Here is an 89,107-nt window from a genome sequence, read left to right as displayed (position 1 = left end):
TTCCCACCACATCGAGATGCGAAAGCTCCATGCCGCCGCCGAAACCATTGCCCGCATCGGGAACGCCATGGCGCGCATGCGGCTGATGATCGGCCGGCGTTTCATCGGCAATCTGGTGATCAGCCGCGTCGGCGGCGGCATGGAGCTTTCGCATCTCGATGTGGTGGGAACGGTCAGGCGCCTGCAGGCGAACCAGGAGGCCACCGTCGGGGCGATCGCCGAGGAGCTTCGGGTCGATCCGTCGCGATCGAGCCGGATCGTCGCCGATCTCGTGCGCCGGGGATTGCTGAAGCGGGAGGTTTCACAGGAGGACGCGCGGCGGGCCATCATCGTCATCACGCCGGTCGGCCACGACCTGCTGAAGAAGGCTGACGAGGTGAAGCGGGACACGATCCGCGATATCGTCGCGGATTGGCCGGCCGAAGATGTCGAACGCTTCGCCGAACTCTACGATCGCTTCATCTGCGGATTCGACCGGCGCCGGCAGCAATTCGAGATGGAATCGCAGGTCAGGACGGACGGCGAAGAATAACGACGCGCGAATAAAGGCCATCCAAGGCTATCGCGGAACCGTTGCGACCGGCCTCATCCGTTCAAAGACGAAGCCGGTCGGCGTCGCGCGGATTGAACCCCATCCGCCGGCATCGGTCCGCCCCAGGGAACACCGGCAGGCTCGGCGCGCGGTCCAACGACTGCGTCAGGCAGTCGCCGAAGGGGTCTTCATCGCATTGTAGATCTTGCGACCGAGAATGGCCGAGATCGGCAGCGCGACGACGCACCCGGCGGCAAACGCCCCGGCGATCTGCCAAGCCTCCATCATGCGCATGGCAAGGACGGCCGTTACGGCCGCGCCGCCCAGGGCGCTGGCAACCAGGATATAAAGAACTGCGGAAAGACGAAGCATGAAGCCCTCCATCGATTTACTTTCTGACCTGAAGACTAGACCTTGCCAAAGCTCCGGCATTGATCTGGCGCAAACTGTTCCGGCCAGGCGACAGGCGGATGATTTGTCGCAGCCGTGCTTGCCGTACCCGGCGCTTTCGGCCAAGCTCCGGCCGTCCCGGATGGGCAGGGAACCGTTTCGTGCCCCTTGGGCCGGTCGTCAACGGGGAGCGATGATGCTGAACAGGCGGATGATCCTTCAAGGGCTGGCAAGCCTGCCGGCCCTGCGGCTGGGTTTTTCCGCCGGTCAAGCGCGTGCCCAGCCACTGCCGATCGCCGCCGAACTGCGCGGGGCGCTGGATGCCGCGCAGGCCGGTATCGTGCCGGGGGCCGCCGACAACCAGAGCCGCAAGCTGCAGGCGCTGCTTGATGCCGCCGCCGCCAGCGGACAGCCGGTGTTCCTGCCGGCCGGCGCCTATGAGGTCTCCAACCTCGACCTGCCGGACGGCACGAAACTGTTCGGCGTCCCGGGCGCCACCCGCCTCACCTATACCGGCGACGGCCATCTGATCACCGCGCGGGACGCCCGCCATGTGGCGCTCTCCGGCATCACGCTCGACGGCGCCAATCGCTGGCTCGCCGACTATGCCGATGCGCTGGTTTCGTTTCGCGCCGTCGACGAGGTGCTGGTCAGCGACTGCGAGATCGTCGGCAGCCGCAAGCACGGCCTGCAACTGGAGCGGTCCGGCGGGAAGGTCAAAGGCTGCCGCATCACCGGCGCCGCCGATGCCGGACTGCTGGCAATCGAGACGAAGGCGCTCTCGATCCAGGACAATGACGTCACCGACTGCGGCAATGGCGGCATCCTGGTGCATCGCTGGATCAAGGGCGAGGACGGCGCCATGGTGAGCGGCAACCGCATCGCCCGGATCGGCGCGCGGGCCGGCGGCACCGGGCAGCACGGCAATGGGATCAACCTCTTTCGCGCCGACAATGTGCTGATTTCGGACAATCAGATTTCCGATTGCGCCTTTTCGGCGATCCGCGCCAATTCGGCGTCCAATGTCACCATCGCCACCAATCAGTGCCTGCGCTCGGGCGAGACGGCGATCTATGCGGAATTTTCCTTCGAGGGTGCGCTGATCGCCGACAATCTGGTCGACGGCGCGGCCAACGGCATTCTCGTCGTCAATCTCGACGAGGGCGGCCGCCTGTCGAGCGTCACCGGCAATATCGTGCGCAACCTGAAGCCCGACGGACCCTACAGCCATGACGGCGCCGGCTTCGGTTTCGGCATCGCGGTGGAGGCAGATAGCGTGGTGAGCGGCAATGTCATCGAGAAGGCACCGAAATGGGGGCTGATGCTCGGCTGGGGGCCTTTTCTGCGCAATGTCGTGGCGAGCGCCAACATCATCCGCGATTGCCCGGTCGGCATCGCCGTCTCGGTGGTCGAGGGGGCGGGCACGACACTGATTTCAGGCAATGTGATCGGCGGGGCGCCCGACGGCGCGATCCTCGGCTATCGCTGGAACGACAAGGCGACCGACGAACTGATCGACGGCGCCGCAGGCCACCCTCACCTGACGGTCGAGGGCAACCGGCGAGGCTGAGGCGACCGCCGGGGCGATTGCCTCTCGGGCGCGGCCACCGGATTGGTGGTTGCATCGCTATTTTAGGTTTTCCGTAACAAGTATTTAAGGCCTGCGTGCTTTCATTGACGATACACGGGAACCGCGCACAACGATGCTGACACAACTGCAGAACAAGATTCTCGAAATGATCGCCACCGGCCAATCGCTGGGCGAGACCGTCGATCTGTTGTGCCGCACAGTCGAGCAGACCGTACCCGACATCGTCTGCTCTGTCCTGGTCATCGATGCGCAGAAGCGGCTGCGGCACCTCTCCGGACCCTCGCTTCCCAAGGCCTATGCAGCGGCGCTGGACGGCACGGCCATCGGTCCCGGCGTCGGTTCGTGCGGCACCGCCGCCTTTACCGGAAGCCCGGTGACCGTCACCGATATCGCCACCCACCCGTTCTGGGCCGATTTCAAGCACTATGCGCTTCCGCTCGGGCTCGCCGCCTGCTGGTCGACGCCGATCATCGGTTCGGGCAAGGTGCTCGGCACCTTCGCTTTCTATTTCCGCACGCCGCGCGGCCCCTCCGAGTTCGAGCAGAAGATCGTCGATGCCTGCGTCCACCTCTGCGCCATCGCCATCGAGCGCGACCAGCGCGTCACCGAACGGCAAAGGCTGGCGGAGACCGACGCACTGACGCAATTGCCCAATCGCGGCCGGTTCAACGACGTGATTGCCGCGCAGGACAAGGCCGGCGCGCCTTGGGGCGTGCTGCTCGGCGATGTCGACAATCTGAAGCTGGTCAACGACACTTTCGGCCACCGGGCCGGCGACGACCTGATCTGCACCGTGGCGGCCAGGATCGCCTCCATCGGCGAGCCGGGCATGAGCTTTCGCCTCGGCGGCGACGAATTCGCCATCATCGTGACCGGCGAGGCGAGCAGGGATCTCTCTGCCATCGCCGCGCGCGTGCTGGACGCGGTCCGGCGCCCCTGCACATGCTTCGACCATGTGATCTATCCGTCGGTCACCCTCGGCGGCGCCGTGGCCATGGCCGGCGACAGCGCCGAGCAGGTGCGCCAGAACGCCGATTATGCGCTCTACCACGCCAAGGAACGGGCACGCGGAAACTACATCGAATACGTGCCGGGGCTGGGCACCGCGATCGTCAAGCGGTTCCGCGCCATCCAGGACGTCACGGAAGCGCTGCGCGAGAACCGTATCGAAGCCTATTACCAGCCGATCGTCGAGCTTGCGACCGGCCGGGTCGCCAATCTCGAGGCGCTTTGCCGGATGAAGACGCGAAGCGGCGAAATCCTGTCGGCGGCGCATTTCCACGAGGCGACCAAGGACGTCAACATCGCCTTCGAACTGACGCGGCGAATGCTCGGCAATGTCGCGGCCGACACGCGGCGCTGGATGGATGCGGGGATCGATTTCGGCCGGGTCAGCGTCAACCTGTCGGCGGCTGACTTCTACCGACCGGGCCTTGCCGAAAGGGTGGCGAGCCAATTCAACGAAGCGGGCATCCCCTTGCGGAAGGTTACCCTGGAGGTAACCGAAAGCGTTTATCTCGACCAGCGCGACCAGATCGTCGCCGGGCAGATCCGCGAACTGCGGGCGGCCGGCATGAGCGTCGCGCTCGACGATTTCGGCACCGGTTATGCCTCGCTCACCCATCTGCTCACCGTCCCGGTCGACATCGTCAAGATTGACAAGTGCTTCGTCCAGCGCATGGTCAATGACCAGCGCGGCGCCGTCATCATCAAGGGGCTGATCGACATTGCGCGGGGCCTTGGCATCGGCGTCGTTGCCGAAGGCGTCGAGACCGCGGAACAGGCCGAGACGCTGTACTGGCTGGGCTGTACCTATGCCCAAGGCTATCTCTACGCGCGGGCGATCGACTGTACGGCCATTTCGACGCTGCTCAAGGAGGGCCGCGTCATCGGTACGCCGCTTGGCGAAAACGAAGCCCCGCTCAGCGCCGCCGGCTGAGACGGCACTTTCCTCGGCGCTTTCGACCATCAGCGAAATTCATGGCCGGATCAGCGATCCGCGGCTTCTCATCGCCATGTTCGACCGATAGCCTTCCGGCAAATCAATCGGAGGGTTCCTTTCATGCTGAAGATCTATGGCGTCTACAAGTCGCGGGCGACGCGCACGCTCTGGCTTGCCGGCGAGCTCGGGCTGACGTTCGAGCACGTGCCGATCCTCCAGGCCTACAAGCTCGCCGACCCGATGGCGCCGGGTGTGAGGACCAATACCCGCTCGCCGGAATTCCTCGCCATCAATCCGATGGGGGCGATCCCGGCGATCGACGACGACGGTCTGCGGCTCTACGAGAGCATGGCGATCAACCTCTATCTCGCCAAGAAGCATGGCGGGCCGCTGGCGCCCAGGGACCTTGCCGAGGACGCGATGATCACCCAGTGGTCGTTCTTCGCGGTGTCGGAGATGGAAGCCAATGCGCTGAAGATCTCCATGGCTAATGCGCAGGGTCGGCTTGCCACCGAGGCGGGACAGGCGGAGGCGGACGTCGCTTCGCGCCTCCTGAAGCGGCCGTTCGGCGTGCTGGAACAGCATTTCGCCGGAAACGACTATGCCGTCGGCGGACGCTTCACCGTGGCCGATCTCAACCTCGCCGAAGTGGTGCGCTATGTTGAGCCCTATGCGCCGGCGCTCGAGCCCTTTCCCCATCTTTCGGCCTGGCTGAAACGCTGCCATGAGCGCCCCGCCTTCAAGGCGATGTGGCAGGCGCGTCTCGATGAGCAGGAGTGAGAAGGGCGCTGGGCGGGTTTGCCAGCTTGCGCCCCGCCCAGCGGCGGTCAGCAACCGCCTCAGCGCAGCTGCGTCATCCGGTAGCCGCCCTTGCGGATATGCAGGTGATAATAGGTGCCGGGCGATTGCGAGGTGATGAGGGTCTGGTAGATGGCCTCGGGCACGCCGAGGATCTCGTAGACGCCGCCCTTGCGCAGCTCAACCTCGAGCCGCAAGGCGTTCGGATCATAATCCACCGCCGCGATCTCACGCGACGAAAGCGTCATCCTGCTCATACACGCACCTCGTGCACATCCCGGCCGGGCCTGGCGCCCATCGTCGCTGCGGTCGATGGCATTGATTGTGCATCGCAACATGCAATTGTCAATTGCGAAGCGGCGCCGGGGCGCCCTTGCCGGGGTGTGCCGGCTTGCGCGCCGTGCGGATCGCGCTAGTCTGGACAGACAAGAAAATCGAGGAGACCCCATGCGACCCTTCCATCTGGCCTTTCCCATCACTGACATCGAGGCGACGCGGCGTTTCTACGGCACGGTGCTCGGCTGCCGCATCGGCCGCGAAAGCCCCGGCAAATGGATCGACTTCGACCTGTTCGGTCACCAGATGTCGGCGCATCTGAGAGCGGAAATGCCCAAGGACACGGCAAGCGGCGCGGTCGACGGCGATACGGTGCCGATTCCGCATTTCGGCGTGATCCTCGCCATGGAGGATTTCCTGGCGCTGGTCAAACGGCTGGACGCCGACCCGGACACGCGCTGGGGTCTGAAGCCCAAGCTGCGCTTCGAGGGACAGGCCGGCGAACAGCGCACCATGTTCATCTTCGACCCCTCCGGCAATGCGCTGGAGTTCAAGGCCTTCAACGACGACGCGGCGATCTTTGCCGTGTGAGGCCTTCCGCCGGGGCCGCCGCAGCGCGGTTCGGATGCCGGAATGGGCGCCTCTCCCCCTGACGCGGAGGGGCGCACCCGATGGGTCGTCATCACGAGCGGGCCGGTTCAGGCGCAGCCGGGCACGTCCTCCAGCCGGTACCAGACCGGAATGCCGCGCTCGGTGGCGATGCGCACGTCGTTGTCGGCACCCTTCGAGGCCCCGGGCAGGCGCAGCACGCCTTCGCACAATTGCAGGAGGCGGCCCGCCACCGGGTGGAAAATCTCCTCGTAGAGGTCGTCGCCGATCGTCTTTCCGCCGGCCGCATGCCAGACCGGCAGCGCCACCCATTCGCCGATCATTGGCACGTGCCCCGCCTTGAACAGCGCGTACGACGGCGCTTCCAGCCGTTTCAGGTTCTCCGCCATCTTCACCGGATCGTCGCCGGTGCCGGAGCGATAGGGGCCGGCAATCAGTATCAGCATGTCTTGTCTCCCATGGTTTCTTCCGCCTGCCTCCTGCAGGCTTGCCGACATTTGCGTGTTTATGCTGGCATGTCGAATCTATTCGTGCATTATCGTGAATCATTGGGACCATTCGTGCAGGAACGTGCAATGCTCGGCAGCCAGCGTAGAACCCACATCCTCGAAACGCTGCGGCGGGAGGGCCAGGCGCTCGCCGGCGCGCTTGCGCGCGAACTCGACGTATCCGAGGACACGATCCGCCGCGACATGCGCGACATGGCGGCCCAGGGGCTGCTCAAACGGGTGCATGGCGGGGCGCTGCCGGTCGCGCCAGACCTGCCGGACCTCGGTCTCCGGCGTGGCGTTGCCCATGCGGAGAAGGCGGCGCTCGGCGCCAGGGCGGCGGCCCTTATCCGTCCGGGCCAGATGGTGTTCCTCGACGGCGGCACGACGACGGCCGAGATCGTGCGACATTTGCGGCGCGACTCGGCGCTTACCGTTGCCACCCATTCACCGACCATCGCCGCCGAACTCGAGCATCACCCGCTGGTCGAGGTCATCCTGATCGGCGGCCGGCTCTACCGCCATTCCATGGTTTCGGTCGGGGCCGCGGCCATGCAGGCGATCGACGCCATCCGGCCCGACATCTTCTTCCTCGGCGTCACCGCCGCACATCCGCGCCACGGGCTGTCGACCGGCGATTTCGAGGAGGCGACGATCAAGCGGCACATTCTGTCCGCCAGCGTCGAGACCTATGTGGCGGTGACGGCGGCCAAGCTCGACGCCGTCTCCCCCTGCCGCATCGCGCCGCTCGATGCGATCACCGGGCTGATCGTGCCGGCCGGGATCGCGGCGGAGAGATTGGTAGCCTATCGCGAGGCGGGGGTGGCGGTGATCGAGGGATGATCAGCGACCGGCGTCACGGGGCGGCTCCGCTCGCAGCATATCGCGATGGCGGAAGCCCGACGAAGCGGGTGAAGGCGGTGCTGAAGGCACTGGCCGAACGATAGCCGACCCGTTCGGCGATTTCCTGAATGCCTATATTGCCCTTCATGAGGAGGTTTCTCGCCAGCGCCATCCGCCAGGAAATCAGGTATTCCATAGGCGCCACGCCCATCGCACGGCGGAAGCGCTTGAAGAATGCGGACCGGGAGAGTGCGGCTTCTCCCGCCAGTTGCTCCATCGTCCATTCACGGGTCGGATGTTCGTGCAGCAGGCGGATGACGGGCGCGAGGCGTTCGTCGCCGAGACCGCGCAGGATGCCGTAGCGGACGGTCTCACCCGAGGTAGAGCGCAGGGTCTCCAGCAACAGCACTTCCAGCAACCGGGCGAGGATTATCTCTCGCGCCGGCCTTTCGTTACGGGCTTCATCGGTCACGAGCCCGACGAGGGCCGACAGCCTTTCGTCTCCGCGGACATGAAAGAACCTCGGCAGCAGGGACAGTAGCAGTTCCGCATCCGGCGATCCGAAGGAGAAATGGCCGACCAGCAGCCGCGCATTGGCGGGCGCATCGGGATCGCCATGCCTGATCTCACCCGGAAGCCGGGTGACCGTGCGCGGATCGAGCGTCTCGTCCAGCGTCTCTCCGCTCCCCGACATGGTGAAGTTGCACATGCCGGGAACGAGCACGAAATCACCCGCGCGCAGCTCTACCGGGGCCTCGGCTTCCACCGCAAGGCGGGACGCGCCCTCGAGCATCACACAATAGAACGGGTTCCCCGGCCCGTCGCGGATAACGCTCCAGACACCGCCTCCGCTGACCGCTTTGGATAAGCCCGCGCTCGGCTGCAGCAATGTGACCATCTCGGCAAGCGGATCGCTCAAACGACACTCCTGATAATGCTTTATGGATCATGCATTATGTATCGCATCATCAGAACGATCTACCCTTCTTTCATCCGAAATCAATTAAGGAAAAGAAGCATGAAGACCGTTCTCATTACCGGCGCCTCCTCCGGGTTCGGACTGGAGACTGCGAAACTCTTCCTCGACAGGGGCTGGAGGGTCGTGGCGACGATGCGCACGCCGCGCGCGGATATTCTGCCCGTCTCGGAAAATCTCGACATCCTGGCTCTCGACGTGACGGACGTCGACAGCATCCGCAAGGCAGTCAAGGCAGCCGGTCCGATCGACGTTCTGGTAAATAATGCCGGCATAGGCTGGATGAATGCTGTCGAGGGAACGCCGATGGACATCGTGCGCGATCTCTTCGAAACGAACAGCTTGGGCACCATCGCGATGACGCAGGCGGTCCTGCCGCAGTTCCGGGAGCGCAGGCAAGGGGTCGTCATCAACGTGACGTCGAGCGTGACGCTGATGCCCCTGCCGCTGCTGTCGGTCTACACGGCGAGCAAGGCCGCCGTGAATGCCTTCACAGAGGCTGCTGCGCTGGAACTCGGGCCCTTCGACGTGCGCATGAAGATCGTCCTGCCCGGCCGCGCGCCGGCAACCAGCTTCGGCGACACGGCGCGATCAAGGATCCAGCAACACGGCGGTTTCCCAGAGGCCTATGCGTCGGTGGTCCAGTCCGTGTTCGCCGGATGGGAAGGACAGATGGAAACGGAAATCACCCAAGCGGACGATGTGGCCGAGGCCATCTGGTGCGCCGCGACCGATCCCGGCTCGCCGATGCGCATCCCGGCGGGCGCCGATGCGGTTGCCCTTGCGGGATAACTGCGAGTGGCTCCGACGAGAAAACGGCGAACCGTCCTGGATGCAGGGCCGTCCGAGCTTGCCCGAAAAAATCCCGGGTAAAATGCCGACAGATTGCTGAAAGGCAGCCCCTCATCCGGCTGCCGCCACCTTCTCCCCGTAAACGGGGAGAAGGGACATGCGGCACCGCCTGTCGATCATCCCCTCTCCCCGTTCACGGGGAGAGGGTTAGGGTGAGGGGCAATCGGAGAAGGCCACCGGCCAAGGCCGACAGACAAAACCTCACCCAAACATCACATCCGTCACCCGCACATCCCCCACATGCAGGCCGATCCAGTTGCGCATGGAGTGGTTGGCCATGGCCATCAGCGCGGCGTGCTCGGGCGTTTCCTTGTCGAAATGGCGGGCCAGCAGGGCGGCGATCATGCTCTCGGCGGCGCGAGTGGTGCCGTCCTCGCATTTGACGGCAAAGGACAGGCCCTTTTCCGGCAGGAGCGCACAGAATACGCCTTCGGCGCCGGTCTTGGCGAAGATTTTGCCGGGCGCCACCTGCATCAGCCGGGTGCAGAAGCGCTTCGTGCCGGCGACGTAGAAGGGCTCGGCCATGCAGGCCGCGATCAGGCGCTTTGACGCCGCCGCCCGGACCGGCTCCAGCCCCTTGCCGGTCGCCATCTTGCCAAAACCGCGGGCAAGCGAAACGAGCGGCACGGCATAGGTCGGGATCGAGCAGCCGTCGGTGCCGCAATTGTCGCGGCCAAGCGGCGTGCCCGTCAGGCTTTCCATGATGCCGCGGATTTCCGCCTGCAGCGGATGGTCGTAGCCGGCATAGCCGCGCGGATCCTCGCCCGAATGGCAGCAGGCGCAGACGAAGCCGGAATGCTTGCCCGAGCAGTTGTTGTGAAGCGCGGTCGGCTTTTCCAGCGTGCGGGCCTGGTGGATCAGCACCGGCTGTTCGAACGACCAGTGGGCGCCGCATTCGAGCACGCTTTCATCGCGCCCGGCGGCCTTCAGCATCGAGGCGGCGAGTGCCACATGCTCGTCCTCGCCGGAATGCGAGGAGCAGGCGAGCGCCAGTTCCTTCATCCCGAAACCATAGGCGTCGGCCGCGCCGCTTTCGACGAGCGGCAGGGCCTGCATCGCCTTGCAGGCCGAGCGGGGAAAGGTCACCGCATCGACATCGCCGGCGGAAAAGACGATGGCGCCGTCGCCATCGGTGACGACGGCCAGGCCGCGATGGCGGCTCTCGACAAGTTTACCGCGGGTGACTTCAACGGTGATCGGATTGTTCATGGCTCGCCTCAAAAATTCCGGATTGTCTCCGGCTCATAGCGCAAACAGACGCCCGATGCACGAGGTCCGCGATTGAAAACCATGCTGCGCCTGCTCACCATGCTGGCCCTTGTCTTTGTCCTGCCGACCCTGGTGTCGGCGGGGCTGTGGGCGGCCAAGGACCGGCCGGCGCGATGGAACGAGGCGGACTGGGGATCGGCCGGCATCCTGCCGAAGGCGGAGGAGACCCGGCAAGCCGCGATCCATGTCTTTTCGGCCATGACGGGCGGCATGAAGGGTTCGGTCGCCAGCCATGCCTGGATCGTCACCAAGCAGAAGAACGGCCAGTATCAGCGCTATGACAAGGTTGGCTGGGGCGCGCCGATCCGTCGCAATCATCGGCCGCCGGACGGCTACTGGTATTCCAATCCGCCGCGCCTCGTCACCTCGGTGAAAGGCCTCGAGGCCGAGCGGCCGATCCCGAAGGTGGAGGCGGCGATCGCCAGCTATCCGCATGGCGAGCCCGGCGGCTACCGGATCTATCCGGGGCCGAACTCGAATACGTTTGTCGCCCATGTGCTGCGTTCCGTGCCGGAACTGGGGGCGGTTCTGCCGCCGGATGCGGTCGGCCGCGACTATTTGCCGAACGGGGCCTTCTATGCGCTCGACAGCGACGGCCGCGACCTTCATTTGAGCCTCGGCGGGCTGGCCGGGCTTTCGCTCGGGGCCCGCAGCGGGCTCGAGGTCAATCTTCTCGGGCTGGTGGCGGGGCTGGATTTCCAGCAGCCAGCGCTCAAGCTGCCGGGATTTGGCGCGATCAGCTGGCCCGATTGAGCGGGTTCGAGTGAGACCGTTGCCATGAGGTTGCGGGCGCGGATCTTGCGCGATCTCGTCCGGGAAACATGCTTCAAGTGTCTGGCCACAAAAAAAGGGCCGCGCGAGGCGGCCCTTCCATGAGTTTGGTCCCATTCCGGACCCGGATCACGCGGCGCGATCCGTAGCAAGGCGAGGTCAGGCCGAGGGCTGCCCCGTCGAGACCATCGTCTTCGCCAAGCCCGTCATGCAAACCGAAATCTCATTAGACATTCGATCACCTCCCTTTCGTTCGTTAACACTGAACAGAAGATGGGCGTCGAGGCCCAAGGTTTCAAGGGGCGTCGATCAGGAGGCTTCGCCGGAGAAGGGCGTGGTGCGCGGCGGCAGCGGCTCGACATCGATATGCTCGGGCGCCAGACCCGCCCTCGCCCGCGCGGCCATGGCCTCGAAGCCGCGCTCCAGATGGCGGCAGAAGCGTTCGTTGTCGAACAGCGGCGCCGTGAAGCGGGCCGCGTCGAGGCGCGACCTGAGGGCGGTGAGCGCGTAAGGGTCGCGGGCCAGCATCACCGCCTTGTCGACAAGATCCCGGTCGGTCTCGGCAATCAGCTCCGGCAGGCCGATCGCCGTCAGGAGGCTTGCGGATACCCGGCTGGCGAAGGTCCTGCCCCTTGTCGCGAGCACCGGCAGGCCGGCCCACAGCATGTCGGAGGTGGTCGTGTGGCCATTCCACGGCCGGGTGTCGAGCGCGAGGTCGGCGAGCGGGAGGCGACTGACATGCTCGGCATACGGCCGGTTCTCGGCAAAGATCAGGCGTGCCGGATCGACGCCGCGGGCCTGCAGGGCGGCGGTGAAATTGCGCCGCGCCTCGGGCGAGCGGCAGAGGATCCATAAAAGCGAGTCCGGCACGGCGGACAAAACCGCGACCCAGAGCGACAGCGTGGACGGCGTGATCTTGTAGCTGGCGTTGAACGAGGCGAAGACGAAGGCGTCCTCAGGCAGGCCGACGTCGCCGCGTTCCATCGGCCGCGGCCGCGGGCGGGTGCGCCAGTTGTTGGCCTGGTAGGTCTCCGGCAGGCGGCAGAGCTTTTCGGCGTAGAAAGGTTTGGCACTGTCGGGTGTTATGATCGGATCGGTGATCGCATAGTCGAGCTCGACGCCGGTGACGGAGCCGGGGAAGCCTAGATAAGTGACCTTGACCGGCGCGTCGGAGAGATTGACGATGCCGAGACGGGCGCCCATCGTGTGGCCCTTGAGGTCGACCAGGATGTCGGTCCGGTGCTCGGAGATCAGGGCGGCCGCCGCCTCGTCGGACAGATGGCCGACCGGAACGATCCGGGCGCGCAGGTGTTCCGGCCAGGCGGCCTGCTGGGCTGCGGAATGGCGCTCGGTATAGCAGAACAGTGTGACGTCGAAGCGCTCGAGGTCGTGGGCGGCCATGGCCTCGAGGAACAGCGTCATCGTCGCATGGCCGTGGAAATCATTGGACAGGTAGCCGATGCGGATCTTTTCGCCCGGGGCGGAGAAGGCCCGGCGGGTGCGGCCGGTCGCCGACCGCAGGGTCGCGGCATAACTCGATGCTTCCTGGCTCGGGCGGGCATTGAGCGCCTCGTCGTCGCACCAGAGGATGCGGCCGAGCGCCGGCTCGCGCGCCATCAGGCCGGCGGCAAAGGGCGCGTCCGGCTCGCGCATCAGCGCCTCGTGGCGCTCGATGGTGGGGAAATCGAGAACCTCGCGGGCGACCGCGAATTTCGAGACGTTGAGGAACAGGTCGTCGGGGCGGGTCAAGAGCGCCCGGTCGAGTTCGGCATAGAGCGCGTCGAAGCGGCTCATCAGCCGGTGATGATTGACGATCAGCGCCATGTGCCGGTCATTGTCGCGATCGAGCCGTTCCAGCATCGGATCCATGTCGCCCCAGCGGCCGCGGGTGAAGAAGGCGCTGGCGACGGTGAAGGCCAACTCGGGGTCTGCGGGGTTGAGCTTCACGGCCCGGACGCCGACGGCGAGCATGAGATCGGTCAGACCGGCCGCCTGGGCAAGCGTCACGGCAAGCTTCAGATAGCCGGCGGCGGCCTTGTCGTCGGCCTTGTCCGCCGCGCGGGCAAAGGCCTCGGCGGCGGCCGTGCGGTTGCCGGACTTGAACTGGATATTGCCGATCAGCGCCAGGAGGCCGGGATGGTTCGCGCCGCCTTCGGCCATGGCCTTCTCGGCGAACTTCAGCGCCGCCGGCAGCCGCCCGGCCTGATATTCCTTGAGCGCCTGCTCGAAGCTCTTCTTCATGGCCTTCGCCTCCATCCGTCGCCGGCAGGCTTACGGACCGACGGTTGCACGAAACTGGCGCTCAGGGATGTGGGGTGGGCGCCGCTGCGTTTGGGGCTTGCCCCCTCATCCGCCTGCCGGCACCTTCTCCCCGTGAACGGGGAGAAGGGACGAGTGGCGCCGCCGTGGCCGTCCCCTCTCCCCGCCTGCGGGGAGAGGGTCAGGGTGAGGGGCAGAAAAATGCCAAACTGGCAGCAAGCACCACGAAGCGCCACCCACGCAGCGTTGACCGCTTGGCGGCATAGGTTCGCGCCGCTGGCGCGCTCCTCTGGCGTTCAAATCACGTCGCGCAGCGCACGGTCGACAAAATCGTCCGGGTCGCTGGTGAAGTCCTTGTAGAGCTTGAAATGCCGCGTATCGCGCAGGTCGATGTCCGCAATGCCGGCGCGGGTAATCTCCAGCAGCCGGGCACCGGGGACCGCCATCAGGATGGGTGAATGCGTCGCCATGATGACTTGCGCATTGGCCGATCCCTGGATCTCATGGAGAAGGCGCAGCAGTTCCAGCTGGCGCTTCGGGGAAAGCGCGCTTTCAGGTTCGTCGAGAAAGTAAATTCCCTGCTTGCTCATGCGCTCTTCAAAAAAACGCACGAAACCTTCGCCATGGCTAAAGGACAAGAAGTCGGGCGGCGCAGCATTGGCGTCGCGGGCCGCTTCGTCGAGAAAGCGCGCCACAGAGAAGAAGGATTCCGCACGAAAGAACCAGCCCGCCGTGACCTTCGGCAACCAGGCGGCACGCAGCGCGCTGGCCAGCAGGGCTCCGCTGCGGTCCAGCGCACGGGAGTGGTCAACCGGCCTGTAGCCCTTGCCGCCCCCGGCCTCGTCATAGCCGCACAACGCAGCCACGGCCTCGATGAGGGTGGATTTTCCAGTGCCGTTCTCACCCACGATGATGGTCACCGGTGTCGCGAAATCGACGGCAAAATCCTGGTCGAGCCAGGGCAGGTCGAACGGATATTGTTCGCCCAACCGAGCATCCTCCCGCACCCAAAGGCGCTTCAGATACGGGGCTGGCAGGCTTGTCGATTTCGCTTTTCGTATTGCAGACATCGGCACCGGGTTACCAGTTGAAACTTTATGACCACAGCAATGCGACCTCCAACGGAAGACGTACAAGCTCCGTTATCTGGAAGCCGTCCGAAAACGCCCCCCGCCCTCACCCCAGCCTGAGCACGATCTTGCCGATATGCTGCGAGCTTTCCATCAGCCGGTGGGCCTCGACGACCTCGTCGAAGGGCAGGACGGTGTGGATGACGGGGGCGACGGTGCCGGCTTCCAGCAGCGGCCAGACCTCGGCGACGAGTTCGTCGCGGATGCCGCGTTTCTCCTCGGCGGTGCGAGGGCGCATGGTGGAGCCGGTGACGGTCAGGCGTTTGACCATGATCGGGCTGAGGTCGACCTTGTCAGCCACCGAGCCGCCGAGGAAGGCGATGATCGACAGGCAGCCGTCCTTGGCGAGACAGGAGAGGTTCTTCTGGAAATAGGCGGCGCCGATCATGTCGAGCACGGTATCGACGCCACGCCGATCCGTCTCGGCCTTGATCACTTCGACGAAATCCTCGGTCCTGTAGTTGATCGCCCGCTTGGCGCCGAGATCGGTGCAGGCCTTGCATTTCTCGTCGGAGCCGGCGGTGGCGAAGACCTCCGCACCGAAGGCTTTCGCCAGCTGGATCGCGGTGGTGCCGATGCCCGACGTGCCGCCGTGGATCAGCACGGTCTCGCCTTCGGTCAAGCCCGCCATCTGGAAGAGGTTGGCCCAGACGGTGAAGAAGGTTTCCGGCAGGGCCGCGGCCTTCACGGCGTCAAAACCCTTCGGCCAGGGCAGCGCCTGGCCGGCGGGCACCGCACAGTATTCGGCATAGCCGCCGCCATTGGCGAGCGCGCAGACCGCGTCGCCGACTGCAAATTCCGTGACACCCTCGCCCAGCGCCACCACCTCCCCGGCCACTTCGAGGCCGAGCACGGGGCTTGCGTCCTTCGGCGCGGGATAGGTGCCCTGGCGCTGGGCGACATCGGGGCGATTGACGCCGGCGGCTTCGACCCGCACTAGGATATCGCCCGACCTTGGCGAGGGCAGCGGGCCGGTGGCGAAGGTCATGACATCGGCCTCGCCGAAGGACGGCAGGTCGACGTAGCGCATGGATGCAGGAAGCGGCATGGCGGATGTCCTCTCACTCGGCGCGGATGTCCCGACATAAGCCATGGGTCACGATCTGGAAAGGAGGCTCATTGACGCGGAGGCTTCTGTCCTGCCCGCCCTTGCGCTATCGCCGGCCGCCCGTAGCGAGCGGTCCGGCGGTTCTCAGCGACCCAGGTAGACGTCGATCACCAGGCCGCTTTCGCTGCTCTTCGCCTTTTTCTTCAACTCGGCGATCTCGGCCGAGACACGGTTGACGTCGTCGATCACCAGCCCCTGCGGCAGTTCGAGCACGCCGATCGAGCAGCGCATCAGCGGGAATTCGCGGTCGCGGCCATGGCGGTCCTGGCCATGGATGCGGCCGGTGCTGCGGTCCTCTTCGGAATAGAGTTCGATCACGTCGTCGTGGAAGTCGGAAAGAAGCCGGTCGAGGATCTCGGTCAGTTCCTCGCGGCTCCAGTCGCGCAGGCCGATGAAGAAATCGTCGCCGCCGACATGGCCGAGGAAATCGCCCTCGGCGAAGAAATAGCGACGCAGCAGGGCGGCAAACAGCGAGATGGCATGGTCGCCGCTCTGGAAACCGTAATGGTCGTTGAACGGCTTGAAGTGGTCGAAGTCGCAATAGCAGAAGAACCGGCTGTCATCGCCGTCGCGGGCGAAATCCTGCATGAGGTCGCGGATCGCGCGATTGCCGGGAAGCCCGGTCAAAGGATTCTGGTCCTGCGCGGTCTTCAACTGCTTCTCGTTGATGATGCGGATCAGCGAGGCGGCCGAGACCACGCCGGCATAGCGCATGTTCTCGGTGAGGATGACGCAGTCGGAACCGTCCATATTCGCGAAGATCGACATCAGCCGCTCGGCATCGGCATCGAGGCCGACGATCGGGGCGCGCTCGACGAAATGCGAGATCGAGCGTTCGTAGATCTTGTTCTTCAACAGGTCGCGGCCGAAGGGCTGGTAGATGAATTCCTTGAGGTGGAACTCGTTGATGATGCCGCGCGGTTCGCCATTGGCATTGAGCACCGGGAAGAAGGACTGGCGCGGATTGCGGCGGAACAGATCGAAGACGCTGTCGATTCCCTCGTGCTCGAAGACCGTCGGCATATGCTCGATCTGCCGGCGAATGAGGATCTCGTCGAGCGACTGCGTCGAGCGGCGTACCTTGCCGATCTCCTGCAGGTGCGGGAATGACGGCTTCAACTCGTTCATCAGCGTGGTCGGACGGGCGATGAACCAGCCCTGTACCAGATCGACGCCGAATTCGCGGCAGGCGATGAACTCGGCTTCCGTCTCTATACCCTCGGCGATCACCCGCACACCGAGCACGTGGCAGAAGTTGACGATGTTCTTGACCAGATGGCGCTTGCGCGGATTGCCGTCGAGGCCGGCGATGAAGTGGCGGTCGATCTTCACATAGTCGACCGGAAAGTCGCACAAGAGCTTCATCTCACCATGGCCGACACCGAAATCGTCGATTGCCAGCTTGAAGCCGGATTTCCGTAGCCGCGCCACGAGGCCGGCAAATTCCGGCACGCTGGTATTGTCGAAGCGTTCGGAGAGCTCGAAGCATACCGAGGATGGCGGTATATTGGCCAGGCGCAGGTGTTGCAGCACACTGTCGAGCAGTTCGTCGCCATGGGCGATCAACCGGACGTCGAGATTGAGAAAGAGCGTGGTGTCGGAGAAATGCGGCAGCGTGGCGAACTTGGCGAGCGCCCGGCTCGCCACCATCTGCTCGATCGATACCAACTGGCCCGAGGCCGCCGCCTGGTCGAGCAGGTCGAGGGGGCTGTCGAAGCCGATCCGGTCGTGGCCGCGCATCAGGCTCTCATAGCCGAACACGGCACCCGTGCCGACCTCGACGATCGGCTGCAGCGCGTTTTCGACGACCAGCTTGGCAAGGGTCAGCAACTGGTCATTGGCAAAGCGGCGCAAGATGCCCGTCTCCAACGCGGCGCCAGTAACCATTGTCTTTCTCCAAAATCCATTTGTTGTTATGGCCGCAAGGCTTGCTTGGAAATCGTCAAGAAAACCTTTCCGCAATGTGAAGGTTCGATGAAGGTTTCATGACCGGCGAGCCGCACAGAACCGACGGACTGCCGTCGACAGGCCGGCCCAAGGGTTGCGCTCGCGCAGCAACGGATGCGGCAAAGGCTGGCGGATCAACCGGCTTGGGTGCCATCGAGCAGGCGACAGCCGAGCGCGGCGATGGCGATCTTGTCCCGGCGATATTTGTCGTCGAGCTCCGCCAGCGCCGCGGGATCGTCGAGCACGACCTTGGGATTGGGTTCCTCGAACGGGAACTTTCTCATCAGCGTACCCATGCTGGCCAGTTCCGTCCGGGTCAGGATGTCCTGCAAGGCCTCCATCACCTGCCAGCCCTTGGCGGTCAGCGAACGATTGATGGCAAGGTTTCCCGGCGGAACGAAGAGTTCGACCGGGACGCCGGGCGCCAGAACATCGAGTACCGCGCCCGGAGCATCGCGATAGTGCTCGTAGGTCCAGACCGTCAGCCGGTCGGCGCCCACCACGTTTGCAACATCGGCCACGACCTCGGCCCAGCCACGCGCGCCCCCTAGGAAATCCGCCGTCACGCTTTCGAGCGGAGGCACACGCCGGCCCTGGATGACCAGATGAAGGTACATCGAGACGATGAATTCCGGGTAGTTGCGGATGCAGAGGAAATAGTGGGCGTCGTTCGGCCCGGCCGCGCGTTTGACCGCGGAGACCATGCGCACGGCATGGGGATAGAGCCTGTGTTTGGCCGCGATCGGTGCCAGGCCGCCCAGAAGGTTCTCATCCGAGATCACCACCAGGGACGAACCCGACAAAGGGACAAGCTGTTCGCGAAACCTGTTTTCGATCGTCGGCGAAAGCAGCCTGATGAAGGCAGGGTATCTGTTTTCAATCCGGTTGAGAAAGGCCGAATAGCGCTTTCGAAACTCCGGCATGGGGATATAGGCCATGCCGGCATCGGCGAACTTCGCCTCGTTCTTGCGCAAGTGAAACTGAAGTGACGTGCTGCCCGTCTTGTGGGCGCCAAGATGGATATGCAGCTTCATAAGACACCTTCAGCCTTCACCGATGCCGACCGGCTTTGGCGAAAGCGGTCCCGACGCTTCTAGCATGTTTGCCGACGCGGCCTCAACTCGAGAGGGCCCGTCCGCCGCGCGAGAAGGAAGTTTCGGCAGTGGGGCACTGAGCGATCAGCCAAGGGACGACGCGTTGAAAAGCCGTCCGTTGCGCCAAGGCACAGGCTCACCGGACCACGCATTCGGTCTCGCCTGCGGCCGGGATCAAGGCCTCGGATCAGACGAACATCATCAGGACGACATAGCCGACCGTGATCATGATCAGTCCGACGATCAACATCGGCAAAAGGGAGCTGCCGCCGTCGATCGTCTCGGCCGCCAGCGTCTTCGGAGTGTCTTTCTCGGGGGTCTCGGCCATGGTTGTTCTCCTTTTGTCAGGGCAGGTTTTTTGGGGCGGCCGGCGTGGTGTCTCCCACTGCCGAAACGGTCTCGGCCTTCCGGCGATAGGGCCTGCGCGGCCGTGGCGGCGCATCGGGCAGAAAGGCGGCGAAGGCGGCGGGCTCCAGAGCGATGTCGGCGAGCGTGTAGCGGTCCAGCGCCGACAGGAAAGCCCCGATCGCATCGCCCAGCATGCCCGAAAGCCTGCATGTGCGGGTCAGGACACACTGGTTGCCGGTGGCGAAACATTCGACGACGGCAAAATCCGGTTCGGTCAGCCGGACGACGTCGCCGATGCGGATCGTCTCGGCGGGCCGGGCGAGCAGCAGCCCTCCCGACCGGCCGCGCAGCGCCTTGAGGAAGCCGCCGCGTGTCAGCGTGCTGGCGACCTTGTTGAGATGGGTCTTCGATACACCGAAGGCGCGCGAGGCCGCTTCGATGGTAAACGACGTCTCGCTGCTCGATGCGGCGAACATCAGCATGCGCAGGGCATAGTCGGAAAAGCTCGTCAGGCGCATGGCAGGGCTCCGCGCTCCGTCGTCACGTCTGCACCACAACCTGCCGCGATCACAGTGCGTCCTCGCCGATCGGCTGGATGTGTATCGCGTTCTCGCCGCGGTGAAAGGCGATCGCCAGGCGGAAGCTGTGGGCGATGCGAAGCGCACGGTTGATGAACAATTGCGCGACCTCGGGCGGACAAAGCCGCCGCACGGTGGCGCGAAACAGGGTGAGCCAGCGGCGGAAATGGCGCTCGTCGAGACCCTCTATCGCCAGATGCGGCGGCAGCGGCCGGCCGTCATAGCGCGATGTGCGCAGAAGGGTTGCTGACCAGAAGTCGCACATCTTGTCGAGATGCGCCGGCCATTCGTCGGCGGCGATCTCCGCCGCGAAGACGGGTCCGAGCAGGTCGTCGCGGCGGATCTCGTCATAAAAGCCATGGACCACGGCGCGAACCATTTGCTCGTCCAGCATGTCCGGCAAGGGAATGCCGTCTATGAGGATGGTCCTGTCGATACGGCTTTCTTCGATCACGCCTGCCGGTTCCTTGTCTCTCACCATGGGATCAAACCTGGTCGTTAAAACATAGAGTGTCAATCTATCTTTTATTTCGTACGTCCAACCCATCGCGGGGCTGCCGCTGTCGGCGATCAGGAGGTGTCGCAAACGGAACGGAATCTGGCCTCGCTAAAAGGGGACTCTGGTCCTCTGCCCGCTTATATGCTTGGCTCAGCGAAGAATTGCCGGATCATTGCCAGACTGGGGTCGAACATGCGCGCACAGCCGAAAGCCAGCCATTTCATCGACGGTGAATATGTCGAGGATACCGAAGGTGCCGTCATCGAGAGCCTTTATCCGGCGACAGGCGAGGTGATCGCCAAGCTGCATGCGGCGACGCCGTCAATTGTCGAGAAGGCCATCGCTTCGGCCAAACGGGCACAGAAGGAATGGTCGAAGTTTAGCCCGATGGCCCGCGGCCGGATCCTCAAGCGCGCCGCGGAGATCATGCGGGAGCGTAACCGCGCGCTTTCGGAACTTGAAACGCTCGACACCGGCAAGCCGATCCAGGAGACGATCGTCGCCGACCCGACCTCGGGCGCCGACGCCTTCGAATTCTTCGGCGGCATCGCGCCGACCGCGCTCAACGGCAGCCAGATTCCTCTGGGTGGCGACTGGGCCTATACCAAGCGCGTGCCGCTCGGCGTCGTGGTCGGCATCGGTGCGTGGAACTATCCGCAGCAGATCGCCTGCTGGAAGGGCGCGCCGGCCCTTGCCGCCGGCAATGCCATGGTATTCAAGCCGTCGGAAGTCACCCCACTCGGGGCGCTGAAGATCGCCGAGATCCTGATCGAGGCGGGGCTGCCCAAGGGCGTGTTCAACGTCATCCAGGGCGACCGCGACTCCGGGCCGCTGCTGGTTTCCCATCCCGACGTCGCCAAGGTCTCGCTGACCGGCTCGGTGCCGACGGGGCGCAAGGTGGCCGGCGGCGCCGCCGCGCAATTGAAGCATGTCACCATGGAACTCGGTGGCAAGTCGCCCCTGATCATCTTCGACGACGCCGATGTCGAAAGCGCGATCTCCGGCGCCATGCTCGCCAATTTCTATTCCACCGGCCAGGTCTGCTCGAACGGCACGCGCGTCTTCGTGCACAAGGGCATCAAGAACAAGTTCCTCGCTCGGCTGAAAGAGCGCACCGAGGCGATCCTGATCGGCGACCCGCAGGACGAGGCAACCCAGATGGGACCGCTCGTCTCCTGGGCACAGCGCGAGAAGGTTCTCGGCTACATCGCCAAGGGCAAGGCCGAGGGCGCCACCCTCGTCACTGGCGGCGGCATTCCCAACAATGTCTCGGGCGAGGGTTACTTTGTCCAGCCGACGGTGTTTGCCGACGTGACGGACGACATGACCATCGCCCGCGAAGAAATCTTCGGCCCGGTGATGTGCGTGCTCGACTTCGACGACGAGGCGGACGTGATCGCGCGGGCGAACGCCAGTGAATTCGGCCTGGCCGGCGGCGTGTTCACCGCCGACATCACCCGCGCCCACCGCGTGGTCGACGAACTGGAAGCCGGGACGCTGTGGATCAACACCTACAATCTCTGCCCGGTCGAAATCCCCTTCGGCGGCTCGAAGCAATCCGGCTTCGGACGGGAAAATTCGGCGGCGGCGCTGGAGCACTATACCGAGCTGAAAACGGTCTATGTCGGCATGGGCAAGTGCGAGGCGCCGTATTGATTTCCCTCTTCTCCCCCTCGGGGAGAAGAGGTCCGAAGGGCAGATGAGGGGGCCGCTTGCGAGGCTTCGCCTCCCCCTCATCCGGCTGCCGCCACCTTCTCCCCGCTGGGGAGAAGAGGGACGACGACCGGCGCCGTATTGAGATCCTTCTCCCCCTCGGTGGGGGAGAAAGCAAAATCAACAGTTTAGCGCAGCTAAATGTTAGATTTTGCAAGTGAGGGGGTACCTCTCACCTGCGACTTCTAGCACTTAGCTGAAGCTGAGATGCTGAAATCGCTTCCTCTCCCACAAGGGGAGAGGCGGCGCAGGGGGCTAGGACATGCAGCAGGCAGACTACATCATCATCGGCTCCGGCTCCGCCGGATCGGCCATGGCCTATCGCCTGTCGGAGGACGGCAAGCACACGGTGCTGGTGCTGGAATATGGCGGATCGGATGTCGGGCCGTTCATCCAGATGCCGGCGGCGCTGGCCTGGCCGATGAGCATGAAGCGCTACAACTGGGGTTACCTCTCCGAGCCCGAGCCGAACCTCAACAACCGGCGCATCACCGCGCCGCGTGGCAAGGTGATCGGCGGATCGTCGTCGATCAACGGGCTCGTTTATGTGCGGGGACATGCCGAGGACTACAACCGCTGGGAAGAGCTCGGCGCGCGCGGCTGGGCCTATGCGGACGTTCTCCCTTATTTCAAGCGGATGGAGACCTCGAGCGGCGGCGAAGCCGGATGGCGCGGCACCGACGGGCCTCTGCATGTGCGGCGCGGGCCGGTCAACAATCCCCTCTTCCATGCCTTCATCAAGGCCGGCGAACAGGCCGGCTTCGAACTGACCGAGGACTATAACGGCTCCAAGCAGGAGGGCTTCGGCCTGATGGAGCAGACGATCTACAAGGGGCAGCGCTGGTCGGCGGCGAATGCCTATCTGAAACCCGCGCTGAAGCGGCCGAACGTCTCGCTCACCCGCTGCTTTGCCCGCCGCGTCATCATCGAAAACGGCCGCGCCGTCGGCGTGGAGATCGAGCGCAATGGCAAGGTCGAGGTGGTGCGCGCCAATCGCGAGGTGATCGTCTCGGCCTCGTCGTTCAATTCGCCGAAACTGCTGATGCTGTCGGGCATCGGGCCGGCGGCGCATCTGAAGGAGATGGGGATCGAGGTCGTCGCCGACCGTCCCGGCGTCGGCGCCAATCTGCAGGACCACATGGAATTCTATTTCCAGCAGGTCTCGACCAAACCGGTGTCGCTCTATTCCTGGCTGCCGTGGTTCTGGCAGGGGGTGGCGGGCGCGCAATGGCTGCTGTCCAAGGGCGGGCTCGGCGCCTCCAACCAGTTCGAGGCCTGCGCCTTCCTGCGCTCCGCGCCGGGCCTCAAGCAGCCGGACATCCAGTATCACTTCCTGCCGGTCGCCATCTCCTATGACGGCAAGGCGGCGGCCAAGAGCCACGGATTCCAGGTGCATGTCGGCTACAACCTGTCGAAGTCGCGCGGCAGCGTGACTTTGCGCTCGCCCGACCCGATGGCCGATCCGGTGATCCGCTTCAACTATATGAGCCATCCGGAAGATTGGGAGAAGTTCCGCCACTGCGTGCGGCTGACCCGCGAGATCTTTGGCCAGCAGGCCTTCGATACGTTCCGTGGTCCGGAAATCCAGCCGGGCGAGCATGTGCGAACGGACGAGCAGATCGACGCCTTCCTGCGCGAACATCTGGAAAGCGCCTACCACCCCTGCGGCACGAACAAGATGGGTCGCGCCGACGACCCCATGGCCGTGGTCGACCCGGAATGCCGGGTGATCGGGGTCGAGGGGCTCAGGGTGGCCGACAGCTCGATCTTCCCGCACGTGACCTACGGCAACCTCAATGGCCCGTCGATCATGACGGGCGAGAAGGCCGCCGACCATATCCTCGGCAAACAGCCCTTGCCCCGCTCCAACCAGGAGCCTTGGGTCAATCCGCGTTGGGAGACCAGCGACCGGTAAGGATCAGTGGTAGTCATCCTCGCGCTGGTGGCGGACCGCGAGGATGGTGACCGTCTCGGCATCCTCGATTTCATAGAGAACAACGTAACCAGAATTTCCGAAAGGAACCAGCAACTCGCGGGTCATGATCGTCTCGTCATCGACCACGACTTTTCGTCCGATGAACGGAAAATCCTCCAATACCGAAAGCGCCTTGGAAACGGCATCGTAGGCCCTATCCGCCAGACGCGGGTCCGTTTCGGTCAAATGGTCGTAATACCGCTCGATGTCGATGAAGAAAGGTTCGGCGAACAGGAGCTTGCGGCTCATCCGGCTTTCGCGGCTTTCGCCTTCGCCTTCTCAAGCTTCTCTCGCATCATCCCGAGGACATCTTCCTTCGTGTAATAGATGCCCGTCTTCTTTCCATGCTCCCGGGCCGCCAGTCCCCTGGCGATAAATTCGGCCTGGGTCTTGCGGGAATGGATTTGCGCCTTCACGGCATTCTCAACGAAGGCGGAAAGGCTTTCGCCCTCCTCGAGCACGCTTTCGGCGGCGGCCCGCAATTCGGGATCGACGCGGAGAGAGGGAAGCGTTGCGGTCTTCATGGAAACCTCCTGCGTTGCAAATGCGATGCATCGTACCGCCGCGTATGGACGTGGTCAACTTCGCCGCGGACGTTGCTTTGAAACCGACCCAGACTCCTCCATCTGGCGTGCCAATCAGCGTCGGTTCCGTCGCCTCAGAGCTGATAGGGCATTCGCATTCCCGGATTATCAGGCGGAAAGTCCTTGCTGTTGCGCGTGATCAGGATCGCCCCGCGACTGTCGGCGCTCGCCCAGATGATCGCATCTGGCAATTTGATGCGGTGCGTGCGTCGCAGTTTGACCGCCCTCTCCGCCACCGCCTCGTCAAGCTGGATCACCTCGAAACCCGACAGAAACGACCTTGTCGCCTCGGCGAGCAGCGCCGGCGCGTCGACCATGACTTCCATCCAGGTGACGATGCTGATCGCCCTCTCCTCATAGAGGCCGAGCTCTTCCTTCGCCTGCGGGATGCCGTTCAGATAGTCGACCAGGATATTGGTATCGAACAGCGCCGCTACCATTCTTCCCGCAGTGCCTTCTGGTAGGCCAAGCCATCGACACCCGCCTCGCCCCAAAGGCCGAAGGCCGCCTGCTCCTCCGGCCGCTGCTTCTTGGCCAAGAGATCGCCGACCGCTTCGCGGATCAGGGAGGCGCGGGACACGCGTTGGCGCCGCGCGATCCGGTCCAGCGCGGTCAGGGCCTTCTCATCGATGTCCACGAGCGTACGCATGGCGAAACGTCCTGTCTGATATCACACCATGATATACACCCGATGCGACACGATTTAAAGCCCGCCGCCCGCCGTCACGGGAATCGAATCCGCACCTTCACTGCCCGAACAGCTTCCACCGTGTCGGGCGAAAGCGGATGTCGGCGCCGACGGCGACGGGGGCGTCGAGGGGCACTTCGATCTCGAGATGGTAGGGCTCGTGGCCGTTGTTGGCGACGTCGATTTCGGCGATGCGCGTACCCGCGAGGCGGCGGCAGGCGGTGACCTTGCCGTAGAGCGAGTGGCTGTCGGTGGTGACGACGACGTCCTGCGGGCGGAAAAACAGCTCGCCCGGCCCCTCGCCGTTCTCGGTAGTACCGATCGGCTCGCCCTGGAACAGCACCGTCTTGTCGCGGACCGTCACGGGCACATGCGAGGACTCGCCGATGAAGGAGAAGACGAAGGGCGAATTGGGCGTGTCGTAGACATCGTCGGCGGTACCGACCTGTTCGACCTTGCCCTGGCTCATGACGACGACACGGTCGGCAAGCTCGAGCGCCTCTTCCTGGTCGTGGGTGACGAAGAAGGTGGTGTGGCCGGTGCGGTCGTGGAATTCCTTCAACCAGCGGCGCAGTTCCTTGCGCACCTTGGCATCGAGCGCGCCGAAGGGCTCGTCGAGCAGCAGCACGGTCGGCTCGATAGCCATGGCCCGGGCGAGCGCCACGCGCTGGCGCTGGCCGCCCGAGAGCTGCGCCGGATAGCGCTTCTCGAGGCCCGACAGATGCACCATGTCGAGCAGGTCGGAGACACGTTTGCGGATTTCATGGGCGGGCGGGCGGTTGGCCTTGGGGCGCACTTTCAGGCCGAAAGCAATGTTTTCGGCAACCGTCATGTGGCGGAACAGCGCATAGTGCTGGAAGACGAAACCGATATGCCGTTCCTGCACGCTCTTTTCCGAGGCATCCTCCTCGCCGAAGAAGATCTTGCCGGCGGTCGGCTGTTCGAGACCGGCGATCAGGCGCAAAAGCGTCGTCTTGCCGGAGCCCGAGGGGCCGAGCAGCGCGATCAGTTCGCCGGAGCGGATATCAAGCGACAGGTCGTAGAGTGCCGGAAACTGGCCGAACTCCTTGCGGATATTGGTGATCGTGACATCCATCGGAGGACCTTTCAGTGTTTGCGGCTGCCGGCGATCGCGTGGCCGTAGCGAAGTTCCAGAACGGTCTTCAGCGCCAGCGTCACGAGGGCAAGGAGAGCAAGGAGCGTCGAGACGGCAAAGGCCGCGACGAAGTTGTATTCGTTGTAGAGGACCTCGACATGCAGCGGCATGGTTTCGGTGAGCCCCCGCACATGGCCGGACACCACCGAGACGGCGCCGAACTCGCCCATGGCGCGGGCGTTGCAGAGCAGGACGCCATAGAGCAGGCCCCATTTGATGTTGGGCAGCGTCACGTACCAGAAGGTCTGCCAGCCGCTGGCGCCGAGCGACAGCGCCGCCTCCTCGTCGCCGGTCCCCTGCTCCTGCATCAGCGGGATCAGTTCGCGCGCAACGAAGGGGAAGGTGACGAAGACGGTGGCGAGCACGATGCCCGGCACGGCAAACAGGATCTCGATGCCGTAGCTCTTGAGGAACGGCCCAAGCACGCTCTGCGAGCCGAACAGCAGCACATAGACCAGACCGGAGATGACCGGCGAGATCGAGAACGGCAGGTCGATCAGGGTGATCAGGAAGGTCTTGCCCTTGAATTCAAACTTGGCGATCGCCCAGGCGGCGGCCACGCCGAAGACCAGGTTGAGCGGCACGGCGATCGCCGCGACCGTCAGGGTCAACTGGATCGCCGAGAGCGTATCCGGATCGCCGAGTGCCTCGAAGAATGCGGGAACGCCCTCGCGGAAGGCTTCGATGAAGACCAGGACGAGCGGCAGCAGCAGGACAAACGCCATGAAGGCGAGCGCCACTGCCATCAGCGACAGCCGCGCGAGCGGGCTTTCGGTCGAGGCGTCGCGGAAACGGGGCTTGGCCATGGAGGCGGATTTAGCGGACATTGGCGTATCTCCTCCGGCTCCACATCTGCAGAAGGTTGATGAACAGCAGCATGGCGAACGAGATCAGCAGCATGATGCAGGCGATCGCGGTGGCGCCGGCATAGTTGAACTCTTCCAGCCGGATGACGATCAGCAGCGGCGCGATCTCCGAGACGTAAGGGATGTTGCCGGCGATGAAGATGACCGAGCCGTATTCGCCGACGCCGCGGGCAAAGGCGAGCGCGAAGCCAGTGAGAATGGCGGGCGTCAGCGCCGGAAGGACGACCATGCGCAGCGTCTGGAACCGGGTGGCGCCGAGCGTGGCCGAGGCCTCCTCGACCTCGCGGTCGAGCTCTTCCATCACCGGCTGGACCGTGCGCACGACAAAGGGCAGGCCGACGAAGACGAGCGCCACGACAATGCCGACCGGGGTAAAGGCGATCTTGATGCCGAGCGGCGCAAGCAGCGAGCCGACCCAACCGTTCGGCGCATAGAGGGCGGCGAGCGAGATGCCGGCGACGGCGGTCGGCAGGGCGAAGGGCAGATCGACCACGGCATCGAGCAGGCGGCGCCCAGGAAAGTCGTAGCGCACCAGCACCCAGGCGACGATGACACCGAACACGGCATTGATGGCGCCGGCTGCCAGCGCCGAGCCGAAGCTTACCTTCAGGGCAAGCATGGTGCGCTCGTCGGCGGCGATGGCAAAGAACTCCGCCCAGCCAAGCGAGGCGGAGCGCCAGACCAGACCCACCAGCGGGATGAGGATGATCACCGTCAGGTAGAAGATCGTGTAGCCGAGCGTCAGACCGAAGCCCGGCAGGATGCTCGGCTGGCGCCAGTTCTTCATCATCTGTCCCGTCGTCATTGCCTTGGGCCCACCCGCATAATGCCTTGAATACCGCCTGCCACAAGCCCCGGACTATCACTGAGGTCGGGGGCTTCATCGACCGATCGACGATCGATTACCGAGCCGGCCTGTAGATCTGGTCGAAAATGCCGCCATCGGCGAAGTGGGCGGGCTGCACCTTGGCCCAGCCGCCGAAAATCGGATCGTCGATCGTGACGAGATCAACCTTAGCGAATTTGGCCAGGTCTTCCGCCGCCACCAGTTCGGGTCTGGACGGACGGTAGAAGTGCTTCACCGCGATCTTCTGGCCTTCCTCGGAATAGAGATATTGCAGATAGGCCTCGGCGACCTTGCGGGTTCCCTTGGCATCGACATTGCCGTCGACCACGGCAACCGGCGGTTCGGCGAGGATCGACTGCGGCGGGGCGACGATCTCGACGGCGCTGTCGCCGAACTGCTCCAGCGCAAGATAGGCTTCATTCTCCCAAGACAGCAGCAAGTCGCCGATCTGGCGCTGGGCAAAGGTCGTCAAGGCGCCCCGTGCACCGGTATCGAGCACGGGCGCGCGCTTGAACAGTTCGGCGATGTACTCGCGGATTTTGGCCTCATCGCCACCATATTGCTTGTGGGCCCAGGCCCAGGCGGCCAGATAATTCCACCGGGCACCGCCGGAGGTTTTCGGGTTGGGGGTGACGATCTGCACGTCGCCCTTCACCAGGTCGCCCCAATCGTGGATGCCCTTGGGGTTGCCCTTGCGCACCAGGAAGACGATGGTCGAGGTAAAGGGCGAAGAGTTGTTATCCAGACGGCCGCGCCAGTCCCTGGCGATCTTTCCGGTCTTTTCAGCAATGGCGTCGATGTCGCCTTCGAGCGCCAGGGTCACTACGTCGGCGTCGAGGCCGTCGATCACGGAACGGGCCTGCTTGCCGGAACCGCCGTGGGACTGACGGATGGCCACGTCCTCGCCGGTCTCGGCCTGCCAGTGCTTGGCGAAGGCTGCATTGTACTCCTTGTAGAGTTCCCGGGTGGGGTCATAGGAGACATTCAACAGGCGGGTGTCGGCATGAGCCGAGACGACGAGACCTGTGGACAGCGACAGCCCGACAAGGAACCTGCCCAACTGTTTCGTGAAGCTGTTCATCGCAACCTGTCCTTTCCCCGTTTCCTCACGTTAAGACTACCGGTGAGGTCGTGTTAGTCAACGCGAGCGGAAAAATAGCAAAACAGTACCCTGAGCCGCAGGGCGAGGGAAAATGCGGGGCGGTGCCCGGCGCAAGAATGCAGGTAATTTCGTTCGCCAAACCGCGATGTCACAGAAAAGTCACGTTTGCGAAAACCACCGCCCACAGGTGCCGGAGCGAAACATTTCCGCTCCCGGCGGCAGATCTACACCGTTTCCTCGACGGCAATCCGAGCCGGATGCCCGTTGAGAGCATCGGCGATCGTCGTGGAGAACAGCACGGCGCGGGTCTCGTCGGCGACACGGGCAAAGACATGGCGGACCTCGCACTCGCTTTCGCCATTGCAGTCCTCGCAGCGGCGATAGGCCGTGAGCGACAGGCAGGGCAGCGGCGCGATCGGCCCGTCGATCAGCCGCAGCACTTCACCATAGGTGATCTCGGCTGCTTGCCTCAGCAAAAGATAGCCGCCCTGCTTGCCGCGGCGGCTGGTGACCAGGCCGTTGCGCTTCAGGTCCAGCAGGATCTGCTCGAGGAACTTCTTCGGGATGTTCTGCCGGTCGGCAATGTCGGAAATCTGCAAGGGCTCGCCGGCCTCGGCGCGCGCCAGGGCCGAAAGCGCTCGCAAGGCGTATTTGGCTTTTTGCGAAATCATCGAAGAACCGATTGCTGGCCGATGCGGTCGCCCGACCGCCTGTTTCGCAGCGTTTAGCCCAATTCGCATGGAAAAACAAACCGGCGCCGGCACGCCTGGCGACAGACGAGGAAGCGGGCGCCGCGGCGGCTTTTCTTCCGAAAGCGCCAGTGAGAGAGATATTTGCTCGCCCCTCCGGTTGTTTGGGAATGGCTGTTTCTCGTCCTGCCGGGATTTTGTTGCGATACTTTCACACAGCTCAGCTAGCAGGATCGACACATGACCTCCCAAGACCATGAGATGCGTGCGCAACGGCTCGATGCCGAACTGGCCGGCCTCGACCTTCCCGGTCGGCTGGCCCTCATCGCCGCGTTCGGCGGCCGCGCCGTGTTCACCACCAGCCTCGGCATCGAGGACCAGGTGATCACCGCCGCGATCGGCCTGGCGCGGCTGCCGGTCGAGATCTCGACGCTGGAAACCGGCCGGCTGTTCAAGGAAACCGCGGATCTGATCGGCGAAACCGAAGAGCGCTTCGACATTTCGATCAAGCGCTTCCATCCCGAACAGGACGACATCGACGCCTATGCGGCAAAATATGGCCTGAACGGCTTCTATGAGAGCGTCGAGGCGCGCCATGCCTGCTGTCACGTGCGCAAGCTGGTGCCGCTCGCCAAGGCGCTTTCGGGCGCCACGATCTGGATCACCGGCCTTCGGCGCGGCCAGTCGGGTAACCGTGCAGCCACCCCCTTTGCCGAATACGACGCCGAGCGCGATCTCATCAAGGTGAACCCGCTGGCCGACTGGTCGCTCGAAGACATCAATGCCTATGTCGAGACCGAGGCGGTGCCCACCAATCCCCTGCACAGGAAAGGCTATCCCTCGATCGGCTGCGAGCCGTGCACAAGGGCCATCAAGCCCGGCGAGCCAGAGCGCGCCGGCCGCTGGTGGTGGGAGAATGACGAGAAACGCGAATGCGGCCTGCACGTGCCGGAAGCGGCAGCGACGCTGCTGGAACCCACGCCGGCCTGATTTTAGCGGCCTTTGCCCCTCACCCTGACCCTCTCCCCGTGAACGGGGAGAGGGGACGGAGACGGCGCAGCAAGTCCCTTCTCCCCGCCTGCGGGGAGAAGGTGGCGGCAGCCGGATGAGGGGAAAGGCCCAAGACTTACAGTCGGATGTGATTCCGATCCAAGGACAAGAGACAATGCATCATTCGGAATTCGATCCCCATTCCAAGGACCAGCCGGCCAAGCCGCCGCTCGATCCGCACCTGAAGGCGCTGGAGAACGAGGCGATCCACATCTTCCGCGAGGTGGCCGCCGAGTTCGAGAAGCCGGTCATGCTCTATTCGATCGGCAAGGATTCGTCCGTGCTGCTGCACCTGGCGCGCAAGGCGTTCTATCCCGGCCGGGTGCCCTTCCCGCTCCTGCACGTGAACACCGGCTGGAAGTTCGCCGAGATGATCGCCTTTCGCGACGAGATCGTCGAACGCTACGATCTCGACCTGATCGAGCACATCAACCCGCGCGGTGCTGCCGAAGGCGTCACCCCGTTCAGCCATGGCTCGGCGCTCTATACCGACATCATGAAAACGGAAGGCCTGCGCCAGGCGCTCGACGCCGGCCAGTTCGACGCCGCCTTCGGCGGTGCGCGCCGCGACGAGGAAGCGAGCCGCGCCAAGGAGCGCATCTACTCCTTCCGCACGCCCGACCATCGCTGGGACCCGCGCAACCAGCGGCCCGAGCTGTGGAACATCTATAACGGCCAGATCCGCCGCGGCGAGAGCGTGCGCGCCTTTCCGCTGTCCAACTGGACCGAGGTCGACATCTGGCGCTACATCCAGGCCGAGGACATTCCGCTCGTGCCGCTCTACTTCGCCAAGAAGCGGCCTTACGTGGAGCGCGACGGCATGATGATCCTCGCCGAGGATCCGCGCCTCGAACTGCTGCCCGGAGAGGTCAAGCAGGAAGGCATGATCCGCTTCCGCACGCTCGGCTGTTTCCCGCTTACCGGCGCCATCCGCAGCCACGCGACGACGCTGGAGGAGGTGATCGCCGAGCTGGAAATCGCCACCGTCTCCGAGCGCCAGGGCCGGGCCATCGACCGCGACCAGTCGGGATCGATGGAGAAGAAGAAACGCGAAGGATATTTCTGAGATGACCGCCGCCATTACCGCCCTCGCCGCCGAGCTTCCGGACGTCCTTCCGGCCTTCGTGACCCGCGATTCACGTCCGCTGCGGCTCATCACCTGCGGCTCGGTGGACGACGGCAAGTCGACGCTGATCGGACGCCTGCTGTGGGACACCAAAGCGGTCAAGGAAGACCAGGCCGCGACGCTGCACCGCGATTCGGGCAAGCAGAACGATCTCGGCCTGCCCGACTTCGCGCTGCTGCTCGACGGCCTTCAGGCCGAGCGCGAACAGGGCATCACCATCGACGTCGCCTATCGCTATTTCGCCTCGGACAAGCGCTCCTTCATCGTCGCAGACACGCCCGGCCACGAGCAGTATACCCGCAACATGGCGACCGGCGCCTCGACCGCCGATCTCGCCATCCTGCTGGTCGATGCGCGTACCGGCCTTTTGGAGCAGACCCGCCGTCACGCGACCATCGCCTCGCTGATGGGCATCAAGCAGTTCGTGCTGGCGGTCAACAAGTTCGACCTCGTCGGCTACGACCGCGCTGTCTTCGACCGGATTGCCCATGATTTCAAGGAACTGGCGTTGACGCTCGGCGTGCGCCAGGTCACCGCCATTCCGATGTCGGCGCTGAAGGGCGAGAACGTCGTCTATTCCGGCGCGGCCGTCATGCCGTGGTATGACGGCCAGACGCTGGTCGAGGCGCTGGAACTCGCCACGCTGCGGTCTGCCCAGACCACGGGCTTCCGCCTGCCGGTGCAGCGCGTCTGCCGCCCGGGCGAGAGCTTCCGCGGCTATCAGGGCACGGTCGCCGGCGGCGCGGTGAAGCCGGGCGACGGCGTGGTGATCCTGCCGTCCGGCCAGATCGCCAATGTCAAGCAGATCGTCACCTTCGACCTGGTGCGCAATGCCGCGGTCGCCGGCGACGCCATCACGCTGGTGCTCGACCGGCAGGTCGACGTGTCGCGCGGCGACATGATCGTCTCGCTCGACAGCCAGCCGCAGTCGGGCCTGTCCTTCGATGCGCATCTGGTCGCGCTGCAGCCGGACGGCATCCAGCCGGGCAAGCGCTACTGGCTGAAGTCCGGCTCGCGCCGCCAGCGCGTGCAGGTCAATCCGGTCTCCCAGCTCGACCTCAAGTCGGGCAAGTGGAACCCGGCCGAGGCGCTCGCCATGAACGCCATCGGCAAGGTGCACCTCGCCTTCGACGAAGCGGCGATCTTCGATCCTTACGAGCAGAACCGCTCGACCGGCGCCTTCATCCTGATCGATCCGGACACCAACAATACGGTGGCCGGCGGCATGATCACCGCCAAACGGGCCGATCTGGGCGGGCTCAACGCCAATGACGGCCGGGTGATCCTGTCGCTGCCGGCCGATCTCGCCGAACAGATCATGGCGACCGAACTGCTCGCCAGCCGTCGCGACGAGGTCGAAACCCGCCGCGTCACCAACGCCGCCGCCCGCGACCTCATCGACGGCATCGACGGCTGAAACGAGGTTCTCCCCGGACGCCAGGCGTCCCACATGCCCGCTCCCTCACCCGGAGCGGGCTTTTTTCGTCGTTGCGGGAGTGGAATCAGGCCTTGCCGTCGCGACGGACCGGAGCGCCGCGGGCGATGTTCAGTTCCTCGCGGATGACCCGGTCGTCGCCATCAAGAACGGCGCGCCAGATGCGATTACCGATGCGCAGGCTCAATCGGCTGGTGCCGGCATCCTCGCCCTCACCCTTCTCGACAGTGCTTTTCACCAGCCCCTGCTCCTGCTGGCGGCGAAAATCCTGGGGTGCCAGGCCGAAGCGCTGGGCAAGCTCGGCCGGATCGAGGATGAAGTCGCCATTGCCGTCGCGTTCGATCCGCATCCGCTTCTCCTTCGCGTTCATCCGTTTCAACCGACAGCGAGCATCGGCCTATTGAGCGCAGGTTTCAAGTCCTGCCCCTCCTCGAGGGCCAGGGCACGTGATACGGCGGAGAGCAGATCGGTTTGCGAGATCAGCCCTTCGATCCGTTCGTCCTCGTCGATGATGACCACGGCATGGGCCTTACCGTCGGTCAGAAGCGGCAGGAGCGCCAATGCCGGATCATGCGGCAAGGCGGTTGCAGCCCGCGAGATATTCGCTCCGATCGCACCGTCGGCGCCGATCAGCTCGCGAAGACCGACGGTACCAAGCAGCCGGCCTTCGGCATCGGTGACCGGCAGCGTGCGGATATTGTGCCGCAACAGAAGCGCCCGCACCGTCTCCGGCGTATCGTTCTCACTGACCCGGATGACGTCGCGCGACATGATGTCGGAGCAGGACAGAGGGCCATGCCGGCGGATGGTGGCCTGCAGTTCCACCTGCATCAGCAATTGCTTGAGATCGCCGCGGTCGATGTCGAAGGTTTCGTGCATGGCCGCAAGGGCGGCCTCGATATCGGCCTCGCTGAAGCCTGCGCGCAGTTGCGGGGGAAGGTCGCGCGTCTGATGGAGATTGGCGGCATCGGGCGGGGCAAGGTGCGGATAGGCGCGGCGCGACAGCTTGTGCGCGACGATGCCGAGCGTAACCAGGATGGCCGAGTTGAGGCCGACCGGGACGATGGGAAAGAGCAGCCCCCAGTCGGCGATCGCCTGCCCGCCGAGCACGGTCATCATGGCGACCGCCCCGCCCGGCGGATGAAGGCAGCGTGTGAGCGACATGGCGGCGATCGCCAGCGAGACGGCAAGGCCGATGGCAAGGGCCGGCTCATGGACGAAATGGGCGACGACCAGGCCGGAAAGCGCCGAAAGAGAATTGCCGCCGATGATCGACCAGGGCTGGGCGAGCGGGCTGGCGGGGACGACGAAAAGAAGGACGGCGGACGCGCCGATCGGTGCGACGATCAACGGCAGATGCGGATCGGGACCGAGCAGCAGGCCGCAGAGAAAGCCGGTCAGGGCCGTCGCGACCAGCGCGCCGAGGCAACCGATCAGCCGTTCGGTGAGCGTCGCGCCGGCAAGGATCGGGTTGAACAATTGCCTGAGGGCAGCCTTTGCCGAACGGCGGGCGGGATCGCTGGTGGTCATCGAAATGCTTTGTCCCGGAATTCTGGCAGCGTTGGCAGGAAACAGGTCTCCCCCTTATTGGCCAGATCGGCTTCTTGTTAAAGGTAGGAAGTTGCGCAATTGCGGCTTGCACCGGAATGTTTCTTCAGGCGCGTCCGCTCCTGCCGATCACCGTGCCGGGCGCGGAGCGCCCTCGCCGGCAGCCGCTCTCCATGGCCCTCTTCATTCCTGGGATATGAGCGATCCAGCCCTCAGAGGCGGTGCGAAGAGGACGACAATTTGCCAATCTGGAAAAGACACGGGCCTTGAAACGAAAAAAGCCCGCAATCGCGGGCTTTTCTAGCTGGTCGGAGTGGAGTGATTCGAACACTCGACCCCCACGTCCCGAACGTGGTGCGCTACCAGACTGCGCTACACTCCGTGCCAGCGGCGCCTCTATAGACCAGCGTTTTTTCTTGCACAAGCGGTGATTTGAAGATTTCCTGCGGAAGACGAAAATTTCGTGACGGATGCCGGCGCGTCCTCTCCGCCCAGGACGGCGGGAACACCTGAAAATGTGGCGGAACGTGGCCCCTTGGCATCATTGGCGAAAAATACGCGGTACAGCCAGAAGAGGCGATTTTCATCCACCCGGATTGCGGCTAAAGCCGGCATTGCGAAACGGCGCCGATGGGCGGAGAATCAGGGGCTCCGGGCGGCCGTCTTCGCCGACATGAGCTCAAGGGACAGAGAAATGAATTTCCGCGTGATCACCATGGCCGGCCTTGCGCTGGCGCTTGCCGCTTGCACCACTACGGGTGTCGCCACGAACCCGATCGAAGCGCGCTGGAACGGCCAGCAGGCCGGCGCCTTCTTCGCCAAGTTCGGCCCGCCGATTACCGATGTCGAGACCGGTGGCACGACGCTCTACACCTGGCGCGGCGGTTACAAGACCCGCGCCGTGCCGGCCGTCTACGAGGATCTCGGCAATGGCAAGAAGGGCAAGCTCCTGAAGCCGGCGCGCTCCGAATATCTGCGCTGCGAAGTGCAGCTGACGGTGTCGCCCGACTACGTGATCCGCGGTGTGCGCACCGTCGTCGACAAGCGCACGGACGGCAAGAGCTATTGCGAGGAATTCCTCGCCGGCGAATGATCGATCGCCGCCAGTCGTTCGTGACAGACAAAAGCGCCCGCGGATGATTCCCGGGCGCTTTTTTCGTCGTCGTCGCTGCCTGCGGGGTGACGTCAGAGCAGCAGGTCGAGGAAGCGCTCGGTGCCGGAATTGGCGATCTGCAGCGCCTGGATGCCGAGCTGTTCCTGGGTCTGCAGCGCCTTCAGCCGCGTCGCTTCGGCGTTGAGGTCGGCATCGACCATCTTGCCGACGCCGGTTTCGATCGAATCCTGCAGGTCCTTAGTGAATTCCGACTGCAGCTCGATGCGCGTGCTGATCGCGCCGAGCGATGTCGCCACCTCGATGGTGCGTTCCGCCATGGCATCGACGACGCTGATCATTTCCTCGATCTCGGCGTCGGTCGTCGCGTCCGAAAGGGCGATCTCGTCATAGGCGCCGCCGTTCTCGCCGTTGAACAGCACCCAGGTCTTGGAGGTGCCGAGTTCGGTGGCGAAACCCGAGCCGGTCAGGATGCCGCTGTCGCCCGACAGGTCGTCGACGAGGAAGTTGACGTCGGTCGTGCCGGCCGTCCCGGCAATCTCGTAAGTTATGCTCGTCACCGTCACACCGCCATCCGCATCACGCCGGAAGGAGCCGACGAGCTCGCGATCGACGTCGTCGGCGAGGTCGGTGCGCTTCAGCCAGTTCTGTTCGGAAAAGCTCGACGCACTGGCGATGGTCTTCAGCTGATCCTTCAGCTGGTCGAGATCGGTGTTGACCTTGTCCCGGTCCACCCCCGGCTCGCGCGCCAGAACCAGCAGTTTCTTGATTTCGACCAGCGTGTCGGTGGCGGCGGAAAAGCCGTTATTGGCGCTGTCGACAATGCCGCTCGCCAAACCGAGCGCATCCTCGACGGCTGACAGCATCTTGTTGTCGGAGCGCATGGTCGTGGCGATCGACCAGTAGGCGGCATTGTCTGCCGCCGTGGCAACCCGCTGACCGGAGGACATCCGGCCCATGGTGGCGTCGCGATCGCCCGTCGTCGACCGGAGAACGTCGAGCGCAAGAATAGCGCCGTTATTCGTGTTAAAACTCAGCATACAACACCTACGCAATACCGTTCGTCCGAAGAGGGCGTCGTGGATGACGCCCTCTCGAAAGAAACTCAGAACAAACACGCCTCACGAACGCACTACCGACTGGAAGCCATGTGTTTATACATGCGTTAGGGTTAACGCATGCCTTACGCGCTCCGGTATTTATGGTTAATATTCAGTGTATTACACGAGGTTAGCCAAAACCTCCAACAAAGGCGGGATGGTCGGTGGACGCGGCCGGGCAGGAATCAGGCGCGCCTATGCGCGCCCTCTTGACTTCGTTCCCTCTTTGTTCCATCCGATACCCATGGCCGTCAGCATCGACACCCTTGGAAAGGCAACCCGCCACAACATGCTCGTGGTGGCAACCTGCCGGCATTGCGAGCGCCAGGCGCGCTTCCTGGCGAGCGATCTCGCCGGCTTCTACGGCCATGGGCGCGACCCGCGCACCCTGCCCTTCCGCTGCAAGGCCTGCGACCGGCGCGACTGCCGGGTGACGCTGATGGACTGGCCGTTCGACCGCACACCGGAGACCATCGTCTGGCGGCCGGTGAAGGTGCGAGGATAAATGGCGGGACGGCCGGGCGGGTATCCTGGTTGCCACAGTGATGCGCAATTGTCTCTTCGTAATCCATAATAGAATTGCCCTATCATCAGATTCCGTCATCAGTCTTTCTATTTGATGAATATTCGAACTGTACTCCACTACCGATTGCGAAACACCGCCATGACGATATGATGACTTCGCAGTCATTCGTCATTCAAGAGGGGAAGCGCGATGGCGACCGTCAGTTATTTCTTTCCGGGTGGAATCTATCCGTTCGGCCTGGATTACAATCCTTCGTTTGACGATCTTCTGGGCGATGGAGGCAATGCGACGCAGGTCGGAAGCGTGACTGCGACCTCCGTCCGATACAGGCTCGATAACGGCCTCTATGTCAGGCTTGTCGGGACAGGCTTCACCGCCGTCGGCGGCGAGCTTGGCGAGACGGGCACCATTACCAGCCTGCAGATTCTCGACACCAACGGAACGACCGTCCTGCGGACGATGAGCCTGAGCCTGGCGACCGCACTGTTCCTCGATGGCTACGACGCTTTCGACGGATACAGGTTGGGCCAGTGGCTGCTGCGCGGGAACGACACCCTGAACGGGTCATCCGGCTCCGACGACATGTACGGCTACGGGGGCAATGACACCATCAACGGCGGCGGCGGCGACGACTATATCGACGGCGGGGCGGGGCGAGACGTATTGAACGGCGGCGCCGGTTTCGACCAGTTGAGCTTTTCGCGCGCTTATCAGGATCCCAACGCCGTGCGCGGCATCGTCCTCAACGCAGCGGCCGGGACTGTCACCGACGCCTATGGCAACGCCGAAACCTTCACCAGTTTCGAGTCCTTCCGCGGCACCCAGTTCGCCGACACGATGACCGGGTCCGCCGCCAACGAGCAATTCATGGGGCTGGGTGGCCGTGACCGGATCAACGGCGGCGGCGGGTTCGACGAGGTTCGCTTCCATCGTGACGTCAATCACGGCGGGCGGGCTGGCGTCACCGTCGATTTGACCGCCGGCACGGCGATCGACGGTTTCGGGCGGACCGACACGCTGATCAGCATCGAAGCGGTGCGCGGCACCCAATATGTCGACCGCCTGACGGGCAGCGCCGTGGCAAACCGACTTCGCGGCGAAGGCGGTAATGACATTCTCGACGGCCGGGCCGGCAACGACGAGTTGAACGGCGGGACGGGAAACGATCGGCTTCTGGGCGGGACCGGCAATGACACGCTGATCGGCGGCACCGGCCGAGATGTCTTCGTCTTCAATTCGGCGCCGAACGCCACGACCAATGTCGATACGATCATCGATTTCAACGTGGCCGACGACACGATCTGGCTGGAAAACGCGATCTTCACGGCACTCACCGCAACCGGAGCGCTTGCCTCGACAGCCTTCGTCGCCAATGCGAGCGGGCTGGCGGCGGATGCCAGCGACCGGCTGATCTACGAAACGGACACTGGCATGCTGTATTACGACAGCAATGGCAATGCCGCCGGCGGGCGCGTCCTGATCGCCGATCTCAACGCGGGGCTCGCGCTCACCTCCCTCGACTTCTCGGTGATTTGAGCGACACCCCTACCTGTACGCGAGACCACGGCCCGACAGGCCGTGGCCGGCCCATCGGTCCTGCGCGGTTCCGCCTGCGAGCGCCGGCGCGTCTTGCTTTGCCTGCGGGTGCGGGGCAGACCTTGGGATCGGCGCCCTACTCGCCCGAGATCGACTTCCTTCCGCGGATCCGCACGGCCAGACCAAAGCCGATCCTGCTGACGAACATCGTCAGGACGAAGGCAATCGGCCAGGCCATGGCAAACTGCCGAGGCCAGACATGGAGCCATTCGGCGGTAGGGCCCAAGGCGATCAACGACATGATCCCGGACATGGAGAAAGCCATCATGAAGGTCATAAAGATCTGGGCAAGCAGCAGGGTTTTCTTGTCGAGCATAAGGGTCTCACTGTCTAAGGGTCGAGCGTGACAGGAGCCAAAACCCGTCACGGCACCACCCTGGATTAGGATTGGTGCCGTGGGTTCGCGAGATGCGACTTTATCCCGCAAGGCGGGGACCGGAATAACCAAACCGGCCTCGAATTTTTTCGGCAAGCGCCTGAATAAAGCAGGTGGCCACGAAGTCAAGTTCGGCCTGCGGCACTCGCTTTCTGCACTTGTCCAATCGGCAAGCGCATGGAAAACTGAGCCGACCTCAAGGAAGGACAAGCATGAAGCACATCACCGGCGCCGGCCTCGTCTTCAGGGCTCTCTTCCTTGCCGCTCTCGCCTCGCCCGCCATGGCGGCGCTTTCCGGCTTTTACGACAGCGCGGAAAAGATCACGACGATCCTCTCCAGCAGCCTGGTGGCGGATGCCGTCGGCCAGGCGCCGGTCGGGTCGATTGCCAACACCGGCACGCGCGGGGACGGAGCCAGCGAATGGCAGGTCCGCACCCAGGAGTGCGATCTCACGGTCTATCTGATCCCGATCTTGCCCGAGGGACCGGGCAAGACGACCTATAGGCTGGATATTCCCGGCCGCTGTCAATAGTCAGGGGGCAGCCGATCACCCGTAACGCAGGTGGAACGGCCGTTCAGCGTCGCGACCTTTGCCTTCTCACTAAACCTATGCATCGAAGGCGACGCCCGCACGCAGCATCAACGGTCCGGTTTGCTCGGCACGTGCCCCGAAATTTGAGCATCCGCGAAAAACGAAAACAACGACAAGGAATTCCCATAATATGGTCACCCCTTTGTCTCTCGGTTCTTTGGCAACATGGCTTGAATGCCCATGTCCCCGGCAATATAAGGTGCGGAGTTGATTGCTGCGCCAAGGACACCCATGACGGGGAAGATCGTACTCCATCTGGGAGCCCACAAGACCGCCACCACGGCGATACAAGAGTATTGCACTTTGGAAGCGAACACGCTCCGAGCGGACGGAATAGTCTACGTTGGACATACGACTAAACCATTTTCCACCTACAGAACGCTGAGGGATTTGACGGCTGAGGCGCGAGGGGAAGGCCGATTTGATTCCCGCGAAGCCCGTTGTAAACTAGTCATTGAGAATACACGTAAGATATTCTCTCGAGGGGATATCCGGTCTCTTCTTATTCCCTGGGAGATATTTCTGGGTGAGCCATATGACGAGACCAAGGGAATTCTGTATCCAGGCGCGCGAGCATCATTAAGTGCGCTTGCAGAATTCCTCAACGACTTACCCACATTGATTGTTTTTACCATCCGGGACCAGTGGGACTTTCTGAACTCCTGGTATTTGCAACTCCACAAGCTCGGCCATGTTCCCGATCCAGATCATTTCCGAAATTGGGCTGCAACTGCCGATCTTTCCTGGCGTCCCATAGTGGACACCATGAGGCAGCACTTTGGCGCCGCCAATGTCATGGTTTTACAGTATGGATCAACCGCCGAAACACATAAGGAGTTTTTTCGAGCACTGTTCAGCGCGTATGGATACACGGGCAGAATTGATCCCCTATCGATACCACGGCGCAACGAATCCTGGCCAAAGGAAGCACTGGAGATAGCTCGTCATGTCATGCCTCTGCTCCCCAACGACAGAGAGCGCTATCTTCTGCGTCTCAAATTGGATGATGTGTTCTCCGGCCTCGCCGGGCGTCCGGTCAAGGTACTTGATGATGAGATGCGGCTCAAATTTTCAGAGAAATACGCGAATGAAAACGCTCTGCTGACAGCGCGCCCCTGATGGACGGCACTTGCGCCATTTGACAAGCAAGCATAGCGAACCGTATATATTTGCTGCACGGCACAATCCTGTGACCGCGTCATGACAGACGGCTTTGACAGCGCGATGCAACTGACACGGTTTTCCGACTATGGCCTGCGGCTGATGATGATGGCAGCCGCCAATGGCGAGCGGCGCATCACGATCGAAGAAACGGCCCGAGCCTTCGACATTTCACGCGCCCATCTGATGAAGGTGGCACAGCTGCTGGTGCGCGAGGGCTTTCTCAAGGCGGCGCGCGGGCGCGGCGGCGGTCTCACCCTGGCGCGGCCCGCCGAAAGCATCACCATCGGCGCCGTCGTGCGGGCCACGGAAAGCGATTTCGCCATCGTCGAATGCATGGGATCCGGCAACCAGTGCCGCATCACGCCGGCTTGCCGGCTGCGCGGCGTGCTGGGCGAGGCCCTCGGCGCCTTCCTCAAGGTCCTCGATCGCCATACGCTTGCCGAACTGGTCCTCAGGCCCGAGGATTTCGGCTTCGCCAGGGCGGCATAAGATCTTCAACCTGCCGGCACTGCCTTTGCCGGGACCGGTCGGCGTCGCAGATGGCTGGCGCCGATCCAGATAGAGCCGTATCCCGGCCTATTGCCTGACGGCCTGCAGGCAGGCGATCATCTCGCCGGCGCAAGCCTGGGCCCTTAACCGCCCGTCCTCTTCCTTTTCCCGCTCGGCGAGATCGAGATAACAGTCGAGCAACAGCTCGCACAGCGGCACCAGCTTTGCGTCCGCCCCTTCCGGTACGGCATCCAGCACTGCCGACCTGCCGAAGGGTCTCGCCACGGCCGCCGCACTTCGAGCCTGCGCCGCCTCGGCCAGGGCGCGAAACCGCTCGGCCTCCTTGCCCGCAGCCCGGAGCGCCCGCGCCTCGAGATGATCCGACAGGCGAAGCTCGAGGGCGGCGATTTCGCCGCGTACCGGGCTTGCGCCGGAACGGCGCAGATCGTGGAAAGCTCGCCGCCGCTCACGCCGCAAGGTGGCGACATGGCCGAGCTCCTCGCGGGCCATGCGGTCGGCCGCCTGGCGGATCTCCTCGGACGGCGCATGGGCCGAGACATAGCTCCAGAAGACGAAGGCGCGTTCCTCGTTGCGCACCGCCATGGAAAAGGCGCGGTAGGAATTGAGGAGTTCAGGGGCGACGAAGGCTGCGCCCTCATCGTCGAACATCGGCTCCTGCAGGGCGACCGGCGGCGGGACGGCGACGGTCGATTGCTCGATCCAGCGGTCGACAGCCCCGAGATGGCCCTCCTCCTCCGCCACCAGCCTCTCGAAGACGGCAGCCAGATCGGGGCGGTTCTCGTGTCGCATGCGCTCGGCAAGCGCCACATAGCCGGCGATTGCCTCCTGCTCCATCGCTCTTGCGAGCGCCAGGAGCTCGTCCATCGTCTCGACTGCCCAAGGCTCGTCTCTGCTGTCCCTCATGGCACTCCCCCGGATCGGTCTCAAGGCCTCACTCGGCCTCTGTCATTATGCCGAAAAGATACCTTTTGTATATTTGATTTGAATCAACGAGTTTTTGCATTAGGCTGAATAAACACAGCGTTACCGCACGGGCACCCCGAAGAAAAAGACGAGGCCGATGACAAAGAGCGCGACACTTCAGCACCGTATTCCTTCGCTCCCGGCCTGGCTCGCAATCCTCGTGATCGCCTTCATTGCCGCCCTTTCCTACGCCTCTTCCGGCCATGCCGCCGGCCAGCTCGCCACCTATCTGGAGAAGGTCGAGCCCTCTGAACTGTTCGACGGCGCCGACCGATTCGGCGAGTTGAGCGGCGACCCGCCGATCGCGCCGGTCATGCGCGGCGACGAACTGCTCGGCTATGCCTATCTCAATTCCGACTTCTCCAGTTCGATCGGCTATTCCGGCAAGCCGATCCATATCGTCGTCGGCATCGATCCCAAGGGCGTGATTCGCGGCTTCAAGCTGGTCGACCACAAGGAGCCGATCGTGCTGATCGGCATTCCGGAGGAAAAGGTCGTCGCCTCGATGAACGCGCTCATCGACAAGGACATGGGCCGCGTCGCCTCGGGCGCCGAGCGCCCGCCGCAGGTCGACATCGTCAGCGGCGCAACCGTCACCGTGCTGGTCATGGGCGACAGCGTGTCGCGCGCCGCCGTCCAGCTGATCCGCAGCAATCGCCTGGGCGTGGACCTGGCGACGGGCGTTGCCGCCGCGACCGAGACCCGCAAGCTCGACCTGTCGAAGACCGAAACCAGCGACTGGCAGACGCTTCTGGGCGACGGCTCGGTGCGCAGCCTGCGCATGACGGTCGGCGAAGTGTCCGAGGCCTTCCGGCAGGCCGGCCAGACGATTGCCGCCGACAAGCCGGAGACCAAGACGCCGGGCGACCGCTTCATCGATCTCTACCTCGCCCCGGTCAGCGTGCCGACCATCGGCCGGACCCTGCTCGGCGACGCCGCCTATGACCGGCTGGCATCGCGGCTGAAGCCGGGACAGACGGCCCTTCTGGTTGCCGGCGACGGCGCCTATTCGTTCAAGGGCTCGGGCTATGTGCGCGGCGGGATCTTCGACCGCATCGAACTCTTGCAGAACGGCCAGGGCGTGCGTTTCCGCGACCGGGACCATACCCGCCTGCCGGCGCTCGCCGCCGACGGCGCGCCGCGCCTGCGCGAGATCGCGCTCTTTGTCGTGCCCGCCGAATTCGCCTTCGACGTCACCCAGCCGTTCGAATTGCAGATGCTGGTGCAGCGCAATGCCCAGGGACGCGACAAGTCCATTCTGCCCTATAACCTGTCCTACATCCTGCCCGACAAATATGTGACGATCGAGCAGATCCCTGCCGCGGCGCAATCGCCGACCCCTGCGGTACCGGCTGCTCCGGCAACAGGCACCGGCAGCGACCAGTTGACCGACCAGCAGATCGCCGACGGCCAGCCGCTGTGGATGCGCATGTGGGACATGAACCGCATCAATATCGGCATCACCATCGCCGCGCTGCTGGTGCTGACCGCCATCTTCTTCTTCCAGGACTGGCTGGTGAAGCGTCCGGTGCTGTTTGCCTGGGTGCGCCGCGGCTATCTGCTGTTCACGCTCGTCTGGCTCGGCTGGTATGCCAATGCGCAGTTGTCGGTGGTCAATGTGCTGACCTTCGTCAACTCGCTGATCACCGGCTTCAACTGGGAATTCTTCCTGTCGGCGCCGCTGATCTTCATTCTCTGGGCCGCGGTCGCCGCCGGCCTCCTGTTCTGGGGGCGCGGGCCGTTCTGCGGCTGGCTCTGCCCATTCGGCGCGCTTCAGGAACTGACGAACAATCTGGCGCAATGGCTGAAGGTGCCGCAGGTTCGCCTGCCCTGGGGCCTTCACGAACGCCTCTGGCCGATCAAATACATGATCTTCCTCGGCCTGTTCGGACTGTCCCTCTATTCGCTGGCGCTCGCCGAAATGTTCTCCGAGGTCGAGCCGTTCAAGACCGCGATCGTTCTGAAGTTCGCCCGCGAATGGCCCTTCGTCATCTTCGCGCTGACCATGCTGTCGGCCGGCCTGTTCATCGAGCGCTTCTATTGCCGCTATCTGTGCCCGCTCGGTGCGGCGCTCGCCATCCCCGGTCGCATCCGCATGTTCGAATGGCTGAAGCGCTATCCGGAATGCGGCTCGCCGTGCCAGCGCTGCGCCAAGGAATGTCCCGTCCAGTCGATCCATCCGGAGGGGCAGATCAATGTCAACGAGTGCATCTACTGCATGCACTGCCAGGAACTCTATCATGACGACCACCGCTGTCCGCACATGATCCAGGTGCGGCTGAAGCGGGAAAAATTCATGGCCCTTTCGACGCCGGCCACGCGGGGAGACATCCCGCCGAAGGTCGCCGTCACCCACAATGGCGCACCGATCGGCAAAGCCGACGGCGCGTCCGAACAGCCTGCGTGATCAACCAGCCAAGGAGAGGCAATCATGTCAAACGAAGAAAACCAGATGCGCTTGAACCGGCGCCAGATGCTGGGATCCACGGCTTTCGTGGCCGCAGCCGGCGCGGCGACCGTCGGTGGCGCCATCAGCCTCACCGGTGGTTCGGCAACGCCGGCCCTGGCCCAAGGGGCCGATGGCCACAGCTATGAGGTCAAGCCGGGCGAACTCGACGAATACTACACCTTCTTCTCGAGCGGCCAGAGCGGCGAGGTCCGTGTCGTCGGCCTGCCGTCGATGCGCGAACTCATGCGCATTCCGGTCTTCAACCGCTGCAGCGCCACCGGTTGGGGCCTGACCAATGAAAGCCGCAAGGTCCTGATGGAGGGCATGCTGCCGGAAGACCGCGAATTCATGGCGGACCAAGGCGGTATCTTCCTGAACGGCGACCTGCACCATCCGCATCCGTCCCAGACGGACGGGACCTATGACGGCCGCTATCTCTATGCCAACGACAAGGCCAATACGCGTGTTTGCCGTATCCGCCTCGACGTCATGAAGTGCGACAAGATTGTCCAGCTGCCGAACCAGCACACGGTCCATGGCCTGCGCGTGCAGAAGTACCCGAAGACCGGTTATGTCTTCTGCAACGGCGAAGACCGCGTGCCGATCCCGAACGACGGAAAGATCCTCGACGATCACAAGCAGTATCACGCCATCTTCACCGCGGTGGACGGCGAAACGATGAAGGTCGCCTGGCAGGTCATGGTCGACGGCAACCTCGACAACGTCGACGCCGACTACCAGGGCAAATATTGCTTCGCCACCTGCTACAACTCCGAAGAGGGCGTCAATCTCGCCGAGATGATGGGTAATGAGCAGGACTGGATCGTCGTCTTCAATCTCAAGCGGATCGAAGAAGGCGTTGCCAAGGGCGACTTCAAGGAAATGAACGGCGTTCCCGTCATCGACGGTCGCAAGGGCTCGCCCTACACCCGCTACATCCCCGTGGCCAACAGCCCGCACGGCATCAACACCGCGCCGGACGGCATCCACGTCGTGGCCAATGGCAAGCTGTCGCCGACCGTCACCGTCTTCGACGTGCGCAAGTTCGACGACCTGTTCGAAGACAAGATCCAGCCGCGCGACTGCGTCGTCGCCGAGCCGGAACTGGGCCTTGGTCCGCTCCACACCGCCTATGACGGCAAGGGCAATGCCTATACCACGCTGTTCATCGACAGCCAGGTGTGCAAGTGGAACATCGAGGACGCCAAGAAGGCCTATGCCGGCGAGAAGGTCGATCCGATCCGCCAGAAGCTCGACGTCCATTACCAGCCGGGCCACAACCACACCTCCATGGGCCAGACCAAGGAAGCCGATGGCAAATGGCTGATCTCGCTCAACAAGTTCTCCAAGGACCGCTACCTGAACGTCGGCCCGCTGAAGCCGGAGAACGACCAGTTGATCGACATTTCCGGCGATGAGATGGTCATCGTTCATGACGGCCCGTCGTTTGCCGAGCCGCATGACGCGACCATCGTCCATGCCTCGAAGATCAACCCGGTCAACGTGTGGAACCGTGAGGACCCCTTCTTCGCCGATGCGGTGGCACAGGCCAAGGCCGACGGCGTCGACCTGATGGCCGACAGCACCGTCATCCGCGACGGCAACAAGGTGCGCGTCTACATGACTTCGGTCGCTCCGGCCTTCGGCCTCGAAAGCTTCCAGGTCAAGCAGGGCGACGAGGTCACGGTCTATGTCACCAACATCGACGAAGTCGAAGACCTGACCCATGGCTTCGCCATCATCAACTACGGCATCAACATGGAAGTACCCCCGCAGGCCACGGCCTCGGTGACCTTCAAGGCGAACAAGCCGGGCGTCTGGTGGTACTACTGCTCGTGGTTCTGCCATGCCATGCACATGGAAATGAAGGGCCGCATGTTCGTCGAACCGAAGGCGGCATGATGATCCTTCGTCCCATGACGAAAAGACTTGGAATGGCGGCCATCCTGGCCGCCATCCCAGCCATGGCAGCGGCGGCGGAACGCATCGTTTCGCCGGCCGGCCCGGCATTGCAGGAAGTTGTCGCCCAGGCGGCGCCAGGCGATGTGCTGACCCTCGAGCCGGGCGAATATGCCGGGCCGATCACGATCGACAAGCCGCTGGTGCTTGCGGGCAAGCCCGGCGCCACCGTCATCGGCAACGGCAAGGGCAGCGTCGTGACGATCGCCTCGCCCGGCGTCACCGTGCGCGGCCTTTCCGTTACCGGGTCCGGACGAGACCTGACTTTCCGCGATTCCGGCATCTATGCCGCGAAGGAAGCGACCGGCGCGATCATCGAGGACAACACCGTCACCGACAACATGTTCGGCATCTATCTCTACGGCGCGGTCGATTCCATCGCTCGCAACAACCGGGTCGTCGGGCTGAAGTCCGGCCGCATGAGCGAAGCCGGCAGCGGCGTCACCATCTGGAACGCCCCCGGCGCCAAGGTGATCGGCAACGACATCCGCTTCGGCCGTGACGGGATCGCCACCACGGCCAGCAAGAACAATGTCTTCAGCGGCAACCGTTTCACCGACCTGCGCTTCGCCATCCATTACATGTACACGAATGACAGCGAGATCAGCGACAATGTCTCGATCGGCAATTCGGTCGGCTATGCCATCATGTTTTCCAACCGGCTGAAGATCACCGGCAACATTTCCGACGGCGACCGCGACCATGGGCTCCTGGTCAATTCGGCCAACGGCTCGGAGATCCGCGACAATGTGGTGATCGGCCGGCTGCAGCCGATCGATCGTTGGCTGTCGGCCGGGCAACAGACCGGCGAGCACGGCGTTCCCACCTCCGATGGCACAGACACGGCCGTCGTCGGCGATCAGCGTCTCGGGCCGGAAAAATGCGTCTTCCTCTACAATGCCAACCGCAACCGGTTCATGGATAACAGCTTCCAGAACTGCTCGATCGGCATCCATTTCACCGCGGGTTCCGAGGGCAACCGCATGAGCGGCAACGCCTTCGTCAACAACCGCAACCAGGTCAAATATGTCGGAACGCGCTATCTCGACTGGTCGGATGAGGGCCGTGGCAATTACTGGAGCGACAATCCCGCCTTCGATCTCGACGGCGACGGCATTGCCGACAATCCCTATCGACCGAACGATCTGATCGACCAGGTGCTGTGGACCTCGCCGCAGGCAAAGATCCTGATGTCGAGCCCGGCCGTGCAGGTCATTCGCTGGGCGCAGGCCCAGTTCCCCGCTCTCCTGCCCGGCGGCGTGGTCGACAACCATCCATTGATGGCGCCTATCGCGCCGAAGAAAGCACTTCAATGACGGCGACTGTGAGTACCGCCGGCGTTTCCAAACGCTATGGCGCAGTTCAGGCGGTGAAGGACGTGAGCTTCACGCTCAATGCCGGAGAGACCATTGCGCTCGTCGGCCATAACGGCGCGGGAAAGACGACGCTGATCAAGCTGATGCTCGGCCTGATCCGTCCGACCACCGGGACCATCAGCGTGCTCGGCGAAGACCCGGCGCGCGGCGATTTCCATGTTCGCCAGCGGCTGGGCTACCTGCCGGAAAGCGTGTCCTTCCATATGGCGCTGACCGGGCGCGAGACGCTTTCCTTCTATGCCCGCCTCAAGCGCGTGACGCTTTCTTCCGCCGACGCCCTGTTCGAGCGCGTCGGCCTGGCGCAGGAAGCGGCCGACCGCCCGGTGCGCACCTATTCCAAGGGCATGCGCCAGCGCCTCGGGCTGGCGCAGGCGCTGCTCGGCGAGCCGCGCGTCCTTCTGCTCGACGAGCCGACCAGCGGTCTCGACCCGGCGCTGCGCCGCAATTTCTACGATCTGATCACCGATCTGCGCGCCGCCGGCGCAACCGTGCTGTTGTCATCGCATGCCCTGACCGAACTCGAGGACCGGGCCGATCGTGTCATCATCGTCGATCGCGGCATCAAGATCGCCGACGGCACGCTCGACGAATTGCGCGGCATTGCCCGCCTGCCGACCCGCATCGGCGTTCGCTTGGCGGACACGGGGGCCACCCCCGGATGGACCCGCGGCGGCACCGAGTGGAAAGGCAGCGCAAGCGGCCTGTTCGAGGCCAATGTGGCGCCCGAGGACAAGATCGCCCTGCTGCATGAGATGACGGCCGACCCTTCCCGGCTCGCGGCGCTTTCGGTTGCCGAACCGACGCTCGACGAGCTCTATGCGCATTTCCTCAAAGGGCAGTCGCCGACATGACGAATATCCTCATCATCGCCCGCAAGGAGATCCAGGAAGGCCTGCGCAATCGCTGGGTGCTCGCGACCACTCTGCTGCTTGCGGCGCTGGCGCTGACCTTGTCCTTCCTCGGCAGCGCGCCGACCGGCAATGTCGGCGTCAATCGCCTCGACGTGGTGATCGTCAGCCTGTCAAGCCTGACCATCTTCCTCGTGCCGCTGATTGCGCTGCTTCTGTCGCACGACGCGATCGTCGGCGAGACCGAGCGCGGCACCATGCTGCTGCTCTTGAGCTATCCGATCGGCCGCAGCGAGGTGATCTTCGGCAAGTTCCTCGGTCATCTGGCCATTCTCGCCTTTGCGACAGCAATCGGCTACGGCGCGGCCGCCGGCGCCCTGACCGTCACAGGAAGCGAGATCGCGGCCGACAGCTGGCGTGCCTTCCTTTCCATGGTCGCCTCCTCCGTCCTGCTCGGCGCGGTCTTCCTGGCCATCGGCTATCTGACGAGCACGCTGGTCGGAGAGCGCAGCACGGCAGGCGGCATTGCCATCGGCATCTGGCTGTTCTTTGTGCTAATATACGACATGGCGCTGCTCGGCGGGCTGGTCGCGGCCAAGGGCCAGGCCGTGCCGGCTTTGGCGCTCGACCTTCTGCTGCTCGCCAATCCGACGGATGTCTACCGCCTGCTCAATCTCGGCTCGGGCAATGCCGGCGCACTGTCGGGCATGGGGGGGATCGCCGCCCATAGCGGTCTCACCGCCCCGGTTCTGGTCGCAGCGCTGACGCTGTGGACGATCGTTCCTCTCGGCTGGGCCACCGTCATTTTCTCAAGGAGGGAAGTATGAGACTTTCCATCGCCATCGGCGCACTCGCCGCCTCGCTCCTGCTTTCCGCCTGCAACGGCAAGGAGGAAGCCGCCATGCCGCCCCCGTTTGCCCTCACCGAAGAGGCCATGGGGCGTTACTGCGGCATGAACGTGCTCGAACATGCAGGCCCCAAGGGGCAGATCATCCTTGAGCAGATCCCCGAGGCCATCTGGTTTTCCTCGGCCCGCGACACGATCGCCTTCACCATGCTGCCGGAGGAGCCGCGCGACATTGCCGCGATCTACGTCTCCGACATGAGCAAGGCCACGAGCTGGGACGAGCCCGGCGCGGAGAACTGGATCGACGCCAGGAAGGCCTTTTTCGTCATCGAAAGCGCGCAGCGCGGCGGCATGGGCACCGAGGAGGCCGTTCCCTTTTCCAGCGAGGCCGACGCCAAGGCCTTTGCCGAAAAGCACGGCGGCCGCCTGGTCTCGTTCGACGCCATGCCCAAGGACTACATCCTCGGCTCGGGCAGCGAAGCTCCGACCGACGGCTCCGCCTTCGACCCCGAGGCCACCAGCGAAAACGCGGAAGGACACGATCATGGCTGAACCGATTACGCGCCGCCGGGCGATGACCATCATGGCCGCCGCCGCCGGCCTGCCGCTCATTCCCTTTGCCGGGGCGGCATTGGCCGCAGTCGAACCCGTCGTCTGGAGGGGCCAGGCGCTCGGCGCGCCGGCCACCTTGATCCTCAATCATCCCGACCGGGCCCAAGCCGAAAGGCTGGTCGCCCGGGTCGTCTCCGAGGTCGACAGGCTTGAATCGGTGTTCAGCCTCTATCGGAAGAACTCCGCTCTGACCGAGCTCAACCTCAAGGGCGCGCTCGCCGCACCTCCGGGCGAACTCGTCGCCCTGCTCGCGACCTGTCACGAGGCTTGGAAGACCAGCGGAGGCGCCTTCGATCCGAGCGTGCAGCCGCTCTGGTCGCTCTATGCCCGCCACTTCTCTACGCCCGGATCGGATCCGGCCGGACCATCGCGGCAGCAGTTGGACGAGACGCTGCCGCTGGTTGATTTTGCCGGCGTACGCTTCAACAGCGACCGTATCGCCCTTCCCCGCCCCGGAATGGCGTTGACGCTGAACGGGATCGCCCAGGGCTATATCACCGACCGGGTGGTCGCTCTTCTGCGGGGCGAAGGCATTACCAGCAGCCTGGTCAGCATGGGCGAAAGCCGGGCGATCGGGGCGAAGGCCGACGGCAGTCCCTGGCGCATCGGCCTTGGCGAAACCGAGGACGAAGCGACACCCGACACCGTCGCGGCAATCATCGACCGCGCGGTTGCAACCTCGAGCGCCTCGGGCTTTCATTTCGACACGGCGGCCCGCTTCGGCCATATCCTCGACCCGCGGCTCGGGAGCACCGCGCCGAAATACCGGCGCATGACGGTGATCGCCCCGGATGCGACCACGGCGGACGCCTATTCCACCGCCTTCAGCCTTCTCGAGCCGGACGCCATCCGCGCCATCCTCGACGTCGAGCGGGAAATCTCGGTCGAACTCGCCATGGTGTCCGGAGACCGCCTGCGCCTCGGCCGCCCGGTCGATATTCGCTGACCGCACCGCGCGGCAGGGTGCGAAGCGCGTTCTGCCGGGCCGTCGGTTCCAACCGTCGGCAAGCCGTTCGGAATGCGTGGGAGAGAACCGCTGCCGGCGACAACGGTTACCGTGCGGATACCCGATACTGAAGGGAACCATAAGTTCTGAGATTACTTTAGGTGATCGCTTGGCTAGACCGGACGTGCAACGCAACTCCTGTGAGTTGACGGCCACGAAAGGAAGTCAGATGAAAACCACCCTCATGGCGGGCATGGTCCTGCTTTACGCGACGAGCGCGCTTGCCGGCGAGCTTCACCCCTATCACGGCGCCGCCGACATCGCGCCACCCATGGCACGCAACGATGCCTATGATGCCGTCCATGCCGAGGGCCTCGGGCCACTCGTCGACGCAAAGAAAGGCTACCGGATCGAGGATCTGGGCGGCGGCGCCTACATGGTCACCGAAGGTATCTACCAGATGATGATCCTGCGCACGGGCACCGGCCTGGTCGTCGTCGATGCGCCGCCGACGATCGGCGACAGGATAATGGCTGCGGCGAACGAGATCGCACCCGGCCAGCCGATTACCCACCTCGTCTACAGCCACGCGCATGTCGATCATATCGGCCATGCGGGAGCCCTGCTTGCGGCGAATCCAGGACTGACGATCGTCGCGCATGGCGAAACAGGCGATATCCTTCAGCGCGCCAACGACAAGAACCGACCGCTTCCGACCGAGGTCTTCGACGGAACAGACAAGCCGTTCTCTCTCGAAGTCGGCGGCGAGACCCTGCGGCTCAACTATTCCGGACCGAACCACGAACCGGGCAATATCGAGATCTGGCACGAGAAGAGCCGCACGCTCATGCTGGTCGACGTCATCTTCCCGGGCTGGATGATGTGGCGCCGCATGGCGATCGCCCACGACATTCCCGGCGTCTTCGATCTCGTCGGCGGCATCAACGCGAAATACGACTATACGCGCCTGATCGCCGGACATGTCGGGCGGACGGGCACGCGCGCGGACGTCGAACAGCAGCTGGCCTTCATGACCGACCTGCACGCCGCCGCCGCGACGGCGCTGGGTTCGACCACGCCGGGCGAAGGCATGCGGGCGCAGGACAAGACCAACCCCTGGGCGGTCTTCGACAATTACATCGACCGGGTGACGGTGACCTGCGTCGCGTCGCTTGCGCCGAAATGGCGCGACAAGCTCTCGGCCTTCGACGTCTTCATCTACGACCAGTGCATGGCGATGGAGCAGAGCATTCGCGTCGACGGGCCGAGCCTTTGATGCCGACCTAAACGGCGGCGGGCAGTCCCACCTCGCTGGGGCTGTCTTCGACCTCCACGGTTTCCGAGGGCGGCGCAGTGCCGCCCTTCTGCTTTGCCTTCAGGCGATAGCCGACATCGACGATCGCACGGATGGCAGGCAGGAACTCCTGTCCATGCTCCGTCAGCTTGTATTCGACCGAGGGCGGCGAGGTCGGCATGACAGTGCGACTGATGACGCCGCGCTCCTCCAGTTCCCGCAGCCGCTGCGTGATGACCTTGCCCGAGACGAGGGGAATGTCGGCGCGCAGCTCGGAGAAGCGGCGCGGCCCCGACGAGAGATACCAGAGGATGTTGGGAGTCCAGGCGCCGCCGAGAACGGCCATGCATTCGGACAGCGGACACAAGGGCGTCGGCGTGCGGTTCTTTCGACGTTTCAGCGGCATGGGCGTCCGTTCCGTGGGTGGTGGTGGTTACCGCAGGGATACCGTATTCAGTCAGGAACCTCAAGTTCCCAGATTACCTATGGTGACTTTTAAGCTAGACGGGACCTGCAACAGCAAACAGGGAGTTCCCATGAAACTTTACTTCAAGCCCGGCGCCTGCTCCATGGCCTCGCACATCGTGCTGAACGAGATCGGCGACGAGTTCTCGATCGAAGCAGTCGACACCGAGACGAAGCGCACCGCATCGGGCGCCGACTACCTGAAGATCAACGCGAAGGGCAAGGTTCCGGCACTTCAGAGCGACGGCGAGATCCTGACGGAGGGGCCGGCGATCCTGCAATACGTTGCCGACCGCAAGGGGCGGCGGGATCTGGCGCCCGAGGCCGGCACCTTCGCGCGCGCACGCCTGGCGGAAATGCTCAACTTCACCGGCACCGAACTGCATGTCGCTTTCGGGCCGCTGTTCAATCCCGCCGCCGATGAGGGCAGCAAGGCGGCCGCACGCCACGCCGTCGCGGCCAAATTCGACTGGCTGGAGCAGCGCCTTTCCGACGGTCGCCGGTTCCTGATCGGCGACGGTTTCACCATTGCCGATGCCTATGCCTTCGTCGTCACCAACTGGGCCAACTTCACCGGCATCGACCTCAACCACTGGCCGCACCTTTCGGCCTTCATGGACAGGGTCGCCACGCGTCCTGCCGTCCAGAAGACGCTGCGCGCAGAGGGGCTCGTATAAAGATGAGCGATCGCCGTTCCCTGGAGGCGGTGGCATCGGTGGTGGAGACCTATTTCGAAGGTCTCCACCATTCGGATACCGATCGCCTTCGTCGGGTCTTTCACCCGCTTGCCCAGTATGTGACCGTGTCGGACGGGACTTTGCTCCACCGCGACATGAACACCTATTTCGACGTCGTCGACCATCGTCCCTCCCCCGCCTCGCGTGGAGAGAGCCGCACGGACGAGATCGTCTCGATCGAGTTCGCCGGGCCGGCGACGGCGCGGGTCAATCTGCGTTGTTCCATCGCCTCGCGGCACTTCATCGATTTCCTGTCGCTGATCTACATCGAGGATCGCTGGCAGATCATCTCGAAGGTCTTTCACTTTTCCGAGGAGGTTCACTAATGCCTTACGTCAACCTGAAAATTACCCGTGAAGGCGCGACGGCGGCGCAGAAGGCGGAACTGATCGCCGGCGTGACCGACCTTCTGGTGCGGGTCCTCAACAAATCGCCGGCCACCACCTTCGTCGTCATCGACGAGGTCGAGACCGAAGACTGGGGCGTCGGCGGCTTGCCGGTGCTCGACTATCGCGCGCGGCTGGCCGGCCCCACGACAGGCTGAACGGATCCAGCGAACCGATCCGACCGCTCTGGGCCCGGGTTCCGCAGTCGTGCGGGACCCGGGTCAATTGCATTCCGGCCAGCCACGATCGAAATCCGGAGAACGGACGGAAGCCCGGTCGGACAGGATAAACCGCCCCGGCGGGACACGATCGCCCACTGAAGCGATGAACACCGCTCGGCTCGGCGAATTGACGGTTCTTGTCGAGTTGAACCGTAACGCGCGTGGTCGGCAGACGCACGCAAATTGGTGCTGCGGAACTTTTCGGCACCTCCTTGGTTCTCCGATGAGCCCTTCGGCGGCGATGACGAGTCGAAAATCGCCGCCCGGAAATCTTCGATGATCAGACTGAGCAAATCGAACTGTCGGTCTGTGGTCGACAAGGAAGTGAAGGAGTGAGCCATGCATCACATGTCCCCGGAAATGAAGGAATGTATCGACAACTGCCTGTCCTGCTACAGTGAATGTCTCTCGATGGCGATGGGGCACTGCCTCGAAATGGGTGGCAAACACACGGAGCCGAAGCACTTCACGCTCATGATGGCTTGCGCCGAAATTTGCCGGACCTCTGCCCATTTCATGCTGATCGGCACCGAGCATCACAAGCACACCTGTCGAGAATGTGCGGAGATATGCCGCGAGTGCGCTAGAGACTGCGAACGCGTCGGCGACATGCAGAGCTGTGTAGAAGCCTGCCGTCGGTGTGCGGAGAGCTGCGAGCGCATGGCAGCCTAGCAAGAAGCCGGAGAAGGTTCATGACCTTCTCCGGCTTGCCGCCCTTTCAAGGAGATCGAAACCTCAGTGCGAACCGTGCTCGCCTTGTCTTGACGTGTCCGGCTCGCATGAGTGCGGTCTTGAAGCGATCCGTCCCGTCTGCCCCCCAAGCGGACGGGCTTTGCTATTGCGCTATTGCGCGAGAACCAGGTGATCTGCGCCGACACTCAGATACTCGCTCGCCACCGGCCGATAACCCACGGGGCGGATCGGGGTCTTGCGCTCGATCTGGGCGGCTGAGGCGCGCTCGCGGCGGCGGCTCGGATCGGCGACCGGAACCGCATCGAGCAGCTGGCGCGTGTAATCATGCCGTGGCCGCTGCAGGACATCGTCCGTCGCGCCGATCTCGACGATCCGGCCCTGGTCGAGCACGGCCACGCGGTGGCTCATTTTCTCGATCACGGCAATATCATGCGAGATGAAGAGATAGGCGATCCCGTCCTCGCGCTGCAGTTCCTGCATCAGGTCGATGACTTCCGCCTGGACCGAGACGTCGAGCGCCGACACCGCCTCGTCCGCGACGATGATCCGCGGCTTCGACGACAGCGCGCGTGCGATGCAGATCCGCTGGCGCTGGCCGCCGGAGAACTGGTGGGGAAAGCGATCGATGCTGGCGGCCGGCAACCGTACCCGGGCCAGCAGTTCCACCGCCATGTCGCGCCGTTCACGCGCGTTGAGGTCGGTGTGAATGATGAGCGGTTCGGTTACCAGCTCCGCCACGGACATGCGCGGATTGAGGCTGGCATAGGGGTCCTGGAAGATCATCTGGAGGTCCCGCCGCATCGGCCGCATGTGGCGACGCGAAAGCGGCATGAGGTCCTTGCCGGCGAAGAGGATGCTGCCCCTTTCCGGCTCTACGAGCTTGAGAACCGAACGGCCGATGGTCGACTTGCCGGAGCCCGATTCGCCGACCAGGCCGAGCGTCTCGCCGGCGCGCAGGGTGAAGCTGACATCCTCGACGGCATGGACCCGTGCAACGAGCCGTTTCAGCATGCCTTTATGAATCGGAAACCGGGTAACGAGATTGTTGACCTCGAGCACGGTTTCGGCGGCCCGGCCCTCTTCATTCCGGCGCGCCTCCTCGCCCGTCGTGGAGCGTGGCGCGGCATAGACGGGGGCGCCGGAGCCGAGCTTCGGCACGGCATTGAGCAACTGGCGGGTATAGTCGGCGCGCGGCTGGCGAAACAGCATGCCGGTGTCGGCCGTCTCGATCATTCTGCCTTGGCGCATGACGACGACCCGGTCGGCGATCTCCGCGACAACTCCCATGTCATGGGTGATGAAGACGACCGCCGTGCCGCTGCTCTGCTGCAATTCGCGGATGAGATCGAGAATGCCGGCCTGGATGGTGACGTCGAGCGCCGTCGTCGGCTCGTCGGCGATCAGCAACCGTGGCGAACAGGCCAGCGCCATGGCGATCATCACCCGCTGGCGCATGCCGCCCGAAAGCTCGTGCGGATATTGCGACAGACGGCGGCCGGGGTCGGAGAGGCGGACGCGGTCGAGAAGATCGCGTGCCTCGCGCAGCGCCTGGCTCGGCGACAGCTGCTTGTGATGGATCAAGGTCTCGCAGATCTGGTCGCCGATGGTCAGCACCGGATTGAGCGAGGTCATCGGCTCCTGGAAGATCATCGAGATGGAATTGCCGCGGATGCGCTGCAACTGCGCTTCGCTGCTTTCGGCGAGATCGACGACGCTCGCATCATCGAGCCGGAAGGCGATACGGCCCTTGTCGAGCCGCCCGCCCTCCCGCTCGATGAGGCGCAGGATGGAAAGGGCCGTGACCGACTTGCCGGAACCGGATTCCCCGACGATCGCCAGCGTCTCGCCGGCAAAGAGATCGAAGGAGAGATCCTGAACCGCAGCCAGCGGCGTGTGGGCCGGACCGAACGAGACCGACAGGTTCTCGACCGAGAGCAGCGGGGTTCTGGCATTGTCGGTCATCGTCATACCTATTCGGCCGCTTGCTGGAGATGGCGAAGCCGGATCTCCGGGTGCTCGTGGAACGGCGGCAGCGGTTCAATCCAGCGGCGTGCCGTCTCTTCGGCATCGAGCGAGACCCGCATGGAATCCTTGCCGAACACGGTCCAGTCAATCCGCTCGGAAAGCTCGAGCAGGGCATAGGAACCGGCGGGCTCGGGATGGGTGGTGAAGGTCTCGGTCAGCGATTGCAGGGTGAAATGCGGCTGGCCATTGACCATGGTGAGCGTGTTCCAGTGCACGTGGCCGGCAAAGCAGGCGACCGGCACGCGGGCTCCGGCGAGAATGGCGCGCACCCGCTCGGCGGCCCCCGGATAGGTCGAGGCGTCCGGATTGCGCTGGAAATAGTAATTGCCGGCCTGGGAATGACCCGAGACTGGAACGTGGCTGAAGATCGCCAGTGGACGCGTCGCGTTGCGCACCACGCCGGCCAGCCAGAGCAGGTCGGCCTCCGGCAGGATGAAACCGCCCGGCCTGTGGATCTTCGCGTCGGCCCGCCAGATCACCAGCGTCCAGTCGCCCATGTCGACCGTCGTGCTGGAGAGATCCTGGCCGAGGATGGCGGCGTTTTCGTCGACGCTCAGATAGTCGCGGTCGTGATTGCCGCAGATGTGGAAGCGCGGAACGTTCATGCGAGAAAAGATCGCGGCGACATCCTGCTCCAATTGCTTGTCCGTCTGCTTGTCGCAATCGGAGATGCGGTCGCCCATGTCGATGACGGCGTCCGGCCTGGTCGCCTCGACGAAACGGGAGAATTCCTCGAGCAGGGTGAGCGCCGAGGAACCTTTCTTGGTGAAGTTGTCCTTGCCGTGATGGATGTCGGTGACGATGCAGAGGCGTGTCGTGGCCATGGGAGTTCCGCTTGTGAATGGGAGTGGAACCGGGCGGCGAAGGGGCCGCCCGGCAGTATCAGAGCTTAGTTGGAAGCGACCGAGATCGAGCCGGCGCGGAAGTCGAGCACGTAAGGGATGTGGCCCGGCTTCGGAGCCCACTGGATGCCCTTCTGCATCGCCCAGGATTCGTAGGGCTGATAGAGGACGAGCATCGGCGGATCCTGCTTGATGCGATCCATCAGCTCGGCATAGGCGGCCTTGCGGTCCTCGACCTTTTCGGAGAAGCGGAACTTCTCCCAGGTCTTGGCATAGGCTTCGTCGGTCTTGAAGCGGCCTTCGCCTTCCGACGGGCCTTCCGGTGCCCACATCACGCCGAACGAGCCGAAGGGGTCGGCGAAGTACATCGGGTTCGACCAGTTGCGCACCATCATGGTCGGATCGCCGCCCGTCCACTTGTCGTCGACATTGATGCTGGTCTTGATGCCGATCGCGTTCCACATCTCGGCGATCGCCTGCATGGCGAGCATGCCGTTGGTGTAATAGACGGCCGAAGTATCCATGCGGATCTCCTCGCCCTTGTAGGAGGATTCGGCCAGCAGCTTCTTGGCCTTTTCCAGGTCGTATTCGAAGGTCTTCAGCTCCGGCATGTAGAGTTCGCCGAACTGCTTGTAAGTGTGGGTCGAGGGGACCACGGCCTTGCCGAGCCACAGCGCCTCGTTCAGCGTTTCGCGGTCGACCGCGTAGCTGATCGCCTGGCGGAACTTCGGATCCTTCATCACGTCGTTCTGGGTGTTGAAGATCAGGATGTGGAACAGCGGCGTGACGTCGCTGGCAACCTTCAGATTGCTATCGGCCTCGATCGTCGAAAGCTGGTCCGGCGGCACGTTGGTGATGAGGTCGACTTCCTTGTTCTTCAGCGCCGTGATGCGGCTCGCCATTTCCGGAACGTATGAGACGGTCACCTTCTCGAAGGGCGCCTTGTCGCCCCAGAACGCGTCATGGCGCTCCCAGACGAGCTTTTCGCCGGGCACGAACTGCGCGATCTTGTAGGGGCCGGTGCCGACCGGGGCGAGCGAGAAGGCTTCGAAGTCGGCATCCTCGGCGACGTTCGGATCGCCGGTGAGCGCCTTGGTGTATTTCTCCGGAATGACCATCAGCTGCTGCATGTTGATCAGCGTTTCCCAGAGCGGCTCGGGGCGCTTGGCGACGATGCGGATCGTGTGGTCGTCGACCTTCTCGGCACGGTCGAAATTACCCAGACGGTCCTTGGCGCGCACGATATAGGGTTTGAAGGTCGGCTTGAGCATACGGTTCAGCGAGAAGATGACGTCGTCGGCTGTCATCGGGTCGCCGTTCTGGAAGACCACGCCCTCGCGCAGCTTCAACTCCATCACGGTCGGCTCGACGAGCTTCCATTCGGTTGCGAGGCCCGGACGGAACGCCGTCTCGGCGGTCTCCGAATCCTTGTCGATCAGGACGTCGAAGCTGTTGTAGTAGAACTGCGAACCGACGTTGGAGTGGTCGCGGCCCGGATCGAGATAGGGCGGCATGTTGGCCGAGCCGACCTTCAGCTCGGCGGAAAGGGCACTGCCGCTCATGAGCGCAAAAAGCGTCGAAGCGATGATCATCGTGGTCTTCATGGTGGTCTCCGTTGCAGGGCTTGAAAGATCCGGACGGTTTGTCAGGCCGCCGGCAATGAGGTTCGCGGCGGGACGCCGCACTTCGTCTTGGCGCTCAGCGGTCCCGCAGGCGCACGTCCATACGATCGCGCAGCCGGTCTCCGAGCATTTGCACGACGAAGGTAATCAACAGGATCAGCAGGGCTGGCGCCGCGACGATCCAGGGGGCGGTGTGCATGTAATCCCGGCCGATGCCGACCATGGAACCGAGCGTCGCAGTCGGCGGCCTGAGGCCCAGCCCGAGGAAGGAAAGGCTGGATTCCAGCAGCACGATGTTCGAGAAGTTGAGCGTGAACATCACGACAAGCGGAGAAACCACGTTGGGCACGATGTGCCGGAAGGCGATCCTGAGCGGCGAAGCACCGGCCGCACGCGAAGCCTCGATGAAGGGCATTTCGCGAAGCTTCAGCACCTCGCCGCGGATGATGCGGGCATACTGCTCCCAATAGGCGATCCCCAGCACGACGATGAGCACCTGCATGTCGCTGCCGAAGACGGCCACGGCCAGGAGGGCGACAAGGGTGAAGGGAACGGCGATCTGGATATCGACAAGCGCCATGACCAGGGCATCCGCGCGTCCGCCCGCAGCGCCAGCCAGAAGGCCGAGCGTCCCGCCGATCAGCATTCCGATGATCGCGCCGGAAAGGGCGATCGACAGCGTCATCTGCAAACCGTAGAGGCAGCGCGACAGCACGTCTCGGCCGAGTTCGTCGGTCCCGAAGATATGGCCGACCTTAGCGCCGGCAAAACCGACGGGCGGCTTCAACCGCGAAAGCAGGCTCTGTGCATTGGGTTCGAACGGCGAAATGAGCGGCGCGGCGAGAGCCGCAAACACCAGCAAGGCGCCCAGAACCAGAACCAGCCGCATCGGCCAGTCCAGTCCGGCCCAGACGCGCCGCATCGTGGCCGGCCACCGCAGGCGAGCAAAGAGCGGGTTGCGGGACGTTTCGGGCAAGGAATCAATCGTGGTATCGGACATTTTCGCCACCCTTTCTCAAGCGTTCCTTCCGAGGCGGACCCTCGGATCGGCAAGGCCGTAGGCAAGATCGACCAGGAGGTTGATGACGATGACGGCGAGCGCGACGGCAAGCACGCCAAACTGCAGGACCGGGTAGTCCCGGCGAATGGCCGCGGAGACCAGAAGCTCGCCAATGCCGCGCCAGGAGAAGACCGTTTCGATGACGACGCTGCCGGCAGCAGCAAGGCCGGCGATCTGCAGGCCCAGCACCGAGAGGATGGTGATGTTGGCGTTGCGCAGCGCATGCTTGAAGATGACGACCCGCTCCGGCAGCCCCTTCGCCCGCGCCGTGCGCAGGTATTCCTGGCTAAGCACATCCAGCATGGCATTGCGCGTGAAGCGCGTCATCCCGGCGATATAGAAGGTCGAAAGCGCCGTGACCGGCATGACGAAATGCAGCCAGGTGGAATTGCCGGTCGACGGAAGCCAACCCAGCCAGAAGGAGAAGATCAGCAGCAGCAGGATGGCGAGAACGAAATTGGGAATGGCATAGCCGAAGAAGGCACCCCCCATGATAGCATTGCCGATCCACGAATTGCGATAGATCGCGGCGGCAATGCCCGCCGGCACGGACACCACGAGCGTCAGCAGCACCGCGCCGATCAGAAGCTGCAGCGAGGGCCAGACCCGCTCGGCAAAGATGACGGCCACCGGACGCCGCTCGATCAGCGACAGGCCGAAATTGCCGTCCATCAACGAAGCGATGTAGCGGACGAACTGCTCGCCGTAAGAGCCGTCCAGCCCGTAATACTCGACGAGCAACTGGCGGTCCTTCGCACCGAGACCCTCGCCGCCCAGGAAGTCGATCGCATTGCCGGAAAACCGGGTGGCGAAAAACACCGCCGTGACGATGACCGCGACGGTCAGGCACGTACGCAACACTCTGCTGATGACGAATTCGAACATTCGCTCCACCTCGTAACTTGTCTAGACTGTATGGACATGTTCTGTTACAGCGATGTTGCCGACACATGATTTTTTTGTGACGCGGCTTGAGCCGGCTGGAAGCACCGGACAAAGAGGGAATAGGGCGCGCACAACGCCTCAATTTCGGTCAGGCAAGGGTCAGCGAATGGACATTTCGAACAACCCAATGTGGCGCGACCGGGAACTGCCGGTCTGGCGGCAAATCGAGGCGGACCTGGAGGTGGACATCCAGACCGGCGTGTTCGGCGCCGGCGAAAGGCTGCCGAGCGAGCATGAACTGACAGCCAAATACGGCGTCAACCGGCATACCGTGCGCCAGGCACTCGCCAGCCTGGCACAGAAGGGCATCGTCAAGGCGCACCAGGGCAAGGGTGTCTTCGTTGCCGACGAACCGTTCGAATACCGACTCGATCGCAACGCCAAATGGAGCGAGGTGGAAAAACGCTTCGACGGCGGCTCCGGCGGACGGCTTCTCGACAGCTACGAGCAGCCCGCCAGCCAGGCGATCGCGCGCGCGCTTCAACTTGAGGTCGGCACGCCGCTGATCGTGACGGAAACCCTGCGCACGGTCGGTCCCGGTATCGCCACCTATGGCTATCACATGTTTGAAAAGCAAAGGTTCGACGGAATAGCCGCGGCCTTCGAGGAAACCTCAAGCTTCACCCAGGCTCTGGCCACCTTCGGCGTCGATTCCTTCTTCCGCGCGTCGACCTGGATCGACTGCCGCATGCCGCGGCCGCGCGAAGCGGCAGCGCTTGCCGTATCCATTTCGCTGCCAGTCATGATCATGACCTATGTCGACACCGACGGCGCCGGGACACCGATCCTCTATGGCCACGGGGTTTTTCCGAAACGCATGATGAGGATCAGGATCGACACCTGACCGTGTAAATCCGCTTCCATCCCAAAGCCGCGGAGAAATTTAGACTTCGTCGATGAAGGCTCGCGCCGAGACGCTGGAGCAGCCAAAACGCAACGACCGGGCATTGGCATCTATTGGCGAGGTTTCTCCAGCCACGAAGTTTGCTATGAGGTTCGATACTCTATTGCGTGGCTGCAAGTTTTGACACCAGTACTCTTGCATGCTGTCACGTAAATACGAACCGGAAGGCTGTTACGGTTAGATTTACCTAATAAAATCTATCTACTTGATATACTGGACGAAATTTAGATGGCTGGGGCGCCAGGATTCGAACCTGGGAATGCCGGTACCAAAAACCGGTGCCTTACCGCTTGGCGACGCCCCAACGTGCGCGGCGGCGAAGAAGCCGCTTGCGGATGGGCGTCTGATTAGCAAAGGCCGGCCCGAGCGGCAATGACCTTTTGACGCTTTTTTTGGAGGCGCAACGCGGTCGAATGTTTCGGCCGTCACAGAAGGCCCTGTCTGGCACGCACGCAGGCCGGACCGATCCTTTTTGCACGGAACGAATGGCGCCGTCGGGGGTTTTGCCTTGCATCCACCGCTCAACGCAACCAGGCACAAGGAGTTTTTCATGCCCTCCATCAATTCCGCACGTATCCTCATTCTCGCCACCGACGGCTATGAGCGCTCGGAACTGCGCTTTCCCCTCGACAAGCTAAAGGCCCATGGCGCCAAGGTCGAAATCGCTTCGCTCAAGAAGGAGCCGATCAAGAGCTGGGACGAAAAGAACTGGGGCGACACGGCCAATGTCGACCACCTTGTCGGCGATGTAGCGGTCGATGACTACGATGCGCTGGTCATCCCCGGTGGCCAGATCAATCCGGATATCCTGCGCGCCGACAAGGGCGCCGTGGACCTGGTGAAGAGCTTCGTCCAGTCCGGCAAACCGGTCGCCGCGATCTGCCACGGTCCGTGGTTGCTGGTCGAGGCCGGCGCGCTCAAGGGCCGCAAGGCGACGTCCTATGCCTCGATCAAGACCGACCTGATGAATGCCGGCGCAGCCTGGCGCGACGAGGCGGTGGTGACTGACCAGGGCATCATCACCTCGCGTAACCCGAACGACCTCGATGTGTTCGTCGCCAAGATCGTCGAGGAGGTCGAGGAAGGCCGTCACGACCGCCGCGCGGCTTAAGGCGCGCATTCACGGGCGCAATGTCCGTCATCCCGGCTTGCGCACGCCGTCCAAGGACGGACGTCCCCTCTCCCGGCCCCGGCCGGGAGAGGGTTTTCACGTCAGGCGTATATTTGCCTCCCACTCGCCTCGCCGTCCCACGGTCGCTTCGCGAACCTCCTGATTATACCCGAGGGGGGGAACGGGAGGTTTCGCATGGCCCTTTACGGCAACCCTCCTGCGGTGCGATAGCTGAGGCCCAGTCTCGCATCGCCAAAAGGAGCTTTTCCATGCCCGGATATTCCGCCCGTCCGCCCGCCATTCCCACGCTGCTGGTCGATGACGCCGTGGTGCGGGTGACGCGCTGGGATTTCGAGCCGGGGGCTGCAACCGGTCATCACGTCCACGGCATGGGCTATGTCGTCGTCACCATGACCGAATGCGAATTCCTGATCGAGGACGCGACCGGCGAACATCGGTTGAAACGGCCGGTCGGCGAGGTTTATCGCCGCGACGCGGGGGTCGAGCATAACGTGATCAACGGCGGCAAGAAGCCGATGTCCTTCATCGAGATCGAATATAAATGAGCGCGCCGCGCGATCAGGCCGAGGCGCCGGAATTCGACCTTGCGTTCCAGCCTCTCCATGGGCAGGCGGTGCCGGTGGCCGAGCATGTCCAGCGCATCACGGTCAACAATCCCGGCCCGTTTACCTTCCACGGCACCAACAGCTATATCGTCGGCGACAAATCCGTCTGCGTGATCGATCCGGGTCCGGAAGACGAGGCCCATTTCGCCGCGCTGATGGCGGCACTGGCCGGCCGGGACGTGACGCATATCGCCGTCAGCCATACCCACAAGGACCATTCGCCGCTGGCCCGCCGACTGAAGGCCGAAACCGGGGCGATCATCGTCGCCGAAGGCCCCTATCGCCCGGCGCGGCGGCTGCACGAGGGCGAGGCCAATCCCTTTGCCGAAAGCTCCGACCTCGACTTCGTTCCCGATATCACCCTTGAAGATGGCGACGTGATCGAGGGCGACGGCTGGCGGCTGTCCGCCATTCTCACCCCCGGACACACGGCCAATCACGCAGCGTTTGCCCTCGACGACCGTGGCATCGTCTTTTCCGCCGATCATGTCATGGCCTGGGCAACCTCGATCGTCGCCCCGCCGGACGGCGCGATGGGCGACTATATGGCCTCGCTTGAGCGGCTTCTCGAGCGCGACGACCGGATCTATTTCCCCGGGCATGGCGGGCCGGTAAAGGAGCCGGCGGCCTTCCTGCGCGGGCTTCGCACCCATCGGCGCATGCGCGAGCGCGCCGTGCTGGAGCGCATCCGGGCCGGCGACCGGCTGATCGCCGACATGGTCAAGGTGATTTATGCCAGCACCGACCCGCGCCTGCATGGCGCGGCAGCGCTCTCAGTGCTGGCCCATCTGGAGGACCTGGTCGAAAAGGGCGAAGTGGCGACCGACGGGCCGGCGCGGCTTTCAGGCGTCTACCGGCTCGGCTGAAAGCGCGAAACGGGGTCAGTCACCGGCAATGCCGAGCAGTTCCGCGTCGAGCGCGTGCAGGAAATGTTCGGCGATCTCGGTGCCGATACCAAGATCGTGCGGGCCATAGCGGCTGGCGACGCGCAGGTCGACCAGGGTCGTCTCCACCTCCTCGCGCAAGCGGATGACCACGTCGAACGGCAGGCCGAGCGCGAAGGTGCGGGTCGCGGCCTGCAGCCGCACCGTGCCGATCGGTTCGGGCGGCAGGGCTGTTGCGGCAGGCTCCGGTTCGGGACGCGGCAGAGGGACCGGAACGCCCTGCGGAGGGGCATTGGGATCGACGGCCGGAACGGATGCGCTCGCCGGCGGAGCGGGCGAAAGCGGCTGGAACTCGGGCACCGCATATTCCTGCCCTCGCTCGGCGATGACGAGAAGACCGTTGGCATCGGCCACCTTGCGCACCGCTTCGTAGACGCGGTCGAGCGCGCCTTCGTAGCGTCGACCGGTAAAGCCCGGATAGGCCCGTGCCTGCAGGTCGCGGCTCTCCCGCGTGACCGGCGGCCGCTCCAGCCATTGCTGCCGGGCTGTGGGTTCCCGCAGCCATTGCGGCGGATCGACGAGATCGCTCGAGACGTCGTAGATCGGCGGGCGATCGAGATAGCGCCAGGCCGCCCAGCCGGTCAGCCCGAGCGGCAACGTGGCATAGAACAGCGCCCAGCCCGCGGCCACTCCGCCGAGCGCTCCGACCTGCCAGAGCCGGCCAAGGCCGATCAGGGCAAAGGGCACGGCGAGCGCCGCCGGCACGGCGGCAAGCGCCGCCAGCGCGACGAAATCCGGGGTGGTGAGCGGCCCGAAGCGGTGGGCGAGGATGACGATCGCCAGCACCGCGGCGCCAAAGACCCCGAGCCGCCAGGCGAGGTAGGCCGAGCGCGAGACGGGTCTGTCGTAGCGGATGGTCATCGGGGGCGACACCGGATCAGGCGGAGGGACGAGCGAAGCAGTCCGACAATGTTTATCGTCTGGCCGCAGGGGCGACAAGCGGGCGGCCGGCTGTTGTCACGGTCCTGCCGATGGAGCCGGCCATGTACCGCTTACTGACGCACGGAGCAAAGTTCCGGCGTCGCCCGGCGGCGGCAAGACTACGGCTTGGGCGGCGTGGACTGGGCGGGGCCCGGTTCTGGCGATGTTGGGGGCGTCGCAGGAGCCACGGACGCCTGCGGCTCAGCCGCCCCTTCCAGATCCAGAACCTCGCCGTTCAGCGTCGGGGCCGAGCCGTCCTCGGGGATCTGCAGCTCGATCGCACCGCCGTCCGGCTGCGACGGATCGGGCAGCGGCGGTGCTTTGAGCGGCATGGGTACGTAGAGCGATACCAGGACGATGACGCCGATGACGACCAACCAACTGCCGACGATGCGGGCCGGGATCTTGAGCCACGGGCCGCGGAAATGGCGCAGCATGAGGGCCGGCGCGAGAACCAGCCAGAGCGCGCTCAGGACCGTACCGAAGGCGAAGTCAATGAGCCCTACACCGATGTCGTCAAGGCCGACGAACAGCGAGAAGGAAAAGGCGACGACGCCGGCGGCGAGCATGACGGCCCATTGCCGCCAGCGTCCCGTCAGCCAGAGCGCGGCGCCGGTCGAGATGACCGCTGTCGGTGCGACCAGGTAGAGCACCTCGCCAAGCGGCGATGAACGGATCACGCCGAAGATCGGGTCGAAGAAGGCCAGCATGACGACCAGTACGCCGAGGAAGACGCCGACGACGGCGAGGAAATCGCGGCGGGTCTCGGCCATGGCCGCGCCGAGCGCCAGACCCAGCATGGCGAGCGCCAGGTCGTAGACCGAGAAGGTGAACAGCGCGCCGAGTTCGAGGAAACCGTAATCGTGCGGGATCCCTTGCGACAAAAGCAGGCCGATCACGCCGGCATTGAGCAGCCATAGCGAGCGGCGAAACGACGGGTTGGCGAAGATCGCAGCGAAATCCGGCCGGTTGCCGGCGTCGGCCGGGCTTGCGGCCGAGGCGGCGGACTGGGCGGAGGCGGCAGCCGCACCGGCCGCGGACTTTCCGCTCGCACTGGCGGCGCCCCTGGTCTTGACCTTGACTTCAGCCTGTCCCTTCGGCGCGGGCGTGGCCGCCTCCGGGCGGGAACGCTGGCTGTTCGCGGTGCTGCCGTCGGCCCTTACCCTTGCCTTCGAACGGGATCTCTGGCTCTGGCGGCGCTTGCTCATCGGTCGTCCCGTCTTTCTGCTGTCTCGATTGAAAGGCTAGGCCTCGGCTATTCCACAAACGGCTTGCTTTGTCATCCGCCGTGACGAGAATCGCCGGCAGACAGGCCGGCAGACAGGCAAGTGCGGGAATGGCCGACATGATGCGGATCTTGATGTTGAACGCCGTCACGCGGCGCGAGCGAAAGGACGCCACCAGTTTCGTCTTCGACACCGTCAATCGCCTCGGCGGCTGGATCGACGACGTGCAGATGTATTCCAACCTGATGAACACGATCCGCCTGACGCTTGCCGCCAGCGCCTACCCTGCCCTCATTGCCGCGCTGCGCGAAGGCGACATTGCGGTCGACGAGCCCGGTGAGGACCCCGGCGGAGCGGACCCGGCGACTGAACGCATGGCCACCTTGCAGATCACCTTCATCCACGACGAGCCGGACATGAAGCGCGACGTGCCGGCGGTGCCCGGTTAGGGATCAACCTTCGCGGCACTGCCGATCGCCGCCTGTGCCGCCGACAACCTGGCGATCGGCACGCGGAAGGGCGAGCAGGACACGTAGTCCAGATTGGCGCTTTCGCAGAAGTGGATCGAGGCCGGGTCGCCGCCGTGTTCGCCGCAAATGCCGAGCTTCATGTCGGGCCGGGTCTTGCGGCCGCGCTCCGCGGCGATGCGGATCAGTTCGCCCACCCCGTCGAAATCGAGCGAGATGAACGGATCGTGCTCGATGATGCCCTTGCGCTGATAAGTCGGAATGAAGGCCGAGGCATCGTCGCGCGAAATGCCGAAGGTTGTCTGGGTCAGGTCGTTGGTGCCGAAGGAGAAGAATTCGGCGGCCTCGGCGATGACATGGGCGCGAAGGGCCGCGCGCGGCAACTCGATCATCGTGCCGACGAGATAGGAGATTTCCAGTCCCGCCTCGGTCATGACGTCCTTCGCCACCTTGTCGATCAGCGCCTTGACGTAGTCGAGCTCGGCTTTCAGGCCGACCAGCGGCACCATGATTTCCGGCACGACGGCCGCGCCCGTCTCGCGGGCAGCGGCGATTGCGGCCTCGAAGATGGCGCGGGCCTGCATTTCGGCGATTTCCGGATAGGAGATCGCCAGACGGCAGCCGCGATGGCCGAGCATGGGGTTGAACTCGTGCAGGGCGTCGACCCGCTGGCTGAGCAGGTGCGGGTCCATGCCCATGGCGCTCGCCACTTCGGCGATCTCTTCCTCGGTCTTCGGCAGGAATTCGTGCAGCGGCGGATCGAGCAGGCGGATGGTCACCGGCAGGCCGTGCATGATGGCGAAGAGTTCGGTGAAGTCGGAGCGCTGCATCGGCAAAAGCTTGCCGAGCGCGGCGCGGCGACCTTCCTCGTTCTCGGCGAGGATCATCTCGCGCATGACCTGGATGCGATCGCCCTCGAAGAACATGTGCTCGGTGCGGCAAAGGCCGATGCCCTCGGCACCGAAGGATCGCGCGGCGCGCGCGTCGACCGGCGTGTCGGCATTGGTGCGCACGGTCATGCGGCGCGCCTTGTCGGCCCATTCCATCAACTGGGCGAAATCACCGGACAATTCCGGCTGGAGCATGGCCACTTCGCCCTTCAGCACCTGTCCGGTCGAGCCGTCGATGGTGATGACGTCACCCTTCCTGAGCGTGATCCCGACGCCGATCAGCAATTCGTTTCGCAAGTCGACACGCATGGTGCCGGCACCGGCGACGCAAGGAATGCCCATGCCGCGCGCGACGACGGCGGCGTGGCTGGTCATGCCGCCGCGGGTGGTCAGGATGCCCTGGGCCGCGTGCATGCCGTGAATGTCCTCCGGGCTGGTTTCGACCCGGACGAGAATGACCTTGCGGCCCTCCTCCTCGGCGATCACCGCCTCTTCGGCGGTAAAGACGATGGCGCCCGTGGCCGCCCCCGGTGAGGCCGGCAGGCCGGAGCCGATGACATGACGCTCGACCTTGGGATCGATGGTCGGATGCAGCAACTGGTCGAGAGAGGACGGCTCGATGCGCAGCACGGCCTCCTCTTCGGTGATCAGCCCTTCGGCCACCATGTCGACGGCGATCTTCATCGCCGCCTTGGTGGTGCGCTTGCCGGAACGGGCCTGGAGCATCCACAGCTTGCCGCGCTCGATGGTGAATTCGAGGTCCTGCATGTCGCGATAGTGCGCTTCCAGCCGGTCGCAGATGCGGCCGAACTCGGCGAATGCCTCGGGCATGACCTTTTCAAGCGACGGCTTGTCGGAGCCACTGTCGATGCGGGCAGCCTCGGTGATCGACTGCGGCGTGCGGATGCCGGCGACGACATCCTCGCCCTGGGCGTTCACCAGGAATTCTCCGTAGAGGGCCTTCTCCCCGGTCGAGGGATTGCGGGTGAAGGCGACGCCGGTGGCGGACGACGAGCCGAGATTGCCGAAAACCATGGCCTGAACCGTGACGGCCGTGCCCCATTCGGCGGGAATGGCGTGGAGATGGCGATAGGTGACGGCGCGCGGATTCATCCAGCTGGCAAACACCGCGCCGATCGCGCCCCAGAGCTGGACATGGGGGTCCTGCGGGAAGGGTTGCCCAAGCGATTCCTCGATCACTTCCTTGTAGAGAGCGGTGACATGCTGCCATTCGACGGCGGAAAGGTCGGTGTCGAGTTCGTGGCCGAAACGGGTCTTCTCGTCCTCGAGGATTTCCTCGAAAGCCTCATGGTCGATACCCATGACGACGTCGCCATACATCTGGATGAAGCGGCGGTAGCTGTCCCAGGCGAAACGGGCATCGCCGGCATTGCGGCCGAGCGCCTCCACCGTCTGGTCGTTGAGGCCGAGATTGAGGACGGTGTCCATCATGCCGGGCATGGAGGTGCGGGCGCCGGAGCGGACAGACAAGAGCAGCGGCAGCGTGGTATCGCCGAAGCCCCGGCCCGTGACGGCCTCCATGCCCTTGATGCCTTCCAGCACCTGGGCCTTGAGATCATCCGGCAGGCTTCTGCCGTTCTTGTAGTAGAAGGCGCAGGCGTCGGTAACGATGGTCAGGCCCGGGGGAACCGGCAGGCCGAGGCTGGCCATTTCGGCGAGATTGGCGCCCTTGCCACCCAGATGGTCCCGGTCGGCAGCACTTCCCTCGGCCGTTCCGTTGCCGAAGGTATAAACCCATTTCCTCATGCCTCATCTCCACCCGAACAGGCCATTTGTCGACGGTTTACAGCATATGTGACGGAATGAAAACGCCGAGCACGCATGATTATGTTGCATTGCATCATAATTGCGGCAGAGAGTTAATACGGAAAGCGTCGGGCGTCGTCTGCCGCCGCTCAGTCCGCGGCAAGCACGTCCAGTTCGGCCGGCTTCGGCTCGCCGAGCACGATGGTTCCGAGCCTCACGTCAGCGATCCGCAGCACCGCCCGCTTGCCGTCCGCGGAATAGAGCACGCGGAGCGCACTGGCTGCGCAATTTCCCGGTTGGCAGGCGGCGAACAGCTGCATCGACTTGCCCTCGATCTCCACCCGTTTCGAGGCGAGCGCCACGTAGCGGTCACGGCTCACCATGTTGCGCACCCAGGCCGGCAGGCCGGGCTTGCCGCGGATCAGGCCGACCAGCGACTGGCGATGCGGCTCGGAGCCGGCGATGACGGCGGGGAGGAAATTGCCCGACAGGGAGGGTTCGGCAGCGGTCGCGGTCGCGGTCGCGACGGGCGGGACGGCGAGCGCCGTAAATAGCGCAAGCAGGAAAACCGGTGACGACGCCCTCTGCTGTCTTCCTGTCCTCATCGCGCTCGATCCTCCCTTGACGAATCAGACGCCAAGGCGCCCTCCCCATCCTTTCGCGATGTCGGCGCGATGGGAAGAGCCATTGCCCAGGGCGAAATCGTGGTCGGGCGCAGTCGACAGGGGCCGTGCGGGATCGCGGGCCGCGGTCAGACGATCGAACTGTCGACGATGACCATCGGACGGCTCAGCGAGCAACGCTCGACGCGGGCGTCGACGCGGTAGACGTCGCGCAGCATGTCGCGGGTGATGACCTCTTCCGAGGGGCCGCTGGCGACCAGCCTGCCCTCGGCGATCACCAGCGTGCGTTCGCAATAGCGCAGGGCGTGGTTCAGATCATGAAGCGCGATCACCACTGCCATGCCCGTGCGCTTTGCCAGCGCCGACATATAGGTCAGAACCTCGATCTGGCGGTAGAGGTCGAGCGCCGAGGTCGGCTCGTCCATCAGCAGGATTTCCGGCTTGCGGATCAGCGCTTGGGCGATCGCCACCAGCTGGCGCTGGCCGCCGGAGAGTTCGCCGAGGTTGCGGAAGGCCCAGGGGGTGATCTTCAGCGAGGCGAGCACCCGGTCGATGTCGGCCAGCTCATGGTCCTCGACCTGCCAGCCGGAGCCCTGCTTGGCCGCCATCAGCACGGATTCGTAGACCGACAGCACGGCGTTGCAGGCGGTGTCCTGCGGCATGTAGGAAATGCCGGCATCGCCCTTTTCGCCCTCGACCACGACGACGGTTCCCGTCCCCTTGGCAAGACCTGCGATGCGTTTCAGGAAGCTCGACTTGCCGGCCGCGTTCGGACCGATGACGGCCGTCAGCCCGCCCGGAGAGGGGATTTCGGCGCTGATGCCGGAGACGATCTCGGAGCGTCCGTAGCGGACGGAGAGATCCTGCATCATCAAGCCTACCATGCGCGCCTCCGCTGGGTGAAAATGAGGACGAAGAAGAAGGGCACGCCGACCAGCGCGGTGATGACCCCGATCGGCAGGATCGCGCCCGGGATGATCGACTTGCTGACCACCGAGGTGGCGGAAAGCAGCAGCGCGCCGCAGACCACTGAGGCCGGCAGAAAGAAACGCTGGTCCTCGCCGACCAGCATGCGGGCGATATGCGGCCCGACCAGGCCGATGAAACCGATGGTGCCGACGAAGGAGACGGGGATGGCGGCGAGCAGCGCGACGACCATCAGCGTGGTGAGCCGCAGCCTTTTGACATTGACGCCGAGGCTTGCTGCCTTTTCGTCACCCATCCTCAGTGCCGTCAGTTGCCAGGCGTTGCGGGCAAAGAGCGGCACCGCGATGACCAACATGGCGCCGGTGACGGCCACCTTGACCCAGGTCGCCTTGGTCAGGCTGCCCATGGTCCAGAAGACGACGGCGGCGAGCGCCTGTTCGGAGGCGAGATATTCGAGCAGCGACAGCGCCGCGTTGAAGGTGAAGACCAGGGCGATGCCGAGCAGCACGATGGTCTCGACCGTCACGCCGCGCAGCGTCGAGGCGAAATGGATGAAGAGGGCTGCCAGCATCGCCATGATGAAGGCGTTGATCGGCACCATCAGGTGGACGGCGATCGGCACCAGCGAGACGCCGGCGACAAGACCAAGGGCGGCCCCGAAGCTGGCGGCGGCCGAAATGCCGAGCGTGAACGGGCTCGCCAGCGGATTGGCGAGGATGGTCTGCATCTGCGCGCCGGCGAGCGACAACGAGGCGCCGACGGTGACCGCCATCAGGGCGATCGGCATGCGGATGTCCCAGATCACCACCTGCCGCTGGATGTCGACGCTGTCCCGGGAAAAGAGCGTCTTCAGCACTTCGGCGATGGTGTAGTTCGCCGGCCCGACCGCCATGTCGGCGGCGACCGACAGGAACAGAAGACAGCACAGGAAAACGATCAGCAGTATGCGCCTGAAGGACAGGGCGCGGTAGTGACCGCGCCCTTCCTTGATCGTGACGGTTTCGACAGCCGCGGCCATATCAGTTTCCGGCGTTCAGCGAGACCCAGTAACCGGGCCGATAATCGACGGGCAGGAAGCGCTCGTGCAGGCTGCGGAAGGTCTGGTCGGGATCGAGATCCTTGAACAGGTCCGGATGCAGCCACTTGGCGATCTGCTGCACGGCGACGAACTGGTAGGGGTTGTTGTAGAACTGGTGCCAGATGGCATGGACATTGCCGTCCTTGACCGCCTTGATGCCCGTAAAGGCCGGGCGCTCCATCAGCTTGGCGAGCTTTTCGGCGCTCTTGGCGGCATCCGCACCCGGGCCGACCCCGACCCATGCACCGCCGGGGACATAAAGCTCCCAGTTGGCGCCGGTGATGATGACCTGATCCGGATTGGAGGCGATGATCTGCTCGGGATTGACCGTGCCGAAGGTGCCGGGGATGAAGTCCGAGGCCATGTTCGTGCCGCCGGCGAGCGCGACCATCTGGCCGAAGTTCTCGTTGCCGAAGGACATGCAGCAATCATCGGAATAACCGCCGGCGCGTTCCATGAAGACGCTCGGGCGCTTGAGATCGGCGACCTTGGCGAGCACGTCCGTGACCCTGGCGATCTCGGCGGCGCGGAAGGCGATGAACTCCTCGGCCCGATCCTGCTTGCCGAACAGTTCGCCCATCAGGCGCATGGACGGCTCGGTGTTGAGCATCGGCTTTTCGCGGAAGTCGACATAGACCAGCGGAATGCCGACCTTGCCGAGCTTTTCGATGTAGCCGGCCTCCTCGGTGGCCGTCTTGGCGTCGATGTTCATGATGATGACGTCGGGCTTCAGCGCCACGGCCTGCTCGATGTCGAAGGTCCCGTCCTTCATGCCGCCGAAGGTCGGCAGCTTTTCCATTTCCGGGAATTTCTCCAGATAGGCATTGTAGCCGTCGAGGTCGGCCTTCTTGAAATCGTCGCGCCAGCCGACGACACGGCTGAAGGGCGCTTCCGTATCGAGGGCGGCGACGAAATACATCTGCCGGCCTTCGCCAAGGATCACATGCTCGACCGGCACCGCCACCTCGACCTCACGGCCGGTGATGTCGGTCACCTTGACCTTGTCCCGGGCGTAAACGCTGCCGGAAAAAAGCACGGCAAGACCCAGGGCGGCTGACGCCACCTTATGGAAGATATTCATATTTTTCTCTCCAGCACCTGAATTGGTGCTGGAATATGTTTCATGATCTTTACAGTCAAGATTTATCTTTTATAACGCTTCCAAACTCGAGACGTGTCGGAGCTGAGAGAATGAACCTGGCGAGCAATTACAGCCTGAAAGACGAGATCAAGGCCTATTGGTCGGAGCGTGCGGCGACCTTCGACGAGCAGCCGGGTCACGAGATCTTTTCCGAGGGCGAGCGCGCCGCCTGGCAGGCGCTGTTCATCCGGCATCTCGGGCGCGGCGAAGGACGGCGGGCGGTCGACCTTGCCTGCGGCACGGCGGTGATTTCCCACCTGCTTGACGACATCGGCTTCCGGGTCACCGGCATCGACTGGGCCGAGCCCATGCTGGAGCGGGCAAGGCGCAAGGCCGCTGCCCGCAAGCGGTCGATCGAGTTTCTGCTCGGCGATGCGGAAGTGACGATGGAGCCGGACAATTCCGCCGACGTGGTGACCAATCGCCACCTGGTGTGGACGCTGGTCGATCCGGCCGCCGCCTTTCGCGAGTGGCACCGTATCCTGAAGCCCGGCGGCAAGCTGCTGATCGTCGACGGCGATTTCGTCAATCCGGGCCCGTTGTCGCGGCTGTTCTCCAGGCTCTCCGGGCTTGCCCAGAAGATCAGCCTGATGGCGCCGGACAGGCGGCATGGTCCCGGCGCGCTGGGCGAAACCCATCGCAGCATCCTGTCGCGCGTCTATTTCTCCAACGGTGCGCGGGCGGACCAAGTCGTGCGCCTGCTGACCGAAGCCGGCTTCACCGACATCCGCGTCGATTTCGACCTCAAGGCCATTCACCGCCAGCAGCGCAAGAACTTCACGCTGCTCAAAGGGCTGGAGCGGGCAACGCAGCACCGCTATGCGATCTCGGCGGTCAAGCCGGTCTGACAAGGCGCAGCCGGCGGCCGACCTCAGGGGCCCATGCCGGCCAAAGAAGGTGGAAATCGGAAATCTCCGATTTCCCTAATTTATTCATAGTTCATAGTTCCGGCCCATAATGACCATCGAAATTGCTTGAACGATGGGAACCAGCAGCCGGTGAATAGAGAGCAGATCGCGGATAAACTGGCCACGCTCCGCGAGGAATCGGCGGCCCTCATTGCCGTCTACGACCCGGAAGACCGTCTGCGTTACGCCAATGCCGCATTCCGCAAAGCCTACTTTGTCGAACCCGACGAAACGCCCCTCTGGCCGGACCTGATGCGCCGCAACTGGCAGATGGGCCGCGGCGCCATCATCGCCCATCCCGACATGGATGCCTGGCTCGCCTCTGCCATCTCGCGCCGGGGCAAGGTGCCGCGCCGCTCGTTTGAAAGCGATCTCGTCGACGGGCGCTGGCTGTGGATCGTCGAGACCGTACAGCCGGACGGCTGGATGCTGTTCATCGCCACGGACATCACCGAATTGCGGCGCGACGAACGCGAACTGCGGCAGTTGCGCGACTTCGCCACGCGCGCCTCCCAGACCGACGAACTTACCGACATTTCCAATCGCCGCCATATGTGGTCGCTGCTGGAGAATCTGCTGGGCGGCATGCATCCTTCGGCCAAGCGACAGGGCTGCGTTTGCCTGTTCGACCTCGACCTCTTCAAGCAGATCAATGATCGCTTCGGCCACCAGGCCGGCGACACGGTACTGGTCGACTTCGCCCGCACGGTTCAGGGCAGCATCCGGCTGCGGGACGGATTTGGCCGCATCGGTGGCGAGGAATTCATGCTGCTCATGCCCGACACATCGATCCTCCATGCAAAGAAGATCGTCGACCGGATCTTTGCCGCGGTCCACGAGCGCCGGCCGCTGCCGAACGCCAAGGATTTTGCCTATACCTTCTCCGCGGGCCTCGCCGAGATCAAGGCCGAGGACACGCCCCAGGCCGTCTATTCACGCGCAGACCAGGCGCTCTACCAGGCCAAGCATGAAGGCCGCGACCGCCTGATGCTGGCGGCGTAAAACCCCGCTCACAGGCAAGACCGAGGACGGGTACGGTCGATCTAGACCACGTCACGCTCGCGCAGCGCTTCCGCCGTCTCCAGGTCAACCGACACCAGTTGGCTGACCCCCTGCTCGGCCATGGTGACGCCGAACAGGCGGTTCATGCGGGCCATGGTGATCGGGTTGTGGGTGATGATGACGAAGCGCGTCTCGGTCGAGGCGGCCATTTCGTCCATCAGGTTGCAATAGCGCTCGACATTGTGGTCGTCGAGCGGCGCGTCCACTTCGTCCAGCACGCAGATCGGCGCGGGGTTGGTGAGGAAGACCGCGAAGATCAGCGCCATGGCCGTCAAGGCCTGCTCGCCGCCGGAAAGTAGCGTCATGGTCTGCGGCTTCTTACCCGGCGGGCGGGCGAGGATCTCAAGACCGGCTTCGAGCGGGTCGTCGCTCTCGATCAGCTGCAACTCGGCAGTGCCGCCGTTGAACAGATGGGTGAACAGCCGCTGGAACTGGGCGTTGACCACGTCGAAGGCGGCGATCAGGCGCTCGCGGCCCTCGCGGTTGAGGCTCTGGATCGCGCCGCGCAGCTTCTTGATCGCATCGATGATGTCGTCGCGCTCCTTGATGAGGGCGGCGAGCCGTTCCGACAGCTCCTTCTGTTCCTCGTCGGCCCTGAGGTTCACGGCGCCGAGGCGCTCGCGCTCGATGCGCAGACGGTCGAGATCACGTTCGACTTCGCGCAGGTCGGAGATCTCGGACGGATCCTTGAGCCCCGTCAGGCGGAAGGCCTCGTGCGGTGGAACGGCGAGCGTGTCGTGGATGCGGGTTTCGGCCTCCTTGCGCCAATCGCGGGCGGAAACGAGCCGTTCCTCGGCACGGCCGCGCTTCTCGCGGCTTTCGGCGAGTTCGGCCAGCGCTGCGGCGGCCTTCTGGTCTGCATCGCGCTGGCGCGTCTCGGCCTCGACGAGCCGGTCGGCGGCGGCGCGGCGTGCGGCTTCGGCCTTTTCCAGCTCGTTCATCAGGGCGCGGCGCTTTTCCTCGACCTCGTCGGGCGCCATTTCCAGCCCGATCATCTCGTCCTCGGCCTCGGCGACACGGTCGCGCAGCGTGGCGATATGCTCCTCGGCGTTTCGCGCCCGCGCCTGCCAGGTGGAGCGCTCCTGGCGGATGGCGAGGATGCGGCGGCGGCGGCTTTCGTCCTCGCGGGCCAGACCCTCGAAACGGGCCCGCGCCTCGGCAAGGCGGCCGCGATCGGTCGCCACTTCGGCCTCGGCCTCGCGCAGCCGGACGTCGAGGGCCGACAGGTCCGGCGTCTCCTCGATCTCGATGCGGGCGTTTTCTTCCTGTTCGAGCGCTTCCTCGATCTGGGCCTTGAGGCCGTTCACCGCCTCCTCGATGACGACGCAGCGGCGGATCAGATCACCCGAGGCGCGCTCGGCCTGGGTCAGCGCCTCGCGCGCTTCGGCAAGGTGGCGGATCGACAGGCGCTGCCTGTCGCGCGCCTCGGCCAGACGAGACTCCTCGCTGCGGATCGCGTCGACCGCCTCGGCCAGACGCTCCTCGGCCTCGTTCAGTGAATACTGCGCCTCTTCGGCCTCCGTCTCGATCTCGGTCAGGCGGTTCTTCTGGGCCAGCCGAAGAGCGGCCGCGCTCGGGGCTTCTGAGCCGGCGACATGGCCGTCCCAGCGATAGACGGCGCCTTCGCGGGTGACGAGGCGCTGGCCGGGGCGAAGTTCGGGCATCAGGCGAAGCGCCGTCGCCTCGTCGGCGATGCCGATCTGGCGCAGGCGGCGGGTCAGCGCCGGCGGCGCACGCACATGATCCACCAAAGAGGCAATGCCCGCCGGCAGGGCCGGATCGCCGGTACCGTCGCCGTTCAGCATCCAGTGGGCCGGCGCGGCCGCATCGAGCGGGCTGTCGAGGTCGTCGCCAAGCGCTGCACCGAGCGCCGTCTCGTAGCCGCGGGTGACGGTCAGTTCTTCCGCCACGGGGGTGAAATCGCCCGACACGGCCGAGGCCAGCATGCGCGAAATCGTGCGTGCCTCGGTTTCGAGCGCATTGAGTTTGGATCGGGCGGCCTCAAGCGGGGCGCGCGTCAGGCTCTCGGCGCGGCGGGTCTCGGCCAGGCGATCTTCGATCTCGGCGGTTGCGGCCTCGCTGTCGGCCAGCGCCTGTTCGGCGGCCTCGACCATCTCGCGCTTCTCGTCCGGATCGGGAAGGGCTGCGATGCGGGCGGCGATCTGCTCGAGCTCGCCATTGGCCTCCGCCACCTGACGCTCCAGCCGCTGGCGGCGGTCGGCTAGATCGCGGATCAGGCGTTCCAGCTGGTTGCGGCCGGCAGCGGCCTCGGCGCGCTCGGCGGTGAGCGCGGCAAAGCGCTTCTCGCTGTCGGAAAGGGTCGCCGCCGCCGTCTCGAAGGTGATGCGGGCTTCTTCGCCGGTGCGGCCGGAATCGGCGAGGATGTCCTCGATTTCCACCTCCTCCGCCGTCAGCCGTTCCAGCACTTCGGCATTCTCGGCGACCAGGCGTTCCTCGCGGCGAATGTCCTCGGAGAGTTGGGCAAGGCGGCGGGTGAGTTCGTCGCGGCGGCGCAGCAGGCGGCCGGCCTCCTCGTCGAGCTGGGTGCGGGCGATCTGCAGGCGCTGGAGGGCTGCGGCGCAGCGTGCCTCCTCCTCGCGCAGTTCGGGCATCTTGAGGCTGGCGATGCCTTGTGCCTTGGCCGCCTCCATCTGGCCTTGCGCCTTCTCCGCGACGATCGAGGTCGCCTGGTTCAGCGCGCTTTCCGCCTCACCCTCGGCCTGCTTGGCCTGGCTCCAGCGGATGTGCAGCAGCATGGCCTCGTGCGCCCGGATGTCGGCGGAGAGCATCTTGAAGCGGTTGGCCTGGCGGGCCTGGCGTTTGAGGCTCTCGATCTGGGTCTCGAGCTGGGCGGTGATGTCTTCCAGCCGTTCGAGATTGGTCTCGGCGGCGCGCAGGCGCAGTTCCGCCTCGTGGCGGCGCGAATGCAGACCGGAAATGCCGGCCGCCTCTTCGAGCAGCTGGCGACGCGCCTGGGGCTTGGCCTGGATCAGTTCGCCGATGCGGCCCTGGCCGACCATCGAGGGAGACCGGGCGCCGGTCGAAGCGTCGGCGAACAGAAGCTGCACATCCTTGGCACGGGCTTCCTTGCCGTTGATGCGATAGACCGAGCCCTCGCCGCGCTCGATGCGGCGCGTCACCTGGATCTCGTCGGCATCATTGAAGGCGGCGGGTGCGGTACGGTCGGAATTGTCGAGATAGAGGCCGACCTCGGCGGTGTTGCGGGCGGGACGGTTGCCGGAGCCGGAAAAGATCACGTCGTCCATGCCGGATGCGCGCATGTTCTTGTAGGAGTTTTCCCCCATCACCCAGCGCAGCGCCTCGACAAGGTTCGACTTGCCGCAGCCGTTCGGCCCGACAACGCCGGTCAGGCCCCGTTCGATGATGAATTCGGTCGGTTCGACGAAGGACTTGAAGCCGAGCAGACGCAGGCGGTTGAACTTCATGCCGCAAGCCTCCTCTTCTCCCCAGCGGGGAGAAGGTGGCCCGCAGGGCCGGATGAGGGGGGACGTCGTGCGCGAAGCCCCCTCATCATCGCCTCACATCGTTCGGCACTTCTCCCCGCAGGGGAGAAGAGGGTAAAAGCAAAAACGGGCGCGCGGGTTTGCCCGCCGCCCGCCAGAATGCCGGAGCGCCGATCAGAGCATGCTGTCGATGAGCGCCGACATGGTTTCAACCGACATGTCCCCCGAATAGCTCTTGCCGTTGATCAGGAAGGTCGGCGTCGACTGAATGCCGAAATCCTTGGCCCCGCGATCCCGGACTGCGGACACATCAGCGGCAAGTTTCTGGTTCGTCAAGCAGGCGTCGAAGCTCTCCTGTGTAAAACCACCCAGTTTCGACAATTGCAGCATGGCGCCGCGCACATCGTTGTTGGCCGGGGCGGCCCAGGTCATCTGCTGCTTCATGAACATCGAGACGAAGGGGAAGAACCGTTCCTCCGGCGTGCAGCGCGCCAGCATGAAGGCGGCAAGCGATGCGGTGTCGCCCGGGAACGGGAATTCGCGGACGATGAAATAGGCCTTGCCGCTGTCCACATACTTGGCCTTGATCGCGTCGAAGGTCCTGGTGTGGAAGTTGGCGCAGTGCGAGCAGGTCATCGACATGTATTCGATGATCTTGACCGGGGCGTTCGGATCGCCGAGCGCCATTTCCTTGAGCGGACCGGGCTTCAGCGCCTCTTCCATGTCGATGTCGCGGTCTGAGGTCGGCAGTTCGACCTTGGCGGCGGGTGCTGCCGGCTCGGCTGCAGGAGCCGGCGCCTGGGCGGTCTCGGTAGCGGCTGGAGCCGGTGCGGCGGCCGGTGCAGGCGTGGCCGCGGGCGCCGTTGCCGTTTCGGCCGGAGCGGCGGGCGTTGCCGTGCTGGTTTCAGCCGGCTTCGGCGCGTCGGCAGCCTTCTTTTCGGTGTCGTCGCTGCAGGACGCGAGCATGGCGGCCATGGCGATGACGGCGGCGCCACCGAGCAGGCGGCTCTTGGAGAGGATCGGATCGAGTTTCGGCATCAATGCACCCTGATGACTGTTTTTGACGTTGCCAACCGTTATCGCGGCAATCGGCAGCAAACAAGGCGGGCACCCTGCCCCGACATCAAAGAATCGTGACTTCAGGAGGCCTAACGCATTAAATCTTCTTCATGTTCGCGGCTGGGCGGATACAGTGTCGGTATTGGCCGCGATGTCTCGCTTGGCCGCGAGCGACCGAAGATGAAAAATTGGACCGGCGGCTTCAGGAGTTTTGCGCTGTTCGCGGCTGCCCCCCTTGGATCTGGTCAGTTGCTGAGGCAAAACACGTTTCGGTGGAAGCTGGGGCCCGCGCATCGTGGCGTGAAATTCAAGGACCCGCATATCTTAATTCAGTAAAGATACGACAAAGATGATTAGACATACAAAGATATTGCTCCTGTCGAATGTCCCGATAGTGACGATGTTTCTGACAGGCTATCGCGGGTTTTTTCCCGACTTACGTCAGCTTTCACTACGCTCTTTTCTTCTATTTCAGATTCCTCAATCTTAAATCAACACAGCGAATTACCGGACCCAACGATGAAGATTTAGTAAGAGACAACAAGACGGAACCAAAATGGGCTTTGACTGTTCTGTTTCCTTTAGTGGTTGGCTCCCAAATTTTCTCCCAGACAATCCAAGAGAGCCAAGACCAAAGCTACTTGTATTACGTCCCCATGCTCCCCTTCGCGGTCTTCCTTGGTGGATCCTTCCTGGAGGCCACCAGAAGACTCAGGATTTGAGAGATGGATTCCAGCACAAGGTGAACTGGAACGAGGGGCACGTACGTCCTTCGTCACTGAGACACCCCAGTGCTATTTGCGCCGCTGCGACATCACACCCGTGCCGAGACGCTCGATTGCCAGGCGAAGCTTGTCGTCGGTGATGCCTTCCATCATGCCGGCGAGCTTCCTGGCCTTTTCGCCCTCCAGCTTGCGCGGGCGCGGGCGCTTCAGCGTCGCGGTCGAGACGGGCTTCTGGACGATGCGGATCTGGCCGATCGCCGGATAGCCGAAGAAGCCGTTGATGCGCGAAATGAGTTCGCCCTGGGCGTGCGAGAGAAAGAGCGCGCGGGCGCCTTCGCAGGCAATGGTGAGCACGCCGGGCCTGTGGCCGCCTTCGTCGCTGGAATCGCTGCGGCGCGGCCAGGCGATCTTTTCCGGCCTCGTGCAATCGGCGAAATTCTCGCCGGCGATCTCGTCCCAGGAACCGAGCAGCGCCGTGGTGATGCCGGCGCGGCGGGCGAGCACCGGATCGATGATGCCGTTCGCCACCTCGGAAATCTGGATCACGCCTTTTCTGGGAGCACGCATGGAATACCGTGTAAGCCTTTCACATCCCCCTTGAACGGCCGGGTGATTTGGCCAGATATAGGGCACTTTCCCTTCAAGCGGCAAATGACCAGCGTGACAATCCAGAAGAAACCCGCGGCCGCGCCCCTGCTCGCCTGGTATGATCGCCACCACCGCGACCTGCCCTGGCGCATTTCGCCGGCCATGGCCAGGCGTGGTGTGACGCCCGATCCCTATCACATCTGGCTGTCGGAGGTGATGCTGCAGCAGACCACGGTTGCGGCGGTGAAGGCCTATTTCGCCAAGTTCGTCGGGCTTTGGCCGACCGTCGGCGATCTGGCGGCCGCTCCCTCCGAAGACGTGATGGTCGCCTGGGCGGGGCTTGGCTACTACGCGCGAGCCCGCAACCTGAAGAAATGCGCCGAGGCCGTTGCGGCTGCGCATGGCGGCCGCTTTCCCGACACGGAGGACGGCCTGAAGGCGCTTCCCGGCATCGGCGACTACACGGCAGCCGCCGTCGCGGCGATCGCCTTCAACCGCCCCGCGGCGGTGATGGACGGCAATGTCGAGCGAGTGATCTCGCGGCTCTTTGCCATCGACGCGCCCCTGCCCGGTTCCAAACCACAGATGAAGGCCCACGTCGCGGCGATGACGCCGCAGGACCGGCCGGGCGATTTCGCCCAGGCGATGATGGATCTCGGCGCGACGATCTGCACGCCCAAGCGGCCCGCCTGCGCGCTCTGTCCGTTCAACGATGTCTGCATGGCGCTCGCCACCGCCGATCCGGAGCGGTTTCCGGTCAAGGCGGCGAAGAAGGAAAAGCCGGTGCGGCTCGGGGCCGCCTTCGTCGCGGTGGATAGCGACGGGCACCTGCTCTTAAGGCGCCGGCCGGACAGCGGCCTGCTCGGCGGCATGACCGAGGTGCCGACCACGGCCTGGACGTCGCGGGTCGACGGCGAGACGGGCGTTGAAGCCGCGCCGTTTGCCGCCGGCTGGCAGGCCTGCGGCACCGTCACCCATGTGTTTACCCATTTCGAGCTTAGGCTCGGCGTCTACCGGGTGCAGGTTTCCCGCGCGGAGGCCGGCGCGGTTCACGGCTTCTGGGCGCCGGTCACAAATCTTGACGGCGAGGCGCTGCCGACTGTCATGAAAAAAGCAATTGCCGCCGCTATTCCGACCGCGTTTTCCATCAGCAAAGGATAAGACATGCCCGAGCCCATCCGCCATATCGTCTTCGACATCGGCAAGGTGCTGATCCATTACGACCCCAACCTGCCCTATTCCCGCATCATTCCCGACGAGGCGGAGCGTCGCTGGTTCTTCGACAATGTCTGCACCCATGACTGGAACCTGGAGCAGGACCGCGGGCGCGGATGGGCCGAGGCCGAGGCGGAGGTGATTGCCCGCTATCCCGAGCGCGAAGAGCAGATCCGCGCCTTCCGGCTGAACTGGCATGAAATGGTGCCGTATGCCTATGAGGACAGCGTGGCGATCATGAAGGGCCTGATCGATGCCGGGCGCGACGTCACCATGCTGACCAATTTCGCCGCCGACACGTTCCGGGACGCGCGGCGGATGTATCCGTTCCTCGACCTGCCGCGCGGCGTGACCGTGTCCGGCGAGATCGGCCTGCTGAAACCGGATGTAGCGATCTACCAGCGCCACGCCGCCGATTTCGGTCTCGACCCGGCGGCCAGCCTGTTCATCGACGACGTCACCGTCAATGTCGAAGGCGCCCGCGCTGCCGGCTGGCAGGCGGTTCAGTTCCTCGGAGCGGACAAGCTGAAGGCGGACCTGAAGGATCTAGGCGTCGAGGTCTAGGATCTAGGGTGCGGGTCACCTCGGCAAAATGCCATTGAACTCATATGCGCTCCATGTCATATTTTTGCATGACCTGGAGCGTATTGCTGCATGAAGCCTTCGATCCGGAATTCGAGGCCCTGCCCGAGCCGGTCAGGGACGAAATCTTCGCGAGCCTGCCGCTGCTCAAGACCTATGGCCCGCAGCTCGGGCGCCCATGGGCCGACACACTAAAGGGCTCTCGCCACCCGAATATGAAGGAACTGCGCTTCAAGGCCGATGACGGCGTCTGGCGGGTCGCCTATGCGTTCGACCCGAAGCGGCAGGCCGTGTTGCTTGTCGCAGCGGACAAGTCCGGCGGGAGCGAAAAGCGCTTCTATAGACAGCTGATCGACAAGGCGGACCGGCGCTTCACGCAGCACCTGAAGGATCTGGAAGGAAAAGACGATGGCAAGAACGCTTGACGAGGCTCTGGCCGCCCTGCCCGAGGAAAAGCGCAGGGAACTGGAAAAGCGCGGCCAGGAACGGCTCGATGAGTACCGGACCCTGCAGGACCTGCGCAAGGCACGAGACCTGACGCAGGAAAAGGTGGCCGAAATTCTCGGCGTCAATCAGGAAAACGTTTCGCGCATGGAGCGTCGCAGCGATCTGCTCCTGTCGACCCTGCGCGACTACATCACGGCGATGGGAGGTGACCTCGAGATCATCGCGCGCTTTCCGGACAGGAAACCCGCTGTTCTTACGAGCATCTTTGCTTCCGAAGACGGCGGCGAGGACAAGCCGAAACGAGCGGGCAACCGATAGGACCGATCAGCCCGCGGCGATCTCGAGAAACTTTTCCTCGAGCCGGCGGGTGAAAAGGGCCGTGTCGAACAGCGGCGCTGACGTGCGCGCCTCGATCAAGTCCTGGCGCAGGCGGAGATGGCGGTCTCCGTCCTGCGCCAGTTCGACCGCCAGGCGGACGAATTCTGAAAGGTCACCGGCAACGAGCTGCGGCTGGCCGACGGCGGAAAGCAGGCTTTCCGACACGCGGCTGGCAAAGCTCGTGCCCTTGACGGTGATGACTGGCACGCCGCACCAGAGCGCGTCCGACGTGGTGGTGTGGCCGTTATACGGTGCGGTATCGAGGGCGATGTCGGCTTCGACGAGGCGGCGCAGATGCTCGGCCAGCGGCTTTTTCGGGGCGAAGACCAGGCGGGCCGGATCGATGCCGTGGGCTTTTGCAGCCTTCTGCAGGTTTGCCCTTGTGAGCGGCGACTGCTCCGCCAGCCACAACACGGAGCCTTCGACCGCGGCCAGCACCTGCATCCAGGCGACAAACATGTGGCTGCGGATCTTCTGTGGCTGGTTGAAGGAGCAGAACACGACGCCATCGAGCGGCAGGCCATGGGCCCGGCGGGCCTCGGCGCGGTCGGGCGCGCGCTCCACCGCCTCGCGGCTGCGGTCGTTCGCCTGGTAGCTGCCGTCGAGACGGAGCAGCTTTTCCTGGTAGAAGGGGATCGAGCGGTCGGGCGTGACGATGCGGTCGGTGACGGCATAGTCGATGCCCACCCCCGTGACCGAACCGGGGAAACCGAGATAGGTGACCTGCACCGGTGCCGGACGGCGGCAGAAGATGCCGAGCCGGTTGCCCTGGGTGAAGCCCTTGAGGTCGACGAGAATGTCGAGATCGAGCGAGCGCACCAGTTCGGCGGCGGCATCGTCGTCTAAGGGCAGAATGTCGATGTAGAAATCGATCGCCTCGAGGAAACGCTCGCGCACGGGGCCTTTGCGCTGGTCTTCCGCCGTGTGGCAGATGCCGTAAACGGCGAAGTTCTCGCGATCATGGGCTTCCAGCACGCCGGCAAACAGCGCCATGGTGGCGTGATCGCAGAAATCCGAGGACAGGTAGCCGATGCGGATCGGGCCGGGCGCACGTTCGCTGCGCGACCATTTCGACGCGACCGGGGGAAAGACCGCTTCGGCCGTGCGGCGGGCGCAGCGGGCGTGATATTCCTCGTCGCCGGACCAGACGAGCGCGCGGAAGGCATTTTCGCGGATGTCGGCGGTCACGCCCTCGCGGGCATAGGCCGCCTGAAGCTCGCCCTGCAGACGATCGGCCAGCGGGAAATCGCAAAGGTTTCCGGCGCACCAGAAGAGCTCGGACAGCGCCAGCCGTTCTTGCGGGTTCGCGACATAGGCCTGAAGCAGGGGCGGATAGGCCTCCTCATAGAGGCCGAGCCCCGACAGCACGATACCGGCATTGAGGAAATTGCCGAAGTTCTGGCCCTTCTCCGCCAGCGTGCGGGCATAGGGCAGCGCGTCGGAATAGCGGCCGGCCTCGCGATGAAGGCTGCAGATCGAATGGGCGAGATCGAGATCGTCCGGCAGATGCTTTTCCAGCATCCGCAGGGCGGAAAGGGCTGCATCGCCGTCGCCGACGGCGAGATAGTGGGAAGCGGCGCGGAAGGCGACTTCGCGTTTGAGGTTAGGGGTCAGATCGATGGCGCCGGCATAGAAGGTCGCGGCCATGGCGCGGTCGCCCAGCCGCTCGTAGATGGTGGCGGCGAGGATCATCGGCTGGGCGTCGCCGCGCTCTGTCTCGAACAGCGCATAGAGCGTCGCGAGCGCGGACTGGAGATCGCCCTCGTTGAACTGCCGCTTCGCCTGATCCAGCAATGCCGTCACGTCTTCGTCATCCCCATGTTTCGCCGCCATGGTTAGGCGGACCGACTTGTCCGAAACTGTCGACTGGGCGAAGGTGGCGCCCGGCCGCCGCGACCCGCCGGCAGCCTTCATATTCCCGCCCTTTCCGGAGCCTTCATGACCTTCGATCCCGTCGCCGCCGCCAAGCGCTATCTCGACGCCGTCAACGATCTCGACTTCGCCGTCATCGAAGATTTCTACGCAGAGGAGGCCGTCTATGGCTCCGTGAAGGTCGGAGGGCTTCAGGGGCGCGACGCAATCCTGGCGGCGTTTCGGCAGTATTTCACAACCTATCCCGACCAGCAGGCGGTCGACGAACTGATCGAGGCGGTCTCGCCGCTTTCCGCCCGCGCGGTGTGGCGTTTGAAGGCGACCCATGCCGAGACCGGCGAGCCGCTCATCCGCTTCGGCGAGGAGACCATTACCTTCAATGCCGACGGCAAGATCGTCTCGGTCGAGGTCACCGACTACAAGGTCTAGGACCAGACGTGCCTGGAAACGGATGACGCCCGGCGCTTTCGCACCGGGCGTCAAGGCTCTCCTGCCGGGACTAGAGGTACAAGACCGGCCGGAGAAACTCCGGACTGGCAAAGCTGGGCGGATCGTCAGTCCAGCTTTGCCAGCCCACTGCGGACGACCGCCCGGAGTTCATCGATCGGACGCAGGGTGTGTCCGTCATCGATGTGCCAGAAGGTCCATCCGTTACACGCATCAACGCCCTGCACCTTGGCGCCCAGACGATGAATGGAACCGGCATCGCTGCCCGAAGCGAGCGTGCCGTCGGCGCGCACGACCGCCGAATGGCGGCGCCTGGCGCAGGTGAGAACCTGGCCCGGCTTGACCATGCCGCTCTCGACCAGGGTGTTGAAGGCGACGCGCGGCTCGGCCTTCTTGCCGGTCAGCACGGTGAGTTCGGTCTTGCCGAGCGGGGTAACCGAGGCGATGCGGGCCGAGGCCGCGTCGATGTAGTCCTGTTCGCGCTCGATGCCGACGAAGTTGCGGCCGAGGCGCTTGGCCACCGCACCGGTGGTGCCGGAGCCGAAGAACGGGTCGAGCACGATGTCGCCGGGTTTGGTGGAGGCCATGATGATGCGGGCGAGCAGGGCTTCCGGCTTCTGGGTCGGATGGACCTTCTTGCCGTCGTCGCCCTTCAGCCGCTCGCCGCCCGAGCAGATGGGGAAGAGCCAGTCGGAGCGCATCTGCACGTCGTCGTTCGAGGCCTTCAGCGCATCATAGTTGAACGTATAGCCCTTAGCCTTGGCGTCGGGCGAGGCCCAGATCATCGTCTCGTGGGCATTCTGGAAACGACGCCCCTTGAAGTTCGGCATCGGGTTGGTCTTGCGCCAGACGATGTCGTTGAGGATCCAGAAATTGAGGTCCTGCAGGGTCGCGCCGACGCGGAAGATGTTGTGGTAGGAGCCGATCACCCAGATGGTGCCGGTCGGCTTGAGCACACGGCGGCAGGCCAAGAGCCAGGCGCGGGTGAAGGCGTCATAGGCCTCGAAGGAGGCGAACTGGTCCCATTCGTCGTCGCAGGCATCGACGAGGCTCTGGTCCGGGCGGTGCAGCGCGCCGCCGAGCTGCAGATTGTACGGCGGATCGGCGAAGATCGCATCGACGGACTTGTCGGGCAGCGCTTCGAGTGCGGCGACGCAGTCGCCCTTGATGATCGAATTGACCCAGGAGAAGGGGTCACTGGAACGGCGGAGATCGGCGAGCGGGAATACGGAAGCCATCGGTTACTCACTCTTACGCTGACGCAGCACTGGAATAGAGGCCTATGGTTACCGAACTTGGTTACCAAAGACTGAAGGGGCGTTGAGAAATTCCATTGGCGGCAGGGCGGCCTGTGCCGAAAGGGGCCGAGGGGTGCGGGGCAGGCTGGGGT

At 64.1% G+C, this 89,107-nt stretch carries 88 protein-coding genes and 2 tRNA genes; 43 read left to right on the top strand and 47 right to left on the bottom strand.

All coding sequences use genetic code 11. The features are described from left to right. The first annotated feature begins 16 nt into the window (after positions 1-16). Positions 17-532, top strand: coding sequence for a MarR family winged helix-turn-helix transcriptional regulator (locus DYZ14_RS17550; protein ID WP_154721895.1), 516 nt, complete (start codon positions 17-19; stop codon positions 530-532). Between the two features lie 165 nt (positions 533-697). Here the strand turns inward: DYZ14_RS17550 and DYZ14_RS17545 are convergent, their stop codons facing one another. Beyond that, complete coding sequence (locus DYZ14_RS17545; RefSeq protein ID WP_154721887.1) at positions 698-904, bottom strand: hypothetical protein; 207 nt, start codon at positions 902-904, stop codon at positions 698-700. A 214-nt stretch (positions 905-1,118) separates the two neighbouring features. On the opposite strand from DYZ14_RS17545, the gene DYZ14_RS17540 reads away from it, so the two are divergent. The 3 genes from DYZ14_RS17540 (at position 1,119) to DYZ14_RS17530 (ending at position 5,235) form a co-directional block, all read left to right on the top strand. Continuing rightward, the gene (locus DYZ14_RS17540) at positions 1,119-2,492 is read left to right on the top strand and encodes a TIGR03808 family TAT-translocated repetitive protein (protein ID WP_154721886.1); all 1,374 of its coding nucleotides are present in this window, start codon (positions 1,119-1,121) and stop codon (positions 2,490-2,492) included. A 133-nt stretch (positions 2,493-2,625) separates the two neighbouring features. After that, positions 2,626-4,452: a putative bifunctional diguanylate cyclase/phosphodiesterase gene (locus DYZ14_RS17535; RefSeq protein ID WP_154721885.1), complete on the top strand. Its 1,827-nt coding sequence runs from the start codon at positions 2,626-2,628 to the stop codon at positions 4,450-4,452. Between the two features lie 123 nt (positions 4,453-4,575). After that, entirely contained in the window at positions 4,576-5,235 is a 660-nt protein-coding gene (locus tag DYZ14_RS17530; protein WP_154721884.1) for a glutathione S-transferase family protein, read from the top strand. A 59-nt stretch (positions 5,236-5,294) separates the two neighbouring features. Here DYZ14_RS17530 and DYZ14_RS24150 read toward each other — a convergent pair whose 3' ends face one another. Then, complete coding sequence (locus DYZ14_RS24150) at positions 5,295-5,510, bottom strand: KTSC domain-containing protein (RefSeq protein WP_195950008.1); 216 nt, start codon at positions 5,508-5,510, stop codon at positions 5,295-5,297. 190 nt (positions 5,511-5,700) lie between these two features. Here DYZ14_RS24150 and DYZ14_RS17520 point away from each other — a divergent pair, with 190 nt between their 5' ends. After that, positions 5,701-6,120, top strand: coding sequence for a VOC family protein (locus DYZ14_RS17520; protein WP_154721882.1), 420 nt, complete (start codon positions 5,701-5,703; stop codon positions 6,118-6,120). A gap of 107 nt (positions 6,121-6,227) precedes the next feature. Here the strand turns inward: DYZ14_RS17520 and DYZ14_RS17515 are convergent, their stop codons facing one another. After that, positions 6,228-6,584 (bottom strand): DUF4406 domain-containing protein, encoded by a 357-nt coding sequence (locus tag DYZ14_RS17515; RefSeq protein WP_154721881.1) that lies wholly within the window; start codon positions 6,582-6,584, stop codon positions 6,228-6,230. A gap of 129 nt (positions 6,585-6,713) precedes the next feature. On the opposite strand from DYZ14_RS17515, the gene DYZ14_RS17510 reads away from it, so the two are divergent. After that, positions 6,714-7,469 (top strand): DeoR/GlpR family DNA-binding transcription regulator, encoded by a 756-nt coding sequence (locus DYZ14_RS17510; RefSeq protein WP_154721894.1) that lies wholly within the window; start codon positions 6,714-6,716, stop codon positions 7,467-7,469. Between the two features lie 13 nt (positions 7,470-7,482). Here DYZ14_RS17510 and DYZ14_RS17505 read toward each other — a convergent pair whose 3' ends face one another. After that, complete coding sequence (locus DYZ14_RS17505; RefSeq protein WP_154721880.1) at positions 7,483-8,388, bottom strand: AraC family transcriptional regulator; 906 nt, start codon at positions 8,386-8,388, stop codon at positions 7,483-7,485. Between the two features lie 99 nt (positions 8,389-8,487). On the opposite strand from DYZ14_RS17505, the gene DYZ14_RS17500 reads away from it, so the two are divergent. Next, complete coding sequence (locus DYZ14_RS17500; protein ID WP_154721879.1) at positions 8,488-9,237, top strand: SDR family oxidoreductase; 750 nt, start codon at positions 8,488-8,490, stop codon at positions 9,235-9,237. Between the two features lie 261 nt (positions 9,238-9,498). Here the strand turns inward: DYZ14_RS17500 and DYZ14_RS17495 are convergent, their stop codons facing one another. Next, positions 9,499-10,506 carry an asparaginase gene (locus tag DYZ14_RS17495; RefSeq protein ID WP_154721878.1) on the bottom strand — a complete coding sequence of 336 codons (1,008 nt, stop codon included), beginning with the start codon at positions 10,504-10,506 and terminating at the stop codon, positions 9,499-9,501. A 72-nt stretch (positions 10,507-10,578) separates the two neighbouring features. Here DYZ14_RS17495 and DYZ14_RS17490 point away from each other — a divergent pair, with 72 nt between their 5' ends. Beyond that, the gene (locus DYZ14_RS17490) at positions 10,579-11,319 is read left to right on the top strand and encodes a DUF3750 domain-containing protein (protein ID WP_154721877.1); all 741 of its coding nucleotides are present in this window, start codon (positions 10,579-10,581) and stop codon (positions 11,317-11,319) included. Positions 11,320-11,646: 327 nt separating this feature from the next. On the opposite strand, the gene DYZ14_RS17485 is transcribed toward DYZ14_RS17490, so the two are convergent. The 8 genes from DYZ14_RS17485 to DYZ14_RS17450 form a co-directional block, all read right to left on the bottom strand. Further along, entirely contained in the window at positions 11,647-13,578 is a 1,932-nt protein-coding gene (locus DYZ14_RS17485) for an O-linked N-acetylglucosamine transferase, SPINDLY family protein (RefSeq protein ID WP_195950007.1), read from the bottom strand. Between the two features lie 314 nt (positions 13,579-13,892). Beyond that, positions 13,893-14,666, bottom strand: a complete 774-nt coding sequence (locus DYZ14_RS17480; RefSeq protein ID WP_154721875.1) for an AAA family ATPase — start codon at positions 14,664-14,666, stop codon at positions 13,893-13,895. A 106-nt stretch (positions 14,667-14,772) separates the two neighbouring features. After that, entirely contained in the window at positions 14,773-15,774 is a 1,002-nt protein-coding gene (locus tag DYZ14_RS17475) for an NAD(P)H-quinone oxidoreductase (RefSeq protein WP_195950006.1), read from the bottom strand. A 144-nt stretch (positions 15,775-15,918) separates the two neighbouring features. Then, positions 15,919-17,721, bottom strand: coding sequence for a bifunctional diguanylate cyclase/phosphodiesterase (locus tag DYZ14_RS17470; protein ID WP_195950005.1), 1,803 nt, complete (start codon positions 17,719-17,721; stop codon positions 15,919-15,921). Between the two features lie 194 nt (positions 17,722-17,915). Beyond that, complete coding sequence (locus tag DYZ14_RS17465) at positions 17,916-18,815, bottom strand: hypothetical protein (RefSeq protein ID WP_154721873.1); 900 nt, start codon at positions 18,813-18,815, stop codon at positions 17,916-17,918. Positions 18,816-19,062: 247 nt separating this feature from the next. Continuing rightward, positions 19,063-19,203, bottom strand: coding sequence for a hypothetical protein (locus DYZ14_RS17460; RefSeq protein ID WP_154721872.1), 141 nt, complete (start codon positions 19,201-19,203; stop codon positions 19,063-19,065). Between the two features lie 16 nt (positions 19,204-19,219). After that, the gene (locus DYZ14_RS17455; protein ID WP_154721871.1) at positions 19,220-19,741 is read right to left on the bottom strand and encodes an RrF2 family transcriptional regulator; all 522 of its coding nucleotides are present in this window, start codon (positions 19,739-19,741) and stop codon (positions 19,220-19,222) included. 49 nt (positions 19,742-19,790) lie between these two features. After that, entirely contained in the window at positions 19,791-20,282 is a 492-nt protein-coding gene (locus tag DYZ14_RS17450) for a group III truncated hemoglobin (RefSeq protein ID WP_232365573.1), read from the bottom strand. 210 nt (positions 20,283-20,492) lie between these two features. Here DYZ14_RS17450 and betB point away from each other — a divergent pair, with 210 nt between their 5' ends. Together betB and betA are read left to right on the top strand one after the other, a co-directional pair. After that, positions 20,493-21,956, top strand: coding sequence for a betaine-aldehyde dehydrogenase (gene betB, locus DYZ14_RS17445; RefSeq protein WP_154721870.1), 1,464 nt, complete (start codon positions 20,493-20,495; stop codon positions 21,954-21,956). A gap of 319 nt (positions 21,957-22,275) precedes the next feature. Then, a complete protein-coding gene (gene betA / locus DYZ14_RS17440; RefSeq protein WP_154721869.1) occupies positions 22,276-23,928 on the top strand; it encodes a choline dehydrogenase in 1,653 nt (550 codons plus the stop codon). 3 nt (positions 23,929-23,931) lie between these two features. Here betA and DYZ14_RS17435 read toward each other — a convergent pair whose 3' ends face one another. The 9 genes from DYZ14_RS17435 to DYZ14_RS17395 all read right to left on the bottom strand — a co-directional run bounded on the left by DYZ14_RS17435 (position 23,932) and on the right by DYZ14_RS17395 (position 29,902). After that, positions 23,932-24,237 (bottom strand): type II toxin-antitoxin system RelE/ParE family toxin, encoded by a 306-nt coding sequence (locus DYZ14_RS17435; protein WP_154721868.1) that lies wholly within the window; start codon positions 24,235-24,237, stop codon positions 23,932-23,934. Beyond that, entirely contained in the window at positions 24,234-24,512 is a 279-nt protein-coding gene (locus DYZ14_RS17430; RefSeq protein ID WP_154721867.1) for a YlcI/YnfO family protein, read from the bottom strand. The genes DYZ14_RS17435 and DYZ14_RS17430 overlap by 4 nt, the downstream gene beginning before the upstream one ends. A gap of 134 nt (positions 24,513-24,646) precedes the next feature. Continuing rightward, entirely contained in the window at positions 24,647-25,012 is a 366-nt protein-coding gene (locus tag DYZ14_RS17425) for a type II toxin-antitoxin system VapC family toxin (RefSeq protein ID WP_154721866.1), read from the bottom strand. Next, entirely contained in the window at positions 25,006-25,221 is a 216-nt protein-coding gene (locus DYZ14_RS17420) for a ribbon-helix-helix domain-containing protein (protein ID WP_154721865.1), read from the bottom strand. Before DYZ14_RS17420 ends, DYZ14_RS17425 begins: the two co-directional genes overlap by 7 nt. 97 nt (positions 25,222-25,318) lie before the next feature. Beyond that, positions 25,319-26,356: a sulfate/molybdate ABC transporter ATP-binding protein gene (locus DYZ14_RS17415; protein WP_154721864.1), complete on the bottom strand. Its 1,038-nt coding sequence runs from the start codon at positions 26,354-26,356 to the stop codon at positions 25,319-25,321. 11 nt (positions 26,357-26,367) lie between these two features. Further along, on the bottom strand, positions 26,368-27,243 hold the full coding sequence (cysW, locus tag DYZ14_RS17410; RefSeq protein WP_154721863.1) for a sulfate ABC transporter permease subunit CysW: 876 nt from the start codon (positions 27,241-27,243) through the stop codon (positions 26,368-26,370). Next, the gene (gene cysT / locus DYZ14_RS17405) at positions 27,233-28,087 is read right to left on the bottom strand and encodes a sulfate ABC transporter permease subunit CysT (protein WP_154721862.1); all 855 of its coding nucleotides are present in this window, start codon (positions 28,085-28,087) and stop codon (positions 27,233-27,235) included. The genes cysW and cysT overlap by 11 nt, the downstream gene beginning before the upstream one ends. A gap of 97 nt (positions 28,088-28,184) precedes the next feature. Next, the gene (locus DYZ14_RS17400; protein ID WP_154721861.1) at positions 28,185-29,210 is read right to left on the bottom strand and encodes a sulfate ABC transporter substrate-binding protein; all 1,026 of its coding nucleotides are present in this window, start codon (positions 29,208-29,210) and stop codon (positions 28,185-28,187) included. Between the two features lie 245 nt (positions 29,211-29,455). After that, a complete protein-coding gene (locus DYZ14_RS17395) occupies positions 29,456-29,902 on the bottom strand; it encodes an RrF2 family transcriptional regulator (protein ID WP_154721860.1) in 447 nt (148 codons plus the stop codon). Positions 29,903-30,160: 258 nt separating this feature from the next. On the opposite strand from DYZ14_RS17395, the gene DYZ14_RS17390 reads away from it, so the two are divergent. The 3 genes from DYZ14_RS17390 (at position 30,161) to cysN (ending at position 33,513) form a co-directional block, all read left to right on the top strand. Next, positions 30,161-30,910 carry a phosphoadenylyl-sulfate reductase gene (locus DYZ14_RS17390; RefSeq protein ID WP_154721859.1) on the top strand — a complete coding sequence of 250 codons (750 nt, stop codon included), beginning with the start codon at positions 30,161-30,163 and terminating at the stop codon, positions 30,908-30,910. A 175-nt stretch (positions 30,911-31,085) separates the two neighbouring features. Then, positions 31,086-32,036, top strand: coding sequence for a sulfate adenylyltransferase subunit CysD (cysD, locus tag DYZ14_RS17385; RefSeq protein ID WP_154721858.1), 951 nt, complete (start codon positions 31,086-31,088; stop codon positions 32,034-32,036). A gap of 1 nt (position 32,037) precedes the next feature. Next, positions 32,038-33,513, top strand: coding sequence for a sulfate adenylyltransferase subunit CysN (gene cysN, locus DYZ14_RS17380; protein ID WP_154721857.1), 1,476 nt, complete (start codon positions 32,038-32,040; stop codon positions 33,511-33,513). A gap of 85 nt (positions 33,514-33,598) precedes the next feature. Here the strand turns inward: cysN and DYZ14_RS17375 are convergent, their stop codons facing one another. The 3 genes from DYZ14_RS17375 to DYZ14_RS17365 form a co-directional block, all read right to left on the bottom strand. Then, positions 33,599-33,880 (bottom strand): DUF6522 family protein, encoded by a 282-nt coding sequence (locus DYZ14_RS17375; protein WP_154721856.1) that lies wholly within the window; start codon positions 33,878-33,880, stop codon positions 33,599-33,601. Between the two features lie 26 nt (positions 33,881-33,906). Further along, positions 33,907-35,061, bottom strand: coding sequence for an HPP family protein (locus DYZ14_RS17370; protein WP_154721855.1), 1,155 nt, complete (start codon positions 35,059-35,061; stop codon positions 33,907-33,909). A 323-nt stretch (positions 35,062-35,384) separates the two neighbouring features. Next, a tRNA-Pro gene (locus tag DYZ14_RS17365) sits at positions 35,385-35,461 on the bottom strand. A gap of 312 nt (positions 35,462-35,773) precedes the next feature. Here DYZ14_RS17365 and DYZ14_RS17360 point away from each other — a divergent pair. After that, positions 35,774-36,172, top strand: coding sequence for a hypothetical protein (locus DYZ14_RS17360; RefSeq protein ID WP_154721854.1), 399 nt, complete (start codon positions 35,774-35,776; stop codon positions 36,170-36,172). Between the two features lie 92 nt (positions 36,173-36,264). Here the strand turns inward: DYZ14_RS17360 and DYZ14_RS17355 are convergent, their stop codons facing one another. Beyond that, positions 36,265-37,230 (bottom strand): flagellin N-terminal helical domain-containing protein, encoded by a 966-nt coding sequence (locus DYZ14_RS17355; protein ID WP_154721853.1) that lies wholly within the window; start codon positions 37,228-37,230, stop codon positions 36,265-36,267. A gap of 304 nt (positions 37,231-37,534) precedes the next feature. On the opposite strand from DYZ14_RS17355, the gene DYZ14_RS17350 reads away from it, so the two are divergent. Beyond that, a complete protein-coding gene (locus tag DYZ14_RS17350) occupies positions 37,535-37,795 on the top strand; it encodes a hypothetical protein (RefSeq protein WP_154721852.1) in 261 nt (86 codons plus the stop codon). Between the two features lie 210 nt (positions 37,796-38,005). Beyond that, positions 38,006-39,352, top strand: coding sequence for a calcium-binding protein (locus DYZ14_RS17345; RefSeq protein WP_154721851.1), 1,347 nt, complete (start codon positions 38,006-38,008; stop codon positions 39,350-39,352). A gap of 136 nt (positions 39,353-39,488) precedes the next feature. Here DYZ14_RS17345 and DYZ14_RS17340 read toward each other — a convergent pair whose 3' ends face one another. Next, positions 39,489-39,728 (bottom strand): DUF2798 domain-containing protein, encoded by a 240-nt coding sequence (locus tag DYZ14_RS17340; protein ID WP_154721850.1) that lies wholly within the window; start codon positions 39,726-39,728, stop codon positions 39,489-39,491. Positions 39,729-40,000: 272 nt separating this feature from the next. Between DYZ14_RS17340 and DYZ14_RS17335 the strand changes: the two genes are divergently transcribed. The 3 genes from DYZ14_RS17335 to DYZ14_RS17325 all read left to right on the top strand — a co-directional run bounded on the left by DYZ14_RS17335 (position 40,001) and on the right by DYZ14_RS17325 (position 42,034). Continuing rightward, on the top strand, positions 40,001-40,321 hold the full coding sequence (locus tag DYZ14_RS17335; protein ID WP_154721849.1) for a hypothetical protein: 321 nt from the start codon (positions 40,001-40,003) through the stop codon (positions 40,319-40,321). A 291-nt stretch (positions 40,322-40,612) separates the two neighbouring features. After that, positions 40,613-41,500: a hypothetical protein gene (locus DYZ14_RS17330; protein WP_154721848.1), complete on the top strand. Its 888-nt coding sequence runs from the start codon at positions 40,613-40,615 to the stop codon at positions 41,498-41,500. Between the two features lie 81 nt (positions 41,501-41,581). After that, on the top strand, positions 41,582-42,034 hold the full coding sequence (locus DYZ14_RS17325) for an RrF2 family transcriptional regulator (RefSeq protein WP_445292546.1): 453 nt from the start codon (positions 41,582-41,584) through the stop codon (positions 42,032-42,034). Between the two features lie 87 nt (positions 42,035-42,121). Here DYZ14_RS17325 and DYZ14_RS17320 read toward each other — a convergent pair whose 3' ends face one another. Then, positions 42,122-42,958 carry a ferritin-like domain-containing protein gene (locus DYZ14_RS17320; RefSeq protein WP_154721847.1) on the bottom strand — a complete coding sequence of 279 codons (837 nt, stop codon included), beginning with the start codon at positions 42,956-42,958 and terminating at the stop codon, positions 42,122-42,124. Between the two features lie 157 nt (positions 42,959-43,115). On the opposite strand from DYZ14_RS17320, the gene DYZ14_RS17315 reads away from it, so the two are divergent. The 8 genes from DYZ14_RS17315 to DYZ14_RS17280 all read left to right on the top strand — a co-directional run bounded on the left by DYZ14_RS17315 (position 43,116) and on the right by DYZ14_RS17280 (position 53,331). After that, positions 43,116-45,425, top strand: a complete 2,310-nt coding sequence (locus DYZ14_RS17315; protein WP_154721846.1) for a regulatory protein NosR — start codon at positions 43,116-43,118, stop codon at positions 45,423-45,425. A 24-nt stretch (positions 45,426-45,449) separates the two neighbouring features. Beyond that, entirely contained in the window at positions 45,450-47,369 is a 1,920-nt protein-coding gene (gene nosZ, locus DYZ14_RS17310; protein WP_154721845.1) for a TAT-dependent nitrous-oxide reductase, read from the top strand. A gap of 14 nt (positions 47,370-47,383) precedes the next feature. Beyond that, a complete protein-coding gene (locus DYZ14_RS17305; RefSeq protein WP_445292545.1) occupies positions 47,384-48,742 on the top strand; it encodes a nitrous oxide reductase family maturation protein NosD in 1,359 nt (452 codons plus the stop codon). Then, the gene (locus tag DYZ14_RS17300) at positions 48,739-49,653 is read left to right on the top strand and encodes an ABC transporter ATP-binding protein (protein WP_154721844.1); all 915 of its coding nucleotides are present in this window, start codon (positions 48,739-48,741) and stop codon (positions 49,651-49,653) included. The genes DYZ14_RS17305 and DYZ14_RS17300 overlap by 4 nt, the downstream gene beginning before the upstream one ends. Further along, a complete protein-coding gene (locus tag DYZ14_RS17295) occupies positions 49,650-50,477 on the top strand; it encodes an ABC transporter permease (protein WP_154721843.1) in 828 nt (275 codons plus the stop codon). Before DYZ14_RS17300 ends, DYZ14_RS17295 begins: the two co-directional genes overlap by 4 nt. Next, positions 50,474-51,049: a nitrous oxide reductase accessory protein NosL gene (locus DYZ14_RS17290; protein ID WP_154721842.1), complete on the top strand. Its 576-nt coding sequence runs from the start codon at positions 50,474-50,476 to the stop codon at positions 51,047-51,049. The genes DYZ14_RS17295 and DYZ14_RS17290 overlap by 4 nt, the downstream gene beginning before the upstream one ends. After that, positions 51,042-52,055 carry an FAD:protein FMN transferase gene (locus DYZ14_RS17285; RefSeq protein ID WP_154721841.1) on the top strand — a complete coding sequence of 338 codons (1,014 nt, stop codon included), beginning with the start codon at positions 51,042-51,044 and terminating at the stop codon, positions 52,053-52,055. Before DYZ14_RS17290 ends, DYZ14_RS17285 begins: the two co-directional genes overlap by 8 nt. 229 nt (positions 52,056-52,284) lie before the next feature. Next, positions 52,285-53,331 carry an MBL fold metallo-hydrolase gene (locus DYZ14_RS17280; RefSeq protein ID WP_195950004.1) on the top strand — a complete coding sequence of 349 codons (1,047 nt, stop codon included), beginning with the start codon at positions 52,285-52,287 and terminating at the stop codon, positions 53,329-53,331. A gap of 7 nt (positions 53,332-53,338) precedes the next feature. Here the strand turns inward: DYZ14_RS17280 and DYZ14_RS17275 are convergent, their stop codons facing one another. Next, positions 53,339-53,755: a winged helix-turn-helix transcriptional regulator gene (locus tag DYZ14_RS17275; protein ID WP_154721839.1), complete on the bottom strand. Its 417-nt coding sequence runs from the start codon at positions 53,753-53,755 to the stop codon at positions 53,339-53,341. 130 nt (positions 53,756-53,885) lie between these two features. Between DYZ14_RS17275 and gstA the strand changes: the two genes are divergently transcribed. From gstA to DYZ14_RS24435, 4 genes are all read left to right on the top strand, one after another. Then, positions 53,886-54,491 carry a glutathione transferase GstA gene (gene gstA / locus DYZ14_RS17270; protein ID WP_154721838.1) on the top strand — a complete coding sequence of 202 codons (606 nt, stop codon included), beginning with the start codon at positions 53,886-53,888 and terminating at the stop codon, positions 54,489-54,491. Positions 54,492-54,493: 2 nt separating this feature from the next. Continuing rightward, entirely contained in the window at positions 54,494-54,877 is a 384-nt protein-coding gene (locus tag DYZ14_RS17265) for a nuclear transport factor 2 family protein (protein ID WP_154721837.1), read from the top strand. After that, the gene (locus DYZ14_RS17260) at positions 54,877-55,095 is read left to right on the top strand and encodes a tautomerase family protein (RefSeq protein WP_154721836.1); all 219 of its coding nucleotides are present in this window, start codon (positions 54,877-54,879) and stop codon (positions 55,093-55,095) included. The genes DYZ14_RS17265 and DYZ14_RS17260 overlap by 1 nt, the downstream gene beginning before the upstream one ends. 402 nt (positions 55,096-55,497) lie before the next feature. Continuing rightward, the gene (locus DYZ14_RS24435) at positions 55,498-55,830 is read left to right on the top strand and encodes a four-helix bundle copper-binding protein (protein WP_154721835.1); all 333 of its coding nucleotides are present in this window, start codon (positions 55,498-55,500) and stop codon (positions 55,828-55,830) included. Between the two features lie 171 nt (positions 55,831-56,001). Here DYZ14_RS24435 and DYZ14_RS24580 read toward each other — a convergent pair whose 3' ends face one another. From DYZ14_RS24580 to DYZ14_RS17230, 5 genes are all read right to left on the bottom strand, one after another. After that, positions 56,002-57,819 carry an ABC transporter ATP-binding protein gene (locus DYZ14_RS24580; protein WP_269749458.1) on the bottom strand — a complete coding sequence of 606 codons (1,818 nt, stop codon included), beginning with the start codon at positions 57,817-57,819 and terminating at the stop codon, positions 56,002-56,004. A 2-nt stretch (positions 57,820-57,821) separates the two neighbouring features. Beyond that, positions 57,822-58,700, bottom strand: coding sequence for a metallophosphoesterase family protein (locus DYZ14_RS17245; RefSeq protein ID WP_154721834.1), 879 nt, complete (start codon positions 58,698-58,700; stop codon positions 57,822-57,824). A 65-nt stretch (positions 58,701-58,765) separates the two neighbouring features. Beyond that, entirely contained in the window at positions 58,766-60,322 is a 1,557-nt protein-coding gene (locus tag DYZ14_RS17240; protein ID WP_154721833.1) for an ABC transporter substrate-binding protein, read from the bottom strand. Between the two features lie 94 nt (positions 60,323-60,416). Next, entirely contained in the window at positions 60,417-61,340 is a 924-nt protein-coding gene (locus DYZ14_RS17235; RefSeq protein ID WP_232365572.1) for an ABC transporter permease, read from the bottom strand. 15 nt (positions 61,341-61,355) lie between these two features. Then, positions 61,356-62,285, bottom strand: coding sequence for an ABC transporter permease (locus tag DYZ14_RS17230; RefSeq protein ID WP_154721832.1), 930 nt, complete (start codon positions 62,283-62,285; stop codon positions 61,356-61,358). 166 nt (positions 62,286-62,451) lie between these two features. On the opposite strand from DYZ14_RS17230, the gene phnF reads away from it, so the two are divergent. Continuing rightward, the gene (gene phnF / locus DYZ14_RS17225) at positions 62,452-63,189 is read left to right on the top strand and encodes a phosphonate metabolism transcriptional regulator PhnF (RefSeq protein ID WP_195950003.1); all 738 of its coding nucleotides are present in this window, start codon (positions 62,452-62,454) and stop codon (positions 63,187-63,189) included. Between the two features lie 289 nt (positions 63,190-63,478). Here phnF and DYZ14_RS17220 read toward each other — a convergent pair. Continuing rightward, positions 63,479-63,553, bottom strand: a tRNA-Gln gene (locus DYZ14_RS17220). Between the two features lie 246 nt (positions 63,554-63,799). Here DYZ14_RS17220 and DYZ14_RS17215 point away from each other — a divergent pair. From DYZ14_RS17215 to DYZ14_RS17205, 3 genes are all read left to right on the top strand, one after another. Next, on the top strand, positions 63,800-64,360 hold the full coding sequence (locus tag DYZ14_RS17215) for a type 1 glutamine amidotransferase domain-containing protein (RefSeq protein WP_154721830.1): 561 nt from the start codon (positions 63,800-63,802) through the stop codon (positions 64,358-64,360). A gap of 269 nt (positions 64,361-64,629) precedes the next feature. Continuing rightward, the gene (locus DYZ14_RS17210; protein WP_115671004.1) at positions 64,630-64,926 is read left to right on the top strand and encodes a cupin domain-containing protein; all 297 of its coding nucleotides are present in this window, start codon (positions 64,630-64,632) and stop codon (positions 64,924-64,926) included. Next, positions 64,923-65,852 carry an MBL fold metallo-hydrolase gene (locus tag DYZ14_RS17205; protein ID WP_154721829.1) on the top strand — a complete coding sequence of 310 codons (930 nt, stop codon included), beginning with the start codon at positions 64,923-64,925 and terminating at the stop codon, positions 65,850-65,852. The genes DYZ14_RS17210 and DYZ14_RS17205 overlap by 4 nt, the downstream gene beginning before the upstream one ends. Before the next feature lie 15 nt (positions 65,853-65,867). On the opposite strand, the gene DYZ14_RS17200 is transcribed toward DYZ14_RS17205, so the two are convergent. Both DYZ14_RS17200 and DYZ14_RS17195 read right to left on the bottom strand, forming a co-directional pair. Beyond that, positions 65,868-66,791, bottom strand: coding sequence for a DUF1499 domain-containing protein (locus tag DYZ14_RS17200; protein WP_154721828.1), 924 nt, complete (start codon positions 66,789-66,791; stop codon positions 65,868-65,870). A 179-nt stretch (positions 66,792-66,970) separates the two neighbouring features. After that, complete coding sequence (locus DYZ14_RS17195; protein WP_154721827.1) at positions 66,971-68,059, bottom strand: hypothetical protein; 1,089 nt, start codon at positions 68,057-68,059, stop codon at positions 66,971-66,973. Positions 68,060-68,196: 137 nt separating this feature from the next. Between DYZ14_RS17195 and DYZ14_RS17190 the strand changes: the two genes are divergently transcribed. Continuing rightward, positions 68,197-68,526: a hypothetical protein gene (locus tag DYZ14_RS17190; protein WP_154721826.1), complete on the top strand. Its 330-nt coding sequence runs from the start codon at positions 68,197-68,199 to the stop codon at positions 68,524-68,526. On the opposite strand, the gene ppdK is transcribed toward DYZ14_RS17190, so the two are convergent. The 5 genes from ppdK to DYZ14_RS17165 all read right to left on the bottom strand — a co-directional run bounded on the left by ppdK (position 68,523) and on the right by DYZ14_RS17165 (position 74,910). Next, on the bottom strand, positions 68,523-71,201 hold the full coding sequence (ppdK, locus tag DYZ14_RS17185; protein ID WP_154721825.1) for a pyruvate, phosphate dikinase: 2,679 nt from the start codon (positions 71,199-71,201) through the stop codon (positions 68,523-68,525). The genes DYZ14_RS17190 and ppdK overlap by 4 nt on opposite strands. Before the next feature lie 149 nt (positions 71,202-71,350). Further along, positions 71,351-71,806, bottom strand: a complete 456-nt coding sequence (locus tag DYZ14_RS17180) for an Ivy family c-type lysozyme inhibitor (protein ID WP_154721824.1) — start codon at positions 71,804-71,806, stop codon at positions 71,351-71,353. A gap of 146 nt (positions 71,807-71,952) precedes the next feature. Continuing rightward, positions 71,953-72,708, bottom strand: coding sequence for an ABC transporter ATP-binding protein (locus DYZ14_RS17175; RefSeq protein ID WP_154721823.1), 756 nt, complete (start codon positions 72,706-72,708; stop codon positions 71,953-71,955). Continuing rightward, positions 72,702-73,769, bottom strand: a complete 1,068-nt coding sequence (locus tag DYZ14_RS17170) for a FecCD family ABC transporter permease (RefSeq protein ID WP_154721822.1) — start codon at positions 73,767-73,769, stop codon at positions 72,702-72,704. Before DYZ14_RS17170 ends, DYZ14_RS17175 begins: the two co-directional genes overlap by 7 nt. 1 nt (position 73,770) lies before the next feature. After that, complete coding sequence (locus tag DYZ14_RS17165) at positions 73,771-74,910, bottom strand: ABC transporter substrate-binding protein (RefSeq protein WP_154721821.1); 1,140 nt, start codon at positions 74,908-74,910, stop codon at positions 73,771-73,773. Positions 74,911-75,020: 110 nt separating this feature from the next. On the opposite strand from DYZ14_RS17165, the gene DYZ14_RS17160 reads away from it, so the two are divergent. Both DYZ14_RS17160 and DYZ14_RS17155 read left to right on the top strand, forming a co-directional pair. Further along, the gene (locus tag DYZ14_RS17160) at positions 75,021-75,818 is read left to right on the top strand and encodes a class I SAM-dependent methyltransferase (protein ID WP_154721820.1); all 798 of its coding nucleotides are present in this window, start codon (positions 75,021-75,023) and stop codon (positions 75,816-75,818) included. A 150-nt stretch (positions 75,819-75,968) separates the two neighbouring features. After that, entirely contained in the window at positions 75,969-76,880 is a 912-nt protein-coding gene (locus DYZ14_RS17155) for a GGDEF domain-containing protein (protein WP_154721819.1), read from the top strand. 41 nt (positions 76,881-76,921) lie between these two features. Here the strand turns inward: DYZ14_RS17155 and DYZ14_RS17150 are convergent, their stop codons facing one another. The 3 genes from DYZ14_RS17150 to DYZ14_RS17140 form a co-directional block, all read right to left on the bottom strand. Continuing rightward, the gene (locus DYZ14_RS17150) at positions 76,922-80,386 is read right to left on the bottom strand and encodes a chromosome segregation SMC family protein (protein ID WP_154721818.1); all 3,465 of its coding nucleotides are present in this window, start codon (positions 80,384-80,386) and stop codon (positions 76,922-76,924) included. Positions 80,387-80,578: 192 nt separating this feature from the next. Beyond that, positions 80,579-81,442 (bottom strand): DsbA family protein, encoded by an 864-nt coding sequence (locus DYZ14_RS17145; protein WP_154721817.1) that lies wholly within the window; start codon positions 81,440-81,442, stop codon positions 80,579-80,581. A gap of 815 nt (positions 81,443-82,257) precedes the next feature. Beyond that, a complete protein-coding gene (locus tag DYZ14_RS17140) occupies positions 82,258-82,755 on the bottom strand; it encodes a DUF721 domain-containing protein (RefSeq protein ID WP_154721816.1) in 498 nt (165 codons plus the stop codon). Between the two features lie 84 nt (positions 82,756-82,839). Here DYZ14_RS17140 and mutY point away from each other — a divergent pair, with 84 nt between their 5' ends. The 4 genes from mutY (at position 82,840) to DYZ14_RS17120 (ending at position 85,338) form a co-directional block, all read left to right on the top strand. Beyond that, complete coding sequence (gene mutY, locus DYZ14_RS17135; protein ID WP_154721815.1) at positions 82,840-83,937, top strand: A/G-specific adenine glycosylase; 1,098 nt, start codon at positions 82,840-82,842, stop codon at positions 83,935-83,937. Positions 83,938-83,940: 3 nt separating this feature from the next. Further along, positions 83,941-84,555: an HAD family hydrolase gene (locus tag DYZ14_RS17130; RefSeq protein ID WP_154721814.1), complete on the top strand. Its 615-nt coding sequence runs from the start codon at positions 83,941-83,943 to the stop codon at positions 84,553-84,555. A 68-nt stretch (positions 84,556-84,623) separates the two neighbouring features. Further along, a complete protein-coding gene (locus DYZ14_RS17125) occupies positions 84,624-84,998 on the top strand; it encodes a type II toxin-antitoxin system RelE/ParE family toxin (RefSeq protein WP_154721813.1) in 375 nt (124 codons plus the stop codon). After that, positions 84,982-85,338 carry an XRE family transcriptional regulator gene (locus DYZ14_RS17120; protein ID WP_154721812.1) on the top strand — a complete coding sequence of 119 codons (357 nt, stop codon included), beginning with the start codon at positions 84,982-84,984 and terminating at the stop codon, positions 85,336-85,338. Before DYZ14_RS17125 ends, DYZ14_RS17120 begins: the two co-directional genes overlap by 17 nt. A gap of 6 nt (positions 85,339-85,344) precedes the next feature. Here the strand turns inward: DYZ14_RS17120 and DYZ14_RS17115 are convergent, their stop codons facing one another. Next, on the bottom strand, positions 85,345-87,312 hold the full coding sequence (locus DYZ14_RS17115) for an O-linked N-acetylglucosamine transferase, SPINDLY family protein (RefSeq protein WP_154721811.1): 1,968 nt from the start codon (positions 87,310-87,312) through the stop codon (positions 85,345-85,347). Between the two features lie 24 nt (positions 87,313-87,336). Here DYZ14_RS17115 and DYZ14_RS17110 point away from each other — a divergent pair, with 24 nt between their 5' ends. Continuing rightward, positions 87,337-87,699 carry a nuclear transport factor 2 family protein gene (locus tag DYZ14_RS17110; RefSeq protein WP_154721810.1) on the top strand — a complete coding sequence of 121 codons (363 nt, stop codon included), beginning with the start codon at positions 87,337-87,339 and terminating at the stop codon, positions 87,697-87,699. Between the two features lie 125 nt (positions 87,700-87,824). Here the strand turns inward: DYZ14_RS17110 and DYZ14_RS17105 are convergent, their stop codons facing one another. Next, the gene (locus DYZ14_RS17105; RefSeq protein ID WP_154721809.1) at positions 87,825-88,955 is read right to left on the bottom strand and encodes a site-specific DNA-methyltransferase; all 1,131 of its coding nucleotides are present in this window, start codon (positions 88,953-88,955) and stop codon (positions 87,825-87,827) included. Between the last annotated feature and the right edge of the window lie 152 nt (positions 88,956-89,107).

The sequence above is a fragment of the Ciceribacter sp. T2.26MG-112.2 genome (assembly GCF_900492205.1).
GTDB lineage: Bacteria > Pseudomonadota > Alphaproteobacteria > Rhizobiales > Rhizobiaceae > Allorhizobium > Allorhizobium naphthalenivorans_A.
The sequence above is the reverse complement of the archived record's forward strand: the minus strand, read 5'-3'. Positions and strand labels throughout refer to the sequence as shown.

What these genes read in the sequence shown, in the direction of transcription:
- DYZ14_RS17550 (WP_154721895.1), top strand. Translation starts at nt 17, where the DNA reads ATGCGAAAGCTCCATGCCGCCGCCGAAACCATTGCCCGCATCGGGAAC.
- DYZ14_RS17545 (WP_154721887.1), bottom strand. Translation starts at nt 904, where the DNA reads ATGCTTCGTCTTTCCGCAGTTCTTTATATCCTGGTTGCCAGCGCCCTG.
- DYZ14_RS17540 (WP_154721886.1), top strand. Translation starts at nt 1,119, where the DNA reads ATGCTGAACAGGCGGATGATCCTTCAAGGGCTGGCAAGCCTGCCGGCC.
- DYZ14_RS17535 (WP_154721885.1), top strand. Translation starts at nt 2,626, where the DNA reads ATGCTGACACAACTGCAGAACAAGATTCTCGAAATGATCGCCACCGGC.
- DYZ14_RS17530 (WP_154721884.1), top strand. Translation starts at nt 4,576, where the DNA reads ATGCTGAAGATCTATGGCGTCTACAAGTCGCGGGCGACGCGCACGCTC.
- DYZ14_RS24150 (WP_195950008.1), bottom strand. Translation starts at nt 5,510, where the DNA reads ATGAGCAGGATGACGCTTTCGTCGCGTGAGATCGCGGCGGTGGATTAT.
- DYZ14_RS17520 (WP_154721882.1), top strand. Translation starts at nt 5,701, where the DNA reads ATGCGACCCTTCCATCTGGCCTTTCCCATCACTGACATCGAGGCGACG.
- DYZ14_RS17515 (WP_154721881.1), bottom strand. Translation starts at nt 6,584, where the DNA reads ATGCTGATACTGATTGCCGGCCCCTATCGCTCCGGCACCGGCGACGAT.
- DYZ14_RS17510 (WP_154721894.1), top strand. Translation starts at nt 6,714, where the DNA reads ATGCTCGGCAGCCAGCGTAGAACCCACATCCTCGAAACGCTGCGGCGG.
- DYZ14_RS17500 (WP_154721879.1), top strand. Translation starts at nt 8,488, where the DNA reads ATGAAGACCGTTCTCATTACCGGCGCCTCCTCCGGGTTCGGACTGGAG.
- DYZ14_RS17495 (WP_154721878.1), bottom strand. Translation starts at nt 10,506, where the DNA reads ATGAACAATCCGATCACCGTTGAAGTCACCCGCGGTAAACTTGTCGAG.
- DYZ14_RS17485 (WP_195950007.1), bottom strand. Translation starts at nt 13,578, where the DNA reads ATGAAGAAGAGCTTCGAGCAGGCGCTCAAGGAATATCAGGCCGGGCGG.
- DYZ14_RS17480 (WP_154721875.1), bottom strand. Translation starts at nt 14,666, where the DNA reads ATGTCTGCAATACGAAAAGCGAAATCGACAAGCCTGCCAGCCCCGTAT.
- DYZ14_RS17475 (WP_195950006.1), bottom strand. Translation starts at nt 15,774, where the DNA reads ATGCCGCTTCCTGCATCCATGCGCTACGTCGACCTGCCGTCCTTCGGC.
- DYZ14_RS17470 (WP_195950005.1), bottom strand. Translation starts at nt 17,721, where the DNA reads ATGGTTACTGGCGCCGCGTTGGAGACGGGCATCTTGCGCCGCTTTGCC.
- DYZ14_RS17465 (WP_154721873.1), bottom strand. Translation starts at nt 18,815, where the DNA reads ATGAAGCTGCATATCCATCTTGGCGCCCACAAGACGGGCAGCACGTCA.
- DYZ14_RS17460 (WP_154721872.1), bottom strand. Translation starts at nt 19,203, where the DNA reads ATGGCCGAGACCCCCGAGAAAGACACTCCGAAGACGCTGGCGGCCGAG.
- DYZ14_RS17455 (WP_154721871.1), bottom strand. Translation starts at nt 19,741, where the DNA reads ATGCGCCTGACGAGCTTTTCCGACTATGCCCTGCGCATGCTGATGTTC.
- DYZ14_RS17450 (WP_232365573.1), bottom strand. Translation starts at nt 20,282, where the DNA reads ATGGTGAGAGACAAGGAACCGGCAGGCGTGATCGAAGAAAGCCGTATC.
- betB (WP_154721870.1), top strand. Translation starts at nt 20,493, where the DNA reads ATGCGCGCACAGCCGAAAGCCAGCCATTTCATCGACGGTGAATATGTC.
- betA (WP_154721869.1), top strand. Translation starts at nt 22,276, where the DNA reads ATGCAGCAGGCAGACTACATCATCATCGGCTCCGGCTCCGCCGGATCG.
- DYZ14_RS17435 (WP_154721868.1), bottom strand. Translation starts at nt 24,237, where the DNA reads ATGAGCCGCAAGCTCCTGTTCGCCGAACCTTTCTTCATCGACATCGAG.
- DYZ14_RS17430 (WP_154721867.1), bottom strand. Translation starts at nt 24,512, where the DNA reads ATGAAGACCGCAACGCTTCCCTCTCTCCGCGTCGATCCCGAATTGCGG.
- DYZ14_RS17425 (WP_154721866.1), bottom strand. Translation starts at nt 25,012, where the DNA reads ATGGTAGCGGCGCTGTTCGATACCAATATCCTGGTCGACTATCTGAAC.
- DYZ14_RS17420 (WP_154721865.1), bottom strand. Translation starts at nt 25,221, where the DNA reads ATGCGTACGCTCGTGGACATCGATGAGAAGGCCCTGACCGCGCTGGAC.
- DYZ14_RS17415 (WP_154721864.1), bottom strand. Translation starts at nt 26,356, where the DNA reads ATGGATGTCACGATCACCAATATCCGCAAGGAGTTCGGCCAGTTTCCG.
- cysW (WP_154721863.1), bottom strand. Translation starts at nt 27,243, where the DNA reads ATGTCCGCTAAATCCGCCTCCATGGCCAAGCCCCGTTTCCGCGACGCC.
- cysT (WP_154721862.1), bottom strand. Translation starts at nt 28,087, where the DNA reads ATGACGACGGGACAGATGATGAAGAACTGGCGCCAGCCGAGCATCCTG.
- DYZ14_RS17400 (WP_154721861.1), bottom strand. Translation starts at nt 29,210, where the DNA reads ATGAACAGCTTCACGAAACAGTTGGGCAGGTTCCTTGTCGGGCTGTCG.
- DYZ14_RS17395 (WP_154721860.1), bottom strand. Translation starts at nt 29,902, where the DNA reads ATGATTTCGCAAAAAGCCAAATACGCCTTGCGAGCGCTTTCGGCCCTG.
- DYZ14_RS17390 (WP_154721859.1), top strand. Translation starts at nt 30,161, where the DNA reads ATGACCTCCCAAGACCATGAGATGCGTGCGCAACGGCTCGATGCCGAA.
- cysD (WP_154721858.1), top strand. Translation starts at nt 31,086, where the DNA reads ATGCATCATTCGGAATTCGATCCCCATTCCAAGGACCAGCCGGCCAAG.
- cysN (WP_154721857.1), top strand. Translation starts at nt 32,038, where the DNA reads ATGACCGCCGCCATTACCGCCCTCGCCGCCGAGCTTCCGGACGTCCTT.
- DYZ14_RS17375 (WP_154721856.1), bottom strand. Translation starts at nt 33,880, where the DNA reads ATGCGGATCGAACGCGACGGCAATGGCGACTTCATCCTCGATCCGGCC.
- DYZ14_RS17370 (WP_154721855.1), bottom strand. Translation starts at nt 35,061, where the DNA reads ATGACCACCAGCGATCCCGCCCGCCGTTCGGCAAAGGCTGCCCTCAGG.
- DYZ14_RS17360 (WP_154721854.1), top strand. Translation starts at nt 35,774, where the DNA reads ATGAATTTCCGCGTGATCACCATGGCCGGCCTTGCGCTGGCGCTTGCC.
- DYZ14_RS17355 (WP_154721853.1), bottom strand. Translation starts at nt 37,230, where the DNA reads ATGCTGAGTTTTAACACGAATAACGGCGCTATTCTTGCGCTCGACGTT.
- DYZ14_RS17350 (WP_154721852.1), top strand. Translation starts at nt 37,535, where the DNA reads ATGGCCGTCAGCATCGACACCCTTGGAAAGGCAACCCGCCACAACATG.
- DYZ14_RS17345 (WP_154721851.1), top strand. Translation starts at nt 38,006, where the DNA reads ATGGCGACCGTCAGTTATTTCTTTCCGGGTGGAATCTATCCGTTCGGC.
- DYZ14_RS17340 (WP_154721850.1), bottom strand. Translation starts at nt 39,728, where the DNA reads ATGCTCGACAAGAAAACCCTGCTGCTTGCCCAGATCTTTATGACCTTC.
- DYZ14_RS17335 (WP_154721849.1), top strand. Translation starts at nt 40,001, where the DNA reads ATGAAGCACATCACCGGCGCCGGCCTCGTCTTCAGGGCTCTCTTCCTT.
- DYZ14_RS17330 (WP_154721848.1), top strand. Translation starts at nt 40,613, where the DNA reads ATGACGGGGAAGATCGTACTCCATCTGGGAGCCCACAAGACCGCCACC.
- DYZ14_RS17325 (WP_445292546.1), top strand. Translation starts at nt 41,582, where the DNA reads ATGACAGACGGCTTTGACAGCGCGATGCAACTGACACGGTTTTCCGAC.
- DYZ14_RS17320 (WP_154721847.1), bottom strand. Translation starts at nt 42,958, where the DNA reads ATGAGGGACAGCAGAGACGAGCCTTGGGCAGTCGAGACGATGGACGAG.
- DYZ14_RS17315 (WP_154721846.1), top strand. Translation starts at nt 43,116, where the DNA reads ATGACAAAGAGCGCGACACTTCAGCACCGTATTCCTTCGCTCCCGGCC.
- nosZ (WP_154721845.1), top strand. Translation starts at nt 45,450, where the DNA reads ATGTCAAACGAAGAAAACCAGATGCGCTTGAACCGGCGCCAGATGCTG.
- DYZ14_RS17305 (WP_445292545.1), top strand. Translation starts at nt 47,384, where the DNA reads ATGACGAAAAGACTTGGAATGGCGGCCATCCTGGCCGCCATCCCAGCC.
- DYZ14_RS17300 (WP_154721844.1), top strand. Translation starts at nt 48,739, where the DNA reads ATGACGGCGACTGTGAGTACCGCCGGCGTTTCCAAACGCTATGGCGCA.
- DYZ14_RS17295 (WP_154721843.1), top strand. Translation starts at nt 49,650, where the DNA reads ATGACGAATATCCTCATCATCGCCCGCAAGGAGATCCAGGAAGGCCTG.
- DYZ14_RS17290 (WP_154721842.1), top strand. Translation starts at nt 50,474, where the DNA reads ATGAGACTTTCCATCGCCATCGGCGCACTCGCCGCCTCGCTCCTGCTT.
- DYZ14_RS17285 (WP_154721841.1), top strand. Translation starts at nt 51,042, where the DNA reads ATGGCTGAACCGATTACGCGCCGCCGGGCGATGACCATCATGGCCGCC.
- DYZ14_RS17280 (WP_195950004.1), top strand. Translation starts at nt 52,285, where the DNA reads ATGAAAACCACCCTCATGGCGGGCATGGTCCTGCTTTACGCGACGAGC.
- DYZ14_RS17275 (WP_154721839.1), bottom strand. Translation starts at nt 53,755, where the DNA reads ATGCCGCTGAAACGTCGAAAGAACCGCACGCCGACGCCCTTGTGTCCG.
- gstA (WP_154721838.1), top strand. Translation starts at nt 53,886, where the DNA reads ATGAAACTTTACTTCAAGCCCGGCGCCTGCTCCATGGCCTCGCACATC.
- DYZ14_RS17265 (WP_154721837.1), top strand. Translation starts at nt 54,494, where the DNA reads ATGAGCGATCGCCGTTCCCTGGAGGCGGTGGCATCGGTGGTGGAGACC.
- DYZ14_RS17260 (WP_154721836.1), top strand. Translation starts at nt 54,877, where the DNA reads ATGCCTTACGTCAACCTGAAAATTACCCGTGAAGGCGCGACGGCGGCG.
- DYZ14_RS24435 (WP_154721835.1), top strand. Translation starts at nt 55,498, where the DNA reads ATGCATCACATGTCCCCGGAAATGAAGGAATGTATCGACAACTGCCTG.
- DYZ14_RS24580 (WP_269749458.1), bottom strand. Translation starts at nt 57,819, where the DNA reads ATGACGATGACCGACAATGCCAGAACCCCGCTGCTCTCGGTCGAGAAC.
- DYZ14_RS17245 (WP_154721834.1), bottom strand. Translation starts at nt 58,700, where the DNA reads ATGGCCACGACACGCCTCTGCATCGTCACCGACATCCATCACGGCAAG.
- DYZ14_RS17240 (WP_154721833.1), bottom strand. Translation starts at nt 60,322, where the DNA reads ATGAAGACCACGATGATCATCGCTTCGACGCTTTTTGCGCTCATGAGC.
- DYZ14_RS17235 (WP_232365572.1), bottom strand. Translation starts at nt 61,340, where the DNA reads ATGTCCGATACCACGATTGATTCCTTGCCCGAAACGTCCCGCAACCCG.
- DYZ14_RS17230 (WP_154721832.1), bottom strand. Translation starts at nt 62,285, where the DNA reads ATGTTCGAATTCGTCATCAGCAGAGTGTTGCGTACGTGCCTGACCGTC.
- phnF (WP_195950003.1), top strand. Translation starts at nt 62,452, where the DNA reads ATGGACATTTCGAACAACCCAATGTGGCGCGACCGGGAACTGCCGGTC.
- DYZ14_RS17215 (WP_154721830.1), top strand. Translation starts at nt 63,800, where the DNA reads ATGCCCTCCATCAATTCCGCACGTATCCTCATTCTCGCCACCGACGGC.
- DYZ14_RS17210 (WP_115671004.1), top strand. Translation starts at nt 64,630, where the DNA reads ATGCCCGGATATTCCGCCCGTCCGCCCGCCATTCCCACGCTGCTGGTC.
- DYZ14_RS17205 (WP_154721829.1), top strand. Translation starts at nt 64,923, where the DNA reads ATGAGCGCGCCGCGCGATCAGGCCGAGGCGCCGGAATTCGACCTTGCG.
- DYZ14_RS17200 (WP_154721828.1), bottom strand. Translation starts at nt 66,791, where the DNA reads ATGACCATCCGCTACGACAGACCCGTCTCGCGCTCGGCCTACCTCGCC.
- DYZ14_RS17195 (WP_154721827.1), bottom strand. Translation starts at nt 68,059, where the DNA reads ATGAGCAAGCGCCGCCAGAGCCAGAGATCCCGTTCGAAGGCAAGGGTA.
- DYZ14_RS17190 (WP_154721826.1), top strand. Translation starts at nt 68,197, where the DNA reads ATGATGCGGATCTTGATGTTGAACGCCGTCACGCGGCGCGAGCGAAAG.
- ppdK (WP_154721825.1), bottom strand. Translation starts at nt 71,201, where the DNA reads ATGAGGAAATGGGTTTATACCTTCGGCAACGGAACGGCCGAGGGAAGT.
- DYZ14_RS17180 (WP_154721824.1), bottom strand. Translation starts at nt 71,806, where the DNA reads ATGAGGACAGGAAGACAGCAGAGGGCGTCGTCACCGGTTTTCCTGCTT.
- DYZ14_RS17175 (WP_154721823.1), bottom strand. Translation starts at nt 72,708, where the DNA reads ATGGTAGGCTTGATGATGCAGGATCTCTCCGTCCGCTACGGACGCTCC.
- DYZ14_RS17170 (WP_154721822.1), bottom strand. Translation starts at nt 73,769, where the DNA reads ATGGCCGCGGCTGTCGAAACCGTCACGATCAAGGAAGGGCGCGGTCAC.
- DYZ14_RS17165 (WP_154721821.1), bottom strand. Translation starts at nt 74,910, where the DNA reads ATGAATATCTTCCATAAGGTGGCGTCAGCCGCCCTGGGTCTTGCCGTG.
- DYZ14_RS17160 (WP_154721820.1), top strand. Translation starts at nt 75,021, where the DNA reads ATGAACCTGGCGAGCAATTACAGCCTGAAAGACGAGATCAAGGCCTAT.
- DYZ14_RS17150 (WP_154721818.1), bottom strand. Translation starts at nt 80,386, where the DNA reads ATGAAGTTCAACCGCCTGCGTCTGCTCGGCTTCAAGTCCTTCGTCGAA.
- DYZ14_RS17145 (WP_154721817.1), bottom strand. Translation starts at nt 81,442, where the DNA reads ATGCCGAAACTCGATCCGATCCTCTCCAAGAGCCGCCTGCTCGGTGGC.
- DYZ14_RS17140 (WP_154721816.1), bottom strand. Translation starts at nt 82,755, where the DNA reads ATGCGTGCTCCCAGAAAAGGCGTGATCCAGATTTCCGAGGTGGCGAAC.
- mutY (WP_154721815.1), top strand. Translation starts at nt 82,840, where the DNA reads ATGACCAGCGTGACAATCCAGAAGAAACCCGCGGCCGCGCCCCTGCTC.
- DYZ14_RS17130 (WP_154721814.1), top strand. Translation starts at nt 83,941, where the DNA reads ATGCCCGAGCCCATCCGCCATATCGTCTTCGACATCGGCAAGGTGCTG.
- DYZ14_RS17125 (WP_154721813.1), top strand. Translation starts at nt 84,624, where the DNA reads ATGACCTGGAGCGTATTGCTGCATGAAGCCTTCGATCCGGAATTCGAG.
- DYZ14_RS17120 (WP_154721812.1), top strand. Translation starts at nt 84,982, where the DNA reads ATGGCAAGAACGCTTGACGAGGCTCTGGCCGCCCTGCCCGAGGAAAAG.
- DYZ14_RS17115 (WP_154721811.1), bottom strand. Translation starts at nt 87,312, where the DNA reads ATGAAGGCTGCCGGCGGGTCGCGGCGGCCGGGCGCCACCTTCGCCCAG.
- DYZ14_RS17110 (WP_154721810.1), top strand. Translation starts at nt 87,337, where the DNA reads ATGACCTTCGATCCCGTCGCCGCCGCCAAGCGCTATCTCGACGCCGTC.
- DYZ14_RS17105 (WP_154721809.1), bottom strand. Translation starts at nt 88,955, where the DNA reads ATGGCTTCCGTATTCCCGCTCGCCGATCTCCGCCGTTCCAGTGACCCC.